The 111,320-nt window shown below is 72.8% G+C and carries 105 protein-coding genes, 3 tRNA genes, 1 other RNA gene and 1 pseudogene (1 of these 110 running past the window's edge); 54 read left to right on the plus strand and 56 right to left on the minus strand.

All coding sequences use genetic code 11. From position 1 onward, the window contains the following. From ACZLMO_RS07180 to ACZLMO_RS07190, 3 genes are all read right to left on the minus strand, one after another. Positions 1-287 (minus strand): helix-turn-helix domain-containing protein (locus ACZLMO_RS07180; protein ID WP_463653327.1); only part of this gene is annotated, 287 nt, incomplete at its 3' end. Positions 288-439: 152 nt separating this feature from the next. Continuing rightward, positions 440-2,212, minus strand: coding sequence for a glycoside hydrolase family 13 protein (locus tag ACZLMO_RS07185; protein WP_425713197.1), 1,773 nt, complete (start codon positions 2,210-2,212; stop codon positions 440-442). Next, positions 2,209-3,231, minus strand: coding sequence for a LacI family DNA-binding transcriptional regulator (locus tag ACZLMO_RS07190; RefSeq protein WP_425713198.1), 1,023 nt, complete (start codon positions 3,229-3,231; stop codon positions 2,209-2,211). Before ACZLMO_RS07190 ends, ACZLMO_RS07185 begins: the two co-directional genes overlap by 4 nt. A 274-nt stretch (positions 3,232-3,505) precedes the next feature. Here ACZLMO_RS07190 and ACZLMO_RS07195 point away from each other — a divergent pair, with 274 nt between their 5' ends. From ACZLMO_RS07195 to ACZLMO_RS07205, 3 genes are all read left to right on the plus strand, one after another. Further along, positions 3,506-4,867, plus strand: coding sequence for a sugar ABC transporter substrate-binding protein (locus tag ACZLMO_RS07195; protein ID WP_425713199.1), 1,362 nt, complete (start codon positions 3,506-3,508; stop codon positions 4,865-4,867). A gap of 256 nt (positions 4,868-5,123) precedes the next feature. Continuing rightward, positions 5,124-6,749, plus strand: a complete 1,626-nt coding sequence (locus ACZLMO_RS07200; RefSeq protein ID WP_425713200.1) for an ABC transporter permease subunit — start codon at positions 5,124-5,126, stop codon at positions 6,747-6,749. Beyond that, complete coding sequence (locus ACZLMO_RS07205; protein ID WP_425713201.1) at positions 6,749-7,717, plus strand: sugar ABC transporter permease; 969 nt, start codon at positions 6,749-6,751, stop codon at positions 7,715-7,717. The genes ACZLMO_RS07200 and ACZLMO_RS07205 overlap by 1 nt, the downstream gene beginning before the upstream one ends. 24 nt (positions 7,718-7,741) lie before the next feature. Here the strand turns inward: ACZLMO_RS07205 and ACZLMO_RS07210 are convergent, their stop codons facing one another. After that, positions 7,742-8,350 (minus strand): M15 family metallopeptidase, encoded by a 609-nt coding sequence (locus ACZLMO_RS07210; RefSeq protein ID WP_425713202.1) that lies wholly within the window; start codon positions 8,348-8,350, stop codon positions 7,742-7,744. 86 nt (positions 8,351-8,436) lie between these two features. Here ACZLMO_RS07210 and ACZLMO_RS07215 point away from each other — a divergent pair, with 86 nt between their 5' ends. From ACZLMO_RS07215 to map (ACZLMO_RS07250), 8 genes are all read left to right on the plus strand, one after another. Continuing rightward, complete coding sequence (locus tag ACZLMO_RS07215; RefSeq protein ID WP_425713203.1) at positions 8,437-9,114, plus strand: response regulator transcription factor; 678 nt, start codon at positions 8,437-8,439, stop codon at positions 9,112-9,114. 10 nt (positions 9,115-9,124) lie between these two features. Beyond that, on the plus strand, positions 9,125-10,210 hold the full coding sequence (locus ACZLMO_RS07220; RefSeq protein ID WP_425713204.1) for a sensor histidine kinase: 1,086 nt from the start codon (positions 9,125-9,127) through the stop codon (positions 10,208-10,210). 122 nt (positions 10,211-10,332) lie between these two features. Next, entirely contained in the window at positions 10,333-11,883 is a 1,551-nt protein-coding gene (locus ACZLMO_RS07225) for an FGGY-family carbohydrate kinase (RefSeq protein WP_425713205.1), read from the plus strand. Positions 11,884-12,075: 192 nt separating this feature from the next. Continuing rightward, on the plus strand, positions 12,076-13,122 hold the full coding sequence (locus tag ACZLMO_RS07230; RefSeq protein WP_425713206.1) for a galactitol-1-phosphate 5-dehydrogenase: 1,047 nt from the start codon (positions 12,076-12,078) through the stop codon (positions 13,120-13,122). Between the two features lie 52 nt (positions 13,123-13,174). Beyond that, the gene (locus tag ACZLMO_RS07235; RefSeq protein ID WP_425713207.1) at positions 13,175-14,167 is read left to right on the plus strand and encodes a sugar-binding transcriptional regulator; all 993 of its coding nucleotides are present in this window, start codon (positions 13,175-13,177) and stop codon (positions 14,165-14,167) included. Next, positions 14,164-14,823 carry a deoxyribose-phosphate aldolase gene (deoC, locus tag ACZLMO_RS07240; RefSeq protein WP_425713208.1) on the plus strand — a complete coding sequence of 220 codons (660 nt, stop codon included), beginning with the start codon at positions 14,164-14,166 and terminating at the stop codon, positions 14,821-14,823. Before ACZLMO_RS07235 ends, deoC begins: the two co-directional genes overlap by 4 nt. Positions 14,824-14,985: 162 nt before the next feature. After that, positions 14,986-16,029, plus strand: a complete 1,044-nt coding sequence (locus tag ACZLMO_RS07245) for a zinc-binding dehydrogenase (protein ID WP_463653328.1) — start codon at positions 14,986-14,988, stop codon at positions 16,027-16,029. Positions 16,030-16,046: 17 nt separating this feature from the next. Further along, positions 16,047-16,814, plus strand: a complete 768-nt coding sequence (gene map / locus ACZLMO_RS07250) for a type I methionyl aminopeptidase (RefSeq protein ID WP_463653329.1) — start codon at positions 16,047-16,049, stop codon at positions 16,812-16,814. Positions 16,815-16,888: 74 nt separating this feature from the next. Here map (ACZLMO_RS07250) and dhaL read toward each other — a convergent pair whose 3' ends face one another. From dhaL to ACZLMO_RS07265, 3 genes are all read right to left on the minus strand, one after another. After that, positions 16,889-17,524 carry a dihydroxyacetone kinase subunit DhaL gene (gene dhaL, locus ACZLMO_RS07255; protein WP_463653330.1) on the minus strand — a complete coding sequence of 212 codons (636 nt, stop codon included), beginning with the start codon at positions 17,522-17,524 and terminating at the stop codon, positions 16,889-16,891. A 3-nt stretch (positions 17,525-17,527) separates the two neighbouring features. Further along, positions 17,528-18,526, minus strand: a complete 999-nt coding sequence (locus ACZLMO_RS07260; protein WP_463653331.1) for a dihydroxyacetone kinase subunit DhaK — start codon at positions 18,524-18,526, stop codon at positions 17,528-17,530. A gap of 266 nt (positions 18,527-18,792) precedes the next feature. Beyond that, positions 18,793-20,085, minus strand: a complete 1,293-nt coding sequence (locus ACZLMO_RS07265) for an alpha-amylase family protein (RefSeq protein WP_463653332.1) — start codon at positions 20,083-20,085, stop codon at positions 18,793-18,795. A 180-nt stretch (positions 20,086-20,265) separates the two neighbouring features. On the opposite strand from ACZLMO_RS07265, the gene ACZLMO_RS07270 reads away from it, so the two are divergent. The 3 genes from ACZLMO_RS07270 (at position 20,266) to dnaG (ending at position 26,884) form a co-directional block, all read left to right on the plus strand. Further along, positions 20,266-23,286 (plus strand): metallophosphoesterase, encoded by a 3,021-nt coding sequence (locus ACZLMO_RS07270; RefSeq protein ID WP_463653333.1) that lies wholly within the window; start codon positions 20,266-20,268, stop codon positions 23,284-23,286. Positions 23,287-23,503: 217 nt separating this feature from the next. After that, entirely contained in the window at positions 23,504-24,808 is a 1,305-nt protein-coding gene (locus ACZLMO_RS07275) for a deoxyguanosinetriphosphate triphosphohydrolase (protein ID WP_463653334.1), read from the plus strand. Then, on the plus strand, positions 24,809-26,884 hold the full coding sequence (gene dnaG / locus ACZLMO_RS07280) for a DNA primase (RefSeq protein ID WP_425713216.1): 2,076 nt from the start codon (positions 24,809-24,811) through the stop codon (positions 26,882-26,884). Positions 26,885-26,947: 63 nt separating this feature from the next. Here dnaG and ACZLMO_RS07285 read toward each other — a convergent pair whose 3' ends face one another. The 5 genes from ACZLMO_RS07285 to ACZLMO_RS07305 all read right to left on the minus strand — a co-directional run bounded on the left by ACZLMO_RS07285 (position 26,948) and on the right by ACZLMO_RS07305 (position 32,781). After that, on the minus strand, positions 26,948-28,024 hold the full coding sequence (locus tag ACZLMO_RS07285) for a hypothetical protein (protein ID WP_425713217.1): 1,077 nt from the start codon (positions 28,022-28,024) through the stop codon (positions 26,948-26,950). A 136-nt stretch (positions 28,025-28,160) separates the two neighbouring features. Next, a complete protein-coding gene (locus tag ACZLMO_RS07290) occupies positions 28,161-29,339 on the minus strand; it encodes a hypothetical protein (protein WP_425713218.1) in 1,179 nt (392 codons plus the stop codon). Between the two features lie 203 nt (positions 29,340-29,542). Beyond that, on the minus strand, positions 29,543-30,451 hold the full coding sequence (locus tag ACZLMO_RS07295) for a hypothetical protein (RefSeq protein ID WP_425713219.1): 909 nt from the start codon (positions 30,449-30,451) through the stop codon (positions 29,543-29,545). 279 nt (positions 30,452-30,730) lie between these two features. After that, entirely contained in the window at positions 30,731-31,543 is an 813-nt protein-coding gene (locus ACZLMO_RS07300; RefSeq protein ID WP_425713220.1) for a hypothetical protein, read from the minus strand. A gap of 176 nt (positions 31,544-31,719) precedes the next feature. After that, positions 31,720-32,781, minus strand: a complete 1,062-nt coding sequence (locus ACZLMO_RS07305) for a septum formation family protein (RefSeq protein WP_463653335.1) — start codon at positions 32,779-32,781, stop codon at positions 31,720-31,722. Positions 32,782-32,999: 218 nt separating this feature from the next. Here ACZLMO_RS07305 and ACZLMO_RS07310 point away from each other — a divergent pair, with 218 nt between their 5' ends. Further along, positions 33,000-33,923 (plus strand): ribokinase, encoded by a 924-nt coding sequence (locus ACZLMO_RS07310; protein WP_463653336.1) that lies wholly within the window; start codon positions 33,000-33,002, stop codon positions 33,921-33,923. 39 nt (positions 33,924-33,962) lie between these two features. Here the strand turns inward: ACZLMO_RS07310 and ACZLMO_RS07315 are convergent. Beyond that, a tRNA-Ile gene (locus ACZLMO_RS07315) sits at positions 33,963-34,036 on the minus strand. A gap of 230 nt (positions 34,037-34,266) precedes the next feature. Here ACZLMO_RS07315 and ACZLMO_RS07320 point away from each other — a divergent pair. The 3 genes from ACZLMO_RS07320 to add all read left to right on the plus strand — a co-directional run bounded on the left by ACZLMO_RS07320 (position 34,267) and on the right by add (position 36,382). After that, on the plus strand, positions 34,267-34,737 hold the full coding sequence (locus ACZLMO_RS07320) for an SRPBCC family protein (protein WP_463653337.1): 471 nt from the start codon (positions 34,267-34,269) through the stop codon (positions 34,735-34,737). A gap of 89 nt (positions 34,738-34,826) precedes the next feature. Beyond that, positions 34,827-35,327 (plus strand): hypothetical protein, encoded by a 501-nt coding sequence (locus tag ACZLMO_RS07325; RefSeq protein ID WP_463653338.1) that lies wholly within the window; start codon positions 34,827-34,829, stop codon positions 35,325-35,327. Between the two features lie 50 nt (positions 35,328-35,377). Next, a complete protein-coding gene (gene add, locus ACZLMO_RS07330) occupies positions 35,378-36,382 on the plus strand; it encodes an adenosine deaminase (protein ID WP_425713224.1) in 1,005 nt (334 codons plus the stop codon). A gap of 86 nt (positions 36,383-36,468) precedes the next feature. Here add and ACZLMO_RS07335 read toward each other — a convergent pair whose 3' ends face one another. Both ACZLMO_RS07335 and ACZLMO_RS07340 read right to left on the minus strand, forming a co-directional pair. Beyond that, positions 36,469-38,088, minus strand: coding sequence for an MDR family MFS transporter (locus ACZLMO_RS07335; protein ID WP_425713225.1), 1,620 nt, complete (start codon positions 38,086-38,088; stop codon positions 36,469-36,471). Between the two features lie 251 nt (positions 38,089-38,339). Then, positions 38,340-38,411: transfer RNA gene (locus ACZLMO_RS07340), tRNA-Asn, on the minus strand. A 151-nt stretch (positions 38,412-38,562) separates the two neighbouring features. Here ACZLMO_RS07340 and def point away from each other — a divergent pair. The 5 genes and pseudogenes from def (at position 38,563) to ACZLMO_RS07365 (ending at position 42,948) form a co-directional block, all read left to right on the plus strand. After that, on the plus strand, positions 38,563-39,054 hold the full coding sequence (def, locus tag ACZLMO_RS07345; RefSeq protein ID WP_425713226.1) for a peptide deformylase: 492 nt from the start codon (positions 38,563-38,565) through the stop codon (positions 39,052-39,054). Between the two features lie 40 nt (positions 39,055-39,094). Next, positions 39,095-40,630, plus strand: a complete 1,536-nt coding sequence (locus ACZLMO_RS07350) for an MFS transporter (RefSeq protein ID WP_463653339.1) — start codon at positions 39,095-39,097, stop codon at positions 40,628-40,630. Continuing rightward, the gene (locus tag ACZLMO_RS07355) at positions 40,630-41,226 is read left to right on the plus strand and encodes a TetR/AcrR family transcriptional regulator (RefSeq protein WP_463653340.1); all 597 of its coding nucleotides are present in this window, start codon (positions 40,630-40,632) and stop codon (positions 41,224-41,226) included. Before ACZLMO_RS07350 ends, ACZLMO_RS07355 begins: the two co-directional genes overlap by 1 nt. A gap of 216 nt (positions 41,227-41,442) precedes the next feature. Beyond that, entirely contained in the window at positions 41,443-41,943 is a 501-nt protein-coding gene (locus ACZLMO_RS07360) for a DUF3145 domain-containing protein (RefSeq protein WP_463653341.1), read from the plus strand. 171 nt (positions 41,944-42,114) lie between these two features. Next, positions 42,115-42,948: pseudogene (locus tag ACZLMO_RS07365) on the plus strand (mycofactocin-coupled SDR family oxidoreductase). Positions 42,949-43,073: 125 nt separating this feature from the next. Here ACZLMO_RS07365 and ACZLMO_RS07370 read toward each other — a convergent pair. The 4 genes from ACZLMO_RS07370 to ACZLMO_RS07385 form a co-directional block, all read right to left on the minus strand. Next, complete coding sequence (locus ACZLMO_RS07370) at positions 43,074-44,279, minus strand: beta-ketoacyl-[acyl-carrier-protein] synthase family protein (protein WP_463653452.1); 1,206 nt, start codon at positions 44,277-44,279, stop codon at positions 43,074-43,076. 157 nt (positions 44,280-44,436) lie between these two features. After that, the gene (locus tag ACZLMO_RS07375; protein ID WP_425713231.1) at positions 44,437-44,685 is read right to left on the minus strand and encodes an acyl carrier protein; all 249 of its coding nucleotides are present in this window, start codon (positions 44,683-44,685) and stop codon (positions 44,437-44,439) included. Positions 44,686-44,746: 61 nt separating this feature from the next. Next, positions 44,747-45,763, minus strand: a complete 1,017-nt coding sequence (locus tag ACZLMO_RS07380; RefSeq protein WP_463653342.1) for a beta-ketoacyl-ACP synthase III — start codon at positions 45,761-45,763, stop codon at positions 44,747-44,749. Further along, the gene (locus ACZLMO_RS07385) at positions 45,760-46,692 is read right to left on the minus strand and encodes an ACP S-malonyltransferase (RefSeq protein WP_463653343.1); all 933 of its coding nucleotides are present in this window, start codon (positions 46,690-46,692) and stop codon (positions 45,760-45,762) included. Before ACZLMO_RS07385 ends, ACZLMO_RS07380 begins: the two co-directional genes overlap by 4 nt. Positions 46,693-46,881: 189 nt before the next feature. Between ACZLMO_RS07385 and ACZLMO_RS07390 the strand changes: the two genes are divergently transcribed. The 3 genes from ACZLMO_RS07390 to ACZLMO_RS07400 all read left to right on the plus strand — a co-directional run bounded on the left by ACZLMO_RS07390 (position 46,882) and on the right by ACZLMO_RS07400 (position 49,423). Then, the gene (locus tag ACZLMO_RS07390) at positions 46,882-47,544 is read left to right on the plus strand and encodes a hypothetical protein (RefSeq protein ID WP_463653344.1); all 663 of its coding nucleotides are present in this window, start codon (positions 46,882-46,884) and stop codon (positions 47,542-47,544) included. A gap of 278 nt (positions 47,545-47,822) precedes the next feature. Continuing rightward, on the plus strand, positions 47,823-48,551 hold the full coding sequence (locus tag ACZLMO_RS07395) for a DUF6318 family protein (protein WP_425713235.1): 729 nt from the start codon (positions 47,823-47,825) through the stop codon (positions 48,549-48,551). Beyond that, the gene (locus ACZLMO_RS07400) at positions 48,551-49,423 is read left to right on the plus strand and encodes a hypothetical protein (protein ID WP_463653345.1); all 873 of its coding nucleotides are present in this window, start codon (positions 48,551-48,553) and stop codon (positions 49,421-49,423) included. The genes ACZLMO_RS07395 and ACZLMO_RS07400 overlap by 1 nt, the downstream gene beginning before the upstream one ends. Positions 49,424-49,434: 11 nt before the next feature. Here the strand turns inward: ACZLMO_RS07400 and ACZLMO_RS07405 are convergent, their stop codons facing one another. Beyond that, entirely contained in the window at positions 49,435-50,052 is a 618-nt protein-coding gene (locus ACZLMO_RS07405; protein ID WP_425713237.1) for an anthrone oxygenase family protein, read from the minus strand. 67 nt (positions 50,053-50,119) lie between these two features. On the opposite strand from ACZLMO_RS07405, the gene ACZLMO_RS07410 reads away from it, so the two are divergent. Beyond that, positions 50,120-50,758: a TetR/AcrR family transcriptional regulator gene (locus ACZLMO_RS07410; protein WP_463653346.1), complete on the plus strand. Its 639-nt coding sequence runs from the start codon at positions 50,120-50,122 to the stop codon at positions 50,756-50,758. A gap of 150 nt (positions 50,759-50,908) precedes the next feature. On the opposite strand, the gene ACZLMO_RS07415 is transcribed toward ACZLMO_RS07410, so the two are convergent. The 3 genes from ACZLMO_RS07415 to ACZLMO_RS07425 all read right to left on the minus strand — a co-directional run bounded on the left by ACZLMO_RS07415 (position 50,909) and on the right by ACZLMO_RS07425 (position 53,169). After that, positions 50,909-51,526: a DUF4203 domain-containing protein gene (locus tag ACZLMO_RS07415; protein WP_463653347.1), complete on the minus strand. Its 618-nt coding sequence runs from the start codon at positions 51,524-51,526 to the stop codon at positions 50,909-50,911. A gap of 140 nt (positions 51,527-51,666) precedes the next feature. Further along, positions 51,667-52,014 (minus strand): TlpA family protein disulfide reductase, encoded by a 348-nt coding sequence (locus tag ACZLMO_RS07420; protein ID WP_425713240.1) that lies wholly within the window; start codon positions 52,012-52,014, stop codon positions 51,667-51,669. A gap of 117 nt (positions 52,015-52,131) precedes the next feature. Further along, on the minus strand, positions 52,132-53,169 hold the full coding sequence (locus ACZLMO_RS07425) for a hypothetical protein (protein ID WP_463653348.1): 1,038 nt from the start codon (positions 53,167-53,169) through the stop codon (positions 52,132-52,134). Between the two features lie 383 nt (positions 53,170-53,552). Between ACZLMO_RS07425 and ACZLMO_RS07430 the strand changes: the two genes are divergently transcribed. Continuing rightward, positions 53,553-54,296, plus strand: coding sequence for a DUF6318 family protein (locus tag ACZLMO_RS07430; RefSeq protein WP_425713242.1), 744 nt, complete (start codon positions 53,553-53,555; stop codon positions 54,294-54,296). A gap of 290 nt (positions 54,297-54,586) precedes the next feature. Here the strand turns inward: ACZLMO_RS07430 and aceE are convergent, their stop codons facing one another. Next, positions 54,587-57,328: a pyruvate dehydrogenase (acetyl-transferring), homodimeric type gene (gene aceE / locus ACZLMO_RS07435; RefSeq protein ID WP_463653349.1), complete on the minus strand. Its 2,742-nt coding sequence runs from the start codon at positions 57,326-57,328 to the stop codon at positions 54,587-54,589. Between the two features lie 230 nt (positions 57,329-57,558). Here aceE and ACZLMO_RS07440 point away from each other — a divergent pair, with 230 nt between their 5' ends. The 5 genes from ACZLMO_RS07440 (at position 57,559) to ACZLMO_RS07460 (ending at position 61,311) form a co-directional block, all read left to right on the plus strand. After that, positions 57,559-57,975, plus strand: a complete 417-nt coding sequence (locus ACZLMO_RS07440; protein ID WP_425713244.1) for a DUF3052 domain-containing protein — start codon at positions 57,559-57,561, stop codon at positions 57,973-57,975. Positions 57,976-58,190: 215 nt separating this feature from the next. Continuing rightward, positions 58,191-59,897 carry a carbon starvation CstA family protein gene (locus tag ACZLMO_RS07445; RefSeq protein WP_425713245.1) on the plus strand — a complete coding sequence of 569 codons (1,707 nt, stop codon included), beginning with the start codon at positions 58,191-58,193 and terminating at the stop codon, positions 59,895-59,897. Further along, positions 59,894-60,172, plus strand: a complete 279-nt coding sequence (locus tag ACZLMO_RS07450) for a cory-CC-star protein (protein WP_425713246.1) — start codon at positions 59,894-59,896, stop codon at positions 60,170-60,172. The genes ACZLMO_RS07445 and ACZLMO_RS07450 overlap by 4 nt, the downstream gene beginning before the upstream one ends. Then, on the plus strand, positions 60,163-61,170 hold the full coding sequence (locus ACZLMO_RS07455; RefSeq protein WP_425713247.1) for an ArsA family ATPase: 1,008 nt from the start codon (positions 60,163-60,165) through the stop codon (positions 61,168-61,170). The genes ACZLMO_RS07450 and ACZLMO_RS07455 overlap by 10 nt, the downstream gene beginning before the upstream one ends. Before the next feature lie 64 nt (positions 61,171-61,234). After that, positions 61,235-61,311 (plus strand) — tRNA-Val (locus ACZLMO_RS07460). 60 nt (positions 61,312-61,371) lie between these two features. Here ACZLMO_RS07460 and ACZLMO_RS07465 read toward each other — a convergent pair. The 6 genes from ACZLMO_RS07465 to ACZLMO_RS07490 all read right to left on the minus strand — a co-directional run bounded on the left by ACZLMO_RS07465 (position 61,372) and on the right by ACZLMO_RS07490 (position 67,793). Beyond that, positions 61,372-61,791: a hypothetical protein gene (locus tag ACZLMO_RS07465; RefSeq protein WP_425713248.1), complete on the minus strand. Its 420-nt coding sequence runs from the start codon at positions 61,789-61,791 to the stop codon at positions 61,372-61,374. Between the two features lie 76 nt (positions 61,792-61,867). Further along, on the minus strand, positions 61,868-62,500 hold the full coding sequence (locus ACZLMO_RS07470) for a histidine phosphatase family protein (RefSeq protein WP_425713249.1): 633 nt from the start codon (positions 62,498-62,500) through the stop codon (positions 61,868-61,870). Next, positions 62,500-63,606, minus strand: coding sequence for an ABC transporter ATP-binding protein (locus ACZLMO_RS07475; protein ID WP_463653453.1), 1,107 nt, complete (start codon positions 63,604-63,606; stop codon positions 62,500-62,502). Before ACZLMO_RS07475 ends, ACZLMO_RS07470 begins: the two co-directional genes overlap by 1 nt. A 203-nt stretch (positions 63,607-63,809) precedes the next feature. Further along, positions 63,810-65,621, minus strand: coding sequence for an ABC transporter permease (locus tag ACZLMO_RS07480; protein ID WP_425713251.1), 1,812 nt, complete (start codon positions 65,619-65,621; stop codon positions 63,810-63,812). Positions 65,622-65,644: 23 nt separating this feature from the next. Continuing rightward, positions 65,645-66,823: an ABC transporter substrate-binding protein gene (locus ACZLMO_RS07485; protein WP_425713252.1), complete on the minus strand. Its 1,179-nt coding sequence runs from the start codon at positions 66,821-66,823 to the stop codon at positions 65,645-65,647. 136 nt (positions 66,824-66,959) lie between these two features. Then, positions 66,960-67,793 (minus strand): MurR/RpiR family transcriptional regulator, encoded by an 834-nt coding sequence (locus ACZLMO_RS07490; RefSeq protein WP_463653350.1) that lies wholly within the window; start codon positions 67,791-67,793, stop codon positions 66,960-66,962. Between the two features lie 118 nt (positions 67,794-67,911). Here ACZLMO_RS07490 and ACZLMO_RS07495 point away from each other — a divergent pair, with 118 nt between their 5' ends. From ACZLMO_RS07495 to ACZLMO_RS07505, 3 genes are all read left to right on the plus strand, one after another. After that, positions 67,912-68,346 carry a VOC family protein gene (locus ACZLMO_RS07495; protein WP_425713254.1) on the plus strand — a complete coding sequence of 145 codons (435 nt, stop codon included), beginning with the start codon at positions 67,912-67,914 and terminating at the stop codon, positions 68,344-68,346. Positions 68,347-68,491: 145 nt separating this feature from the next. Beyond that, a complete protein-coding gene (locus tag ACZLMO_RS07500) occupies positions 68,492-68,722 on the plus strand; it encodes a FitA-like ribbon-helix-helix domain-containing protein (RefSeq protein WP_425713255.1) in 231 nt (76 codons plus the stop codon). After that, the gene (locus ACZLMO_RS07505) at positions 68,719-69,117 is read left to right on the plus strand and encodes a type II toxin-antitoxin system VapC family toxin (RefSeq protein WP_425713256.1); all 399 of its coding nucleotides are present in this window, start codon (positions 68,719-68,721) and stop codon (positions 69,115-69,117) included. Before ACZLMO_RS07500 ends, ACZLMO_RS07505 begins: the two co-directional genes overlap by 4 nt. A 15-nt stretch (positions 69,118-69,132) precedes the next feature. Here ACZLMO_RS07505 and ACZLMO_RS07510 read toward each other — a convergent pair whose 3' ends face one another. From ACZLMO_RS07510 to ACZLMO_RS07525, 4 genes are read right to left on the minus strand one after another with little or no spacing between them, the layout of a single operon-like run. Continuing rightward, positions 69,133-69,537: a nuclear transport factor 2 family protein gene (locus tag ACZLMO_RS07510; RefSeq protein WP_425713257.1), complete on the minus strand. Its 405-nt coding sequence runs from the start codon at positions 69,535-69,537 to the stop codon at positions 69,133-69,135. A gap of 17 nt (positions 69,538-69,554) precedes the next feature. Beyond that, entirely contained in the window at positions 69,555-69,941 is a 387-nt protein-coding gene (locus ACZLMO_RS07515; protein WP_425713258.1) for a VOC family protein, read from the minus strand. Beyond that, positions 69,938-70,567, minus strand: a complete 630-nt coding sequence (locus tag ACZLMO_RS07520; RefSeq protein ID WP_425713259.1) for a dihydrofolate reductase family protein — start codon at positions 70,565-70,567, stop codon at positions 69,938-69,940. Before ACZLMO_RS07520 ends, ACZLMO_RS07515 begins: the two co-directional genes overlap by 4 nt. Continuing rightward, complete coding sequence (locus ACZLMO_RS07525) at positions 70,564-71,121, minus strand: dihydrofolate reductase family protein (protein ID WP_425713260.1); 558 nt, start codon at positions 71,119-71,121, stop codon at positions 70,564-70,566. Before ACZLMO_RS07525 ends, ACZLMO_RS07520 begins: the two co-directional genes overlap by 4 nt. Before the next feature lie 63 nt (positions 71,122-71,184). Here ACZLMO_RS07525 and ACZLMO_RS07530 point away from each other — a divergent pair, with 63 nt between their 5' ends. Then, positions 71,185-72,216 (plus strand): ArsR/SmtB family transcription factor, encoded by a 1,032-nt coding sequence (locus ACZLMO_RS07530; RefSeq protein ID WP_425713261.1) that lies wholly within the window; start codon positions 71,185-71,187, stop codon positions 72,214-72,216. Here the strand turns inward: ACZLMO_RS07530 and ACZLMO_RS07535 are convergent. From ACZLMO_RS07535 to ACZLMO_RS07550, 4 genes are read right to left on the minus strand one after another with little or no spacing between them, the layout of a single operon-like run. After that, a complete protein-coding gene (locus ACZLMO_RS07535) occupies positions 72,179-72,595 on the minus strand; it encodes a MauE/DoxX family redox-associated membrane protein (RefSeq protein ID WP_425713262.1) in 417 nt (138 codons plus the stop codon). The genes ACZLMO_RS07530 and ACZLMO_RS07535 overlap by 38 nt on opposite strands. Beyond that, positions 72,592-73,308: an SRPBCC family protein gene (locus tag ACZLMO_RS07540; RefSeq protein WP_425713263.1), complete on the minus strand. Its 717-nt coding sequence runs from the start codon at positions 73,306-73,308 to the stop codon at positions 72,592-72,594. Before ACZLMO_RS07540 ends, ACZLMO_RS07535 begins: the two co-directional genes overlap by 4 nt. 10 nt (positions 73,309-73,318) lie before the next feature. Further along, complete coding sequence (locus ACZLMO_RS07545) at positions 73,319-73,903, minus strand: ArsR/SmtB family transcription factor (RefSeq protein WP_463653351.1); 585 nt, start codon at positions 73,901-73,903, stop codon at positions 73,319-73,321. 38 nt (positions 73,904-73,941) lie between these two features. Further along, positions 73,942-74,907 carry a hypothetical protein gene (locus tag ACZLMO_RS07550; RefSeq protein ID WP_463653352.1) on the minus strand — a complete coding sequence of 322 codons (966 nt, stop codon included), beginning with the start codon at positions 74,905-74,907 and terminating at the stop codon, positions 73,942-73,944. A 189-nt stretch (positions 74,908-75,096) separates the two neighbouring features. On the opposite strand from ACZLMO_RS07550, the gene ACZLMO_RS07555 reads away from it, so the two are divergent. Further along, positions 75,097-75,933: an HAD hydrolase family protein gene (locus tag ACZLMO_RS07555; RefSeq protein ID WP_463653353.1), complete on the plus strand. Its 837-nt coding sequence runs from the start codon at positions 75,097-75,099 to the stop codon at positions 75,931-75,933. Positions 75,934-75,994: 61 nt separating this feature from the next. On the opposite strand, the gene ACZLMO_RS07560 is transcribed toward ACZLMO_RS07555, so the two are convergent. Then, entirely contained in the window at positions 75,995-76,714 is a 720-nt protein-coding gene (locus ACZLMO_RS07560) for a DUF4386 domain-containing protein (RefSeq protein WP_463653354.1), read from the minus strand. Between the two features lie 93 nt (positions 76,715-76,807). On the opposite strand from ACZLMO_RS07560, the gene ACZLMO_RS07565 reads away from it, so the two are divergent. Then, positions 76,808-77,485, plus strand: a complete 678-nt coding sequence (locus tag ACZLMO_RS07565; RefSeq protein WP_463653355.1) for a TetR/AcrR family transcriptional regulator — start codon at positions 76,808-76,810, stop codon at positions 77,483-77,485. Here the strand turns inward: ACZLMO_RS07565 and ACZLMO_RS07570 are convergent. Continuing rightward, complete coding sequence (locus ACZLMO_RS07570; RefSeq protein WP_463653356.1) at positions 77,482-78,660, minus strand: YibE/F family protein; 1,179 nt, start codon at positions 78,658-78,660, stop codon at positions 77,482-77,484. The genes ACZLMO_RS07565 and ACZLMO_RS07570 overlap by 4 nt on opposite strands. A 76-nt stretch (positions 78,661-78,736) precedes the next feature. On the opposite strand from ACZLMO_RS07570, the gene ACZLMO_RS07575 reads away from it, so the two are divergent. The 5 genes from ACZLMO_RS07575 to ACZLMO_RS07595 are packed head-to-tail and all read left to right on the plus strand — an operon-like array spanning position 78,737 to position 83,479. Next, on the plus strand, positions 78,737-79,669 hold the full coding sequence (locus tag ACZLMO_RS07575) for a GNAT family N-acetyltransferase (protein ID WP_463653357.1): 933 nt from the start codon (positions 78,737-78,739) through the stop codon (positions 79,667-79,669). 10 nt (positions 79,670-79,679) lie between these two features. Next, complete coding sequence (locus tag ACZLMO_RS07580) at positions 79,680-80,252, plus strand: thymidine kinase (protein WP_463653358.1); 573 nt, start codon at positions 79,680-79,682, stop codon at positions 80,250-80,252. Positions 80,253-80,296: 44 nt separating this feature from the next. Further along, the gene (locus ACZLMO_RS07585) at positions 80,297-81,436 is read left to right on the plus strand and encodes a Nif3-like dinuclear metal center hexameric protein (RefSeq protein WP_463653359.1); all 1,140 of its coding nucleotides are present in this window, start codon (positions 80,297-80,299) and stop codon (positions 81,434-81,436) included. A gap of 1 nt (position 81,437) precedes the next feature. Then, entirely contained in the window at positions 81,438-82,178 is a 741-nt protein-coding gene (locus ACZLMO_RS07590; RefSeq protein WP_463653360.1) for a zinc ribbon domain-containing protein, read from the plus strand. Beyond that, positions 82,175-83,479 (plus strand): bifunctional RNase H/acid phosphatase, encoded by a 1,305-nt coding sequence (locus ACZLMO_RS07595; RefSeq protein ID WP_463653361.1) that lies wholly within the window; start codon positions 82,175-82,177, stop codon positions 83,477-83,479. Before ACZLMO_RS07590 ends, ACZLMO_RS07595 begins: the two co-directional genes overlap by 4 nt. Before the next feature lie 3 nt (positions 83,480-83,482). Here ACZLMO_RS07595 and ACZLMO_RS07600 read toward each other — a convergent pair whose 3' ends face one another. Then, positions 83,483-84,325, minus strand: a complete 843-nt coding sequence (locus tag ACZLMO_RS07600; RefSeq protein WP_463653362.1) for a YaaA family protein — start codon at positions 84,323-84,325, stop codon at positions 83,483-83,485. Positions 84,326-84,394: 69 nt separating this feature from the next. Here ACZLMO_RS07600 and rnpB point away from each other — a divergent pair. Further along, positions 84,395-84,754, plus strand: an RNA gene (gene rnpB, locus ACZLMO_RS07605) — RNase P RNA component class A. Positions 84,755-84,758: 4 nt separating this feature from the next. On the opposite strand, the gene ACZLMO_RS07610 is transcribed toward rnpB, so the two are convergent. The 3 genes from ACZLMO_RS07610 to map (ACZLMO_RS07620) form a co-directional block, all read right to left on the minus strand. Further along, positions 84,759-86,126, minus strand: coding sequence for a hypothetical protein (locus ACZLMO_RS07610; RefSeq protein WP_463653363.1), 1,368 nt, complete (start codon positions 86,124-86,126; stop codon positions 84,759-84,761). 127 nt (positions 86,127-86,253) lie between these two features. Continuing rightward, positions 86,254-87,012, minus strand: a complete 759-nt coding sequence (gene ppgK / locus ACZLMO_RS07615) for a polyphosphate--glucose phosphotransferase (protein WP_425713277.1) — start codon at positions 87,010-87,012, stop codon at positions 86,254-86,256. Between the two features lie 43 nt (positions 87,013-87,055). Beyond that, positions 87,056-87,928, minus strand: coding sequence for a type I methionyl aminopeptidase (map, locus tag ACZLMO_RS07620; RefSeq protein WP_463653364.1), 873 nt, complete (start codon positions 87,926-87,928; stop codon positions 87,056-87,058). Positions 87,929-87,979: 51 nt separating this feature from the next. On the opposite strand from map (ACZLMO_RS07620), the gene ACZLMO_RS07625 reads away from it, so the two are divergent. Next, positions 87,980-88,198: an SPOR domain-containing protein gene (locus ACZLMO_RS07625; protein WP_463653365.1), complete on the plus strand. Its 219-nt coding sequence runs from the start codon at positions 87,980-87,982 to the stop codon at positions 88,196-88,198. Positions 88,199-88,219: 21 nt separating this feature from the next. Here ACZLMO_RS07625 and ACZLMO_RS07630 read toward each other — a convergent pair whose 3' ends face one another. Both ACZLMO_RS07630 and ACZLMO_RS07635 read right to left on the minus strand, forming a co-directional pair. Next, the gene (locus tag ACZLMO_RS07630) at positions 88,220-88,624 is read right to left on the minus strand and encodes a hypothetical protein (protein WP_463653366.1); all 405 of its coding nucleotides are present in this window, start codon (positions 88,622-88,624) and stop codon (positions 88,220-88,222) included. Beyond that, positions 88,621-89,601, minus strand: a complete 981-nt coding sequence (locus tag ACZLMO_RS07635; protein WP_463653367.1) for an NAD(P)-dependent alcohol dehydrogenase — start codon at positions 89,599-89,601, stop codon at positions 88,621-88,623. Before ACZLMO_RS07635 ends, ACZLMO_RS07630 begins: the two co-directional genes overlap by 4 nt. Positions 89,602-89,714: 113 nt before the next feature. On the opposite strand from ACZLMO_RS07635, the gene ACZLMO_RS07640 reads away from it, so the two are divergent. Beyond that, positions 89,715-90,353 carry a TetR/AcrR family transcriptional regulator C-terminal domain-containing protein gene (locus ACZLMO_RS07640; RefSeq protein ID WP_463653368.1) on the plus strand — a complete coding sequence of 213 codons (639 nt, stop codon included), beginning with the start codon at positions 89,715-89,717 and terminating at the stop codon, positions 90,351-90,353. Positions 90,354-90,453: 100 nt separating this feature from the next. Here ACZLMO_RS07640 and panB read toward each other — a convergent pair whose 3' ends face one another. Together panB and ACZLMO_RS07650 are read right to left on the minus strand one after the other, a co-directional pair. Further along, the gene (gene panB, locus ACZLMO_RS07645; RefSeq protein ID WP_463653369.1) at positions 90,454-91,275 is read right to left on the minus strand and encodes a 3-methyl-2-oxobutanoate hydroxymethyltransferase; all 822 of its coding nucleotides are present in this window, start codon (positions 91,273-91,275) and stop codon (positions 90,454-90,456) included. After that, positions 91,272-93,005, minus strand: coding sequence for an NAD+ synthase (locus tag ACZLMO_RS07650; protein WP_463653370.1), 1,734 nt, complete (start codon positions 93,003-93,005; stop codon positions 91,272-91,274). Before ACZLMO_RS07650 ends, panB begins: the two co-directional genes overlap by 4 nt. Before the next feature lie 68 nt (positions 93,006-93,073). On the opposite strand from ACZLMO_RS07650, the gene ACZLMO_RS07655 reads away from it, so the two are divergent. Both ACZLMO_RS07655 and ACZLMO_RS07660 read left to right on the plus strand, forming a co-directional pair. Continuing rightward, positions 93,074-94,411, plus strand: coding sequence for a glutamine synthetase family protein (locus tag ACZLMO_RS07655; protein WP_425713285.1), 1,338 nt, complete (start codon positions 93,074-93,076; stop codon positions 94,409-94,411). A 2-nt stretch (positions 94,412-94,413) separates the two neighbouring features. Beyond that, positions 94,414-97,512: a bifunctional [glutamine synthetase] adenylyltransferase/[glutamine synthetase]-adenylyl-L-tyrosine phosphorylase gene (locus ACZLMO_RS07660; RefSeq protein WP_463653371.1), complete on the plus strand. Its 3,099-nt coding sequence runs from the start codon at positions 94,414-94,416 to the stop codon at positions 97,510-97,512. Between the two features lie 14 nt (positions 97,513-97,526). Here the strand turns inward: ACZLMO_RS07660 and ACZLMO_RS07665 are convergent, their stop codons facing one another. Next, complete coding sequence (locus ACZLMO_RS07665) at positions 97,527-97,667, minus strand: hypothetical protein (RefSeq protein ID WP_425713287.1); 141 nt, start codon at positions 97,665-97,667, stop codon at positions 97,527-97,529. Between the two features lie 49 nt (positions 97,668-97,716). Here ACZLMO_RS07665 and ACZLMO_RS07670 point away from each other — a divergent pair, with 49 nt between their 5' ends. After that, the gene (locus tag ACZLMO_RS07670) at positions 97,717-98,412 is read left to right on the plus strand and encodes a histidine phosphatase family protein (RefSeq protein ID WP_463653372.1); all 696 of its coding nucleotides are present in this window, start codon (positions 97,717-97,719) and stop codon (positions 98,410-98,412) included. A gap of 127 nt (positions 98,413-98,539) precedes the next feature. On the opposite strand, the gene ACZLMO_RS07675 is transcribed toward ACZLMO_RS07670, so the two are convergent. Then, positions 98,540-99,571 (minus strand): NAD(P)-dependent alcohol dehydrogenase, encoded by a 1,032-nt coding sequence (locus ACZLMO_RS07675; RefSeq protein ID WP_463653373.1) that lies wholly within the window; start codon positions 99,569-99,571, stop codon positions 98,540-98,542. 99 nt (positions 99,572-99,670) lie between these two features. Further along, the gene (glnA, locus tag ACZLMO_RS07680; RefSeq protein WP_463653374.1) at positions 99,671-101,095 is read right to left on the minus strand and encodes a type I glutamate--ammonia ligase; all 1,425 of its coding nucleotides are present in this window, start codon (positions 101,093-101,095) and stop codon (positions 99,671-99,673) included. A 146-nt stretch (positions 101,096-101,241) separates the two neighbouring features. On the opposite strand from glnA, the gene ACZLMO_RS07685 reads away from it, so the two are divergent. Then, complete coding sequence (locus tag ACZLMO_RS07685; protein WP_463653375.1) at positions 101,242-101,679, plus strand: RDD family protein; 438 nt, start codon at positions 101,242-101,244, stop codon at positions 101,677-101,679. A 45-nt stretch (positions 101,680-101,724) separates the two neighbouring features. On the opposite strand, the gene ACZLMO_RS07690 is transcribed toward ACZLMO_RS07685, so the two are convergent. From ACZLMO_RS07690 to ACZLMO_RS07705, 4 genes are all read right to left on the minus strand, one after another. Then, the gene (locus ACZLMO_RS07690) at positions 101,725-102,606 is read right to left on the minus strand and encodes a M23 family metallopeptidase (RefSeq protein ID WP_463653376.1); all 882 of its coding nucleotides are present in this window, start codon (positions 102,604-102,606) and stop codon (positions 101,725-101,727) included. Beyond that, positions 102,603-103,139 (minus strand): ArsR family transcriptional regulator, encoded by a 537-nt coding sequence (locus ACZLMO_RS07695; protein ID WP_463653377.1) that lies wholly within the window; start codon positions 103,137-103,139, stop codon positions 102,603-102,605. Before ACZLMO_RS07695 ends, ACZLMO_RS07690 begins: the two co-directional genes overlap by 4 nt. Before the next feature lie 245 nt (positions 103,140-103,384). After that, a complete protein-coding gene (locus tag ACZLMO_RS07700; protein ID WP_463653378.1) occupies positions 103,385-104,113 on the minus strand; it encodes a DUF4191 domain-containing protein in 729 nt (242 codons plus the stop codon). A gap of 27 nt (positions 104,114-104,140) precedes the next feature. Further along, a complete protein-coding gene (locus ACZLMO_RS07705; protein ID WP_463653379.1) occupies positions 104,141-104,635 on the minus strand; it encodes a MarR family winged helix-turn-helix transcriptional regulator in 495 nt (164 codons plus the stop codon). A gap of 118 nt (positions 104,636-104,753) precedes the next feature. On the opposite strand from ACZLMO_RS07705, the gene ACZLMO_RS07710 reads away from it, so the two are divergent. Genes ACZLMO_RS07710 through ACZLMO_RS07720 form a run of 3 tightly spaced genes read left to right on the plus strand, consistent with a single transcriptional unit; the run spans position 104,754 to position 110,238 of the window. Further along, a complete protein-coding gene (locus ACZLMO_RS07710; RefSeq protein ID WP_463653380.1) occupies positions 104,754-107,096 on the plus strand; it encodes an MMPL family transporter in 2,343 nt (780 codons plus the stop codon). A 22-nt stretch (positions 107,097-107,118) separates the two neighbouring features. Beyond that, positions 107,119-108,786: a serine/threonine-protein kinase gene (locus ACZLMO_RS07715; protein WP_463653381.1), complete on the plus strand. Its 1,668-nt coding sequence runs from the start codon at positions 107,119-107,121 to the stop codon at positions 108,784-108,786. Between the two features lie 9 nt (positions 108,787-108,795). After that, positions 108,796-110,238 (plus strand): MFS transporter, encoded by a 1,443-nt coding sequence (locus ACZLMO_RS07720; protein WP_463653382.1) that lies wholly within the window; start codon positions 108,796-108,798, stop codon positions 110,236-110,238. 158 nt (positions 110,239-110,396) lie between these two features. Here ACZLMO_RS07720 and ACZLMO_RS07725 read toward each other — a convergent pair whose 3' ends face one another. Continuing rightward, positions 110,397-111,320, minus strand: the 3' portion of a protein-coding gene (locus tag ACZLMO_RS07725) for a TIGR01777 family oxidoreductase (RefSeq protein WP_463653383.1). 27 nt of this gene lie beyond the right edge of the window; only the last 924 of its 951 coding nucleotides appear in the window; its start codon lies off the right edge, out of view — the gene reads right to left on this strand; it ends in the stop codon at positions 110,397-110,399.

Genomic DNA, 111,320 nt, shown 5'->3' on the forward strand with positions numbered 1-111,320 from the left:
GGCCTGCGGGCCCGCTTGTCGGCCCTGCGCTGCGCGTTCCGGCACGAGTACGCCCACCGGTAGGCGCCACCACGACCGGCGGGATTGGCCTGCCGGCGTCCCGCCGGGGAACGCGTCCCGGGTGTGTCCAGGTGAGCGCCCCGGTAGGAGTTATTGCGAGTGACCTCGCGCCACACCGTGGTCCGGTGACGACCGATCCGCTCAGCGATCTGCGGGAACGTCAATCGCTGACCGAACAGCGCCTCGATCTTCGCCCGCTCCTCAAGTGTCAATCTCTTCCCAGCCATCCGTACACCCTCCCAAGGCGCACGTTGCAACAACCGATTGAAACCGCCGATTGCGGTTGGGCCCCAACCGCAATCTCGACGAATCGGCCTGGTGCGTGCGCGTTCTCCGCGCGGGAAGGACGCGCACGGGTGGGCCGACGCCCCGGGCGAGGTCAGCCCTCGCGGACCGCCCAGACCGCGGTGTCGACCGGGACCGTCCCGTCCTCGCCCGCCCCCGGCTGCGAGGACAGGACCACCCGCCAGCCCTCGGGCAGACGGGCCGGAGCCCCGCCGGTGACGAGCACGACGAGGACTTCGGATCCGGAGGAAGGGCGGGAGATCAGTGCAAGGACGCCGTCGGCACCGAGCTCGCCGAGATCCTCGGCCGGTGCCACCGCGCCGTCGACTGCCGACACGCCGTTCGTGCCCACGTCGTCGCCGCGAACGATCGCGAGCGAGGCCCGGCCGAGGCCGAGCTCCCGGCGCAGGCGCAACGCCTCGCGGTACAGCTCGAGCGTCGACCCCGCCACGCCCTCCTGGCGATCGGCCGCGAGCTCGCCGAACGCCGCCGGCTGCGGGAGCCACGACCTCCCCGACGGCGAGAAGCCGTACGCCGGCGCGTCGGCCTCCCACGGCAGCGGCACGCGGCACCCGTCGCGCCCCGTCTCCTCGCCGCCCGTGCGGGCGAACGCCGGGTCCTGCCGCAGCTCGTCGGGCAGGCTCGTGTGCTCGGGCAGCCCGAGCTCCTCGCCCTGGTAGACGTACGCCGAACCGGGCAGCGCGAGCATGAGCGTCGAGACGGCGCGGGCCCGGCGCAGGCCGAGTGCGGCGTCCGGCTGCGGCTCGTCGGCGCCGATCCCGTTCGGGCCCTTCCCGGTGTCCGCGTGGGCCAGGCCGAGACGGCTGGCGTGCCGCACGACGTCGTGGTTGGACAGCACCCACGTGGACGGTGCTCCGACCAGGTCCGCCGCCGCGAGCGAGTCCCGGATCGCGTCCGCGTACAGGCCGGCGTCGTACCGGGTGGACAGGAAGTGGAAGTTGAACGCCTGGTGCATCTCGTCGGGGCGGACGTACCGGGCGAGCCGTTCGTCGTCGTCGACCCAGGCCTCGGCCACGAGGATCCGCGCGGGGGAGTACTCATCGAGGACGCGACGCCAGGACCGGTAGACCTCGTGGACGCCGTCCCGGTCCCACATCGGGGCGGGCGGCACGTCGGCGGGATCGACGTCGGACCCCGAGACCATCCGCAGGTGCCACGGCCAGTCGGGCAGGCCCTCCTGCTTGACGAGGCCGTGGGCGACGTCGACGCGGAAGCCGTCGACCCCGCGGTCGAGCCAGAACCGCAGGATCGACTCGAACTCCTCCCTGACCTCGGTGTTCTCCCAGTCGAGGTCGGGCTGGCTCGAGTCGAACAGGTGGAGGTACCAGTCGGGGTCGTCCGACCAGGCGGAGCCCGGCGCGTCCGCCCGGTCACGCACGCGGGTCCACGCGATCCCGCCGAACACCGAGGTCCAGTCGTTCGGCGGCAGCTCGCCGCCCTCGCCAGAACCCGGACGGAACAGGTACCGCGCCCGCTCCGGCGATCCGGGCCCGGCGGCGAGGGCCTCGCGGAACCAGACGTGCTGGTCGGAGGTGTGGTTGGGGACGAGATCGACGACCACCCGCAGCCCGAGCTCGTGGGCCCGCGCGACGAGCGCCTCGGCGTCGGCGAGCGTCCCGAGGAGCGGGTCGACGTCCCGGTAGTCGGCGACGTCGTACCCCGCGTCCTTCTGGGGCGAGCGGTAGAACGGGGAGAGCCACAGCGCGTCGACGCCGAGGTCGGCGAGGTGCCCCAGCCGCGCCGTGATGCCCGGCAGGTCGCCCACGCCGTCCCCGCTCGCGTCCGCGAACGAGCGCGGGTAGACCTGGTAGACGACGGCGTCGCGCCACCAGTCCTCGGCGGTCACTCGGCCGCCTCGAGCCGCGCCGCACCGGTCGAGCGGCGCACGACGAGCTCGGGCACGAAGGTCAGCTCGGCGGGGCTCGGCGAGCCGCCCCTGATCATGGCGACGAGGGTGGACACCGCGGCCTGGCACATCGCCGGCACGGGCTGACGGACGGTCGTCAGCGGCGGGTCGCTGAACGCCATGAGCGGCGAGTCGTCGTACCCGACGACCGAGACGTCCTCCGGGACGCCCAGGCCGGCCGCCCGGACCGCCCGCACGACGCCGAGCGCCATGAGGTCCGACGCGGTGACGATCCCGGTGCACCCTGCCTCGAGGAGCTCGAACCCGGCCGCCCGGCCGCCCTCCACCGTGAACAGGGTCGAGACCGTGGGTGGCTCGGCGTCCTCGAGGTAGCGCGACGTCGCGGCCCCGAACGCCTCGACCTTGCGGGCCACGGGCACGAACCGGGTGGGTCCGACGGCGAGTCCGATCCGGCGGTGCCCCTGCGCGGCCAGGTGGCGCACGGCGAGGTCCATCGCGTCGGCGTCGTCGGCGGCGAACGCGGGTGCGGCGATGTCCGGGTTCGTGCCGTTGACGAGGACGAACGGGATGCGACGGTCGATGAGCCGGTGGTAGCGCGACGGGTCCGCGGACGTGTCGGCGTGCAGGCCCGAGACGAAGATGATGCCGTCGACGTCGTGCTCGAGGAGCATCTCGACGTAGTCGTCCTCGGTGGTCCCGCCGGGGGACTGGGTGCACAGCAGCGGGGTGAGGTCCGAGCTGCTCAGCAGGGTCTCGATCTGCTGGGCGAACGCCGGGAAGATCGGGTTCGACAGCTCGGGGACGATGAGGCCGACGAGCCCGGCCGCACGCTGGCGCAGGCTCGAGGGCCGCTCGTACCCGAGCACGTCGAGCGCGGCGAGGACCTCGCGGCGGGTCGGCTCGGCCACCCCCGGGCGGCCGTTGAGCACCCGGGAGACGGTGGCGGTGGAGACCCCCGCCTGGTCGGCCAGGTCGGTCAGCCGGGTCCGCCCGCTCACGGTGCGTCCGTCGTCGTCGTGGAGAGAGTCGGTGGTCCCGGTACGTGGGTCCGCCGGCTGATGGGGAAGGGCATCGTGCGCTCCTCGTCGAGCGTCCCGCTCGCACGGTCGTGGTGGCTGTGGTGCAACAGCTCCGTCATGAGATCTGAAAGTTACTGCAAGTGCTTGCAGATTGCCAGTCGGCTGCGTACTGTCTGCCTCGTCCCGCGAGGTGCACAGCGATGAGCACGTCCGCGGGAACGTCCCCGTCACCTTCGAACACCTGGAGACACAGATGCGACGGAGCATCACCACCCTTGCCGCGACCGCAGCCGTGGCCCTCACCCTTGCCGCCTGCGGCGGGGGCGACGACGAGTCGAGCGACACCGAGGAGGAGACCTCCGAGGAGACCTCGGAGGAGACCGGCTCCGACGACGCCGAGTCCGGGTCGGACGAGGCCGAGTCCGGCGAGAGCGAGTCCGGCGCCGCTGGCGAGGACGAGGTCGCCGAGGCCGGCGCCGTCACCCCCAACGAGGAGGGCACCCTCGTGGTGTGGGTCGACGAGACCCGCCAGGCCGCCGTCGAGGAGGCTGCCGTGGCCTTCGAGGAGGAGACCGGCGTCGAGGTGCAGACCGTGCTGCGCAACTTCGAGGACATCCGCACCGACTTCGTCACCCAGGTCCCCACCGGGGAGGGCCCGGACATCACCGTCGGCGCGCACGACTGGCTCGGCGAGCTCACCGTCAACGGCGTCGTCGCCCCGCTCGAGCTGACCAACGCCGACGACTTCGAGCAGGTCGCGATCGACGCCGTCACCTACGACGGCCAGATCTACGGCCTGCCCTTCGCCATCGAGAACATCGCCCTCATCCGCAACACCGAGCTCGCCCCCGAGGCCCCGGCCACCTGGGACGACGCCCTGGCCGCCGGCGAGGAGGCGGGCACCGAGTTCCCGATCCTCATCCAGTCCGACGGCGAGAACGGCGACCCGTACACCTTCTACCCGCTGCAGACCTCCTTCGGTGCGCCGGTCTTCGTCACCGACGAGGAGGGTGCGTACACCGAGGAGCTGGGCCTGGGCGGCGAGGGTGGGGCGGCCTTCGCCCAGTGGCTGGCCGAGCAGGGCGAGAACGGCACCGGCGCCCTGGACACCAACATCACGTACGACATCGCGGTGGAGGCCTTCGCCAACGGCGAGTCGCCGTTCATCATCGGTGGCCCCTGGATGCTCGCCTCCTTCGAGGACATCGATGTCGCCATCGACCCGATCCCGGCGCCCGGCCCCGAGGCGGCGGTGCCCTTCGCCGGCGTGCAGGCCTTCTTCGTCAACGCGCAGTCGCCCGACGCGCTCATCGCCAACGACTTCCTCGTCAACTTCATGTCCACCGAGGAGGCGCAGACCTCGCTGTTCGAGACCGGCGACCGCGTCCCGGCGCTGACCGTGGCGGCCGACGCGGCCGCGGAGGACGAGATCGTGGCCGGCTTCCGCGAGGTCGGCGCCGAGGCCGCGCCGATGCCCGCGCTGCCCGCCATGGGTCAGGTCTGGCAGTTCTGGGGCGTGACCGAGGGCGGCATCATCTCCGGCGCCGAGGACGACCCGGCCGGTGCCTGGGAAGCCATGGTCGCCGACATCCAGGGCGCCATCGACGCCGGCTGACGTCCAGCCACCCGCCCGGGGCGGCCGCCTGCCGAGGCGGTCGCCCCGGGCCTCGCGCCCTCGACGGTCGGGCCCGCCGACCTCGGGGGAGCGCGAGCGGCAGGACCCGCAGCACCGCCGGCACACCCCGGTCCCGCAGGACCACCAGGTGCCGCAGCACATCCAACCCCGCAGGCCCCCCGCCGGGCGGTCGTGAGAGCACCCGATCCCACCCGGCGCCACACGACGACGTGCCACGTTCCGAGAAAGGACGTCCATGACCACGACCGACATGCCGCCGGCGACGCAGCCGCCGGCATCCAGCGGCGGCCGGACGCGCCCCGCCCGCGGGGGTGACGTCAACGGCTGGTTCTTCGTCAAGCTCGTGCTCGTCGCGCTGGTCGACGCCCTCGGCGTGACGATCCTCTTCCAGGCCTGGAACAACGACTCGTGGTGGCTCTTCGGCGGGACCCTCGTCATCCTCGCCGCCGTCAACTGGGTCTACTTCTCGCGGCGCACGGTGCCGATGAAGTACCTGCTGCCGGGCCTGATCTTCCTGGCCGTGTACCAGATCTTCACGATCGTCTACACGGGCTACGTCTCCTTCACCAACTACGGCGACGGCCACAACCTCACCAAGCCCGAGGCTGTCGAGCAGCTGCTCGCCCAGAACGAGCGCACGCTGCCCGACGCCACGCGCTACCCCGTCGTCGTCGTCGAGCGCGAGGGGGTCGACGGCGCCGAGCTCGGCCTGGCGATCCTCGACGAGTCCGACGGCACCGTGCGAGTCGGCTACGCCGAGGAGCCGCTCGTCGACGCGCCGGACGCGGTGGTCGAGGACGGCCGGATCACCTCCGTGCCGGACGTCACCGTGCTCCAGCAGGCCGACATCTACCAGCGTCCCCAGGAGGTCGCGGAGCTGCGGGTGCCCTTCTCCGAGGACCCCAACGACGGCTCCCTGCGCACCACCGACGGCCGCTCGGCCGCCCAGGCCACCTCCCGGCTCGTCTACGACGAGGACGCGGACGTGATGACGAACGTCGAGACCGGCGTCGAGTACCGGCCGAACGACCGCGGCAGCTTCGTCTCCGAGGACGGCGAGGCGCTCAACGTGGGCTGGCGGGTGTTCGTCGGGCCGGAGAACTACGTCGACGCCTTCGCCGACTCGCGCTACTCCGGCCCGCTGCTGCAGGTGCTCCTGTGGACGATGGCGTTCGCATTCCTCTCGGTCGTGACGACCTTCCTGCTGGGCCTGTTCCTCGCCGTCGTCTTCAACGACGCCCGGCTCAAGGGCCAGAAGATCTACCGGACCCTGCTCATCCTCCCGTACGCGTTCCCTGGGTTCCTTGCCGCCCTGCTGTGGGCGGGCCTGCTCAACGAGCGGTTCGGGTTCATCAACAACGTCGTGTTCTTCGGGGCCGACATCCCGTGGTTGACCGACCCGTGGCTGGCCAAGCTCTCCGTCCTGCTGGTCAACCTCTGGCTGGGCTTCCCCTACATGTTCCTCATCTGCACCTCGGCGCTGCAGTCGATCCCCGGAGACGTCAAGGAGGCCGCGCGCATCGACGGCGCCGGCGTGCTCCAGCAGTTCCGCTCGATCACGATGCCGCTGGTGCTGGTGGCCACCGCGCCGCTGCTCATCGCGTCCTTCGCCTTCAACTTCAACAACTTCAACCTCATCTACATGCTCACCGGCGGCGGGCCGCGGATGGACTCGGCCAGCGTCCCCGTCGGGCACACCGACATCCTCATCTCGATGGTCTACAACATCGCCGGCATCGACGGCAGCTCGCAGAAGGACTACGGGCTGGCCTCGGCGCTGTCGATCCTCATCTTCATCATCGTCGCCGCGGTCTCCGTCATCGGCTTCCGTCAGGCGCGCAAGCTGGAGGAGTACAACTGATGTCCGCCACCCCCTCCAGCCCCGCCGACGGCGCGGGCCGCGATGCCGCGACGACCACCGGCGCCGGCCGGGCCACCGACCGGAAGGGGCAGGAGCTCCCGCCCCAGCCGAGGATGGCGTTCGGCCGCTGGTTCGCCGAGCTGGGCATCCGCCACGTCATCGGGATCGTGTTCGTCATCTACGCCGCGTTCCCCATCGTCTACGTCATCTCGGCGTCGCTGGCCGGGCAGGGGGCCACGCTCACCGGGTCGAACTCGCTGTTCACGTCGTTCGACGTCGGCAGCTACTCCCAGCTCAGCGACACCACCCTGTACTGGACCTGGTTCCGCAACACCATGTTCATCGGGCTCTCGACGGCGATCGGCACCGTGGTCATGGCCGCTGCGGCCGCCTACGCCTTCTCCCGGTTCCGGTTCAAGGGGCACGCGTTCGGTCTCAACACGCTCCTCGTGCTGCAGATGTTCCCCCAGCTGCTCGCCTTCGTCGCGATCTTCCTGCTGCTGCTCTCGATCGGGGAGGTCGTGCCCTCGCTCGGGCTCAACTCCCGGATCGGACTCATCTGCGTCTACCTCGGCGGGGCCCTGGGGACGAACACCTTCCTCATGTACGGGTTCTTCAACACCGTGCCCAAGGAGCTCGACGAGGCCGCGAAGATCGACGGCGCCAGCCACGCCCGCATCTACTGGACGATCATCCTGCGCATGGTCGCGCCGGTGCTCGCGGTGGTCGGGCTGCTCTCCTTCGTCTCGACCTTCTCCGACTTCGTTATCGCTCGCGTGGTGCTGCAGTCCGAGCAGAACTGGACCCTGGCGCTCGGGCTGTACCAGATGGTCTCCTCGCTGACGAACCAGAACTGGGGCATGTTCGCCGCCGGCGCCGTCATCGCCGCGGTCCCGGTCCTGCTGCTGTTCCTCTTCCTCCAGCGCTACATCGTCGGCGGCCTCACGGCCGGTTCCGTCAAGGGGTAGCGCGGCGAGCGAGGTCGCAGACGATCAGGGCCGTAGCCGGGGGTCGTGCGTCGGGTCGAGGTACTGCGCCGGGCAGCCGTCGTCGATCGCCTCGGGGAGGTACTCGATGTGCCACGGCTCGTTCGCATAGGTCTGGCAGAGGCCGTAGGCGGCGCCCCGGTCGTGGTCGGCGAGCCAGAGATAGGCGGCCATGCCGCCGATGTCGACCGCGTTCCCGGAGACGTGCGCGGACGTGTCCGGGCCGGCGACCCATCGGGCGGCCTCCGCGCGCGACCCGTACTCGGCCACGGCGTCGTCGAGCAGCCGGGTCTGGATCTGGGCTGACCGCCACCCGCTCGTGACGACGATCGAGACGTCGTCACCCCGAGCGTCCTCCGTCGCCTCCTGCACGGCCGCCCGCAGCGCGGGGTCGAGGCGGCTGATTCCGGGGAGCTCCTCGTCGAACGCGGTCGTGCCGTCGGGGAGAACGCCGTGCGCCGAGTCGTCGACGTCGAACGGCGACGGCTGCCCGCCGACCAGCGGGGACGACGAGAGCAGCAGGGAGGCGACGACGCCGAGAGCACCGACGAGCAGCAGCGCCACGGCTCCGCCGCGGAGCAGCCGGGCATGAACTGGCGTGGTGTGATCGTTCATGCCCCCAGTGCAGGCGAGGGCGTGTTGCCGGGCCGTCTGCGTTTCTCGATACGTCGTCGATATCCGTCGGCGCGTAGCCTCCAGGCATGCGGGTGCTGGTGCTGGAGGACGAGCCGTTGCTGGCGGAGGCGGTCCGCGACGGGTTGCGCCTCGAGTCGATCGCCGCCGACATCGCGAACGACGGCCATGCCGCGCTGGACCTGCTGGGTGTCAACGAGTACGACCTGGCGATCCTCGACCGGGACGTCCCGGGAGCGTCGGGCGACGAGGTCGCCGAGCGGATCATCCGGTCCGGGGCGGACGTCCCGATCCTCATGCTCACGGCCGCGGACCGGATCGACGACAAGGCGTCGGGCTTCCGGCTGGGCGCGGACGACTATCTGACGAAACCGTTCGCGTTCGAGGAGCTCGTGCTGAGGATCCGGGCGCTCGACCGGCGGCGGGCGCGGAGGCGGCCACCGGTCCGGGAGCTGGCCGGCCTCACGGTCGACCCGTTCCGGCGTGAGGTGTACCGGGACGGTCGCTACATCGCTCTGACCAGGAAACAGTTCGCCGTGCTCGACGTCCTGGTCGCGGCGGACGGCGGGGTGGTCAGTGCCGAGGATCTGCTCGAGCGCGCGTGGGACCAGCACGCCGACCCGTTCACCAACGCGGTGCGGATCACGGTCTCGGGCCTGCGCAAGCGTCTCGGCGAACCATCGCCGATCCATACCGTGCCGGGCGTCGGTTACCGGATCGGCGCCATCCCGGACGGCCCGAGCTGAGGACCGGGGTGTGAGCTCACGCTGGAAGCTGACCCTCAGCTACGCCGGGTTCCTCATGGTGGCCGGCGTCCTGCTGCTCGCCGTCGTGTGGGTGTTCCTCCTGCGGTACGTCCCGGACTCGACGATCGACACCCGGGGCGGATTCGTCCCGAACCGGTCCGACCTGCTCGAGGCCTTCGTCCCCCCGACGGTCGTCGTGCTCGTCCTCCTCCTCACCCTGGGTCCGGCCGGGGGATGGCTGCTCGCCGGCCGCATGCTCTCGCCGCTCGAGCGGATCACGCGGGCCACGAGGATCGCGTCCACGGGCGCGCTCGACCACCGCGTCGACATGTCGGACCGGACCGACGAGTTCGGCGAGCTCGCTGACTCGTTCGACCACATGCTCGAACGGGTCGAGGCCCGGGTCGAGGAGCAGAGGCGCTTCGCCGCCAACGCCTCCCACGAGCTTCGTACCCCGCTCGCCGTCATGCAGACGATCATCGACGTCGCAGCGAAAGCACCCGACAAGAACCCCGCCGCCACACTTGCCCGGCTGAGGGCGACCAATGCGCGCGCCGTCGAGCTCGTCGAGGCTCTCCTCCTGCTCGACCGGTCCGGACACCCCCTCACCCGACATGAGGAGGTCGACCTCTCGCTGCTCCTCGACGAGGCCGTCGAGAGCCTGCTGCCCCTGGCGGAGCAGCACGGCGTGACGATCGAGATCGACGCGTCGCCGTCTCTCGCCGAGGGCTCCGAGCCGCTGCTGCGGCAGATGATGACGAACCTCCTGCACAACGCCGTGGTGCACAACGTCGCGGACGGAGGCCGCGTCTGGGCGACCACCGTGGGCGCCGCCGACCGCGCGACCGTGACGATCGCCAACACCGGGGGCGCGGTCGGTCCCGGGACCGTGCACCGACTCACCGAACCGTTCCTCAAGGGCGCGGGCCGGACCCGCCTGGACGAGCGCACCGGCAACGGCCTGGGTCTGTCGATCGTGGAACGGATCGTCGACGCGCACGCCGGCACGCTCGTCCTGGCCCCGCGAGCCGACGGCGGGCTCGAGGTGCGGACCGAGCTCCCGCCCGCGCGAGGGCGAGACGTGGTGCTCATGTGAGCGAAACCGGCGAGCGCGTTGCGCGCATGCGCGCTGTCTTGGCAGTCTGATCGGACCAGCGCACCGGTCGCCCGCAGGCGTCCCGCAGCGTGCGCACACCCCCGAGAACATGGGAGTTCCCGATGACTGACGGTCCGTTCCTGCTGGGCATCGACATGGGCACCGGCGGCGCCCGCGCCGGCATCTTCGACGCCGCCGGAGGCCTCAAGGGCGTCGCCTCCACCGAGTGGAAGACCTCGTTCCCGCGGCCCGGCCGCGCCGAGCAGGACCCCGACGCCTGGTGGTCGGCGATCGTCACGTCCGTGCGCGGCGCGCTCGAGCAGGCGAAGGTGCCGGCCGACGCGATCGCGGGCATCTCGGTGGATGCGACGAGCGCCACCGTCGTCGCCACGACCAAGGACGGCCAGCACCTGCGCCCGGCGCTGCTGTGGATGGACGTCCGCGCCGCCGACGAGTCCGAGGCGCTCGCCCGCGCCGAGGACCCGGCGCTCAAGTACTCCGGCCACGGCGCCGTATCCGCCGAGTGGGGCACGCCGAAGTCGATGTGGCTGAAGAAGAACGAGCCCGAGATCTTCGCGAAGGCCGACCTCCTCGTCGACTGCACCGACTGGCTCGTCCACCGGCTCACCGGCGAGTGGACGATGTCCCTCAACCACGCGGCCGGCAAGTACTTCTACGACACCTCCGTCGGCGGCTGGCCCACCTCGCTGTACGAGAAGGTCGGCGGCGCGGACATCCTCGAGAAGTTCCCCGAGCGCGTGCTCCCGGTCGGCACCACGGTGGGCGGGCTGCGCCCGCAGATCGCCGAGGAGCTGGGCCTCGCCGCCGGTACCCCGGTCGCCGAGGGTGCGATCGACGCCTACGCGGGAGCGATCGGGCTCGGCGTCGTCGAGCCCGGCAAGATGGCGCTCATCACCGGGTCGAGCCACGTGATGATCGGCCAGTCCCCGGTCCCGTTGCACGCCAAGGGCCTGTGGGGCTCGTACACCGACGCCGTCATCCCGGGCGAGTGGACGGTCGAGGCCGGGCAGGTCTCGACCGGCTCCGTCGTCGCGTGGTTCCGCGACCACCTCGCGCGCAGCGCGAACGAGCGCGCGGCGAAGGAGAACCGCCCGGCCTACGAGATCCTCGACGAGCTCGCCGCCGAGGTCCCGATCGGGTCCGACGGTCTCGTGCTCCTCGACCACTTCCAGGGCAACCGCTCGCCGTACTCCGACCCGCGCTCGCGCGGCGTCTTCTGGGGCCTCACGCTCGGCCACACCGAGGGCCACATGTTCCGCGCAATCCTCGAGGGCATCTGCTTCGGCACCGAGAATATCTTCCGCACGATGCGGGACAACGGCTTCCCGCCGAAGGAGGTCGTCGTCTCCGGCGGCCCGACGAAGAGCCGGTTCTGGATGCAGATGCACGCCGACGTCTCCAACCTCCCGATCACGTTCACCGACGTGAGCGAGGGCCCGCTGCTGGGCTCGGCGATGATGGCCGCCGTCGGCGCGGGCGTCCACGCCGACCTGCCCACGGCCGCACGGGAGATGGTGCGCACCGTCGAGGTCATCGAGCCCGACGCCGAGGCGCACGAGGCGTACCAGTACAACTTCGACGCATACGTCCAGACCTACGACGCGATGCGGGACCTGACCAACGCCATGTCCCGGCACGTCGACGAGGCCTGACCCGCCGGGTGGCGCGCCTCCCGGGAGGGGCGGCGCGCCACCCGCCGGCCGGGCGGTACGCGCCAGGAACCTGTCACGCGCAAGCAACCGACTCGCGCCTGGGACCGCCACGCACCACCGACCGCCACGCACTACACGGCGGCGCCGCACCCGCGGCCCCGCCCGAGCACCAGAAGGGATCACGAGCTCCACATGACCGAGAAGATGAAGGCCGTCCAGCTCCACGCCGTCGGGGACGTTCGGCTGGAGGAGGTCGAGAAGCCCACGCCGGGTCCCGGCGAGGCGCTGCTCAAGGTCGCCGCGTGCGGCGTGTGCGGGTCCGACCTGGACCGCATGTTCAAGAAGGGCGCGCACAAGCTCCCGCTCATCTGCGGTCACGAGTTCTCCGCCTGGGTCGAGGAGATCGGCGAGGGCGTCACCGAGGTGGCCGTCGGTGACCTCGTCACCGTCCCCCCGATGCTCCCGTGCTTCGAGTGCGGCCCCTGTGTGGCCGGGCACTACAGCCTGTGCGAGGACTACGACTACTACGGCTCCCGCCGCCACGGCGCCTACGCCGAGTACGTCGCCGGCCCGGCGAAGCTGCTCCTCAAGGTGCCCGCCGACCTCGACCCTCGGGCGGCCGCCATGGTCGACCCCTCGGCGATCGCCCTGCACGCCCTGCTGCGCACGAAGCTCGCCCCGGGCAAGCGCGTCGCGGTCGTCGGCGCGGGTGGCCCCATCGGCCTGTTCGCGATCCAGTGGGCGCGCCTCGGCGGCGCGCTCGACGTCCTCGCGGTCGACGTCTCGCCCGAGAAGGCGGAGCTGGCCCGCGAGGCGGGCGCCACCACCACCGCGACGACGCCGGAGGCGGCCGCCGAGGCGGCCGGGCTCGGCTACGACATCGTGGTCGAGTGCTCCGGCAACCCGATCGCCGAGAACCAGGCCGTCGGGCTCGCCGCCCGCCACGGCGAGGTCGTGCTCATCGGAATCCCCAACGCCGACGTGACGATCAGCGACAAGAACTGGGCCCGGATGATGCGGCTCGAGATCGACATCAAGGGCTCGTGGAACTCGTTCTCGGCGCCGTTTCCCGGCACCGAGTGGACGACCACGGTCGAGGCCATGCACCAGGGCCTGCTCAAGTGGGAGTTCATGATCACGCACGAGCTGCCGCTGGAGAAGGTGGGCGAGACGATCGAGGCGATGTACAAGCGCACGATCCACAGCTCGAAGGTCCTCTTCCTTCCCCACGGCGCCTGAGCCGGCAGGGACGACGCGGAGGTGACGGTGAGAACCGACCGGGACGGCGACCGTGCGCGGTGACGACGAGGAGCGCGACCTCCTCCTGCTGCGGGTGGCCACGCTCTACCACGAGCAGGAGCTGACGCAGCAGGAGGTGGCCGAGCGGCTGCACCTCACCCGCTGGCAGGTCGGCCGCCTCCTCCAGGAGGCGCGCCGCACCGGCATCGTCCGCATCGAGATCGTCCACCCCCGCGCGCGCTCGCACGCGCTGGAGGCCGAGCTCGTCGCCCGCACCGGCCTCACCGCGGCCGTCGTCGTCCCGGCCGAGCGCGAGCCGGTGGCCACCCGCCGCCGGGTCGCGGCGGCCGCCGGCGAGCTGCTCGCCGACCTCAAGGAGTCGCCGGCCACGCTGGCGGTCTCCTGGGGCCGCACGATGGTCGACCTCGTCGAGCAGATCCCGCCGTCCTGGGCGGACGGCACCGTGGTGGTGCAGGCGAACGCCGGCCTGCCCCTGCCCGGGGCGAGCAACCCCGGCCAGGTGGTCGCCGAGCTGGCCCGACAGGCGCGGGGCACCGCGGTCTTCCTCCAGGCCCCGGCGATCGTCGACTCGCCGGACCTGGCCGCCACGCTCATGAGCGACGGGTCGGTCCGCCGCGTCCTCGACCAGGCCCGCGAGGCGGACGCCCTGCTGTTCTCGCTCGGCGAGCCGGTCGGCACGTCGGTCCTCGTCGAGGCCGGCTACCTCAGCCACGCTGAGGTCGACCGCCTCGTCACCCGGGGCGCGGTCGGCGACGTCCTCGGCCGCTACATCGACGCGGAGGGGCGCCCGGCGGACCCCTCGATCGACGCGCGCACCGTGGGCCTCACGCTTGACGAGGTCCGCTCCGCGCGGCTGCCGATCGCCGTCGCCGCGGGCGTGGCGAAGACCCCGGCCGCGCTCGCCGCCGTCACCCACGGGCTGTGCGACATCCTCGTCACCGACGAGGAGCTCGCCGCCGGCCTGCTCGACTCACTCCCGGACACCCACGCACGACCACCCCGAACGACAAGGAGCACGTCATGACCGCTCGTACCCGCACCGAGGTCGCCCAGCTCGTCGACCACACCCTGCTCAAGCCGGAGTCCACGCCCGACGACGTCGCCGCCCTCGTGCGCGAGGCCGCCGAGCTCGGCGCCTACTCCGTGTGCGTCTCGCCCAACCTCGTCCCGCTCGACGTGCCCGAGAGCGTGAAGCTCGCCGTCGTGTGCGGCTTCCCGTCCGGTGCGCACGCCGCCGAGGTCAAGGCGGCGGAGGCCGCGCGCTCCGCGGCCGACGGGGTCGACGAGATCGACATGGTCATCAACCTGGCCCTCGCGCTGACCGGCCGCTACGACGAGACCGAGGCCGAGATCCGCGCCGTGCGCGACGCCGCCCCGGGCGTCGTCCTCAAGGTCATCATCGAGTCCGCCGCACTGACCGACGAGCAGATAGTCGCCGTGTGCGAGGCCGCCGAGCGCGCGGGCGCCGACTTCGTCAAGACCTCGACCGGGTTCCACAAGGCCGGCGGCGCCACGGTCGAGGCCGTCGCCCTCATGGCCCGGACCGTCGGCGGCCGCCTCGGCGTCAAGGCGTCGGGCGGCATCCGCGACACCGAGAAGGCCCTCGCGATGATCGAGGCCGGGGCCACCCGCCTCGGGCTGTCCGGCACGGCCGCCGTCCTCGACGGCCTCGCAGGCTGACGTCCGCCCCCTGACGTCCATCCCCTGACGGGCTGAGCCCCGTCCCCCGACGGGCTGTCCGGCTGCTGCGTGAGGCGCGGCGGCCGGACGGCCTTCCCACGGACGGCGCGCGACGTCGTCGATACCCACCGGCCGCACCGGCCACCGCGAGAGGATGTGCGCATGCTGGCGTACGAGCACCAGGCCGACGGCGCGATGGCTCTCGTCGAGCGGCCCGTCCCGGTCGCGGCCGAGGGCGAGGTGACGATCGACGTCGCCGCCACCGGCGTGTGCGGGACCGACCTCAAGATCGCCCGCGGCGAGCACCGCATGTACCCCGCGGGGACCGTGCGCGTGCCTGGCCACGAGGTCGTCGGCCACGTCCGGGAGAACCGGTCGGAGGACCCGCGGCTCGCTCCCGGCACGCTCGTCGCCCTCGCGCCCAACGTCGGGTGCGGCACCTGCCACGCCTGCACGGCCGGCCGCAGCAACCTGTGCACCGACTACGCCGGCGTCGGCCTCACCTTCGACGGCGGGTTCGCCGAGGTCGTGCGCGTGCCCGCGCGGGGCGTGGCGGCCGGCAACGTCCTGCCCGTCGCCGACGGGCTCGAGGCGCTCGACGTCGTCATGACCGAGCCGGTGGCGGCGGTCGTGCGGGGCCTGCGTCTCCTCGACCCCGGGCCGGGGGACACCGTCCTTGTCTGCGGCGCGGGCCCGATCGGCCTCACCGCCCTCCTTCTCGCACGGATGCGCGGGGTCGAGCAGGTGATCGTCAGCCAGACCTCCGCGCCGCGGCGCGAGCTCGCCGCCCGGCTCGGGGCGGACCACACGATCAACCCTCGGGCCGAGGACCTCACCGAACGGGTCCTGGAGCTGACGGACGGGCGCGGCGCGGACTGCGTCGTCGTCGCAACCCCGGTGGCCGCCGTGTTCGGCGACGCCCTGCGCGTCGCCGCCCTCGGCGGGCGGGTCAACTTCTTCGCCGGCCTGCCCTCGGGGAAGGGCGAGATCACCCTCGACGCCAACCTCGTCCACTACCGCGAGCTCATGGTCACCGGCTCCACCGCGAACACCCCCGAGGACAACGCGGAGGCCCTCGCGATCGTCTCCTCCGATCCTCAGCGCTTCCGCCGCCTCGTCACCGACCGGGTCCCGCTCGCCGACGCCCCGGCGGGGTTCGCCCGCGCCGCCGCGGGGGAGACCCTCAAGCTCGTCCTCGAGCCGTAGCGCGCGACAATGACCGCATGATCGAGATCCTCAGTCCGGCCGAGATCGCCCGCGGGCGGATCACCGGGGCCGTCGTCGCCAACATCCTCGCCACCGTCCGTGAGCAGACGGTCCCGGGGACCAACCTCCTCGAGATCGACGGATGGGCCCGCGAGCTGATCGAGCGGGCCGGCGCCACGTCCTGCTACGTCGACTACGCGCCGTCGTTCGGCCGCGGCCCGTTCGGGCACTACATCTGCACCGCCGTCAACGACGCCGTGCTGCACGGGCTGCCACACGACGCGGAGCTCGCCGAGGGGGATCTCCTCACCCTCGACCTCGCCGTGGTCAAGGACGGCGTCGCCGCCGACGCGGCGATCAGCTTCGTGGTCGGAGAGGTGGCGCACGAGGAGAGCGACCGCCTCATCGACGCCACGCGCCGCGCGCTCGACGCCGGCATCGCGGCGGCCGGCCCCGGCGCGCGGATCGGCGACCTGTCCCATGCGATCGGCACCGTGCTCGCGGATGCCGGCTTCCCCGTCAACACCCAGTTCGGCGGCCACGGCATCGGCTCGACCATGCACCAGGACCCGCACGTGCCGAACACCGGCCGCCGGGGCCGGGGCTTCCCGCTGCGGCCCGGCCTCATGCTCGCCCTCGAGCCGTGGGTCATGGCGGACACCGACGAGCTCGCGATGGACGACGACGGGTGGACCCTGCGCAGCGCGACCGGCTGCCGCACCGCCCACACCGAGCACACGATCGCCGTCACCGAGGACGGCGTCCAGATCCTCACCCTGCCCTGAGGGCGGGGCCCGACCCTGCACGACGCCGGAGGGGGGGGTTCCTCCGAAACACCACCCCCATCATCGTCGCACTTTCATCCAAGCGTGTTTACAACATCCGCGATCGCCCCGAGCAGGACCGACACCGAGATCGCGCCGGGGTCGGGATGACCGACGCTGCGCTCCCCGAGCGAGCGCGACTTGCCGAACCCGGAGACGAGCTCGGCCGAGCGCTCGACGCCATCGGCCGACGCGACCGCCGCCGCGCGTGCCGTGGCGGCGAGGCCCTGGCCCACGGCGGCTCGGGCGGCCTCCGCGGCAGGGACGAGCGCGTCGAGCATCGTCTTCTGCCCGACCTCGGCCTTGCCGCGCCGCATGACCTGCTCGGCGCCGGCCTCGAGCGCGGTCGCGAACCCGTCGGCGTCGAGCGTGTCCCCGGTCAGCACCTTGGCGGGTGCCCGGAACATCGTGCCGAAGATGGCGCCCGAGGCACCGCCGCTCGTCGCGAGGACCGCGGAGCCCACGGCCTTGAACGCCTCCCCGGGCGTCGCGGGCGACGCCTCGGCGAGGGCCTCCTTCGCGGCGGTGAACCCGCGGGCCATGCCGACGCCGTGGTCGCCGTCGCCGATGGCCTGGTCGGCGCGGGTGAGCCGCTCCTTGGCGGCGACGATCGCGTCGCACGCCGCGGTGAGCGCGGTGGCGGTCTGGGCCGCCGTCAGCTGGTCCGCCATCGCTCAGGCCTGCGAGTAGGGCAGCGAGCGGCAGGGGGCGGCCAGGAGTCGCTCGAGGTCGTCGTCGAGCCGGAGCAGGGTGAGGGAGAAGCCCGCCATCTCCTGGGACGTGAAGTACGAGCCGACGTCGGTGCGCACCACCTCGATGCCCCGGGCCTCGAGCAGCTCGCGGGCCTTGCGGTTGACGACGAACAGCTCCATGAGCGTGGTGGCGCCGAGGTTGTTGACGAGCAGGGCGACCCGGTCGCCGGAGGAGTAGGGCAGGTCGGCGATCAGCTTGTCGGCCATCTTCTCGGTCAGCTCGTCGGCGGTCATCATCGCGGAGCGCTCGACGCCCATCTCGCCGTGCATGCCCAGGCCGATCTCGATCTCGTCGTCGCCGAGCTCGAACGTCGGCTCGCCGGTCTCCGGGAGGGAGCCCGCGCGGACCGCGACGCCGAGCGTGCGGGTGGCCTGCTGCGCCTTGACGATCAGCGCCTCGGCCTCCTCCAGGGAGCCCGCCTCGGCGCACGCCGCGCCGGCGATCTTGACGACGTAGAAGGCGCCGCCGATGCCGCGTCGGGTGTCCGGGTCGTCGGTCGCGACGTCGTCGTTGACGAGCACGGTGCGGGTGGCGATGTCGTCGTCGTCCTCCGCGAGCTCGGCGCCCATGTCGAAGTTGAGGACGTCGCCCGCGTAGTTCCCGTAGAGGAGGATGACGCCCTTGCCCTGGTCGGCGGCGACGATCGCCTCCTGGACGTGCTGCGGCGCCGGGGCGGCGAACACGTTGCCGGCCACGCTCGCGTCGGCGAGGCCCTGGCCGACGTAGGCCGTGTACATGGGCTCGTGGCCGGAGCCGCCGCCGACGACGAGACCGACCTTGCCGGCCTCGATCGAGTCGCGGACGAGCACGCGCGAGCCCGGCGCGCGCGTGAGGGAGCCGTGCGAGGCCAGTACGAGACCGTCGAGCACCTCGTCGACGAGGTGCTCGGGGTCGTTGATGATCTTCTTCGCCTTGGACATGACGTACCTCGTGGGTCTCGGGCGGTGGGCCCGGCGGCGGGGGAGTCGGTGGTCCCGGGCCGCGTGCTCACCGCGATGTGAGAAGTTCTCAGCGTCGAGCGCTGCAGTCTCATCCTAGGCGCGGGCCGCCGGGGTGCGAAGGCCGGGTCCGCGCCGCCGCGGACAGATGCTCATGTGAGCGCAGCGGAACCTGTGTCGGTGCCCGCCGAGGAGATGCGGTGGTGTCGAGGAGGTCCGGGGCCCGGCTGCGCAGGGGCGCGTCCGGCTCAGGTGATCCGGAGGAGCGCGGCGGTGCCTGGCTCGAGCACCGTCGCACCGTCCTCCTCGAGCACGCCGGCGGAGGAGTGGGTGACGAGCGCGTTCGGCGGCACCGCCACCGGGTCCGGGCCGAGCGTGAGGACGAGGTGACGGGTGTCGAGGGCGAGCACGAGCGCGTCGACGTCGACGTCGAGCACGCCCAGGTAGCCGGAGGCCGTACCGAGCTCGCGGCGCAGGCGCAGCCACGCCCGCAGCCGTTCGTAGGGGGAGTCGTCCCGGTGGCGGTCGGGGGCCAGGGCCGCGACGAGGGCGGCGAGGGAGCCGGTGGCGGCATCGTCGTCGGAGTGGGTGCCGCTCGTGCCCCCGCCGGTGGCGCCGCCCCCGGGGGCGACCTGGCCGCCGAGCTCGATCCCCTGCCGGAGATAGACCGCGCCGGGCAGCATGATCGACAGCGCCGTCATCGCGCGCACCCGTCGGGCGTTCTCCTCGGGGGAGGGGCGGTGCGCCCAGGTCGGCGTCGGGACCGGGTGCCGGCCGGTCGCGAGGGCCCAGGCAGGGCGGGCGCCGAGGGGCTCGTGGACGCCGAAGACCTGGGCGAGGGTCTCACCCACGGCGGGTGCGTCCCAGCTGGTGCGGGCGAGGCGGTCGTCGCGGGTGGCGTGCAGCCAGTCCTCGTGGAGCACCTCGGTGTAGGCCGCGAGGTCGAGCCCGCGCACGGCACCGGTGAGCGCCGCCTCGGCGTCGGGGCGGTCCCCGGAACCGCGCTCGGCGAGGCGCGCCTGCAGGGCGCCGGGGTCCGCGCCACGGGGGTGGCGCACGAGGGTCGGCGTCGTCGTGCCCGGCGCGGCGGCGTCGGCCTGATCGAGGCCGAGCGCTCCGGGGTCGCTCGTGCCCCGGGCGATGCCCAGGTCGATCCCGTCCACCCCGAGCGCGAGCCAGCGGCCCACGCGGGACAGGTGCGCGGCGTCGGTGTCGGACGGGTGGATCGGGAGCACCGAGGCGACGACCCGGAGCGCCCGCCGATGGGCCCTGCGGACGACGGCGCCGACGGCGTCGGCCACCTGGCGATGACGCGGGTCGAGCTCCGGTGCCGTCAGCAGGAGCGTGTCGCACCCGAGCGAGGCGACGTGCGGGACGTGCGCGGCGACGTCGTCGATCGCGGCCACCGTGCGCAGCTCGGCGGTCTCGTAGACCGCGGCCGTCGACCACCACGGCATCGGAGCCTTCGGCCGGCGGTGGAGCATCCGCGTGGCGCGCGACCCGGTGGTGGCGGCGTCGGTCGTGATCGTCGCGAGGGGCATCGCCGACCATTCTGGCCCCGGTCTCGTTCGTGACCAAGCGCCGCCGCTCGGATGTGCGAGAGTCCGGCGCCCGCGTCAGGTTCACCGGGTGGCTCCCTGACGTTCAGCGGGCGGTGGTTGCCTCGGCGCAGGAGCGCCGCCGGCGTTCCCAACCCCTGATCGAGACACTCAAGGAGAGTCGTGCACGCACGAGCTCGACGAACGGCGGCCGTCGCCGCCACCGCCCTGCTGACCACCATGCTCGCCGGGGCCGTCGTGCCCCCGGCGATGTCGGAGCCCGCCCCCGACACCCCACCCACGCCGGAGGCCGAGCCGGCCACCGAGGGTGACGCGGCGCCCGAGGAGGACGCCGTCCCCGACGGCTCCCGCTGGACCCTGGCCACCCTGCCCGACACGCAGTTCTACTCCCGGTACGGCGCCAGCCAGTTCGAGCCCCGCTACGGGACCAACCCGTACCAGGCGCAGGCCGAGTGGCTCGCCGAGGTGCACGACGAGCTCAACATCCCGTTCGTCACCCACCTCGGCGACCTGGTCGACCGCGCCGGCGTCGAGGCCGAGTGGGAGATCGCCGACGCCGCCCACCAGGTGCTCGAGGACGCGGGACTGCCGTACTCGGTCCTGCCCGGCAACCACGACCTGCTCAACAGCTCGGCGAACGACACCGAGCTCGCCGACGACGAGCCGTTCCTGCGCTGGTTCTCCCCCGAGCGCTCGGCGGCGCAGTCGCCGGACTCGGGGCGCGACCCGTCGGGCTTCAGCGAGTACCACGTGTTCGAGGCCGAGGGCCAGGAGTACCTCGTGCTCGCGCTCGCCTGGCGGACGTCGGACGAGACCCTGGCCTGGGCCGACCAGGTCATGGCCGACCACCCGACCCTGCCGACGATCCTCACCTCGCACGAGATCCTCGGCGTCGACTCCGACGGCGTCACCGCCGTCACGGGTGGCAACGGCGAGCGGCTGTGGGAGGGCCTGATCCGGGACAACGACCAGATCTTCCTCACGCTCTCGGGCCACAACCACGGCTCGGCGCACCGGGTCGTGCAGAACGACGCCGGCAACGACGTCATCCAGATCCTGCAGGACTGGCAGATGGCCTACGAGGGTGGCAACGGCTACCTCGGCCTGCTCGAGTTCAACCTCGAGAACGACTCGATCGACGTGCTCGCGCCGTCGCCGTGGGTGGTCGGTAAGGACGCAGCCGACCTCACCGTCCACGACCGACCGCTGCTCGACGCGCCGAACGAGGAGTTCAGCGTCGACATCGACTTCGACGAGCGCTTCGCCGGTTTCAACGCCGAGTGGGAGCCCGGCGACGGCCAGGAGACCTCCCTGCGCGAGCGCGCCCGCGCCCTCATCCTCGACGGCTTCGAGGGCGTCCCCGCCGTCGACCGCGCGGAGCCGGGTTCCACCGAGGACTACGTGCGCGTGGACGGGACGCTCGCCCACTGGCGACCGAACCTCGTCGACGCCGCGATCGGGGACGTCCTGCCCGATGGGACGGAGCTGCCCGACGTCGTGCTCGAGGAGCAGGCGATGGCGCGCGGCCCGGTCGACACCTCGCCGACCGCCCAGGAGGAGGACGTGCGGCTGTGCGAGGCGCACGCCTTCTCGTCGTCCGACGCCGGCATCTGCTTCGACAACTCGTCCAACGCGGACAACCGGTTCAGCTACTTCACCACCGAGCACGGCGTCCCGGTGACGAACGCGTCCTTCGAGAACGGCTACACGATCGAGGCGTTCGTCAACATCGCCGAGGACTGGACGGCCGAGGACAACGCGTGGACCCGCGCGCTCGCCCGCTCCGGCAACCGGTCCCGCATCCCGGGCATGGCGCAGATCTGGGACTACACCCACTCGCCCGCGTCGATCGGGTTCTCCAACCTCCGGGAGTTCCAGTGGTCGGTCGTCCCCGGCGACCCGACGACCGGTGACCGCAGCGCCTGGTCCGGCGAGATCACGTCCGACGACTGGTACCACCTCGCGATGGTCAACGACCCCGCCGACGGCTCGGTGACGATGTACGTCGACGGCATGCCGATCCTGCGCAACATCAGCGACGGCAACGGGATGTCCTTCGAGGAGGGCTACCCCTGGATGATCGGCGCCGCCATGACGGACGACGCGATCGGCTCCGGCTGGCACGGCGGTGTCGGCGAGGTCCGCGTCATCGACCGCGCCACCGAGCCGGGGGAGTGGCTCATCGACCGGCCCGACGTCGAGGCCTTCGAGATCGAGAACGGCGAGCTCGAGGTCGGGGCGGATGGATCGGTCCCGGCGCTCACGGGCACCGGCGCGCCCGGCGCGACGGTCGTCCTGAGCGGCGCGCTCACCGGCGAGGCCGTCGTGGCCGAGGACGGGACGTGGACGGTCGAGCCGACCCTCGTCGACGAGGCCGCGGGCACCCGCGAGTTCGCCGTCTCGCACGGCTTCGGCGAGCGTCGCTCCGGCGACCAGCTCGGTCAGATCACGGTGCCCGACGACGAGGAGCCGCCGGTGGATCCGGGTGAGCCGGTTCCGCCGTCGCCGGGTCGTGGGTTCTACCTCAACGACGGCTGGGACATCTGGGCGGACCACGAGTTCTCCTTCGGTCGCCCGGGTGACGAGGTCCTGGTCGGTGACTGGGACGGCGACGGGTCCGACACTCTCGCCGTTCGTCGTGGGAACGCCTACTTCCTGTCCAACTCCCTGTACGGCGGGAACGCGGACGTGGAGCTGACCTTCGGCCGGTCCGGGGACACCGTGCTCGTGGGTGACTGGGACGGTGACGGCGTGGACTCCTTCGCGGTGCGGCGTGGGAACTCCTACTTCCTGACCAACGAGCTCACTGGCGGGGATGCGGAGACCGAGCTGGACTACGGCCGTGCGAACGACCAGGTCCTCGTGGGCGACTACGACGCCGACGGCACGGACACCTTTGCCGTGCGTCGTGGGGCCCGGTACTTCGTGTCCAACAGCCTGGCCAGTGGCTGGGCGGACGCGGAGTTCACCTACGGCCGTGGGAACGATCAGGTGCTCGTGGGTGACTGGGACGGGAACGGGAGCGACACGTTCGCCTCGCGTCGCGGGAACCTGTACCTGATGTCGAACACCCCCACCGGTGGGTGGGCGGACCGCGAGGTTCGTTACGGCCGTTCGGGCGACGAGGTGTTCGTCGGTGACTGGAACGGTGACGGCGCGGACACCCTGGGTATCCGCCGCTGACGTAACCGACGAGTGAGCGGATGTCGATCCGACCAGTGAGCGGGCCCCGCACCCTATGGGTGCGGGGCCCGCTTCGTCGTCGGAGGAGGGGGGTGATGGCGAGGCGGAACTCTGCTCACTCGCCGAACGCCCCCCGCACTCGTGAAGGAAAGTCCCCTCATTCGTGGGGTGTGGAGGGGCGACCGTCCAGATCGGCGCGGCCGCATAGACTCGAGCGGTGAGCGCATCGGCGGAGCAGGTGGCACGGGCGAGGTCCGTCCCGGCCCCCTACGTCGTGGCGGACGCGGACCGCTGGTGGCCCGAGGAGGGCAAGAACCCGCGGCGCTCCCCGTTCCAGCGCGACCGCGCCCGCGTCCTGCACTCCTCGGCCCTGCGTCGCCTCGGAGCGAAGACGCAGGTGCTCGGCCCGAGCTCGGACGACTTCGTCCGCACCCGCCTCACGCACTCCCTCGAGGTCGCGCAGGTCGGCCGCGAGCTCGGCCAGGCCCTCGGCTGCGACCCGGACGTCGTGGACGCGGCCTGCCTCTCCCACGACCTCGGCCACCCGCCGTTCGGCCACAACGGCGAGCGGGCGCTGCACGAGGTCGCGGCCGGCATCGGCGGCTTCGAGGGCAACGCCCAGACGCTGCGGCTGCTCACCTCGCTCGAGCCCAAGATCATGACCGACTCCGGCACCGGAGCCGGCCTCAACCTCACGCGCGCCACGCTGGATGCCTCGGTCAAGTACCCGTGGGCCGCCGGCGCGGGACCGGTGCGCGCCGACGGCCGGCCCACGGGCAAGTTCGGCGTCTACGCCGACGACGCCGAGACGTTCGCCTGGCTGCGCGAGGGCGCCCCCGACAGGCGCCGCTGCCTAGAGGCCCAGGTCATGGACCTGGCCGACGACGTCGCGTACTCGGTGCACGACGTCGAGGACGCGGTGGCCGGCGGTCGCGTCGACCTCGGCGTCGTGCGGGCCGACCGGGCGCAGAACGGCGTCGTCGAGCAGGTGCGAGCCTGGTACGACCCCGAGCTGAGCGACGACGAGATCGGCGCCGCCCTCGACCGCGTCCTCGCCCTGCCCGTCGTCCCGCGGGTCTTCGACCACACGTGGGCCTCGCTCGCCGCGCTCAAGGACATGGCGAGCCAGCTCATCGGCCGGTTCTGCGCCGCCGCCGAGGACGCCACCCGTGAGCGGCACGGCGAGGATCCCCTCGCGCGCTACGCGGCCGACCTCGTGGTGCCCCGGGAGACGGAGGCCGAGATCCTCGCGCTCAAGGGCGTCGCCGCCCACTACGTCATGGCGCCGCGCGAGACCGAGCCGCTCTACCTCGCCCAGCGCACGATCATCTTCGACCTGGCCGACGCCCTCGCCGCGGGCGGCCCGGACCAGCTCGAGCCGCACCTCGCCCAGCGCTGGCACGGCGTCGGGTCCGACGACGAACGGCTGCGCGTCGTCGTCGACCAGATCGCCTCCCTCACCGACACATCCGCCCAGCAGTGGCACGCCCGGTTGTGCGGGATGCTCTCCGAGGTGTACTGAGTGGCGGGGATGATCCGCCGCGAGGACATCGAGGCGGTCAAGGAGAAGGTCCGGATCGAGGAGGTCGTCGGCGCGCACGTCACGCTGCGCACCGCCGGCGTCGGGTCGATGAAGGGCCTGTGCCCCTTCCACGACGAGCGCACGCCGTCCTTCCACGTCCGCCCGCAGGTGGGCGTGTGGCACTGCTTCGGGTGCGGCGAGGGCGGCGACGTCGTCAGCTTCGTCCAGCGCATCGAAGGACTCTCGTTCGCCGAGGCGATCGAGATGCTGGCCGACCGGGTCGGGGTCGAGCTCCGCCGCGAGGACGAGGACGGCCGACCCCGGGAGCGGTCCCAGGGGGAGCCCGGCCGGCGTCGTCGGCTCGTCGAGGCCAACCGGATCGCCGCCGAGTACTTCGTCGCGCAGCTCGCCTCGCCCGGCGCCGCTCCCGCCCGCGCGTTCCTCGCCGAGCGCGGGTTCGACCAGGCTGCTGCCGCGCACTTCGGCGTGGGGTTCGCGCCCGAGGGCTGGGACCACTTGCTGCGCCACCTGCGTTCCAAGGGGCTCACCGACCAGGAGATCCTCGCGGCCGGGCTCGTCTCGCAGGGGCAGCGCGGCGTCTACGACCGGTTCCGCGGGCGACTCGTCTGGCCGATCCGCTCCACCTCCGGCGAGACGCTGGGGTTCGGCGCGCGACGCCTGCTCGAGTCCGACCAGGGTCCGAAGTACCTCAACACCCCCGAGACCCCGCTGTACCGCAAGTCGCACGTCCTCTACGGGATCGACCTCGCTCGCAAGGAGATCGGCCGCGGGCGGCAGGTCGTCGTCGTCGAGGGGTACACGGACGTCATGGCCGCGCACCTCGCCGGCGTCACCACCGCGGTCGCCACGTGCGGCACGGCCTTCGGCGACGACCACGTCCGCATCGTCCGGCGCCTGCTCGGGGACGTCGGCGACGCCGCCTCCGGCGTCATGACGGCGGGCTCCGCGCGAGGCGGCGAGGTCGTCTTCACGTTCGACGGCGACGCCGCCGGTCAGAAGGCCGCCCTGCGCGCGTTCGACGAGGACCAGCGCTTCGCGGCCCAGACGTTCGTCGCGGTCACGCCCGGTGGGATGGACCCCTGCGACCTGCGCCTCGAGCGCGGCGACGCGGCCGTCCGCGACCTCGTCGCCGGGCGCGAGCCGCTGTTCGAGTTCGTCATCCGCTCCGCCCTGGCCACGCTCGACCTCGGGACCGCGGAGGGGCGTGTGGCGGGGCTGCGGGCGGCGGCGCCGGTCGTGGCAGCGATCCGTGACCGCGCCCTGCGCGGGGAGTACGCCCGCCAGCTCGCGGGCTGGCTCGGCATGGACGACGTGAGTGTCCGCCAGGCGGTCCGTAGCGCCGAGAGCTCGGCGCGGCGCGCCGGCGCCCCCGGAGGGTCGTCCGTGCCCGACGCCGGTGGGCCGGGCCGGGCGGGCGGCGCACCCGGTGAGACTGGTCGCCCGGGCGGGCAGAACGGACGGCCGGGCGGGCAGCCGGGCGGATCCGGTCCCTCGGGCGGTGCCTGGGAGACCTCCGCAGGAGCCGGCGGTGGACGCGGCCCCGAGGATCCCGTGGCGCGCCTCGAGCGGCAGGTCCTCGAGGTGGCACTCCAGCTCCCGGCCGAGGCGGCGGCCGCCGGGTTCGACTCGCTCGCGGCCGACACGTTCACCGTGCCCTCGTACCGCGCGGCACACGACGCGATCCGGGCGGCCGGTGGCGTGGCGACCTTCGCGGCGCACCTGGCCGAGCGCCGCCGCGCGGGCGCAGGGGAGGAGGCCGCCCAGCGGGAGGCCGCTGCCCACTGGGTCGAGGCGGTGCGGGAGAACGCCGTCGGTCCCGTCGCGGACTCCGTGACCGGCATGGCGGTCGCCCCGCTTCCCCAGGACCGCCCGGACGCGCTGACCGACTACGCCCGCGGCGTCGTCGTCGCGCTCGTCCGCATGGGGCTGACCCGGCTCATCGGTGACGCGAAGGGGACGCTGCAGCGCACGGACCCGGACGATCCCGCCTACGCCGAGCGGTTCGCCGCTCTCATGGAGCTGGAGTCACGACGGCGCTCGCTCGGCTCGCCGTAGCGGGCCCAACGAGCGCCGTGGTGGGCGGACGCCGGCGCGTCCGCAGGTGTCGCGGCGGGTGGGTCAGTCGATCGTCCAGGCGAGGGACTCGGACTCGCCGGTGACGATGCCGGCGGCCGGGCGGAAGAGGACGTCGAACGAGTCGTCGGACGGCTCGGGAACGTAGATCGTCGCCGTGACCTCCTCGCCCCCGTCGACGACCGGGGGCATCGAGTCGCCGGTGCTGCAGCCCATGCCGTCCGTGGGGCTGAGGTCGCCCTCGGAGGTCGACAGAGTGATGCCGGGCAGCGGCGGGACGGTGGGAACCACCTCGTCCTCGCCGGCGGACACGGTGAAGGTCAGGGCCGTGTGCGGCGTGCCGGGGGAGGTGAGGCACTGCGCGTCGCGCTCGGCCTCGTCGAGCGTGATCTCCATGCCGTTGTCGAACGTGTGGGTCTCGCCGATCTCGAGGACCGTGGCGTCGTCCGCGCCGCCGGAGCCGTCGTCGGACGGGGACTCGTCGTCCTCGTCGGTGTCGGCGTCGTCGGACGGGCTCTCGGAGTCGGGCCCCGACTCGGTCTCGGAGTTCTCGTCGGTCTCGTCCTCGGTCTCGTCCTCGTCGTCGCTCGGGGCCTCGTCGTCGGAGCTCTCCTCCTCGCCGTCGGTCCCGTCGGAACCGGCCTCGCCGCTCGGTGCCTCGATCCCGGAGTCGTCCGGCGTGGGCTCCTCGCCACCGTTCTCGTCGCCGTCGCGCAGGAGGAAGAACCACACCGCGGCTGCGGCGACGGCGACCGCGAGGACGCCGAGGATCACCGCCAGCCAGGGGAAGCCGCCTCCGCGCTGCGGGCGGTCGTCGCCGGGCGGGTAGTCGCCGCCGCCGCCCGACCCGCCGCCGTACGAGGGTGCGTAGGTCGGGGCGGCGCCGGACGAGGGGTAGCCCGAGGCTCCCTCGCCGCCGGTCGCCGCGTGCGAACCCGACGCGCCCGGGGCGGACGCGCCGCCGGACTGCGACGCCGCGCCGTACCCGCCGGCACCCCGAGCCGCGTCGTACCGGCTCGCGCCCTGCGCCGCGGCGGAGTCCGCCGGGATCGGCCTCGTGGCGTCGCCGTCGGGCTGCTCGAAGGCGTTGCCCTCGCGCCGCCAGCGTGAGTCGTTGCTCATCGTGTCCTCCCAGGTCTGCCGCCCGGCCGGACGACGCCCGTCAGCCTACGACCGGGGCACACCCCGGGCGCGTCGACGTCGCCGGGGAGTGCTGCCCGCCCCGCCCGGGGGCGCGGGACGCGGGGCCCGGTTCGTGTCAGTCGATCGTCCAGCGCGCGAGCGTGCGGTCGGGGGAGCCGTGCCTGAGCACGTCCGGGTCGAGCTCGAGGACGAGACGCCCCTGCGTGGGAGCGACCATGAGCACCGTCCCCGTGACCGTCTGCGCGGGCGAGGCGGTCGGCGGCAGCACGTCCGACGGATCGGCGAGGCACGAGGCCGGGGCGGGGAGCAGCGGCCCGTCCGGTGAGGACAGGCCGAGACCGGGAATCGGGGTGAGGACCGGTGCCGGGGCGTCCGCCGGCACGGTGACCGTCACCTCGAGGGCCACCAGCTCGCCGGCCACGGCGCCGTCGACCGCGCAGGTCACGTCCCGTTCGGCGGCCGTCAGCGCGTAGGTCGTGCCGTCGTCCGCGGTCCATGTCTCCCCGACGGCGACGTCGACGACCTCCGCGTCGGTACCGGTGCCGCCGCCCGTGTCCGCGCCCGCGGCGGAGCCCTGGAGGAGCTGCAGGAGCCATGCGAGGTCCTGGGCAGGGTCGCCCGAGGAGGCGCCCGGTGACCCCGGCGTGCCAGGTGACCCGGGCGTGGCCGGTGGAAGCGGGATCGACGTCCCGGGCGGGACCGCGGGAACCGGGACGGTCCACGTCGGGGGTCCGGCGTCGGGCTCGGGCTCGGTCTCGGGCGAGGGCGAGGGTGTGGCCGGAGGCGAGGTGGGCGGGGGAGCGCCCGGGACAGTCGTGGTGGGACCCGCGGTGGCGGCGGGCGCGCGGAGCAGGGCGTCGCTCGGTCCCCGGTCGGTGGCGGCCACGAACCAGTAGCCCAGGAGGGCGGCCGCGATGACGGACGCCGCTCCGGCGAGGAGCCATGGCCGGACGCTCTCGTGCTGGTCGGACGTCTCGGACCCCGGAGCTCCGTTCCCGGCGGCGGTCGAGGGCGCGTCGCCCGGCGATCCCGAGTGCCCGAACGCGTTGAGTCGAGGAACAGGCTTCGAGGGGTAGCCGGTTCGCGCCGCGTAGTCGGTCGAGCGAGGGTCGGCGAGATCGGCCGGCAGCTCACCGGTCGCGGCGGTGGGTGGTTCGTCGTCGTCGAAGAAGTGGGCGAGGTACCCGGTACCGACGGGCCCGTCGTCGTCCGCCATGCCGACCTCCGCGTCGACCACCGGGGCCGGCACGGTCCGTCCGCCCCCGGGCCCGCCGGTGGGGCGGACGCTCGTCACGCTAGCCCCGCGGCGATGTGCGTGGTCGTCGCCGCGGGCGATCCGCACAGATCTCGACGGACCTCGACGCCGCTGGACGCAGGAGGTCCTTCGGCTCGGCCGTGGGCCGACGGACGCGGTGGTGCGGCCCCGGCGTCGCCCGACGCGACGGCGCCCCGGCCGCACGTGCGGACGGGGCGCCGAGGAGGGCCTGAGGTGGCGGGTCAGTCGACCGACCAGCGAGCCACCGTCAGTTCGGTGCCGGGCATGGCGATGCCGAACATCGGGTCGTACTCGAGCGTGAACGGGCCGCTCGTGGGTGCCTCGACGAGGATGAGTCCTGTGGCCGTCTGCCCGGGCTCGATGTACGAGGGCAGCTCGCGGGAGGTGTCGGCGAGGCAGCCGATGGTGGAGAAGGAGTCGATCGTTCCCTCGGGCGACTCGAGGGTGATGCCCGGCATCGGCGCCGATGCACTGGCACTCGGGCTCGCGGTCACCGTGTACTCGAGCGCGACGACCTCGCCGGAGACGCTGGCGTACCCGTCGCAGGTGATGTTGCGCTCGACCGAGTTCAGCGTGACAGTCGCGCCGTCGTAGGTCTGGTGCGGGGTGCCCATCGGGACGTCGACGACGGTGACGCTGCCGGATCCGTCGCCACCGGGGATCGAGGGGACGTCGCCACCGGGGACCGACGGGATGTCACCGCCCGGGATCGACGGGATGTCGCCACCCGGGATCGACGGGATGTCGCCACCCGGGATCGACGGCGCCGTCACCCCGCCCTGCTGGTCACCGCCGGAGGCTGTCTCGTCGTCGTCCCCGTCGACGAAGAGGAAGTAGGCCCCGGCACCGAGGGCGGCCACCACGACGACGGCGACGATCGCCCAGATCCAGCCCTTGCCTCCGCCGGAGCCGCCGGACTGACCAGGGCCGCCGTAGCCGGGCTGCTGGCCGTAGCCACCCTGCTGGGGGAACCCGCCCTGTTGGGGATAGCCGCCGGGCTGGCCGAATCCGCCCTGCTGCGGGTAGCCGCCCTGCTGGCCGAACCCGCCCTGTTGTCCGAAGTCGCCCTGCGGGTAGCCGCCCTGCTGGCCGAACCCGCCCTGCTGACCCCACTGGCCGTCGTACGACACGTCTGACCTCCACCGCTGCGCCCGCCACGTGGCCGGTCGAGGACCTGCCGCGCCGCCCGCCGGTCCCGGCGGGCAGCGCCACCGTAGAACGGTGTCCGAGCCGGGCAACCGCTCCCCGATGGGGAGTCCTCACCCGTGCCGTGGACCCCGGCTGAGGTGGGGCGACGTCGAGAACCCGGGCGAGGTGGTCGCAACCGGTCGGCTCGCCGGCGTCCTCCGGGCCACCTCCGGCGTCGTCCCCCGTGCAGCCCTCGCCGGCGCCGACCGCCCGGGTAGGGATCAGTTGATCGACCAGCGGGCGATGGAGATCTCGGTGTCCTGCCGGTCGACCCCCATCGACGGGTCGTACTCGAGCGTGAACGCTCCGTTGGTGGGTGGGGTGACGATGACGAGGCCCGTGGCGGTCTCGCCGGCGTCGACGAACCCGGGCAGGGCGCGGGAGGAGTCCGCCAGGCACGCGAGGGTGTTGAAGGACCCTCCGATGCTCCCCGAGGACGACTCGAGGGTGGTGCCGGGCACCGGCGCCGACGTGCCCGCGGTCGAGCTGCCGACGACGGTGAACTCGAGGGCGTAGGCCCCGCTGAGGCCGCGCACGTCGCTGCCGCAGGTGAAGTCCTCCTCGACGGAGTCGAGCGTGACGACCCCGCCGTTGTGTGTCATGAACGGCGTACCGATCGGCACGTCGACCACCGTCGGACCGCCGGACCCGTCGCTCTCGGTGGTACTGGGCTCCTCGCTGCCGGGGGTGGGTGCGGGAGCAGCGGTGGGAGCTGGGGCCGATGGGGTCGGCGGGGCCACTGCGGTGACAGTGTCCGATTCCCGCTGCCCCTCCGCGGAGGTGCTCTCGTCGTCGTCACCGTCGAGGAACAGGAAGTACACCCCGGTGCAGAGCGCGGCCGTCACGACGACGGCGATGAGCGCCCACAGCCAGCCCCTGTCACCGCCGGGGCGTCCAGGTCCGACACCCGGCCCGTGCCCATCGTGGTCGGGCGGCTGCGGACGGCCGTGCTGCTGGGAATGATCGGGCTGCGGGCCGTGTGCCCCGTGCTGCGGATAGCCGCTCGGGTTGCCCCACTGGCCGTCGTTCGACACGTCTGTTCTCCACCTCGTCACCCGCCGCACCGCCGGTCCACGGGCGGAACGCCCCCGCCGGTCAGGGCGGCTGACGCCACGGGCGAACGTTACCGGACCCAAACGGTCCGTCCCCGACCTGGGCGCCATGACCGCGTCGGCGCCGCGCGTGTCCCGCGCGGCGCCGATGTGTCAGGTCAGTTGCCGCTTCCCTCGGCGGAACCGGTCGTGTCCGCCGGGGTGGTGAGGATGCAGATGCCCTCACGGTCGCCGGCCTGGTCCCAGGTGCTCTGGGTCGGCGTGAGGAGCTGGACGAAGTACACGCTCGAGGCGTAGTCGGTGCCGACGTAGCCCTCGAACGCGTCCGCGCAGACCGACTCGAGCTCGCTGCCGACCTGGTCGTCGCCCGGGTACTCGTCGCCCTCGAACGTGTGGACGAGGTAGACCTCGCCGTCGTGCTCCTCCGCGCAGTCGATCACGGGCAGCTCGGAGACCTGTCCGGTGGCCCCCTCCATGTCGAGGCACTCGCCGACCGTGAACTGCTGGACGGTGGCCGTGCCGCCGGACGGCGGGCTCGACTCCTCCGTGGTGGGTTCCTCGGACTCCTCGGTCGTCGGCTCCTCGGTGTCCTCCGTGGTGGGTTCCTCGGACTCCTCGGTGGTCGGCTCCTCGGACTCCTCGGTGGTGGGTTCCTCGGACTCCTCGGTCGTGTCCTCCTCCGGCGGCGCGCTCGTCGTCGCCTCGTCGGTCGCGTCGCCGGACGACTCGTCGTCGTCACCCGTGAAGAACAGGAAGTACGCGCCGACCGCCAGGGCCGCGGCGACGAGGACGCCGATGATCGCCCACAGCCAGCCCTTCCCGCCGCCCGAGCCGCCGCGGTCGCCGTTCCCGGGATCGTTCGGGGCACCGGTGCCCTGGCCGTAGCCGGGCTGGCCGTAGCCGCCCTGCCCATAGCCGGCCCCCTGGCCGTACCCGCCCTGGGCCGGGTAGGCGCCCGCGGCCCCGTAGGCGGGTGGCTGGCCGTGGCCGGCATCCTGCCCGTAGCCGCCCGCCGGAGCGCCGTCCGCCCCCTGCCCGTAGCCGCCCGCCGCGGGAGCACCCGCGCCCTGACCCTGGTCCCAGCCGGCCTGCGCCGGCGTTCCCGCACCCTGCGACTGGTCCCAGCCGCCGTGCTGCGGCGTACCGGCGCCCTGGCTCTGGTCCCAGCCGCCCTGCTGCGGGGTGCCGCCGGGCTGTCCCCACGTCCCGTCGTTCGACATCGTGCCCTCCTCGATCGTCCTCGGTCGTGTCCGGCACCCGAGACCAGGCCTTCGGTCGGCGTTCGTCGGCAACGGGTACCGGGCCACGATATGCGCAGGTCGCCACGAGCGCGCACGGACGCGCGAGTGCCACAGACCGCCGCGTCGGTCGCCTGACCTGCATGTGCCCCGGGCGCGGATACCGTGCGAGGACACCGATCGACGACGAGGAGACCACCGTGACCGGACCCAGCATCATGATCGTCGGCAGCTCGATGACCGACCTCGTCTCCTACCTCGGGCGCATGCCAGAGCGGGGCGAGACCGTCTTCGGGAAGGACTTCGCCCAGGGCTTCGGTGGCAAGGGTGCCAACCAGGCCGCCATGGCCGCGCTCCTCGGGGCCGAGGTGTCGATGGTCGGCGCCGTCGGCGGGGACTCGTTCGGGCGCGACACGGTGGAGAACCTCCGCGGTCTCGGCATCGACGCGACCCACGTCGTGGAGATCGACGACGCGCACAGCGGGATCGCGATGATCCTCGTGGACCCCGACGGCGACAACCGGATCGTCCTGGCCCCCGGCGCGAACGAGCGGCTGACCCCGCAGCACGTCGACGACGCGTTCGACGACGCCGGGGGCCCCGACCTCGTGCTCAGCCAGCTCGAGGTGCCGCAGGAGACGATCCGCCGTGGGTTCGAGCGCGCCAAGGGGGCCGGTGGCATCACCGTCCTCAACCCCGCACCGGCCGCGGCGGTCGACCCCGGGGTGCTCGCGGTGACCGACTGGGTGATCCCCAACGAGACCGAGTTCGCCATCCTGCTCGAGGCAGAGCTCGGGCGTGGCGTCGAGGACCTCGAGGCCGACGCCGTCGCCCTCGGCGAACGGATCGGGGCCTCGCTCGTGGTCACCCTGGGAGAGCGCGGCGCCCTCCTCGTGCACGACGGCGACCTCACCCGCCTCGAGGCGCCCGCCGTGGAGGCGGTCGACACCACCGGCGCGGGCGACGCGTTCTGCGGCGGGTTCGCGTTCGCCCTGGCCGGCGGCGCTGCGCCGGCCGACGCGACCCGCCTCGGCATCGCGCTTGCGTCGGACTCGGTCACGCGTCGTGGCACGCAGGCCTCCTACGCGCGGGGCGCGGACCTCGAGCGCATCCTCGCGGGCTGACGCGGCGACGGTCACGGAGCCCGGGTGATGGGAGAACGGTGCCCCCGGCGGGGCTTGAACCCGCGACCGACGAATTATGAGTTCGCTGCTCTGACCGGCTGAGCTACAGGGGCGCGCGGCCACGCCGCCTCCCGCTCGCGCGGGGGCGTCGGCCACGGCGTCCCATCCTAGTTCGGCGGGGGACGCGCGGACGCGCACGTCGCCACCGTGGCGCGCGGCCCTGGACCCACGGACCCACGTGCGTGCACGACCGCGTGGACCCGGTCCCGTCCGCCCACGGAGCCCCTAGCCTGAGCCCCAGGGCGCGCACCTGACCGCGCCCGCGCCCCGGACGGAGACCGACATGGCCGCTCGCACGCTCACGCTCACCCGCGAGATCGCCGCGCCCCCCGAGGCTGTCTGGCGGATCCTCACCGACCCCGCCGGCAGCGAGCAGGTCCTCAGCGGCGTCAGCTCGATCGAGATGCTCACCGACGGCCCGTACCGCGTGGGCACTCGCTGGAAGGAGACCCGCACGTTCATGGGCGGCTCCGAGACCGAGGAGATGTGGGTGACGGCCGTCGACGAGCCCCGCTCGACCACCCTCGCCGCCAACGCCCGCGGCGCCACCTACGGGACTACCTTCGTCCTCGAACCGATCCCCACGGGCACCCGGTTGACCATGACCTTCGGCGGCGAGGACACCTCGGCCGGCGGGCTGCGCAAGCTGCTGGGCGCCGTCACCGAGCGCATCGGCATGGCGATGTCGAAGAAGATGATGACGCAGGACCTCGCCGACATCGCGGCCGCAGCCGAGGCCGCGCCGGGGGACTGACGCCACCGCCGGACCGACGCCACCGCTGGACCAGGGGTGCACCACGGACCGGCCCCATGTCCGGTGCCGTTCCCGGATAGCGTGAGACCATGCGTCGTCGTCGCCCCCTCCCGCCCGCCGATGTCCGCGCCCACCTCGCCAAGGACCCGCTCCTCGCCGCCTCCGGGCTCGCGGACGGGTCCTGGGCCCTCGCCTCGCCCGTCGCGCTCGTCATCGCGACCGCGGGCGAGCAGCGCCTGCGCCGGCCCTGGCACGAGATCCTCCACGCGCGCTGGGACGGCGAGTCGCGGCTCTTCTCCGTCACCTACGTCGACACGAGCGAACCGGTCCTCGAGCTGCGCACCAAGGACGACGACGTCCAGGCGCTCGCCGACGTCGTCCGTGAGCGAGTGACCTCCTCGCTCGTCCACACCCTGCGCCGGGAGCTGCCGAACGGGTCCGAGGTGCACGTCCACATCCGCCGCGGCGAGGACGGGGAGCTGCTCTCCCAGACGACGACCACCGGGCCGCTCGCGGGCGACACCGAGGAGGCCCAGGTCATCCTCGCAGCGGAGGCCGAGGCGCGCGGCGCCGTCGGGCTGGGGGAGTAAGAGGCTCGCCCGACTCGACACCGCGGCCCGGCACCGGCGACAGTAGCGTCATGACCGTCGACGACGACTTCCTCACCGCCCTGCCCAAGGTGGAGCTCCACCTGCACATCGAGGGCACGCTCGAGCCCGAGCTGCGCTTCCGGCTCGCCGAGCGCAACAACCTCGACAAGCCGTACGACACGGTCGAGGAGCTGCGCGCCTCCTACGACTTCGACGACCTGCCGTCGTTCCTCGCGATCTACTACGCAGGCATGAACGTCCTGCTCACCGAGGAGGACTTCTACGACCTCGCCCGGGAGTACCTCGAGCGCGCGGCGGCCCAGAACGTCGCCTACGTCGAGATGTTCTTCGACCCGCAGGCGCACACCTCGCGCGGCGTGCCGTTCGACGTCGTCGTCCGTGGCCTGCGCCGCGCCCAGCAGGACGCCGAGAACCGGCTCGGTGTCCGCAGTGCGCTCATCATGTGCTTCCTGCGCGACTTCGAGGCGGGCTACGCGATGGCCACGCTGCTCGAGTCGCTCCCGTACAAGGAGTGGATCGTCGGCGTCGGGCTCGACTCCGACGAGAAGGGGAACCCGCCGAGCAAGTTCACCGACGTGTTCGCCCGGGCCCGCCGCGAGGGCTACCGGCTGACGATGCACTGCGACGTGGACCAGGAGAACTCGATCGAGCACATCCGCCAGGTGCTGCACGAGATCGGGGTCGAGCGCATCGACCACGGCACCAACGTCCTCGAGGACGAGGCGCTCACGGCCGAGCTCGTCACCCGCGGCATCGGGCTCACCTCCTGCCCGATCTCCAACACGTTCTGCGGCGACGGCACGAAGGCCGACGAGATCCGCCGCTGCCTCGAGGCCGGCATCCGGATCACCATCAACTCCGACGACCCGGCCTACTTCGGCGGGTACGTCCAGGAGAACCTCGCGGTCCTCGCGAACGAGTCCGGGTTCACCGCGGAGGAGCTGATCCGGCTCGAGCGCAACGCGGTCGACATCAGCTGGGCCCCGCCGGCTGTCAAGGCCGACATCCGCGAGCGGCTCGACGCCCTCGCATAGGACGCTGCGGACAACGACGACGGCCCTCGGCCGCCCGGCGGTACCCGGGTGGCCGAGGGCCGTTCACGTGTCGTGGCGCCAGGCGGTCAGCCGACGACGTCGACCGGCACCTCGCGATCGTCGGCGCGACCCTGACCGGCCGGGTCCCGGGAGACGGTGGGCCGACCGCCGGGGTCCGTCGTCGGGGCATGGGCCTCGTCCGGGAGCGCGGATCCCAACGGGGGTTCGGCGTCGTCGTGCTCCTCCTGGTCCTCTGGCGTGCGGATGAACCACGCGAGGACCGCGGCGACGAGCGCGAAGCCCGCGGCCACGAGGAAGCCCGTGCGGGCGCCCGGCTCGCCGGCGGCGGCCCTGGGCAGACCGTCGTCGAGGTTGGCGCCGAGCACGGCGGAGTACAGCCCGACGAGCACCGCCACGCCCGCGGCGCCGGCCACCTGCTGCAGGGTGTTGAGGACCGCCGACCCGTGCGAGTACAGCGGGCGGGGGAGCGACCCGAGGGACGCCGAGAACAGCGGCGTGAATGACATCGCGAGCCCGAGCGAGATGCCGGTCTGGACCACGACGATGAGCCAGATGGGCGTGCCCTGGCCGATCGTCCCGTAGAACAGCAGCCCGCCCGTCAGCAGGGTGGTGCCCGGGACGAGGAGCGCCCGGGGGCCGCGCGCGTCGTAGATCCGGCCGATGACCGGGGCGAGCAGACCCATGACCAGCGAACCGGGCAGGAGGATGAGGCCGGACTGGAGGGCGTCGAGCTCGGCGACGTCCCGGAGGAACAGTGGCAGCAGGTTGAGCGTGCCGAACATCGCGAGCGCGACGATCGCCATGATGCCTACGGCGATCGTGAAGTTGCGCGAGGTGAAGACGCGGAGGTCGAGCAGCGCCCGGTCGGTGCGCTGGAGCACGAGCTGGCGCCACACGAACAGGCCGAGCATGACGAGCGCGACACCGAGGACCGAGGACGCGAACGCGACGGTCGACATGCCGAGCTGCCCGGCGAGCCCGCCCTCGCCCTCCGCCGCGAACTGGCTGAGCGCGAACACGGTGCCGCCGAAGCCGAGCGCCGTGAGGACGACCGACACGGGGTCGAAGGAGGGGCGGGTGGTCTCGCCGAGGTTCGTCATCCAGCGGGCGCCCAGGAGCAGGGAGACGACGGCGATCGGCAGGACGATGGCGAAGAGCCAGCGCCAGCTCAGCGTCTCGAGCACGGCGCCGGAGAGGGTGGGGCCGATCGCGGGGGCCAGCGAGATGACCATGCCGACCAGGCCCATCATCCGGCCCCGGGAGCCGGGCGGGACGACGTTCATGATCGTCGTCATCAGCAGCGGCAGCATGATGCCGGTTCCCGTGGCCTGCACGACGCGCCCGGTGAGCAGGAGAGGGAAGCCGGGCGCCACGAGGCAGACCAGTGTGCCGAACGTGAACAGGCTCGACGCGGCGAGGAACACCTGGCGGGTGGTGAAGCGCTGGAGCACGAACCCGGTGGTGGGGATGACGACGGCCATCGTCAGCATGAACGCGCTGGTCAGCCACTGCCCGAGCTCGGGGTCGAGGCCGAGGTCCCGGTTGAGGTCGGGGACCGCGATGCCCATCGTCGTCTCGTTGAGAATCGCGACGAAGGCGGCGACGAGGAGCAGCCAGATGACCTTCATGGCGCGGGGATCGACGAACTCCTCCGCGCGGGTGGAGGTGGTGGTGCGGGATGACATGAGGTCTCCGGTCGGAGTGCGGGTGGTGCGGGTGGCGACGGGCCGCGGTGGTGCCGGGCGGCGGGTCGTCCGGGGCCGACGCGGTGCGTCAGCCGGTAATGGCGGCCGGAGGAGTCCGGCTGGCGGCCGGCACGGATCCGGTGGGCCGCGAGCGACCCTACGACCGAACCGAGACGGGCGCGAGAACATTCCGGACGCGTGCCCGAGGGACGAGAAGGGCCCGGGATCCGATCGGATCCCGGGCCCGGGTGCTCCCGCGGTTGGACTCGAACCAACAACCGTTCGATTAACAGTCGAATGCTCTGCCATTGAGCTACGCGGGATCGTGCGACGACCGACTCTAACAAACAGCCGCGGCGCTCCGGGCCCCGAATCCGGCCCGGGACGCGACCTGTGGGCAGACTCACCGACGGGTGCCCGGCACCGCTGCGACGCGAGCCGGAGGCGCCCCGACCCGGTGGAACAATGAGCGCCATGGCCATGCGTGAGATCAGGACCGTCGGTGACCCCGTGCTGCGCACCGTGTGCGACCCGGTGACGGACGTCGACCACACCGTCAAGCAGCTCGTCGAGGACCTGCTCGAGACGGTCGACCACGACGGGCGGGCCGGGCTGGCCGCCAACCAGATCGGCGTCTCCCTGCGCGCGTTCTCCTGGAACATCGACGACGAGATCGGCTACATCCTCAATCCCACCCTGGTCGCGGTCGACGAGGAGCACTACCAGGACGGCGACGAGGGCTGCCTCTCGGTCCCCGAGCTCTGGTTCCCCACCGAGCGCGCCTGGTACGCACGCGCCGAGGGGACCGACCTCGACGGCAAGAAGGTCGTCGTCGAGGGGGAGGAGCTGATGGCCCGCTGCATCCTCCACGAGCTCGACCACCTCGACGGCATGCTCTACCTCGACCGACTCGAGCGTTCCGTGAAGAAGAAGGCCATGAAGGCCGTGCGCGAGATGATGGCCTGACGCTAGTTACTAGACCGTACGTACGGTATAGTAACTCGGCGTGACCGCGACCGATCCACGCCCCACCGACAATTCGAGACCCGCCACCGGCTCCCGCCGCTGGCTCCTGCTCGCCACGGTCAGCTTTGGCCTGCTCCTCATCACGCTCGACAACTCGGTGCTCTACACCGCGCTGCCGACCCTCACGGCCGAGCTCGGCGCCTCCGCGTCCCAGTCGCTGTGGATCATCAACGCCTACCCGCTCGTCATCGCGGGCCTGCTCCTCGGCTCCGGCGCACTGGGGGACCGGATCGGCCACCGGACCATGTTCCTCGGCGGGCTCGTCGTCTTCGGCCTCGCCTCGCTCGCGGCGGCCTTCGCCCCGACGGCGGGCGCCCTCATCGCTGCCCGGGCCTTCCTCGCGGTCGGCGCAGCGGCGATGATGCCGGCGACGCTCGCGCTCGTGCGCCTCGGTTTCGACGACGTCCGCGAACGCAACTTCGCCATCGCCGTGTGGGGGAGCATCTCGCTCATCGGCTTCGCTATCGGCCCGATCATCGGCGGTCTGCTGCTCGAGCACTTCTGGTGGGGGTCGGTCTTCCTCGTCAATGTGCCGATCGTCGTCCTCGCCCTCGTCGTCACCCCGTGCGTTGCGCCGCGTGCACCTCGGGACTCGTCGAGGTCCTTCGACGTCCTGTCCTCGGTCCTCGCGCTCGCGATGCTCAGCGGCGCCGTGCTCGCGATCAAGGAGGCCTTCCACCAGCCGCAGGCATGGGGGACCGTCGGGGCGGCGGCCGTGGTCGCCGTCGTCGCCGGGGTGCTCTTCGTCCGCCGGCAGCGCAGCCTCGCCGACCCGCTGCTCGACTTCTCGGTCTTCCGCAACCGCGCCTTCTCCGCCGGCGTGCTCGCGGCCGTCACCGCGATGTTCGCCATCGGGGGCGTCCAGCTCCTCACCACACAGCGATTCCAGCTCGTCGCCGGGTACACCCCGCTCGAGGCCGGGCTCCTGGTCACCGCGATCGCCGTCGGATCGCTGCCGAGCGGGCTCCTCGGGGGCCTCTTCCTTCATCGCCTCGGCCTCCGGGTGCTGGTCTCCGGCGGCCTTGCCGTCGCCGGTCTCGGGATCGTCGTGTCGATCATGGGGACGGAGATGGGGCTCGCGATCTTCGTCGTCGGACTCGTTCTCACCGGCCTCGGGCTCGGCGCCTCGATGGCCGTCGCCTCGACGGCGATCCTCGGCAACGCACCGCCCCGCCGGGCCGGCATGGCCGCCTCCGTCGAGGAGGTGAGCTACGAGTTCGGCGGGCTGATCGCCGTCGCCGTGCTCGGCAGCCTGTCGTCATTGCTGTACGCGGCGAGGGTGGTCCTGCCCGACGGTGCGCCGGTGGCCGCCGGCGAGAGCATCGGGGCGGCCCGCGAGGTCGCCGACGTCGTGCCCGGCCTGATGGAGGCCGCGTCCGCCGCCTTCGACGAGGCGTACCTCGTGATCCTCTCCGTCGTGGCCTTCGCCCTCGTCGTGGCGGCCACGGCAGCGGCACTGCTGCTGCGGCATCACGGCCCTGGAACCGCAGCCAGCAGCTTCGAGGGGAACGAGTGATGGCACGCCCGAGCAGCCGCATCCGTGCCCTCGACGCCGCCGCCACGATCGTCGGGCGCGACGGACTGCGGGCATTGACCTATGAGTCGCTGGCCGCCGAGACCGGGCTGACCAAGGGCGGACTTCTCTACCACTTCCCCTCCCGCGACGCCCTGGTCGTCGCGATGCACGACCACCTCGCCGCGCGGTGGGACGCGGACATCGCCTCGTTCGTCGACGGTGACCCGGCCGAGGCGGATGCGGAGGCGCGCCTGGCCGCCTACGTCCGCAGCACCGCCAGCACGCCGACCCGTGCCGAGCTGCTCCTCCTGCTCGAGTCCGTCGACGTCCCCTGCCTCGTCGGGGCGTGGAACCGGGTCATCGAGGACTGGGCGCCGCCCGTGCCTGCCGAGGTCGACCCGGACGGGGAACCGTCGGGAGATGCCGGAGGCGATGGTGCGGACGGGGCGGCCGAGCTCGATGCCTTCGTCGCGCGCCTCGCGGCCGACGGCCTGTGGGTGTTCGAGGCGCTGACGGGCAATGCGCTGCCGGCCGCCGTGCGAGAGTGGGCGGTCGAGCGGATCATCGCACTCGGAACCGGGCGCCCCGCAGGCTGACCGACGGGACCGACGACGACGATCCCCGGTCGCCGGCGACGCGAATCGTTCACACCGGCACCACCCGTCCCACCCGCCACAGGCGCACGTGCCGTTCCTGGCGCGATCGCCGACATTCAGGCATCCTGGTGCCGTTCCGCCGTGGATCATGCTCAGCCCGGTTCTCGCGAGGCCGTTGGGGAAGACGTCCCTCGCAACCGAACCAGGAGGCTCGACATGAGTGGTGCCTACACCCGCGGCGTTGTCTTCGTGCACTCCGCGACCCGTGCGCTGTGCCCCCACGTCGAGTGGGCGGCCGGCCAGGTCCTCGACGCGCGGCTCTCGCTCGAGTGGACCGATCAGCCGGCCGCGCCCGGACTGCTGCGCGCCGAGCGCTCCTGGGTCGGTCCCGTCGGCACCGGCGCCCGCCTCGCCTCCGCGCTGCGCGGCTGGCAGCACCTGCGCTACGAGATCACCGAGGAAGCCGCACCCGGCTCCGACGGCGGCCGCTGGTCGCACACGCCCGAGCTCGGGATCTTCCACGCCCAGACGGATGCGCACGGCAACGTCGTGGTGCCGGAGAACCGACTGCGGGCGGCCCTCGAGCACGCCGGCGACCCCGTCCGGATGCGGCACGAGCTCGATCTCGCGCTCGGTCAGGCCTGGGACGACGAGCTCGAGCCCTTCCGCTACGCGGGCGCCGGGGCGCCCGTGCGCTGGCTGCACCGCGTGGGCTGAGGCGCCTCGTCGCGGGACCTCCCTCGTCGGGGGATGACGGCCCTCCGGGTCCTCCCGGCCCGTCGTCGAGGGCCGGCGACGGCGCCCTTCTGTTCCGGCACTCGGTGCCATAGCCTGGTCGGACCGTCCCCGGGCACCGGCGCCCGGGGTACCCGACGAAGGGAGCACGCCATGGCAGGCCGTCTCGAGGGCAAGGTCGCCTTCATCACCGGAGCCGCACGCGGGCAGGGTCGTAACCACGCGATCCGCCTCGCCCAGGAGGGCGCGGACATCATCGCGGTCGACGTGTCCGACCAGGTCGCGACCGTCCCCTAGGACACGGCGCGCGCCGAGGACCTCGCCGAGACCGTGCGTCAGGTCGAGGCGCTCGACCGCCGCATCGTCGCCCGCGAGGCGGACGTCCGGGACCTCGCCGCGCTGACCGCCGTGGCCGACGAGGGCGTGGCCGAGCTCGGCCGGCTCGACATCATCCTCGCGAACGCGGGCATCAACACGATGTCGCCCACCCTCGAGATGGACGAGGAGATGTGGCAGACGATGATCGACGTCAACCTCACCGGCGTGTGGAAGACCGTGCGCGCCGCGGCCCCGCACATCGTGGCCGGCGGCAACGGCGGGTCGATCGTCATCACGTCCTCGCTCGCCTCCATGAAGACGAACGCCAACATCGCGCACTACACGGCGGCGAAGTCCGGCGTCGTCGGGCTCATGCGGGTCCTCGCGAAGGAGCTCGCTCCGCAGAGCATCCGCGTCAACACGATCCACCCGACGACGCTCGCGAGCCCGATGATCCTCAACGACCCGACCTACCAGCTGTTCCGACCGGACCTCGAGAACCCCACGCGGGAGGACTTCGAGGAGGCGGCGCGACAGATGAACCTCATGCCGACGGCGGCGCTCGAGCCGGACGACACCTCCGAGGCGATCCTCTACCTCGTCTCGGACAGCGGCCGGTACGTCACCGGCATCGAGCACGCCCTCGACGCCGGGGCGCGCCAGGGCTGAGCAGTCGCCCGGGAGTCGGGGACGAGGTCACGACGGCGGGTGGACCGGTAGCGAGTCCGGCCCACCCGCCGTCGTGCACGGGGTTGCGGGGTTCGTCCGTACGGACGGACGTCCGAGGGCGTCGGTCAGACGCTGCCGACGAGGATCGCGGCGTTGTGCCCGCCGAACCCGAAGGCGTTGTTGAGGGCGGCGACCTGCCCGGTGGCGCTCAGCTCGCGGGGGGTGTCGCGGACGACGTCGACCTGGACGGCCGGGTCGAGGTTCTCGATGTTGATCGTCGGGGGAGCGGTGCGCTCGCGGACGGCCAGCACGGCGAAGATCGTCTCGAGCGCGCCCGCGCCGCCGAGCAGATGACCGGTCATCGACTTCGTCCCCGAGACCGTGACCTGCTCACCGAACAGGCGGCGGATCGCCTCGGCCTCGATCGTGTCGCCGACCGGCGTCGACGTCGCATGGGCGTTGACGTGGACGACGTCGGAGGCGGCGAGCCCCGAGTCCTCCAGTGCGATGCGCATCGCACGCTCCTGGCCCTGGCCGGAGGGGTCGGGGGGAGCGACGTCGAAGGCGTCGGCCGTCATTCCGGTGCCGAGGACCTCGGCGTGGACGGTGGCTCCGCGGGCGGCGGCGTGCTCGGCAGACTCGAGGACGACGATGCCGGCGCCCTCGCCCATGACGAAGCCGTCGCGGTCGACGTCGTAGGGGCGCGAGGCGCGCTGCGGGTCGTCGGACCGCCTCGAGAGGGCCTGCATCTTGCCGAACGACGCCATGGTGACCGGGTGGATCGCGGACTCGGTACCGCCGGCGACGACCACGTCGGCGACGCCGGTGCGGATCATCTGGACGCCCTGGGCGATCGCCTCGGCGCCCGACGCGCAGGCGGAGACGGGTGCGTGCGCGCCGGCGCGCGCACCGAACCGGACGGAGATGTTGGCGACCGGCGAGTTGGCCATGAGCATCGGCACGGTGAGCGGGAGGACGCGGCGGGCGCCCTTCTCGCGGACGGTGTCCCAGGCGTCGAGCAGGGTGTGGATGCCGCCGATGCCCGTCGAGACGACGGCGCCGAGGCGCTCGGGCACGACCTCGGGCTCTCCGGCATCCGCCCAGGCCTCGAGCGCGGCGACGACGGCGAGCTTCCCGGACGGATCGAGGCGGCGGGCCTCCTGGCGGGTGAGCACGGTCTCCGGGTCGACGGCGACCTCGCCGGCGAAGTCCACGGTGATCCCGTACTGCTCGGCCCAGTCGTTGTCGAGCGTCGCGATCCCGGAGGTTCCGGCGAGCGCGGCCGTCCAGGTGCTGGCGACGTCCCCGCCGATGGGGTTCGTCGTCCCCATGCCGGTGACGACGACCCGGCGGCGCTGGGTGGACTGCTCGGACACGGGTTCCTCCTCGGGTACGCGCAGCTGCCGCGCGGTGGTTCGACCCGGGCGGCGTGGTGCCGACGCGGGCGGGTTGGTCGGGGGCACCGGCTCGGAGCCCCCGACCGGGGTGTCAGGCCTGGGCCCCGACGATGTACTTCACGGCGTCCTGGACGGTCTTGAGGTTCGCGACCTCGTCGTCCGGGATGGTGACGCTGAAGCGCTCCTCGGCGAGGGTCGCGATCGTCATCATCGACAGGGAGTCGACGTCGAGGTCGTCGGTGAACGACGCCTCCGGCTTGACGTCCTCGACCGGCAGGCCGGTCTCCTCGTTGACGATCTCGGCGAGGCCCGTGAGGACCTCCTCCTCCGTGTGTGCCATGTGCTTCTCCTGGTGTGGTTGAAACTGGACGGGGGTCAGTGTGTCAGGCCCCGCGCGGGGGTCACGGTACGACGACCACCTGCGCGGCGTAGGCGAGGCCCGCGCCGAAGCCGATCTGGAGCGCGATGTCCCCGCTCGAGGCCTGGCCCTCGCGGATGAGCCGCTCGAGGGCGAGGGGGATCGAGGCGGCCGAGGTGTTGCCGGTGTCAGCGATGTCCCGGCCGACCACCACATCCTCGCGCAGCCCCAAGTACTTCACCATGTGGTCGATGATCCGCATGTTCGCCTGGTGCGGGACGAACACGTCGATCTGGTCGGGGGTGAGTCCGGCAGCCTCGATCGCCCGTGCGGCGACCTTGGTCATCTCGAAGCTCGCCCACTTGAAGACGGTGGGGCCCTCCTGGCGGAGGGTCGGCCAGGACCGGTCGGCCTCCGGGTCGTCCGACCGGAAGGTCGACCACGGGTGGGTCTGGGAGATGACGTCCGCCTTGGAGCCGTCCGAGCCCCACACGGTCGGGCCGATGCCGGGGGTCTCGGAGGGGCCGACGAGGGCGGCGCCCGCGCCGTCGCCGAGGATGAAGCTGATGGAGCGGTCCGTGGGATCGATGTACTCGCTCATCTTCTCCACGCCGACGACGAGCACGTGGTCGGCCGTCCCCGAGCGCACGAGGGCGTCCGCCTGGGCGATCCCGTAGGCGTAGCCGGCGCAGGCCGCGGAGATGTCGAAGCTCGCCGCCGGGTTGGCACCGATGCGGTCCGCGACGATGCCGGCCAGCGACGGTGTCTGGGTGAACCAGGTGACGGTGCCGACGATGACGGCGTCGACCTGCGCCGCGTCGACCCCGGCGGCGGCGAGGGCTGCCTCGGCCGCGGCGCTCGCCATGTCCACCACCGTGGTCCCGGCGTTCGCGTACCGGCGGGTGACGATCCCCGTGCGCTGCTGGATCCACTCGTCGGAGGAGTTGATGGGCTCGACGATGTCGTCGTTCGGCACCGTTCTCTCGCCGCGGAACCCGCCGACGCCGAGGATCCGCGCGTGGGCGTTGGGGGCGGCGGTGGTGAGGACTGGGCGGCTCATGAGGCTCCTTCGATGTCCGACTCGGCGAGCTCGGCGGCCGCCACGAGGTCGTCCGGGGTGGACAGGGGGCGGACGGTCACGCCCGGGAGCGTGCGCTTGGCGAGGCGCGTGAGCACGCCGGCGGGGGCGAGCTCGACAGCGGCTGTCACCCCGTGCGCGAGGATCGTCTCGCAGCACAGGTCCCAGCGGACGGGGTTGGCGACCTGCGCGACGACGCGGGCGAGCGCCTCGGTGCCGGCGGAGACCTCGGCGCCGTCCCGGTTGGACAGCAGGGCGGTGCGCGGGTCCGCCGTGGTCAGCCCGGACGCGGCGGCGGCCACGGCGTCGAGCGCCGGCCGCATGTGCTCGGTGTGGAACGCGCCGGCGACGGCGAGCGGCACGACCCGTGCCTTGGCGGGGGGCTGCTCGGCGAACGCGGCGAGCTGCTCGTGCGTGCCGGCGGCGACGATCTGGCCACCCCCGTTGACGTTGGCGGCGGTCAGGTCGGCAGCCTCGATCGCCGCGGTCACCTCGGCGGCGTCCCCGCCGACGACGGCGGACATGCCCGTCGGCGTGACGGCGGAGGCGTCGGCCATCGCGCGGCCACGGGCGGCGACGAGTCGGACGGCGTCGACGTCGGACAGCACCCCGGCGACGGCGAGGGCGGCGAGCTCGCCGACGGAGTGGCCGGCGGCGACCGACGGGGCGAGGCCGGGGGAGCGGGCCTCGAGGGCGCGGTAGGCGAGGATCGACGAGGCGACGATGAGCGGCTGCGCGAGGGCCGTGTCCTTGATGGTCTCGGCGTCCGCGTTGGTCCCGAGGTCGGCGAGGTCGAGGTCGGCCGCGGCCGAGAGGTCGGAGAGCAGGGTGGCGGAGGCCGGGTCGTCGAGCCAGGGCGCGAGCATGCCCGGCGTCTGGGCCCCCTGTCCCGGGGCGAGCACAGCAATCATTCGGCCAATCTACCGCCGCGCCACCGGGCGGCCGGAGCGGCGGCTGCGTGTCGGACGGGAGCGCGGGTCCGTCGTCGTCGGGGGAGGATGCGCGCGCGTGCGTCCCGGGAGACGAGACCGGCTGCGCGTCGTCGTGCGCGGTCCGGCTCCCGGCGGGCGGGATCGGGCCCGGCCGCTATCCTGGCGGACATGTCCCTCGTGCGCCGCCCTGCTCTCCTGCTTGCACTCCTGCTCGCCACGACCGACCACGGATCCCACCGGCACGCCGCCGACCAGGACGCCGACCCCCGTGAGGAGGAGCTGCGCGCGCGGCTCGAGGAGGACCCGAACGACACCGTCGCCTTCAACGAGCTCGCCGAGATCGTGCGCCGCCACGGGTCCCAGGCGCGGGCCGCCGACCCGCTGACCGCGGACGTCCCCCAGTCCGACCCGCGGTCCGCCGACCTCGCCGTGTGGGCGCTGGCCGAGGAGCTCGCCGGTCGCCCGAACGCCTGGTACCCGCTCATCGAGCTCGCGCGACTCTCGGTCGAGGACGATCTCGACGGCGCCAACCGTCGGCTCGGTGCGGCGTGCGCCCGCGAGGAGACCGGGCTCGCGCTGGCCGAGTCGCTGTGGGTGCTCCGGGAGTCCGGTCACCCGACGCACGCGCACGCCCTGGCGACCGCCCACTGGGACGCCGAGCGGCACGTGCCCGCCGCGGGCCGGCAGATCGTGCTGGCCGCCATCGAGTCCGAGCGGTACGAGGACGCCGAGCGGTACCTCGAGCTCATCGGCGCGCGCGAGGACGAGGAGAGCGCGGCCGCGGTGACCGAGCTCCGGTCGGTGCTCGGCGACGCCCGCACTCAGCGGTAGCACCCCGTTCGTCGAGATTGCGGTTGGTGCACGTCGAGATTGCGGTTGGGAGATCTCGCGCGACCGACCATCTGGTCGAGAGTGCGGTGTAGGCACGTCCGTTGCTCGCCCTGCTGATGTCGAGAGTGCGGTGCAAGCACATCGATGGCTCGGCGTAGTGGAACCGCGAGCGACGCGCGGATGGGGCTGCGAGTACTGACCGGGGTGGACAGTCCGAGCTATGCACAGGAGGAGCGGTAGCCGCCCGACCGGTGACGGCGGACGCTAGCCTCGGCGACATGACGCGACCAGGGGGGCGCCATCCGTGTCGGTTCGCTGCGCTGCTGCTCGTCGGTGCGCTCGGGCTGACCGGATGCGGCGGCGACGACGACAACGCGAGCGAGACCCAGCGACCACCGGTGTACGTGGGGCCCGATGACGAGTCCGAGTCGGGGGAGACCGCGTCCGACGACGAGACCCCGTCCGAGTCCGCGAGTGGACGTGAGTCCGGGACCGACGGCGCCGAGGCGAGCACCGACGACATCGAGTGGACCGAGTGGGAGCTCGAGCGGCGTGAGCGTCCGGAGCCGGAGCCACCACCTGAGATGGACGACGACGGCGAGGCCGGTGCGCTCGCGGCGGCCCACTACTTCGTGGAACTCATCGAGCACATGGTCGAGACGGGAGTTTCTGAATCGTTCGAAGCTGTTTCTGGTGCGGACTGCGGATACTGCTCCTCGCTCGTGGACTCGAGCATACAAAACGCTATCGAGGGTAGTTATGTCGACCAGTACGTTATTCGGGTTGATGAGTCGCAGGTTGGTGCGCCGACCGAGGACCACCCTGATTGGATCGTCGAGTTTCGAGGCGAAGAAGAGGCTTATTCGGTCGTAGATTTCAATGGTGATGAGATCGAGCATGTGGAACCGGAATCATTCACCATGCACATCATTCTCAGCCACACCGACGGTAAATGGGTGCTGCAAGCCGGTGCATACACGCCAGGATCCGAAGAGTCCGCGTCGTGATGAGGAAATCCACGAGGCTTGGGTTCGTTGGAATGGTGGTCATGCTGACGTTGGGAGTGGGCTCCGCAAGTGCTGTCGATGGCGATGATCGAGGTATCAGTGCAGGTACCTCCGATGACGGAGTCGATCTTGCTGCCCTTGAGCAGCTGCGGTCGTCTACTCCGGTGGCGGAGCGAGGTCAGAACATCGAAGAAGATGTCGGCAGTATCGCGGCCCGTGGGCCCTTGCGAGAAGCTGTGCGCCGACATGTGAGGACAGGTGACGGAAAGACGCAGGTCGGGCAAACAGGGCGGTTCCTCGGGCAATGCGTGATCATCGAGGCTGAAACGGGTAGCACGTGCCCGTACAGGTTGCCCTTGGGGGCGAACAGCCCGGCGGCAGTCCCACAGGAAGTCCCGGCCGGCGCGGACCCCGTCGAGGTCACTCTCACGCGCTCGGAGGCGGCGAGCCTGCTGGTCAACACCGGGGAGGCGATGATGGACGGCCGGTGGCAGCTGGCGAACATGCCGGTCCTGCTGTGGACGACCGCGTCTGAGCACACGGTGAGCGCCGACCTCCTCGGCCAGCAGGTGGACGTGCGGTTCAGCCCTCTCGAGTTCGAGTGGGACCCGACGGACGGATCGCACCCGTTCGTCACCTCGGACCCGGGCGCCCCGTACCCCGAGCACACGGTCTCCTACCCGTATCCCGACGGGCACGAGTCCATTCACGTCGAGCTGACGACGCTGTGGGAGGCGGAGTTCCGAGTGGGTGGCGGCGACTGGGAAGCGATTGACGGGACCATCCCGATCACCACCCGGACGCAGGCCTTCGAGGTGCGGGAACGCCAGGTCCGACTCGTGCCGGAGTGTGCGGTCCACGACCGCTGCTGAGGTCGCGGGAACTACTGCGTGGCAGCGACCCCCGACGCTGCCCGCGGACCGCGACCGAGTGCATGCACGCCGATCGTCGCCAGTGCGACGGCGATCCCGCTGAACACGGTGCGCGTGACGTTCCACGACTGCCAGCTGCCGGAGTAGTCCGACCAGACTCGCGCGGCCTCCGCGATGTCCTGCGGGACCGATACCCCCGCCAGCTCCTCGTTCATCGGCACGTTGACCAGCATCGTGAGGAGCAGTCCGCCGGCCAGGTAGACGAGCCCGGCGGCGAGGAGGTACGCCGCGGCCCGCGGACGTCGGGATCGGCGCGCGAGGAGGGCGGCCGCCGCCATGACCACCGGGGTGAGGAAGAACGCCGGGAAGAAGACCGCGTTCTGGACCGAGTCGTTCATCGCCTGCATCGCGGCGATCGCCACGCGAGGATCTGCGGCGTCGAGGCCCCACATCGTCGAGCACACCCAGGCGAAGAAGAATCCGAAGATCGCGGCGCCGAGGACGACCGCGGCGACGGCGCAGATCATCGCGGTGCGCATGCGACCTGGTGGCACCGCCCCGGCACCTGAGTCGTGGGACATGAGGGAGACGTGGTCGGTACGGGCGTCGGACGGGACCTGAGCAGACATGTCGACTCCAAGATCGGAACGCACGAGTTCGGTTCCAATAATGGAACCGGGTAGTACGGTTGTCAACATGCCGACGACGACGAACCGACGCGTGGGCCGACTACCCGCCGCCGCCCGCGCGGGCCGCGAGGTGGAGATCCTCGACGCCGCACGCGCGGTCCTCGTCGAAATCGGCTACGAACGACTGACGGTCCAGGCGATCGCCACGCGTGCGGGTGCGTCGAAAGAGACGATCTACTCGTGGTTCGGCGGCGTCGAGCAGCTGCTCGCCCGAGTCGTCGAGGCCAATGCCGACGCTGCGGCGGCAGCCGTGTCCGACGTCCTCGCCGCGGACGACGCCCCCACGCCTGCGTCCGCTCGTGCCACGCTCACCGGGTACGTGCGTGCGCAGCTCACGCTCCTGACGGGGGCGGAGTCGGTGGCGCTCAACCGGGCAGCCATGGCGTCGTCGTCGTTGGCCGAGGTCTTGCTCGCCGGTGGTCGCCACCGGGTCGGCCCGATCGTCGAGTCGTACCTCGCGCGGCTGGGCGCAGCGGGCGTGCTCCGGGTGAGCGACCCGGCGGACGCGTTCCGGCTCCTGTACGGGCTCGCGGTCCAGGACACCCAGATCCGTGTGCTCCTCGGGGAGGACCGGCCGACTCCTGCGCAGATCGGGGCGACGGCCGAGAGTGCGGTCGAGCGGTTCCTCTTGCTCACGTCTACGTAGCTAGTCGCGGCTCGGTCGGGGGCCGGGGCCGGGGCTGCGCCGGCCGACGGTGGTGGTCCGGGCTGCGTCCCGGAGGGGTGGTGACGTCGGCGGCGAGCCGCGTCGTCATGCCAGGGCGACATGACGCCACACGCACAACGTGTCTCGGCCCTATCCCCAGGCCTGGCGCATCGAGCGCGCGCGACGCGTGCGGCGGACCTGGACGATGATGCCGACAACGGCCAGGGCCAGCTGACCGACGTACCAGAGCGGTTCGTCGACGACCGCGAACTGGGTGTCGCCGTACCGGTCGAGGTCGACCGTGCCGAGCAGCAGCATGAGCCCGCCGACCGCGGCGCTCGAGCCGGCGAGCGCGCTGACGACGACGAGCACAAGATCGGGCATGTCGGTGACGACGGCGATGAGCCCGAGGACGATGCCGCCGGCCACACCCACGGCCATGACCATCCACGGCTCGTCGACGCCCAGGGCGCCCGCGACGCTCCGCCCGACCACGAATCCCATCGAGGCGAACCCGAGGACGACGGCGATCGAGAAGAAGGCGAACGTGAGCCAGGAGAAGACCAGTGCGAGGACGACGGCGACCACCCAGGCCGTTGTGGTCGCGAGGTACCCGTCGCCGGACATCTCGGCCACCACGACCGTGCCGAGCCCGAATCCGATCAGCGCACCCCACAGCGCAAGCAGGATCCGCATGGCTCCGCGCCCGCGGAAGCACAGCAGCAGGCCGATGACGAGGGCGAGCGCACCCACGACGACGTCGTTCAATCCGGTCTCCGTCCCTCTGGCGATGGGGTCGGCCGCCCTGCAGTCGGGCAGCCGTTCCAGTGTCTCGCGCTCGGTTCCGCCGGTGGGGTCGGCCTGCTGCCTGCTGCCTGCTGCCTGCTGCCCGCTGCCCGCTGCCCGCGCTACGTGCTCGCAGGAACGAGCCGCTCGAGGAGGTCGCGTACCTTTGCGAGCCGCGGAACGTCGTCCTCACGGGCAAGCACGGCGCCGTCGGGCCCGAGAAGGAAGAACGTCGGCGTCTGCGTGACGCCGAGAGCCTCACCGAGGTCGAGGTGCTGCGTGACCTCGAGCTCGACGTGCCGCACGCCGGGCTCCCTGTCGGCCACCCAGGAGAGCAGGCCCCGCGTCGACCGGCACGGAGCGCAGAAGTTCGACGAGAACTGCAGGAGCGTGGCGCGCGTCCCGAGCCGTCCGCGGATGCCGAGCAGCTCGGCGGTGAGGACGGTCGTCCCGGCCGGTGGCGTGCTCATGCGATGTCGTGCTCCTCGTCGACGGGCGGGCGGGCGCGGATCGCGCTCCCTCAGGGTCAACCGTCAGGGGCGACAGGAATTCCTCGCGAGGAGAACGCCCGGTGTGGGTCGGACCGGTCAGCTGACCCAGGCGAATGGTTCGAGCTCAGGTTGCTCGGCTACGTCCTGTACTGACCAGTTGATTGCTGTGTTGTACCCCGTGATGTGCCACGTGTCCCCGTCCGGTAGAAGCTGGGTCCTGCGCGTGTCGGCCCAGGACGTGATGGCGAGTGCGGTGCAGGTTGGCGTCGCACACCGCGGGGTCCCGTAGGTGATCTCGTGCTCGACCATGAAGGTCGGTTCGAATCCCGGTTCCGTATAGACGGACACGTCGGTGACTTCGACCCTGAGGTCGGTGACCCGGGGCTCGTCAGGAAAGCCCACAACCTCGTCGAGATCGGGTATCAAATGCGGATGATCGATGCCCTCCATGCTCGGCGAAATGTAATGGTGGATCGGCAGCAGACCGTAGGCCTCGAGGCCGTCTGCGACCTGGTCGGAGAATCCTGGGGAGAAGCGCCATCTGTTCCGGCTGATCCAGTCACGCAGGTCGCGAGGCCGATCACTACGTCTCACCTCGGAGTCGACCGCTTCCTCGACGACGAACTGCGATGCGTGAGCCACGGCGCCGTCGGCCAGGGCGAGCAACTCGTCTGTGTCGGCTCCCTCAACAGTGAGTCCGTCGGGCACGTGCATGAGTGGCGAGTCCTCCGCGATCTCGATCGAGACGTAGGGGCCAACGTCGTCCTCGTCGACCGGCCCGCGAGCAAAGCTCGGACCCAGCTCTGACGTGTGACCGTCGGGAAGCCGTAGTTGTGCGGCCTGCCGCTGGGTGCGGCTGAGGGTGTCCTTCGGTTGTGTCCACTCCCGACCGACCTCGACTGCGGCGGTCTGCCCTTCGAACCTCACGATGGAGTCTGCCTCGGCACCGATTGTCGTCGACGCGTCGACACCCATCACGACACCGGACCCGGAATCGTCGTCGCCTCCCGGCGCACCGCCGCAGGCACCGAGCAGAAGCGCGACCGCCGGCACAACTGCGGACGTGGCAGCACGGCGCCGTCGCCGGGACGGCCGTGGCGCGGTTGGGACAGACGGGTGCTGCTCGACGGTCACGTCGGTCTCCTCGATCGTTCGGCGTCGGGGGGACGTCCGGACCGGTCGGGGGTCGCCGGCGCGTTCAGCGTATGAATGACGGCGACGCGCCGTACCGGTTCTCCACAAGCGCGGTCGGAGCAGCCCTGACAGGTGCGCCGGAGGATCGTCGTCGTCGGGCAGGTCTCGTCCGGTCGCGGTCCGAGTGGGCACGACTGCCCCTTCCGCGGACGCGCGACATCTGGTTGATTGCGTGCTGCCGAGCCTCCTGATCAACGACTGCCCGGGACGTTCGGCGTCGCGCTCGTTCGTCCGCCGTTGCGACCCGCCCCCGCCGGCCGCACCGACCTCCGTCGCACCCGTCGACGCTCCCTGCACCCGCATGCACACACCACGAGGTCGCCATGTCCCGCACGCTGTCCCCCCGCACGCCCGCCCCACGCCTGCTCGCCATCGTCCCCGTACTGCTCCTCGGATCCGCCGCGCTCGCCGCCTGCGAGGGAGGAGAAGTCGTCCCACCCGTCGAGGGGGTCGAGGCGCCCCCGACCGCCGAGGCGCCGGCCACGGACACGCCGACGACCGACACGCCCACGACCGAGTCCCCGACGACCGAATCACCCCCGACCGAGGACACGCCCACCGATTCCGAGCCCCGGTCCGACGACCCCGCCTCCGTGTCCGTCGACGAGGTCGAGTGGACGGCCTGGGAGCTCGAGCGCCGTGGCCGCCCCGCCCCGACGCCTCCCGCCGCGTACGACGAAAACTCCGAGGCGGGAGCGATCGCCGCCGCCGAGTACTTCATGGAGGTCCTCGAGCACGGGTACGAGACGCTCGTCCCCGACACGCTGGCCGCCCTCTCCGGCCCCGACTGCACCTACTGCTCGGGCCGCATCGACGCATGGACGACCTGGTCGATCCGCGGAACCTATGACGAGGACTTCGAGGCCGAGGTGCACTCCATCGTGCCCGAACCTGGGGACACCGACTCGGAGTGGGGCGTCATCCTTGAGCTGACCGAGCCCGAGCGGACGATCGTGGACAGCGTCGGTGGCTTCGTGGAGACTGTGAGGCCCTACTCGTCCATGCTCGCCATCGGGATGCGGTGGGACGGACAGGGGTGGGTCTGGGAATCGGGCGTCCAGATCTGAGGCTGCCTCACCCGGCCGACGACGACGAACCCCGCCTGCGCTCTCGAGCGACCGTGCCAGGAGGCGCGCCTCAGCCGCACTCTCGACCGACGCGCGGCGTGCACCAACCGCAGTCTCGGCGTGCACGAACCGCAGTTTCGATGACGCGGGTGGCGCTGAACCGCACTCTCGACCAACTTGGGGCGCGCACCAACCGCAATCTCGACGACGACGAACCGCAATCTCGACGACGCGACGGCGAAGGGGCGCCCGGCCGAAGCCGAGCGCCCCTTCACGTCGAAGGATCTGGGTCAGGCGTCGCCGCCCGCGGTGCCGGACTGGCCGGCCTTCGGGTTGAGCAGGTCGTACTTGTCGATCGCCTCGCGGACGACCGAGGCGTCCATCGAGCCCTGCTTGACGAGGGCCTGCAGCGCCTTGACCACCATCGAGTGGGAGTCGATGAGGAACTGCCGGCGGGCCGCCGGGCGGGTGTCGGAGTAGCCGAAGCCGTCCGCGCCGAGCGTGTGGTAGTCGCCCGGCACCCACTGGCGGATCGAGTCCTGCACCTGGTGCTCGTAGTCGGACGTCGCGATGAACGGGCCACCGGCGCCGTCGAGCTTCGTCGTCACGTACGGGACGCGCTGGTCCTCGGGGTTGAGGAAGTTGTGCTTCTCGACCTCGAGGGCCTCGCGGCGCAGCTCGTACCAGCTGGTGACGGACCAGACTCCGGCCCGCACGCCCCAGTCCTGCGCGAGGATCTCCTTGGCGTGCTCGGCCCACGGCACACCGACGCCGGAGGCGAGCAGCTGCACCCACGGGCCGTCGCCCTCGGCCGCCGAGATGCGGTGGATCCCCTTGAGGATGCCCTCCACGTCGACGTCCTCGGGCTCGGCCGGCTGCTGCAGCGGCTCGTTGTACACCGTGAGGTAGTACAGCACGTTCGGGTCGCGGTCGTCCTCGCCGTACATGCGCTGCAGGCCGTCGCGGACGATGTGCCGGATCTCGTAGCCGTACGCCGGGTCGTAGTGGACGAACGCCGGGTTGGTCGAGGCCAGCACGGGGGAGTGGCCGTCCATGTGCTGGGTGCCCTCGCCCGCGAGCGTCGTGCGGCCCGCGGTGGCGCCGATGACGAACCCGCGCGCGAGCTGGTCGCCGGCGGCCCAGAACTGGTCGCCGGTGCGCTGGAACCCGAACATCGAGTAGAAGATGTAGACGGGGATCATCGGCACGCCGTGGGTGGCGTGCGAGGTTCCGACGGCCTGCAGCAGCGACGCCGAGCCGGCCTCGTTGATGCCGGTGTGCATGATCTGCCCCTGCTCGGACTCCTTGTAGGAGAGCATGAGCTCGGCGTCGACCGGCGTGTAGTTCTGGCCGGAGGTGTTGAAGATCTTCGCCGTCGGGAAGATGGAGTCCAGGCCGAAGGTGCGGGCCTCGTCCGGGATGATCGGCACCACGTGCCGGCCCATGCCCTTGTCCTTGATGAGCTCCTTGAGCAGGCGGACGAACGCCATCGTCGTGGCGACCTCCTGCTTGCCCGAGCCCTTGGCGAGGACCTCGAACGGCTTGTCGCCCGGCATCTCGAGGGAGGGCTTCGGCTCGCGCCGCTCGGGCAGGTAGCCGCCGAGCTGGCGGCGGCGCTCGAGCATGTACTGCAGGGTCGGGTCGTCGTCGGCGGGCCGGTAGTACGGCGCGTCGTAGGGGTCCTCGAGCTGCTCGTCGCTGATCGGGATCCGCATCGAGTCGCGCAGCATCTTGAGGTCCGCGACCTGCATCTTCTTCATCTGGTGCGTCGCGTTGCGCCCGGCGAAGTGCGGGCCCAGGCCGTAGCCCTTGACGGTGTGCGCGAGGATGACCGTCGGCTGGCCGGTGTGCTTCGTGGCGGCCGTGTAGGCGGCGAAGATCTTGCGGTAGTCGTGCCCGCCGCGCTTGAGCGCCCAGATCTGGTCGTCCGTCATGTCCTTGACGAGGGCCTTCGTGCGCGGGTCGCGGCCGAAGAAGTGCTCGCGGACGTAGGCGCCGTCGTTGGCCTTGAACGTCTGGTAGTCGCCGTCGTTGGTGGAGTCCATGAGGTTGACGAGCGCGCGGTCCTTGTCCGCCTGCAGCAGCGCGTCCCACTCGCGGCCCCACACGACCTTGATGACGTTCCAGCCCGCGCCGCGGAAGAACGACTCGAGCTCACGGATGATCTGGCTGTTGCCGCGGACCGGCCCGTCGAGGCGCTGCAGGTTGCAGTTGACGACGAACGTGAGGTTGTCGAGCCCCTGGTGGGCGGCGAGCTGGAGCATGCCGCGCGACTCGGGCTCGTCCATCTCGCCGTCGCCGAGGAAGGCCCACACGCGCTGGTCGGAGGTGTCCTTGATGCCGCGCTCGGCGAGGTACCGGTTGAACCACGCCTGGTAGATCGCGCCCGAGGGGCCCAGGCCCATCGACACGGTGGGGAACTCCCAGAAGTCCGGCATCTGGTGCGGGTGCGGGTAGCTGGGCAGGCCCCGCCCGTCCTCGCGGTGGCTGTACTCCTGGCGGAAGCCGTCCATGTCGGCCTCGGACAGGCGGCCCTCGACGTAGGCGCGGGCGTAGTTGCCCGGCGAGGCGTGGCCCTGCCAGAAGATCTGGTCACCGCCGCCCGGGTGGTCCTTGCCGCGGAAGAAGTGGTTGAGGCCCACCTCGTACAGGGTGGCGACCGACGCGTAGGAGGACAGGTGCCCGCCGACGGCGACGTCCGGCTTCTGGGCCCGCGCCACCATGACGGCGGCGTTCCAGCGGATCCAGCCGCGGTAGGTCCGTTCGACCTGCTCGTCGCCGGGGAAGTAGGGCTCGTTCTCGACGCCGATGGTGTTGACGTGCGGGGTGGTGAGGTTGCCGGGGACCGCGATGTCCCGGCGCCGCGCGTGACGCAGCAGGTTGAGCAGGATGTACCGGGCCCGCGGACCGCCCCGGTCGTCGATGAGGCCGTCCAGGGACTCGAGCCATTCGGCGGTCTCGTCCTTGTCGATGTCCGGTACCTGGCTCAGCAGGCCGTCGATCAGCGGCCGACCGTGATCAGTGGCAGTCACGTCATCTCACTTCCCGGGTGTGTGCGCCGAGAACGTCCGGCGCCTGCATATGGGCCCGACCATCGTAGGCCGCCCCGTGAGTCGCGGCCCACCGCTTCGCCTGCACCCGAGGAGGTGAGATGCCCGATACCGTGCGGGGTGACGAGTCGCCGAGCCGGTTCGTCGACGCGGCCCCCGGGACCCCGGGGGCGCATCGGTCGGGCGCGAGCCCGGGGAGGAGCAGTCGGGCTGTGCACGCCAGTGCGTACGAGGCAGTCGCCGGAGCGTTCGCGCCCGGCCAGGTCGTCCAGGAGTTCTGGTGGGACGACGACGCCGACGACGGGCTGAGGCAGGCCGTCGAGAAGCAGACGGGCACCGAGCTCGTCGACGAGAACCACTCCGACGTGTGCGACGGCGCGATCATCTGGTGGCGCAAATCAGACGCGGAGGAGGGCGACCTCACCGACATGCTCGTCGACGCCCAGGCCAACCTCGACGACGGCGGCACGATCTGGGTGCTGACCCCGAAGCCGACCTCGCCCGAGCACGTGGGCCCGGCGGACATCTCCGAGGCCGCGCAGATCGCCGGCATGAACGCCACCTCGGCCGTCTCCGCCGGCGCCGAGTGGTCCGGCACGCAGGTCGTCTCCCGCTCGCGCGGGAAGTAACGGGGTCGAACGCCCGACGACGACGCCCGGCGCGCGGTGGGCGGGCGTCGTCGGCGTGGCGCGGCTCGTGGCCGGTCGACCGCAGGACGGCCCGGCGCCGCGCGGCGCCCGTGCGGTTCGGCGCCGCCCGGGACCGGATCCGATACGGTGTGCCGACTGCATGACGGGAGCGGGGGTCCCGCCTCCCGACGTCGACGGCGACGATCGGAGTACTCGTGAACTCGGTGATCCTTGCGGTGATCGGCATCGCCATGGTGCTGGCCGGCTACGTCCTCTACTCCCGGTTCCTGGGGAGCCGTGTCTACCGGCTCCGGCGCAGCTTCGTCACGCCGGCGCACGAGATGGAGGACGGGGTCGACTTCGTCCCGACGAACAAGTTCGTGCTGTGGGGGCACCACTTCACCTCGGTCGCCGGCGCGGCGCCGATCGTCGGCCCGGCGGTCGCAGTGATCTGGGGCTGGCTGCCGGCCTTCCTCTGGGTCACGCTCGGCACCGTCTTCTTCGCGGGCATGCACGATCTCGGCGCGCTCTGGGCGTCGGTCCGGAACAAGGGCCAGTCGATCGGGACGCTGTCCGGCAGGTACATCGGTGCCCGCGGCCGCAACCTGTTCCTCGTCGTCATCTTCCTGCTGCTGCTCATGGTCAACGCGGCCTTCGCCGTCGTCATCTCCGATCTGCTCGTCGCCACGCCGACGGCGGTCATCCCGGTCTGGGGGGCGATCCTCGTCGCGCTGGTCGTCGGCCAGGCGATCTACCGCTGGAAGCTCAACCTCGTCGTCGTGTCGATCATCGGCGTCGTCGCGCTCTACTCGCTCATCATCCTCGGTGACAACTTCCCGATCGTCCTGCCCGACAGCATCCTCGGCCTCTCGCCGGAGGCCTTCTGGGTGGTCGTGCTCTTCCTCTACGCCGGTGTGGCCTCGGTCCTGCCGGTGTGGGTGCTCCTCCAGCCGCGCGACTACATCAACGGACTGCAGCTCTTCATCGGCCTCGGCATCCTCTACACGTCGGTGCTCATCGCCTCGCCGGAGCTGGTCGCCCCGGCCTTCAACAACGACGTCCCCGACGGCACCCCGAGCATCGTCCCGCTGCTCTTCGTCACGATCGCGTGCGGTGCCATCTCCGGCTTCCACGGGATCGTCTCGTCGGGCACGAGTGCCAAGCAGCTCGACAAGGAGACGGACGGACGGTTCGTCGGGTACTTCGGTGCCGTCGGGGAGGGCCTGCTCGCGCTCGGTGCGATCATCGCCACCACCGCCGGCTACCGGACGCTCGCCGACTGGGAGGCCGTCTACTCCGCCTTCAACGAGGGCGGCGTGGCCGCGTTCGTCGAGGGCGGCAGCGGCATCATGAACGCCGGCCTGGGCATCCCGTCGGGACTCAGCGCGACGATCCTCGCCACCATGGCTGTGCTGTTCGCGGCCACGACCATGGACACCGGGATCCGGCTGCAGCGATTCGTCGTCCAGGAGTCGCTCGAGCTCGCCGGTCTCCGCCTCGGCAAGGCGATCGCGACGGTCGTCGTGCTCGCCGTGGGCATGGGCCTCGCGTTCGGCGCGGGCGCGGACGGCACCGGTGGCATGGTCATCTGGCCCCTGTTCGGCACGACGAACCAGCTGCTCGCCGGGCTCACGCTGTCCATCATCGCCGTCATGCTGCTGCGCAAGCGGCGCCCGGTCCTCCCTGTCCTCATCCCGCTCGTCTTCGTGTTCGTCATGTCGCTGTACGCCGCGATCGTGCAGGTGGGCACGTTCTACAGCTCCGGCAACTGGCTGCTGCTGGTCCTCGACCTCATCATCATCGTCGCCGCGCTCTGGGTGATCCTCGAGGCCACGCTCGCGATGAGCAGTGCCCGCCGGAGTCCCGCCGAGGTCGACGAGGACGAGCCGTCGGTCGCCGCGGGGAGTGACGCCGGCCGATGACCGACGCCTCCTCGGGACGCGGCGCCGCGCGGTCCCGGCTCGCAGCGGGCCTGCGCGAGTTCTACGTGGCGCCCTACCGCCGGACCTTCGCCCGCGCGCAGCGCGACGAGGACGACCTGTTCATGATGATCGTGCTGGGCGAGATGCTCGGCGTGCCCAACCCGGCGAGCTACTACACGATCGAGCTGGTGCCCGTGATGTACGAACGGTTCCACGACTGGCACCGCCGCATGGGCATGGATCGCTCACCGCTGGACCACCTCTCGTGCTGCTAGAGCTCGCCGCCGGGCGACGCGTGCTGTTCGTCGGCGGCAAGGGCGGCGTCGGCAAGACCGTTGTCGCCTCCGGTGTCGCACTGGCACAGGCGCGTGCCGGCCGTCGTGTCCTCGTCGTGTCCACCGACCCGGCCCACAACCTCGGCCACCTCTGGCAGGTGCCGGTGGGCGACCGGACCGTGGAGCTCGCGCCCGGGCTCGACGGGCTCGAGATCGATCCCGGCCGCACGACCGACGAGCACCTGACGGCGGTGGGACACACGATGCGCCGCCTCATGCCGGAGCACCTCTCCGGCGAGGTCGACAAGCACCTGGCCCTTGCCCGCGACGCCCCTGGCACCCACGAGGCCGCCGTGCTCGAGCGCGTCGCCGAGGTGCTCGAGGACACCGACCACGACCTCGTCGTCCTCGACACCGCGCCCTCCGGTCACACCTCCCGGCTCATGGCACTGCCCGAGATGATGACCGCGTGGACCGACGGACTGCTGCGCAGGCAGGATCGGTCCGCGCGGTTCGGTGCGGCCCTGCGCGGCTTCGACGACGACGGTGCGTCCGAGAGCATCGTCGGCACGGGTACCCGGCGTGATCGGCGGGCCGAGCGCGACCATGAGGTGCGGCGCATCCTGCTGCGGCGGCGCACCCGGTTCGCCCGGTTGCGCGACCTGCTCACCGACGCCGACCGGACCGCGTTCGTCATCGTGCTGGCAGCAGAGCGACTTCCCGTCCTCGAGACGATCGAGCTCTACGGCCAGCTCCTGCGATCCGGTGTCCACATCGGTGGGCTGGTGGTCAACAAGCGTTCGCCGGGCGACGCGTCGGGACTGCTCGCGCGGCGGCGCGCGCAGGAGGAGCTGCACCTCGACACCGTGCGTGAGGCGCTGCCGCACCTTCCGTTCGTCGAGCTGCCGCTCCTGCCGGAGGACGTCGTCGGCGCGGAGCGGGTGGCGAGCTTCTCGGAACTGATCGCGGCGGCGGGGAAGGACGCGGGGAGCCGATGACGCGCGGATGTCCGGCACGGCCCGGTCGGCGGGTTCGCCGAGCCCGGGCGGTTAGGCTTCGCCTGGGCCCGTAGCTCAGCTGGTCAGAGCGCCGCGTTTACACCGCGTAGGTCGCCGGTTCGAACCCGGCCGGGCCCACCACGTGCCGGTTGCTCCCGTCCGCGGAGTGGACGCAGGCACGCGGCGCACCCGCGAGGCCGGTCAGGACTGCTTGCGCGAGCCTCCGGCGATGAGCGCGATCGCGATCGCCATCATCCAGGAGTCCTTCGCCAGCGACGTGCCCTCGCCGGAGGGTCGCACGCCGTCGGCGACCGTCTTCTCCGGGTCGCGGAAGTAGATGCTGAGCAGGCCGGCCGAGAAGCCGGCGAGCGCGAGCCCGGCGAGCCGGTTGGGGACGAACGGAGCGAGCAGCGCGCCACCGACGCCGATCTCCCCGTAGCTGAGGAGCTTGCCGAACTGCTCGGGCTCCATCGACCCCAGCGGCGGGATCCCCTTCGCCGCCTCGGCCTGCACGTACCCGGCGGTCTGCTCGTCCATCCCGAGCTTCCCGATCCCCGAGTTGAGGATGAAGGCGCCGGGGATTGCGCGCAGGGCGATGTTCGCGAGTGCGTTGAATGCCATGGGTCTGCCGATCTCCCGTTCAGTGGATGTGCGGTCGCTTCACACTAACCGTCGCTCCCGCGTTCGTCGGCGCCGCTCAGTCCGGCGGCTCGAGCGGTGACAGCGTGGGCGAGTAGTTGAACAGCCGCAGCCGCGCGGTGCCGCAGCAGCTGGGTGAGCCCGCAGCGGGATCCAGGTCGATCGTCGTCAGGCTCGCCGGGAGGCTGTGCACCGTCCGGTCGGGGTCGAGCCCGACGGCGGCCCGCAGGTAGGCACGCATCGGCCCGCCGTGCGTGACGACGAGGACCGAGGTCGCGCCGCGCGCATGGGCTGCGCGTACGGCGTCGTCGACGCCGGCTACCACCCGCCCGGTGAGCGCCTCGAAGGCCTCGGCCCCCGGAGGCCGGTAGCTGCCCGCACGCCACCCGGCGTACCGGTCGGGGTCCGCCTCGCGGACGTCGGCCGACCGGCAGCCCTCCCACTCGCCCAGGTGCGCCTCGTTGAGGCGTTCGTCGACGGCGTCCGGCGTCGTCCCCAGCAGCTCGGCGGTCTCGCGCGCCCGCAGGAGCGCGGCCGAGACGACGTGCTCCGGTGCCATCCGCCGCACGGCGCCCGCGAGCGCGCGGGCCTGCTCGCGACCGGTGGGGGAGAGCCCGATGTCGCGCTGTCCCTGGAGGCGCCGCTCGAGGTTCCAGGCCGTCTCGCCGTGCCGGACGAGGAGCAGCCGCATCAGGCGTTCCCGGTCGTCGCGGGTGCGCCGACGACCACGCCGTCGGGGCTGAACACGGCGTCCGGCGAGTCGGGGAGGACGAGGCGCACGTCGTCGCCGGGGAGCATCGGTGCGGGCGCCGCGCGGACGACGCTCATCCGGCCAGCGCCCGGCACGTCGACACCCACGACCCACCGGTCGGCCAGCGGCGCCTGGTCGGCGAGGACGCCGGACAGGGAGAGCGACCGGGCGTGGGCGTCGTCGTCGGGCTCCGGGGTCTCCAGCGCCACCGAGGTCGCGCGGTACATCGCGTGAACGCGCTCGCCGTCGGCCGGCCCCGCCGGCGCCGGGCCGAGGTCGATGCCGCTCGCGCCGTGGACGATCCGCCCGGCGGAGACGCTGCAGGCGACGACGTTGGCCGGGGGAGTGCCGATGAAGGTCGAGGTGAAGGCGGTGCGCGGGGTGCGGAGCAGCTCGAGCGGCGTGCCGAACTGCTCGATCCGGCCGTCCTTCATGAGCACCACGTGGGTGGCCATCGTCATCGCCTCGACCTGGTCGTGGGTGACGTACACGCTCGTGGCGCCGGTCGCGCGGTGGATCCGCATGAGCTCGCTACGGGTGTCGACGCGCAGCCTGGCGTCGAGGTTGGACAGCGGCTCGTCGAAGAGGAGGATCTCCGGCTCGGGGGCGATCATCCGCGCGATCGCCACGCGCTGCTGCTGGCCGCCGCTGATCTCGCCGGGGTACCGGTCGGCGAGCTCGGTGATGCCGAGCAGGGCGAGGACCTCGGCGACCCGGGCGCGGCGCCGGTCGGCTCCCCACTTCGCCACCTTGAGCGGCCAGTCGACGTTGCCGCGGACCGTGCGGTGCGGCCACAGCGCGTAGGACTGGAAGACGAGCCCGGCCCCGCGGCGCGAGGCCGGGACGTCGACGGTCCCGTCGCCGCGGGCGACCACCCGTCCGCCGAACGCGATCTCGCCGCCGGTGGGGTCCTCGAGCCCGGCGAGCATCCGCAGGGTCGTCGTCTTGCCGCACCCGGACGGGCCGAGCAGCACGAGGAAGGAGCCGGCCGGCACCTCGAACGAGATGCCGTCGACGGCGGCGGTGGGCCCGAAGTCCTTGCGCAGCCCGGTGACGCTGAGCGTCCCCGAGCCGGGTGTCCCCGCGGCGCCCTCGCGGGAAGAGGTGCCGGTGGTCGGCGTCGTGCCCGTCGGCGCCCCCTCGGTGGAGGCTGCCTCGTCGGTGGCGGGTGAGTGGTCGGTGGCGGTGTCCGGCACGCGGGGTCCTTCGGTCGGTCGGGGGAGCGGTCGGCCCGGGGCGGGCGGCGGTGTCATGAGTCCGTGGTCCGGGCGGACCAGGGCTGGGTAGTTCCCTCGAGCCGGCGGGCGAGGAGGGTGGCCCCGACGGAGAGGGCGGCGATCACCACGGTCACGGCGTTCGCGAGCTGGGTGAAGTTCTCCGACGAGTACTGGTAGGTGAGCACGGCCAGCACCGGCAGTGCGGGGGTGGCGAGGAGCACGACGAGCGAGAGGTCGCGGACCATCTGGACGAACACCAGCACGCCGCCGGTGAACAGGCCGCGCGCCGTGAGCGGGGCGATGACGGAGCCGAGCCGACGGAACAGGCCGGCTCCCGCCATCGTCGCGGACTCCTCGATGTCGGTGGAGACCTGGCTCATCGCCGCGGTGCCCGAGCGGACGGCGAACGGGATCGTCGCCGCGATGCCCGCGAGCACGAGGAGCGCGAACGTGCCGTACAGGCTCGGCAGCGGCCCGATCGGCGCGCCGAACTGGGCGATGAACGCGGCCCCGAGGGCGATGCCGGGGATGAGGAACGGGAGGAAGGAGACGACGTCGAGGGAGCCGACGAGCCATCTCGGCCGGCTCGAGCGCGTGACGACGTAGCTGATCAGCAGGCCGAGGACGCCCGCGCCGATCGCCACGCACACCCCGAGCGCCACGGTGTTGCCCGTCGCGTCGATGATCTGGGGGTTGTTGAGGATCCCCGGCTGGCCCTGCGCCATCGACGGGTCCGACCCACCGACCCAGTAGTGCAGCGTGAAGCCGGACGTGAAGTCGTTGGTCCGCCGGGTCAGGGAGCTGAGCACGAGGACGAGTCCCGGAAGCACGGTCGTGCAGGCGACGACGAGCCAGGCGAGAGCGCCCACCGGGCCGGCGAACCGGCCGAGCACGACGCCCCGGCGCCGGGCGCCCTTGCCCGTGATGGTCGCGAAGCTGCGGCGGCGGGTCACCTGCGAGGAGGCGTACATGATCATCGCCGCGACGACGATGAGGACGAGCGCGAGCACGTAGCCGCGCGCGGTCTCGCCGGTCGTGATCGACCCGTACAGCCGGGTCGACAGCGTGTGGAAGCGGACGGGCAGCCCGAGCAGGGCGGGGGTGACGAAGTTCGAGACCCCCTCGGCGAACGCGAGCAGCGCGCCCGAGACCATGGCCGGGGCGACGGCGGGCAGGGCGATGTCCTTCGCGACCCGCAGAGTGGAGGCACCGGTCATCTCGGCGGCCTCGACGAGGTCCCCGCCCACGGACGCGAGGGCGGCGGCGATGAGCATGAAGGACAGCGAGAAGTAGTGGCCGGTCAGCGTGAGGGCGACGGGGACCGGGCCCCAGGCGAGCCAGTCGGGCACGGCGATCCCGAGGTTCCACAGCAGGCCCGTCGAGCCGCCGACGAGGTCGTTGCGGAACACCGACTCCCAGGCCAGGGCGAGCGCGAAGCTCGGGAGCGCGAACGGGATCGTGGCGAGCACTCCGAGGATCGAGCGCCCCGGCAGGCGCGTCATGACGACCACCCAGGCCAGGAACCCGCCGACGACGGTCGAGAGCACCGCCGTGGCGGCCCCCATGAGCAGCGAGTGCCCCAGGGGCCGCCACAGCAGATTCTCCGAGAGCGGGGAGGCGAGGACGTCGGTCCACGCCTCCCGGTTGCCGGGCATGAGCGTCGTGTTGACGAGCCCGACGAGCGGGGCCACCACGAGGACGACGAGGACGAGCAGCGTGCCCAGGCCGAGCACCACGGTGGGGCGGCGCAGCGCGAGCCGGAGCCGGGCGGTGGCCCGGCGGCCTCGGCCGTCCTGCGTCGTCCGCGGGTCGGTCCGGTCCGGGACGGGGTTCGCCGTCGTCATGGTGGTCCCCTCGAGGTCGATCGTCAGCCGAGGGTGATGAGGAAGTCGGCGACGTCGGAACGGATCTCGGCGGTGGCCTCCGGGTCGATGTCCCAGGCGGCGAGCTCCTCCATCGAGACCGCGCCCTCGGGTGCGTCCATGTCCTCGCGGACCGGGTAGTCGCCGGCCACGTAGAACGGCTCGTAGCCGGGGCCGCCGGTCGCGGAGTCGTCGCCCATGAGGAAGTCGATCGCGAGCCGCGCCGCCGCGGGGTTCTCCGCTTCCTCGACGACGCCGAGGTAGGCGGGGAACGTGATGCCGGTGGCGGGCTCGGTGCCGGTGGAGACCTGGAGCGCCCAGCCCTCCTCCTCGTTGTCGCGGCGGTCCGAGTAGGAGGTGAAACCGACGGGCGGGTCCTCCTGGCCGGTCGCCCCGACGGCGGCGTTGACGTTGTCCGTGTCGTCGACGAGGACGAGACCGTTGCCGTAGAGGTCGGAGATGAACTGCTGGCCGGCGTTCTCGATCCCGTCGTCGAGGGTGAGGGCCTCGCCGGTGTGGGCCTCGTAGGCCTCGGCCATCGCGTCGGACTGCGCGACGATCTCCGTCATGAGGTCGAGGTAGTCGCCGCGCACGGCCGGGTCGACCATGACGACGCGCCCGTTCCACTCCGGCTCGGTCAGCTGCCACAGGTTGGTGATCGGGCTGCCGTCCGGGAAGGCCTCCTCGTTGTACATGAGCACCTTCGTGGACAGCCGGTTGGCGAGCAGCGGGGCGGCGTACTCCTCGGGGACCGAGTCCGCCACGCGCTCGGGGACGTAGTTCGTGAGGATGCCGTCCTCGAGGAGCTCCGTGAGGACGACGGGCGCGTCGGAGATGTAGGCGACGTCGGCCGAGGGGGAGCCCGCCTGAGCCTCGGCCTGGAGGCGGGTGATCTGCTCGGTCGAGGAGATGTCGTGACCGACGAAGTCGATCTCGGGGTACTCGGCCTCGAACGCCTCCTCGACCTGGGCGATGCGGGACGTGAACGAGTAGACGGTGACCTCACCCTCCTCGATCGCCTGCTCGACGAGCTCGTCGTGGCTGAGCGAGTCGAGCTCGTCGGCGGCGGAGGTGTCGGCCTCGCCGGAGTCCTCGGCGGCCTCGGTGGTGCCCCCGCCGCAGGCGGCCAGGGTGAGCAGGACGGGCAGGGACAGGGCGATCGGGACCAGCTTCTTCGTGCGCATGAGGAGTCCTTCGGGGAGTTTTCGGGCAGGGCGGGGCAGGGACGGGTGCGGTGGGAGGTGCGTGGAGCCGGGCTTTGCCGGCGTCGAGGGCGTCGGCGCGGGCGTCGCCGGGGACGGGACGACGGCGGGGTGAGGCTCAGTCGAAGTCGGACATGAGCCCGTCGAGGGCGTCGAGGGTCGGGAGCAGGGCGGCGTCGTGGCGTCGGGCGATCGTGAGGACGAGCGCGTTGGCGATGGCCATCGGCACGCTGAGGGAGGCGAAGCCCTCCTGGTGGCCGCGGGGCGCGGACAGGACGGTCGATGGGGCCGGTGTCAGGGTGTGCAGGGTGTCGGTGACGAGCGCGGTGGTCGCGCCGACCCGATCGGCGTGGGCGAGGAGCTCGGCCAGGTGCCGGGGCGGCCGTCGGAACGCGAAGGTCAGGACGGTGTCGTCGGGGCCCATGGTCAGGATCCGCTCGGCGACGTCGCGGCCGGTGCCCTCGACGACGACGGTGCGGATGCCGAACCGGCGCAGGCGCCGTTCCATGAGCTCGGCGAGGACGGAGGCGTTGCCGCGGGCGAAGAGGTAGGTGGTGCGCGAGCCGACGATCCGGTCGGCGAGCGCGTCCAGCTGGGCCTGCTGCACGTGGCGGCACAGCTGGGCCAACGTCTCCAGCTCCGTGGTGAGCAGCTGCTCGAGGACCGACTGCTCGCCGGTCTCCTGCAGCTCGATCCGGAAGCGGTCGCCCGCCCCGGCGTTCGCGGACGCGTGCGACTGCCGGAGGTCGTCCCGCAGCCGGAGGTAGCCGTCGTACCCGAGGCGCTGGGCGAGGCGGGTGGCGGCGGCGGGGTGGACGCCGGCCCGGCGGGCCAGCTCCTCGCCGCTCCACAGGGGCGCCTCGACCGGGTACGAGAGCAGCTCGTCGACGAGGATGCGGTCCGACCGGGTGAGGTCGTCCCGATGCGCGTCGACGTGGTCCTGGAAGCTCACGGGTCCACCGTATCCGCAAGAAACATTGCTGAGAAGCGAATCTGTGCAAGTTCTCTTGCTGTTCGCCGGATGGTCATCCGGCGTTCCGTCCGGGACCGCATGCGTGAAGACTGGGGGTATGAGTACGCCTGCCAATCTTGTCATCGTCACGCTCGGAGTCGGCGACCTCGCGCGGAGCATCGACTTCTACCGCGCGCTCGGGTGGGAGCAGCGCGGAGATGCCGACGCGGGGATCACGTGGTTCCGCACGTCCGGGACGTGGGTCGGACTGTTCGGCCATGCGGACCTCGCCGCTGACGTCGGCCTGGTGCCGGACCCGCCGCCGGTGTTCCGGGGCGTCACGCTGGCGCTCAACGTGAACTCGCGCGAGGAGGTCGATTCCGCGCTCGCCCACGCCGTCGGCGTCGGTGCCCGCCTCGTCAAGGAGCCCGAGGTGATGGAGTGGGGCGGCTACTCGGGCTACTTCGCGGACCCGGACGGCCACCTGTGGGAGGTCGCGCACAACCCGTTCTTCCCCGTCGCCGAGGACGGGACGATCGACATCCCGGCGTGAGCGCTCGCGGGTGCGACGCGCGAGAGGTTCCGACTTGTGGTGGGTGCGGTCTGGGGCGGCCGTCTTCGATGGACGTTCAACGTCGTTGATTCGGATGCCGCCGCACGTCATTGACATGCACATGTGATGCGTTCATCGTATGTGCATGTCACTTATCCAGGTGCGCAATGTTCCCGAGGAGCTGCACCGCCGTCTCAAGGAACGTGCGGCGCGGGAGGGGGTCACCTTGTCCGACCTCGCTCTCGCCGAGCTGGCCCGTTCGGTGGAGCGTCCGACGCGACGGGAGCTCATCGAGCGACTGGAAACTGCCGCTCCCAGTGACTACCGGGGGGAGAGTGCCGCAGAGTCCGTGCGTGCGGAGCGGGACGCACGGTGATCGTGCTCGATGCCTCCGCGGCGGTGGAGCTGCTGCTCAACCTTCCGCTCGGGGCCGAGGTGCGGCGCCGACTCGACGATCCGGGCGTCCAGCTGCACGCGCCGCACCTCCTCGTCGTGGAGGTGCTGCAGGTCCTGCGGCGACGTGAGGCGGCCGGTACGTCGACGCACGAGGAAGTCGCCGACGCCGTCGATTTCCTCGAGATGCTGGACGTGACCTATCACGATCACCTGCTGTGTGCGCGCCGGGTGTGGGAGCTTCGTTCCAATCTCACTGCGTACGACGCGACGTACGTCGCCCTGGCTGAGCTGCTCGACGTTGCGCTTCTGACGTCCGACGCCCGACTCGCGCGCGCCCCGGGCCACCACGCGAGGATCGACCTCCTTCCGACGTGACCGGGCGCCCTCTCGTCACACGTGGTCGTCGGCGCCGAACGTCCTCGTGACGAGGTCGGTGTCCATGTACTCGCGGACCGTGCGGATCGCGCCTGCGCCGTCCAGGTCGAGGACCCAGCAGTAGTTGTTGTCGTACGCGCGACCGTCGGGCGTCCGGCTCGTTCCGGTGTGCTCGACGACGACATGGTCGCCGTCCGCCATGATCCGGTGCACGGTCGTGGCGGAGTCGACGTCAAGGGTCTCGTCGACCGCGCCGAAGAGCTCACCGACGACGGCGTCCTTCCCGACGAACTCGTGCGACCACCGCTCGACGCCCATCCATCGCCAGGTGACGTCGTCGCGCATCGCGTCGATCAACGGGCGGCGATCGCCTCGGGCGAGGGCGGCCATGATGTCGGCGACCTGCTCCCGGGTCCCCATGTCGCGTCCGTCCCTCGTCAGACGGGCCGAGCCGCGAAGACGCGGAACCGGTTGCCGTCCGGGTCGCGCATCTCGATCCAGCGGACGCCGTCCTCCTCGCGCTCGGCGACCCGCTCGGCACCGAGCTCCTCGGCGCGGTCGGCCACCTCGTGCCAGGCGGCGTCGTCCTCATTCCCGATGTCGAGCGCTACTGGCGCGGGGCCGGTGGCGACGTCGTCGGACCGTTCGATGATCCACGTGATCGGGCTGACCTCGTGGTCGAGGTCGAGCATGACGAGGTCGTCCGTGGCGCCGTCAGCGATGGGGAGCCCCATGAGCTCGGACCAGAAGGTGCCGAGCCGGCGTGGGTCGGGCGACAGCATCGACATCATGCCGATGACCGGAGTGGTGCGTGCGGCGTTCATGCGGACTCCGTCGGGGTCGGGCGGTGCGGCGGTGAGTGGTCGCGGGTGTAGGACGCGATGACGACGCCGCTCGCCGTGGTCGTCGTCGCTGCGAGGCGGAAGTGAGCGAGCGTGCTGCGGTCGCCGAACATGCGTCGGCCGGCCCCGAGAAGGACCGGGAAGACGAGGAGGTGATACTCGTCGACCAGGTCGAGCTCCGCGAGCGCCCGGACGAGCTGCCCGGACCCGAGCACCAGGAGGTGGCCCTCCGTCCGCGCTTTCGCCGCCTCGACGGCAGCCCCGAGCTCGCCGTCGATCAGCTCGGTGCCGGCCCATCGGAGCTCCGTACGGGCGGCGGTGCGCGAGACGACGTGCTTCGGCATGGCGTTCATCGCCGCCACTGCGGGAACGCTCTCGTCGGCGCCGGACCAGGCGGCGTGCAGGATCTCGTATGTTCGCCTGCCCAGCAACAGTCCGCCCGCCTCGGTCGTCGCGGCGCTCATGAACGCGTCGACGGTGTCGTCGCTGGACGGTGGCACCCAACCGCCGTGCACGAACCCGCCCGAGGGGTCCTCGTCGGCCGAGAGCGGCGACTGGATGACGCCGTCGATGCTGACGAAGTTGACGACCCTGAGGGTGCCTGTCACGACGCCGGCCGGTAGCGGGTGAGGACGACACCGGAGCGGAAGGACCGGGTCTCCAGCAGCTCGAGCCGGGGGACGACGTAGCCCTCGGGGAACAGGCGCCGCCCGCCGCCCTGCACCGCGGGGTAGGTGAACAGCCGGTACTCGTCGACCAGGCCCGCGGGGACGAGCGCGTGCACGAGGCTGATGCTGCCGGTGCAGACGATGTCCTGCCCCTCGGTCTCCTTGAGCGCGCGCACCTCCTCGACGGGGTCCCCGGCCAGCACGACCGACCGGTCCCAGCCGGGGTCGGTCATCGTCGAGCTGACGACGTACTTCGTCACCCGGTCGAGCGTCTCGGTCACCCCGGTGCGGTCGTCGGTCTGCTGCGGCCAGTAGCCGCGCATGTCCTCGAAGGTCTGCCGACCGAACACCACGGCGTCGCTCGTGGCGTCCTGCCGGGCCATCTCCTCGATGAGGTCGTTCTCGTCCTGCTCGGCCTCCGGCGAGAACCAGGGCCCGAGCATCTCGATCGAGCCGTCCAGCGTGACGTTCTGCGTGACGATGAACCTGCGCACGTGTCCTCCGATCGTCGCGGGCGGCGTCGTCGCCCCGGAGGCACGAGCCTGGTGCATGTCTGCTTGGATGACCAGGAGTGTTCGGGCAGGAGCGAACACGTCGGTAACGGGACGGTCGAGCGCGGCAAGGGGGCGAGCGCGATGCTGCGACTCCGGCTGCGCCCCGGGGAGCTCGCTCAGATGGAGGTCGGTGCCGCTCCGGCTGTCCTGCCCGAGCTCGCCGACGCGGTCCGTGCGCCGCGGCGTCGCGACCCGGGTCGCGACGCTGGTCCCGTACGACCGGAGGACGCCGCGCTGCTGACCGCGCTTCTCGCCGATCCGTGCACACCAGCATTCCTCCAGCCGACCGCCACGGACCCCGCGGAGGCGGTCGACGAGATCTGCTCCGTCCCGCGCGAGCAGGTCGCCCGCGACCTCGCCGACAACGTCGCGGCGGGCTTCCCGCCGCCGCCGTGGCTCGCGGAGCTGGGCGGGCGTGGCCCCGCGGGCACGCGCATGCGTCGTCGACTGGGGCACTTCCTCACGCGGGTCCTTCGGACGTTCGACGAGCACCTCGCCGCGGCCGCGGCGTCGCGCGCACCTCGGTGGGCCGCGGGGCTGGGGGCGGTGATCGACGAGGAGGGCCCGGCGTCCGCCGTCGAGCGCCTCGGGCCGTGGGTGAGGCTCCGGGACGGGGTGCTCGAGGTCGACCTCGTCTCCGGCTCGGAGGTCGACGCCGACTCCACGGGAGGCGGGATCCTCGTCATGCCCACGCTCGCCTCCTCGGCAAGCGTGACCGTCAGCAGCACCGGGGCGCGGACCGTGCTGTTCGTCCCGCTCCCGGAGTCGCCCGGACTGCCGGCGTCGGGTGGCTCGTCGGACGCCCTGGCCCGGCTGCTCGGGGAGACCCGAGCGGTCGTCCTCGCCGAGGTGGCCAACGGCCCGATCCGGGGTGTGCGCGCCCTCGCACGGGCGCTCGACCTCGCGCCGGCCACGGCCAGCACCCATCTGCGTGTGCTGCGCGACGCAGGGCTCGTCACGGTCCGAGCCGGCGCCCTCGGCGCGTCCGGCCACGTCGTCACTCCCCTCGGGCACCGCCTCCTGCGTGGCGGGTGAGTGACGGGCCGCCGGCCGGCCCGGTCGCCACGCGCAGCGCCTGCCGGATGAGCACGGCCTGCAGGGGGAGCCGTCCGTAGGCGATCGCGCGCGCGGGGGCCGACCGGTGCCGCCAGTCCCATGCCATCTGCAGGTTCGCGGGGAACACCGCGACGAACAGTGCCGCGGCGGCGGTGCCACCGAGCTGCCGCGTGCGCGGCGCGGCAAGAAGGGCGGCGACCGCGAGCTCGGCGACGCCGGAGGTGTAGGTGTACGCCCGGGCAGAGCCCGGTAGCTGCCTCGGCACGATCTGGTCGAACGGGCCGGGCGCGACCAGGTGCGTGGTGCCCGCTGCGGCGAGAAGTGCCGCGAGCAGGTGCGCGGAATGGGGGCCGCTCACCGGTACACGCCGGCGAGCCAGCTCTCCCACCGCGCCGACTCTGCCGCGGCGTCGACGTCGGCGAACAGGTAGTGGCCGAATGCGACCGGCATGCCCATCACCGTGTTGTTGTGGAAGCGGTAGAGCCCGTCATTCGCCCGCACCCCGACGAAGTCGTCGGTCGGGACCACCCAGTCCACGACGCCCTCGATCGGGTCGAAGCCCGCGGGGGTCAGCGTCACGCGGTCCCCGACGGCGAGCGGACCCGTCACGCCGAGCGCGGCGGCGACGGGCGCCCAGGACTCGGCCGACGTCTCCGACTGTGGGCCCTGCCCCGTGACGAACACGCCCTGCCGGTCGGCGAAGTGCGTGAGGTACTGGGTGAGGTTGACCATGTAGAGGTCCCAGCCGTAGCCGGTCATCGTCTCGAAGTCGTACTCGCCGCCCCAGTCCTCGCCGAGGAAGCCGCTGTGGACGAACGTCAGCACCGTCGTCGAGTCGTCGCGACCCTCGACCAGGTACTCGAAGGCGTGGAAGGCGCCGTCGGGCCCCTCCGGGGTCCGGACGTACAGACGCTCGCCCTCCTGCCGCTCGACCTGGGTCCCCGGTGCCTCCACGGCATCGGGGTCGGGCGACCACGCCCGCTGGCCCTCGCGGGTGGCCACGGCGTGCCACACCTGCTCCGGGGTCGCCGGCAGCACGACCTCCTTGCGGATCTCGAAACGGTCGGACATGGCGTGCTCCTCAGGTGGTGGGGACGTGGGGATGGACGGCGACGACGAGGCGGTGGGTGCGCGCCCCGTCGGCGTCGGGGGAGTGGTAGCGCCGCACCAGGTCGGTGACGGCGCCCTCGAGCTCGCGGGCGAACGCCGCGCGGTCGGCTGCGGACGCGAACCGGACCTCGCCGTCGACGGCCCAGGTCGCCACCTGCGTCCCGGTCCGGCGGGCACCGGTGACGAGCGCCCCGACGTCTCGCACGAGACGGGCGGCGAGGGCGATCAGCCAGGCGGCCGAGACGCGGTCGGGGGAGCGGGTCGGGTCGGGCTCGACGGCGGCGAGGGCGGCCGGCGAGATGACGAAGGACGCGGACCGCGCGCGCAGCACCCGCTCGGTGAAGTTGCCCCGCCGGCGCTCCTCGACGAGCTCGACGAGCCCGTGCTGCTCGAGCACCTTGAGGTGGTAGTTGACCTTCTGCCGCGGGAGACCGAGCCGGGAGGCCAGGGTCGTCGCCGAGCCCGGCTCCGCGAGCGCGGCGAGGAGCCGGGTGCGGACAGGGTCGAGCGAGACCGCGGCTGCTGCCGGGTCGTCGATGATCTCGACGTCGTGCATGGACCCAGGGTCGCCTTGACAAGAAAATCTGTCAAGACCTAGATCGGGTCCTCGACGTAGCTCCCGCCGGCCGACTCCACCAGGTCCGCGAGCGTGTCCAGCTCGGTGCGCACCTGTCCCTCGGGCTCGTCGAACCACCGGCACGTCACCGCCGGCGTGCCCGCCGGCGATGCGTCGAACCGGCACCCCGAGCCCACCTCCGCCCCGGCGTCGACGAGGGCCGCCTCGACGGCGTGGGTCTGGTCGACTACCTCGGCCCAGGCCGGGTCGTCCATCGCGCCGTCGAGCGTCGTCGGCACAAGGACGGCGATCTCGTCGGGGTAGCGGACGAGGACGTTGCCGCCCGCGTCCTCCCCTTCGGGGTCGACCTCGGCGTCGAGCGCGGCCGTCGGCGGAAGGACCTCGAGGAGATCGCCGTGCCAGTCGGAGCCGGGTTCGACGCGCAGCTGCGTGGCCACCGAACCGCGGTCCTCGACGATGTCGGCGACGATCCCGTCGGCGGCGCCGGCGAGCTCGACGAGCCGCTCCACGGTCGCGCGCCCGAGTGGTTCGGGAAACCCGCTGACGTACACCTGGGCGGCCGGGTCGTCGCTGGTGAGCACGAGGATGGACCCCTCGCCGACGTCGTCGTGCGCGTGCCAGGTCTCGAGAGAGGCAAGGACCGGGTCGACGCCGAAGCCCGACATCGCGACGATCATCTGCGTCGAGTCCGGGCCCGCGGAGGAGTCCGGCGCCACCGCGGCAATCCCTGGGATGTCGCACAGCGCCTCGGCCGCGACGACCGCCGGGCGTGGGCCTCCGTCGGACCCGCTCCCCGACCCGCTCTCCGACGCCGACCCGGAGGAGCTCTCGCCCGTCGCGACTCGGCACGGCGCCTCTACCTCCGCCGCGCCATCGGCAGTCGCGCCGTCGTCGGAGTCGTCCGAGCCGCACGCGGCCGCCGTGGCCGCGAGGAGGATCGCCGCGCAGGCGGTGGCGAGGGATCGGCGGGTCGTGCGCGACATGCGGGCTCCAGGACGGTCGGGAGGACGGAGCGCCCAGGGTGCCGCACCCAGGGGCCGGCGGGGCGCGACGGGGCGGGATGTGCTCCCCATGGTGGGCGGTGCGAATGTGGGGGTTTCGCCGTGAACGGCCGGGCGGGCGTCGGGACCTGGCCTCCTACACTGGCGGCTCGCCCACCCCGAGGAGTTGTCATGGTCGCGCCCGATCTCCTGCGCACCGTCCGAGCGGTCAGCCTCGACGTCGACGGCACCATCTCCGGCGACGACCACCAGGTCGCCCCCCGCACGATCGAGGCCGTCGGACGGATCGTCGAGCTCGGCGTGCCGGTCTTCCTGCTCACCGGTCGGGCACGAGCGAACACGCTCGGCCTCGCCCGCGACCTCGGCCTGACCAACATCGTCACGAGCGACAACGGCGCGGTCCTCCTCGACCCGGTGACCGGTGAGGACGTCGCGGTGCGGCCGATGGATCCCGCCCACGTGCGCGCGCTCGTCGAGCTCGCCGCGGAGCTGGCCCTCGACATCACGTGGTGGACGACGTCGGCGATCTACGTCGAGGGTGAGGGGGCCGCCGCGGACCTGCTCCGGCAGCTCAACGGCGATCTCGTGCAGGTCGGCGACACGGCCGACCTCCCCGACGCGGTCACCAAGGTGATGTTCTTCGGGACCCGCGAGCAGCTCGACGCCGTGGACGGGGCCGTCCGCTCCCGGTTCCCCGACACCACGCGGTCGATGGACACGTTCTTCGAGTTCGTCGACGAGGCGGCGACCAAGTGGAACGCGCTGACCGAGATGCTCGCCCGGCACGAGGTGGGAGCCGAGCACTGCCTCGGAATGGGCGACGGCGGGAACGACGTCGAGTGGCTCGGCCGCATCGGGGTGCCGATCGCCATGGGCAACGCGCGGGCCGAGGTCAAGGACGTCGCGATCGACGTGACCGCCACGAACGCCGAGCACGGCGTCGCGCTCGTGCTCGAGGCCCTGGCCGACGAGCTGACGAACGCGCCCACGGCCGTCTCCGACGACTGAGCTGACCCGGGGCAGCCGGGTCGGCCCCGACGAACGGGTCGGCCCCGGCCGACCGGCCGTCTCAGGCGGCGACCGGCTCCGGCGCCTCGACCGGCAGGTCGCCCGAGAGCCCGAGCCGCGCGAGTGCGTCCGGGCGGAATCCCTTGACCACGAGCCACACCCCGAGCGAGCCCTCCCACGCCGCGATCGGCAGCGCGGCTGCCGCGGCGAGCCAGGAGATCTGGTCGGAGAGCCCGAAGATCGTGGCGGTCGCCGACGCGAGCAGCAGCGGTGCGCCGATGAGGCCCATCGCCGGGATGATCCGCGGCACGAGCCCGGTGGCGTAGAGGATCGACCCCAGGCAGAGTCCGCTGATCGCGGGGATGATCCCGGGGCCCACGAGGAAGGTCCAGTCGTGCACGGCCACGAGCGCGGCGTGGACGGCCGTCAGTGCGTCGTCGTCGAGCCCGGAGACGTCACGCAGCGTGACGATCGAGAGGATCGTGAGGACGCCCACCGCGATGAGGGCGGCCTCCATCGTGCGGGCCGCGACGAACCCGAGCGCGAGGCCCTCGTTGCGCCGCCGGACCACCGGGTAGAGCGCGACGGCGGTGCCGATGCAGGCGGCGGCGAGCAGGATCTCGCTCAGCGCGCCCCACACCGGCAGGGGGCTCGACGTCTCGCCGAGGACGTACGCCGCGTCGAGGGCCGGCGCCTTGAGTGCGACGGCCGGGATCGAGGTGACGAAGGTGAGCAGGTAGAGCGCGCCGGCGACGATCGCGGTGCGACGGTGCGTGGGCATGGGGGCCTCCGGGGGCGGACGGTGGTGTACGGCGTACACCGCTCATGCGAAACCTAAGGTGTACGGTGTAGACCCGTCAAGCAGGAGGTGGCCGTGCGGACAGCACTGACCAGGGAGAGGGTGCTCGCGCGAGCCGTCGAGCGGGCCGACGCGGAGGGCGTCGACGCGCTGAGCATGCGCACGCTCGCCGCCGAGCTCGGCGTCACCCCGATGGCCCTCTACAAGCACGTCGCGAACAAGGACGACCTCCTCGACGCGATGATCGACGACGTCGTCTCCACCTTCGCGGCCGAGCCGCACCCGGGACCGGCGGACGACGACTGGCGCGCCCGCGTGCGCGCCCGCGTGCTCGCCGCCCGAGCCGCGCTGCTCGACCACCCCTGGGCCCCGCAGGTCATCGAGTCGCGCACGACCGCCTCGCCCGTGGTGCTCGACCACATGAACGGGCTCATGGGCGACCTGCTCGGGGGCGGGCTCACCGCCGACCTCACCCACCACGCGATGCACGTGCTCGGCAGCCGCATGTGGGGCTTCACGCAGGAGGTGTTCCCGACCCCTCGGGTACCCGACGAACCCGGCGAGCGCGACGCGTTCCTTGCCGCGGCGGGCGAGCGGTACCCGCACATCATGACGATCTCGGCGGCCGCGTCCCACGACTCCGGCACCGCGATCGGTTGTGACGACCAGGCCGAGTTCGAGCTCGCCCTCGACCTCCTGCTCGACGGGATCGAGCGCCTGCACGCGTCCGGCTGGAGCTCGACCGCCGCCTAGGTGTCGTGCCGAGGTGCGGCCGGCGGATCCCCGCCGGAGCGCGCGAGGAGCGCCGCGATCCCCGTCGTCACCGGGATCGCGAGGACGAGCCCGATCGAGGAGACGAGCGTGCGGACGACCTCCTCGGCGATCTCCCCGGCCATGAGGGTGTCGACCACGGGGCGCTCGACCAGTGACGCGAGCATGATGAGCGGAAGCGCGGTTCCGACGTAGGCGAACGCGAGCGTGTAGACGGTCGAGGCGATGTGGTCACGGCCGATGCGCATGCCCTGGACGAAGAGTCGCCGCCTCGGCGCACCGGGGCTCGCCGCGGCCAGCTCCCACACCGCGGAGGCCTGGGTGATCGTCACGTCGTTGAGCGCGCCGAGGCCGGCCACGACGATGCCGCACAGCAGGAGATCGCTGAGCGTGAGGCCCGCGAACTGCTGGTGGAGCATGATCGCGTCCTCGCTCGAGCCGGTGAGGTTCGCGGCCCCCGTCGCCCACACGGCGAGGACCACAGTGATGGCGAGGCCCACGTAGGTGCCGAGCAGCGCCGTCGTCGTGCGGATCGATATCCCGTGGGCGAGGTAGACGGCGATGAACATCATCGCCGAGGAGCCCACGAGCGCCACGAGGATCGGCGAGGAGCCGGCCATGAGCGCCGGCAGCATGAACACCGCGACGACGCCGAGCGAGGCGAGCAGCCCGAGCACCGCGGCGAGGCCCCGCCAGCGGGCCACGGCGAGCACGGCCGCGAGGTAGAGGACGGCGAGCCAGCCGACCGGCGCGTCGCGGTCGAAGTCCCAGAACGAGTACAGGGTGCCGGTCCCGATGTTCTGCGGCATGTACAGCAGAAGGACGTCGTCCCCGGCGTCGATCTCCTCGGCGACCGACGGGTGCGGGGAGGCGACGGTCGCCTCGTACCCGTCGTGGCCGCCGCCCGTGACCACGACGCGGAACTCGGCGGCCTCGGGGCTCGCGGGCGGCTCGAGCACGGTGCCCGTGACGACCTCGGTGCCGTCCCCGGTCAGCGGGATCGAGCCCATCGGCGAGTCGCCGCTCGGCCACAGGGCGACGAGCCCGACGACCGTCGCCACGAGCAGGGGCAGGACGAGGGCGGCGAGCAGCGTCCGGACCCGCCGGACGCGACCCGCGGGCAGCTCCGGCGGGTCGGTGGAGTGGGAGTGCGACACGGGGACATGGTCGCCCGTGCCGGGTCGGACGGGAAATCTCGTGGAGGAGGCGACGGCCCAGCCCTACGGTTCCCACATGCCACTGCACGCGACGACGGCGTCGCCCGAACGGTTCGCCCGCCTCGACCGGGCCCCCGACGAGGATCTTGCGCGCGTCCGGCGGGTGATCGACACGGGACGGGTCGCTCTTGACGACCTGGTCGTGGTCGCGGACGCCTCCGGCGACGTGGGCCGGGCGTTCCTCATGACGCTCGAGGACGGCACCCGGGTCGCGCAGGCGTTCCGCCTCGCCGACACCCACCCCGAACCCGTCGAGGTCGTCCGGCTACTTTTCGACGCGGTCGCCGCGCGGGCCGCTGCGGGCGGGGCCGACCGCGTGCACGCCGTCGTCACCGACGACGAGCCCGCACCGGCAGCGCGTCGGGCGGCGCTGGCGGCCGCCGGCTGGCTGCCCGACGGGGACCGGCTCGAGCTCTCCGCCGTACCGGCACCGGGCGACCTGTCGCCCGGCGTGGTCGAGGTCGACCCGACGGACACTGCCGTGCTCGACGTGCTCGCCGCCGCGATGGCGGACAGCCTCGACGACTACGACCGCGACCAGGTCGCCGAGCTCGGCCCGGCCGCGGCGGCCCGCGCCTACCGCGACATGCTCGTCTCGTCCGGCAACGGCACGGCGCCGTGGCTCGGCCACGTCGCCGGGTCCGACCTGCAGGGCGTGGCCGCGCTCGAGGGCTTCGACACCGACTGGTGCCTCGGCTACCTCGGCGTCGTCCCGTCCGCCCGCCGCCGCGGCGTCGGGGCGGCACTCACCTCGGCGATGCTGTCCGCGACGGCGCGGGCCGGGGTCCCGCTGGCGACCGCGAGCGTGGCGGTCGGCAACGCCCCCGTGCGCGCCACGCTCGAGCGACGTGGCTTCACCGTGCGCACACGCCGGACGGACTTCGTGCGGCACCTCGGCCCGTCGGCGCCGGGTGCCGCCCCGCCCGCTCCGGTGACCGAGCGGTCCTAGGCTCACGGACATGCGCACGAACGGGTACGGCCGCCTCCAGGTCGTCGCCGGCCCGATGTTCTCCGGCAAGTCCGAGGAGCTGCTCCGACGGGTCAGGCGCGCGCGGCTGGCCGGCCTGGAGGTCGTCCTCGTCAACCACGCGTGGGACGAGCGGTACGGCACGGGCGAGGTCAGCTCGCACACGGGGCTCTCGCTCGGATCGACGTCGGCCTCCGATGTGCCGGGCCTGCTCGCGGCCGTCGGGGACCGCGCCCCCGACCTGCTCGCCGTCGACGAGGCCCAGTTCTTCGGCCCCGACCTCGTCCCCGCCCTCGAGGCGGTGCTGCGGCGCGGGACCACCGTCGTCGTCGCCGGGCTGTCCGTGACGTTCGACGGGCGCCCGTTCGAGCCGCTGCCCACCCTCATGGCGATCGCCGAGGACGTCACCCGGCTGACCGCGGTGTGCGGGGTATGCGGCGCGGACGCGGTGTTCCACCAGCGGATCCGGGCCGGCTCGGGCGGGGACCCGCTCGACGGCACCGCGGCGCACGTCGGCGGGACCGAGACCTACGCGGCGCGCTGCCGGCGCCACCACGAGCCCTGAGACCGCGGCCCGGTCCGACCGGCCGTCCCGAGTACCCTCGGCCCATGCCCACCCCGCTCGCCGACGTCGTCGACGCCGTCCACCGGCACTACCCGCCGGGTACCGCGGAGGAGTGGGACGCCGTCGGGCTCGTCGTCGGCGACACGGCCGCCCCGGTGACGCGCGTCCACCTCGCCGTCGACCCCACCGAGGAGGTCGTCGAGGAGGCGCTCGCGCTCGGTGCGGACCTCCTGTGGGTGCACCACCCGCTCTTCCTCAAGGGCACGACGACGGTCGCCACCTCGAGCGACAAGGGTCGCCTCGTCCATCGGCTCGTCTCGGGCGGGTGCGCGCTGCTCACCTCGCACACGAACGCGGACGTCGCGGTCGACGGCGTGTCCCAGGCGCTCGCCGACCTGCTCGGCCTCACCGGCCAGCGCCCGCTCGTCCCGTCCGGCGGGGCGCCCGCGACCCTCGTGGTCCACGTCCCGCGCACGCACACGAGCGAGCTGCTCGACGCGCTCGCCGGCGCCGGGGCGGGCCGGCAGGGCGACTACGAGCGCGCGGCCTTCACCTCGCCCGGCACCGGCACGTTCCGCCCGCTCGACGGCGCGACGCCCGCGATCGGCGCCGTCGGCGAGACCGAGGTGGTCGAGGAGGACCGGCTCGAGATCTTCGTCCCCGCCGGTGCCGAGGGAGCTGTCCTCGCCGCGCTGCGCGCCGCCCACCCCTACGAGGAGCCGTCCTTCGCCCTGCTGCGGCACGCGGGCGGCGCGGTCGGCGCGACGACCGGCCACGGCCGGGTCGGCGAGCTCCCTGCGCCGATGAGCCTCGACGCGTTCGCCGCGCGCGCCGCCGACCGCCTCCCGCATACCCCGGCGGGCCTCACCGTCGGCGGCGACCTCGACGCCGAGGTCCGCACCGTCGCCGTCTCCGGCGGCTCCGGGGACGCGTTCCTCGCCGACGCACGCCGCGCGGGCGCCGACGTCTACCTCACCGCCGACCTGCGCCACCACCCGGCCTCCGAGCACCTCGCGGGCGGCCGGCCCTACCTCGTCTCCGCCACGCACTGGGCCACGGAACGCCCCTGGCTCGACGTGGCCGCCGGACTCCTGCGCGCGGAGGGCCTCGAGATCACCGTCTCCGACCTCGTCACCGACCCGTGGACCGCGCGCCACCCCGCCCCCAGCCCCGAAGGGAACTGACGTGCCCACCGCACCGCTCGTCGACCAGCTCAAGCTGCTCGACCTCCAGGACATCGACACCGCGATCGCCAAGCTCGGCCACGAGCGCCGCTCGCTGCCCGTGCTCGAGCACATCACCCAGCTCACCGGCCGCGCCGGCGACCTCCACGACGAGCTCGTGCTCGCCACCTCCGCCGCCGGCGACGCGCGCCGTGCGCTGACCAAGGCCGAGGCCGACGTCGAGCAGGTCCGCAGCAGGGCCGCGCGCAACCAGGCCCGCCTCGACTCCGGCGAGGGCCTGTCCCGCGAGCTCGTCGCCCTCCAGGAGGAGATCGCGCACCTCGCCGGGCGCCAGGCCATCCTGGAGGAGGCCGAGCTCGAGGCGATGGAGACCGCCGAGGCGGCCGACGCCCGGGTCGCGGCTCTCCAGGAGCAGTCCGCCTCCGTCGCCACCGACCTCGAGTCCCTCGGCGCCGAGCGGGACGCCGCCTTCGCCCGGATCGACGCCGACGTGACCGCCCGTCAGGCCGAGCGGGACGCCGTCGCCGCCTCCCTGCCGACGGTGCTGATGGACGAGTACGAGGCCGCGCGCCGCCAGACCGGTGGGCTCGGCGCGGTCGCCGTCCGCGGGCACCGGGCCGAAGGGGTCAACGTCGACTTCACCCTCGCCGAGCAGTCGCTCATCGACGCCGCCGCCGAGGACGAGATCCTGATCAGCGAGGACCACGGGTTCCTCCTCGTGCGCGTGGGGGACCGGCGATGACCCGCAGGCTCCTCATCCACACCGACGGCGGCGCGCGCGGCAATCCCGGTCCCGCCGGCTACGGCTCGCTCGTGACGGATGCGGAGTCCGGCGAGCTCCTCGCCACGCGCAGCGGCTGGCTCGGTGAGACGACGAACAACGTCGCCGAGTACACGGCGCTCGTCGAGGGCCTGCGGGCCGCGGCCCGGATCGACGCCGACGCCGAGGTCGAGGTGCGCGCGGACTCCAAGCTCGTGGTCGAGCAGATGTCCGGCCGGTGGAAGATCAAGCACGAGGACATGCGCCGGCTCGCCCTCGAGGCCCGCGACGCGTTCCCCGCCCACCGCGTGCGCTACACGTGGATCCCGCGGGCGCAGAACTCGGCGGCCGACGCCCTGGCGAACAAGGCGATGGACGACCGCGCCGACGCCTCGACCGACGAGTGGCTGACGAGCCTCGCCCCGACGGCGGAGCTCGGCTCCGAGTCCGACGACGCCTGGCCGGGAACGCCCGACACGGACGAGTCGACAACCGACGACGGCCACATGCCCGACGACGAACCACAGGCACTGTTCGACGTCGGGCTCACGGACCCCGGGGCCGACGGCGCGAGCCGGGCAACCGCCCAGGCCGCAACAGCCGCCCCGGCGCCGGCGACGACCGGCGGGGCGACGCGCGTGTACCTCATCCGGCACGGCGTCACCGAATGGACCGTGGCGGGGCGGCAGAGCGGCTCCGACACGCCCGGCCCGGACCTCACGGACCTCGGACGGGAGCAGGCCCGCAACGCCGGCGCCCTGCTCGCGCGGCTCGCCGCGAACGACGGCGTCGACCTGTCCACCGCCGAGGTGCGGGTCTCGCCGATCGTGCGGACCCGGCAGACCGCCGAGGAGATCGTCCGCGCCGCCGGGCTCCCGGAGCCGACGGTCGACGACCGCCTGCGCGAGGTGGCCTTCGGTCAATGGCACGGCCTGACGGAGTCGGAGATCGACGAACGGTGGCCCGGCGAGCTCGCCCGCTGGCGCTCCGACGCCGACGCGACCCCGCCGGGCGGGGAGTCCCACCGCCAGGTCGGCGCGCGGGTGGCCCGCGTCCTGTCGGAGATCGCGGGCGCCGGCTCGCGGGCCGTCGTCCTCGTCACCCACTCGGTCGTCACGCGCGCGTCGGTCGCTCTCCTCGCGAGCATCGCGAACGACGGCTGGGGCCGGATCCGCGTCCGACCCGGGTCGGTCACGCTCCTCGAGGTCGACGGCCTCGACGCGAACGGCCGCCTGACCGGTCAGGTCACCTACGTGGGCGCGCCCTCGGAGTCCGTCGCCTGAGCCTCACGGCCGCTGGGTGAGCACGAGCGTGAGCTCGGCGGCGCCCCCGTGGCGGGCGGGCGGCTCGAGCTCGACGTCGGTGAGCGTCCAGGTGGTGCGTTCGACTCCCTTGCGCGGCGCGGCCGCCGCCTCGCGGACGGTCCCGACGAGCGCGCGGGCGGCGCCGGCCAGCTCCTCCGCGCTCGCCGGCTCGGGAGCCTCCCGCCGCAGGAGGTGCCCGACCAGCAGGCCGCGGAACCACTTGGCGTCGTGGGAGACCACGGAGCGCCGGCCGGCGCGCTCGGTGACGGCGCCGACCTCGACGTGGTCGGCGGCGCGCGGCACCTTCCACATCGCCCGGTAGCCGCCGGAGCGGCAGTCGACGACGAGCTCGCCCTCGGCGCGGGCGTCGAGCTCCGCCGCCATCGGCCCGCGCCAGAACGCCCCGAGGCCGTCGAGGCCGGGCAGCGTCGCGGTCATCCCGAGGCGGTAGGCGGGGATCGGGTCGGCGGGGGAGAGCGCACCGAACGCGCCGGACATCACCAGCACGTCGCGGTCCGCCCGCGCGCGGGCCTCGCCCGTCAGGTCCGCGATGCCCGCGCGGTCGAACAGGACGCCGGTGAAGACCCGGTCGGCGCGCGCCGTCGGGAGCTCCGACAGCCGCTGCTGGGCCGCGACCTCGTCCCGGGCGCCTGCGGGCGCGCGCAGCACCTCGAGGGCGTCGGGGCGGCCGCTGACCTGCGCGAGGGTGGTGAGCACCTCCGTGCGCGCACCGGTGAGTCCCGGGAGCGAGAGGGCAGCGAGATCGAGCGGAGGTCCGTCGTCGGGGGCGGTCTTGCCCTCGGAGGGCGGAAGGAGCACGAGCACCACGGGAGCGTACTCGGGCACATCGCCGCGTCACCGCGCGGTCCGACGGGTAGACTCCCGCGTTGCGGAGGAGTCGGCCGGGCGGCCGCGTTGCCCCAGGGCACCGAGGAACGTCCGGGCTCCGATGGGCAGGGTGGTGGGTAACGCCCACCCGGGGTGACCCGCGGGACAGTGCCACAGAAAGCAGACCGCCCCGCAAGGGGTAAGGGTGAAACGGTGGGGTAAGAGCCCACCAGCGCCACGGGCGACCGTGGCGGCTCGGCAAACCCCACCCGGAGCAAGACCAGACAGCAGGCGTTCGAGGGCGGCCCGTCCGATGCCTGCGGGTAGGTCGCTGGAGGCGCGCGGCAACGCGCGTCGTAGATGGATGGTCGCCACCGGCGGGTTCGCCCGCCGGGACAGAACCCGGCGTACAGGCCGACTCCTCCGCCCCTCAGGGCTCGAGCACGTACCCGTTGGACGAGTGGTTGACCGCGATCACCCAGTTGCCCTCCTCGACGAGGTGCTCGGGCAGGCACAGGACGAGGTTCCCCTCGACCTCCCCGCCGTCGGCGATGGGCTCGGCGTAGATGAGGTCGTCCGGCGCGACCGCCGACGTGGCCCCGTACACCTCGCCGGTCCGGCTCACCCAGTACACGAGCAGCGAGGCGAACGGCGTGAAGGCACTGCTGGTCTCCGCCGTCACGCGCACGCGCTGGGTGACGTAGACGTGCCCCTCGGGTGGCGGCGGGTTCCCGGCGTCATGCGCGAGCACGTCCTCGGTGGCGTCCCAGTCCGTGGGGCCCACGAGCTGCGCGGTGATCTGCTCCTGGGTGAGGTCGATCGTCCACGACAGGACCGAGATCCGGCCGAACGGGTCGACGTTCTCCAGCGCGAGGTCGTCGAGCATCGCGATCGGCTCGGTGTTCGTCGGGATGCCGTCGGGCCCGGTGTGGGCGGCCTCGTCCTGGCCGGGCGGGAACGTGTCGGCGGGAATCAGCCCGGCCAGGCCGTCGTCGTCCTCGGGTGCGTCCGTCCCGGTCTCGTCGGGGACGTCGGACGGGTCGGGCGTCTCGTTCTCCTGCTCCGCGCCCGCCCGGCCACCGCCCTCGGGGTCCCCGCCGGGGACGGACGGCGGCTCGACGTCGAACTTCCCCGGTCCCTCCTCCTCGCGGGCCGCGGGCTCACGGAGCACGAACGCCCAGATCGCCACCGCGACGAGCGCGACGCAGGTCGAGGCCGCCACCGCGGCGGGGCCGGCGCGCGTGTACCAGGGGGACGACGGCACGGGCTCCGGCGGGGGTGCCGGTGCCGGGGGAGAGGAGGCCGCGGTGGGTGGCGACCCGGCGGCCGAGGTGCTCGATCCCGCCGAGCCGGCCGACGGCCCGTACTGCGCGCCCACGGCCCCGTGGGATGAGGGCGTGAACCGGGGTGTGCTCGGGAGCGGGGCCGGCTGCCGGTGGTCCTGAGCGGCCGCGAGCCCGTAGGCCGCCGAGGTCGCCGCGCCCGTGAGGACCGGTGCGCCGGGCCCGCCGCCGTGGCTCCGCGTCCGGTGCCGCTCGGGCGACCACGCCTGCGTCTGGAGGAGGCCGTCCTCCGTGTCACCCACGGACGCCCTGACGGACCGCAGACGGGTCGCCTCGGGATCGCCGTCCGGTCCGCCGTCGGGCGGGTCCGTCGTGCCCGAGCGACCCACGGGGTCGACGATCCACATCTGCCAGTCGTGCGGGGCGGGAGGCCAGCGCGGGTCCGGGCGCCAGCCGACGGGCGGCATGAAGTCCGGCGGCACGTGCCAGCCCGGGGGCGGGTTGAACCGCGGCACGTCGCCTCCTCGGCCTTGCGCTGGGTCGGACCGGCCGGGCGCGTGCCCGACCGATCACGAGGTTACGCGGGCAGGCCGCCGTCGTGGCCGATCCGGTCGGGGAGGGGTCCCCGACCCCGCGGGTGGGTCAGCGCGCGAGCTCGACCGCGCGATAGGCGGCGCCGACGATGCCCGCGTTGTTGCGGAGCTCGGCGGGCACCATCGGGGCGCGCGTCTCGATGAGCGGGAGGAACTTCTCGTGCTTCCGGCTCACGCCGCCGCCCACCACGATGAGGTCCGGGGAGAACAGCTTCTCGACCACCTCGTAGTAGCGCTGGAGTCGCTTGGCCCACTTCGGGTAGGACAGGCCCTCCCGCTCGCGGACGGCGGAGGAGGCGTGGGACTCGGCGTCGCGCCCGTCGATCTCGAGGTGCCCGAGCTCGGTGTTGGGCACGAGGATGCCGTCGACCAGCAGCGCCGACCCGATTCCCGTGCCGAGCGTCGTCAGCAGGACGACCCCGTCGACGCCCTTGGCGGCGCCGTAGTGGGCCTCGGCGACCCCGGCGGCGTCGGCGTCGTTCATCGCGACGATCTCGCGGCCGAGCTCCCTGCGGACCTCGTCCTCGATGTTCATGCCGACCCAGCTCTGGTCGAGGTTCGCCACGAACGGGAACCCGCCGTGCAGCACGGGGGCGGGGAACGTGAGGCCGACCGGGACGTCGTCGTCCTCCTCGAACTCGGCCAGCAGGCGGCCGAGGACCTCGATGACGGCCGCCGGGGTCGAGGGCTGGGGGGTCGGGATCTTCACGCGGTCGGTCGTCAGCTGCCCCGTGGAGAGGTCGACCGGGGCGCCCTTGATCCCGGAGCCGCCGATGTCGATGCCGAACGCGAGCTGGTTCGTGGCCATATGGGTTCCTTCACCGTCGAAAAGAAGGGGGTCGTGCAGGACTCTAGGCGAGAGTAAGGATCTCCGGGCCGTCGCCCGTGATGAGGATGGTGTGCTCCCACTGCGCGGACCGCGAGCGGTCCTTCGTCACGACGGTCCAGCCGTCGTCCCACTGCTCGCCGTCCGGCTCGCCGAGGGTGAGCATGGGCTCGACGGTGAAGACCATCCCCTCGGCGATCACGTCGTCGAACTGGGGCGCCGAGTCGTAGTGCGGGATGATGAGGCCCGAGTGGAACGCCTCGCCCACGCCGTGGCCCGTGTAGTCGCGGACGACCCCGTAGTCGAACCGCCTGGCGTAGGACTCGATGACGCGGCCGATGACGTTGACCTCCCGGCCGGCGCGCGCCGCCCTGATGCCGCGGTGCATGGCGTCCTTCGTCCGCTCGACGAGCAGGCGGGACTCCTCGTCGACGTCCCCGACCAGAGCCATGACCGACGCGTCCCCGTGGACGCCGCCGACGAAGGCCGTGATGTCGATGTTGACGATGTCCCCGTCCTCGAGGACCGTCGAGTCGGGGATGCCGTGGCAGATCGTCTCGTTGATCGACGTGCACAGCGACTTCGGGAAGCCCTGGTAGTGCAGCGAGGACGGGTAGGCGCCCCGTGCGACGAGGAACTCGTGACCGATCCGGTCGATCTCGTCCGTGGTGATCCCCGGGCGCACGGCCTCGGCGGTCAGCTCGAGCGCCTGCGCGGCGATCCGGGACGCCGTGCGGATGCGCTCGATCGTCTCCGGGCTCTTGACCTCGCCGGCGGTCACCCGCTCGGGACCGGTGCGGCCGACGTACTCCGGGCGCTCGATGGAGGCGGGGACCTCGCGGACGGGGGAGACGGTTCCCTTGGTGAGGGTGCCCCGCGGGGCGCGATCGGCGACCATGGTTCCCGAGTCTACGGACCGTGGACGAGCGAGCGAGACCGAGGAGTCGACATGAGCACCGGCGAGTACTGGTTCAACCTGCGCACGCACGCGGTCGAGGAGGGGCCGGAGTCGCCGGCGGCCGACCGGATGGGCCCCTACCCGACCCCGGAGGCGGCCGCCGCTGCCCTGCAGAGCGCGGCCGAGCGCAACGAGGAGGTCGACGCCGAGGAGGAGGAGTGGGACGCGTGGGACGACGACGCCGAGGAGGAGAACGAGGAGCGGCGCTGACCGGGCGACACCCGCTCGGGATCAGGCGGCGGCGCCTACCGGGGCCGGTGACGCGATCGGCAGCCACCGCCACGCCAGCCACCCGATGACGAGCACCCAGGCGATGCCGACGACGATGAGCAGGTTGTCGTACGCGCCGGGGTAGGGCAGGCCCAGCACGTTGAACAGCGCGAGACCGACGGCGACGACGACCGTCACCCAGCGCAGCGGCCCGGCCGGGACGAGCAGCGAGACCATGACCATGACGATCGGCACGAGCATGATGAGCGCCGCGCCGACCCACGCACCGCCGCTCACGGTCTGGCCGCCCATCCGGCCGGGCTCGACGTCCCCGGCGAAGATCCGCAGGACGTCGCCGAGCAGGTAGACGAGCATGAGGCAGACCCACGCGGCGGCGAGGACGACCCGCTCGCCCTCGACGATCACGATCCGGCCCCGTCCTCGGTCGCCGCGGGGCCGTGCGGCGTGACGACGAGGTTGCCGACCTTGTGGCCGGAGTCGATCCGCCGGTACGCCTCGACGACCGCCTCGAGCCCGCCCATGACCTCGACGACCGGGTCGAGCTCGCCGCGCGCGAGGAGGTCGAGGGTGTCGGCGACGATCCTGGCGTTCTCCGGCGTCGTGCCGCCGTGGACCTGCTTGGCGGGCAGGAGGGCGGCCAGGCTCCCGACGACGACGAGCAGGCGCCCGTCGCCGGTGAGCAGCCGCCGTCCCGCGCTGCGGGAGAGGTTGCCGACGGCGTCGAGGACGACGTCGAACCGCTCCGTCAGCTCGGTGACCGGCGTGGTCCGGTAGTCGACGACCGCCGCCGCCCCGAGACGTCGCACGAGGTCGGCGTTGCCGGCGCTGGTGACGGCCGTGACGCGGGCGCCCAGGTGGCGGGCGACCTGGACGGCGCTCGTGCCGACCGCGCCCGAGGCCCCGTTGACGAGGACGCTCTCGCCGGCCTGAACCTGGCCGAGGTCGCGCAGGAAGTGCAGGGCGGTCGTGCCGCCGAAGAGGACCGCCGCGGCGTCGACGTCGCTGACGCCCTCGGGCACGTGGGCGACGGCCTTCGTGCGCACCCGAACGTGCTCGGCGTGGGTGCCCATGCGGAAGCCGGACATCCCGGCGACCCGGTCGCCGGGCGAGAACCCGTCGACGTCGGCCCCGGTCTTCTCGACGACGCCGGCGAACGAGTTGCCGAGCACCTGGATGCGGGGGCCGCGGATCCCCATCGCCAGCCGTGCCGGCACGGTGAAGCCGGGTGGGAACGTGCCCGAGCGGAGGCGGGCGTCCCCGGCGGTGACCGCAGCGGCCTCGACGCGCACGAGGATCTCGTCCGCGCGCGGCTCGGGGAACGGGCGCCGGGTGACGACGGCGTGCGTGGGTGGTCCGTACCTGTCGACGACGACGGCTCTCATGGGATCCCCTTACGTGTGTAAGCCTGTGGTGGAAGAGTAGCCTTACGGGTGTAAGTGGACAAGAGGTGCCGCGTGGAGACTTCGACGCGGGGCCGGGAGGGGGAGGACCACCGATGCGGGAGCCGTTGAGCGTGGCCCGGATCGTCGGGGCGGCCGTCGAGGTGGCCGATCGCGACGGGCTCGCGGCGGTGAGCATGCGCAGCGTCGCGCGCGAGCTGGGGGTGGAGGCGATGTCGCTCTACCACCACGTCGCGGGCAAGGACGCGCTGCTCGACGCCCTCGCCGACCGCGTGTACGAGCAGGTCGAGCTGCCTGAGGCGGCATCCGGCTGGCGCGAGGGGACGGAGGCGCGGGCGCACTCGCTGCGCTCCGTCCTCGCAGCGCATCCGTGGGCGCTCGGCATGGTCGACACGCGCACGACCCCCGGGCCGGCGGTGCTGCGCTACTACGACGCGACCGTCGGGCACCTGCGGGGTGCCGGCCTGTCCGCCGTCCTCGCGAGCCGTGCCTTCTCGGCGGTCGACGCCTACGTGTTCGGGTTCGTGCTCACCGAGCAGAACCTGCCGTTCGACGCGGCCTCGGGCGCGGGGGAGTTCGCCGTCGGGATGGAGCCGGCACTGGCCGAGTACCCGCACCTCGGCGCTCTCGTGCGGGACCTCATCGCTGGTGGGTACCAGTTCTCGGACGAGTTCGAGCACGGCCTCGCGCTCGTGCTCGACTCGGTGGCCGCCCGGGTGGCGGCGGGGGAGTAGGGCGCGCGGTGGGGCGCCCGCCGGCCCCCGGCGCGTGGCCGGCCGGTACGAGGCGGCTCCCGTCCGGGCGACGTCGGCCGGGGACGGCACGCGCACCCGGTCACGAGTCGAACGTGTGCTCCGGCCCGGGGAAGCTGCGGTCCTTGACGGCGGCGACGTACTCGCCGGTGGCGCGGCCGAGGGCCTCGCCGAGCTCGGCGAAGCGGCGGGCGAAGCTCGGCGACCAGTCGGACATGCCGGCCATGTCGATCCACACGAGGACCTGCCCGTCCGTCCCGGAGCCGGCGCCGATGCCGATCGTCGGCACGCCGACCGCCTGCGTCACCTGCTCCGCCACCGGGCCGGGCACCATCTCGAGCACGACGGCGACGGCGCCGGCCTCCTCGAGCGCGCGGACGTCCGCCACGAGGCGCTCGGCCGCGCCCTCGCCGCGGCCCTGGATCCGCTTGCCGCCGAGCAGGTGCTCGGACTGGGGCGTGAAGCCGACGTGTCCCACCACGGGGATCCCCGCCTCGGTGAGCAGCCGCACGTGCCCCGCCCGGTGCGCGCCGCCCTCGAGCTTGACCGCGTGCGCCTCGCCCTCCTTCATCAGCCGGACGCCGGTGGCGAGCGCCTGCTCGGGGTTGGCCTCGTAGCTGCCGAACGGCATGTCGGCCACGACGAGCACCCGGCTGACCGACCGCGCGACGGCGCGAGTGGCGACGACCATCTCGTCGACCGTCACGGGCAGCGTGGTCGGGTGCCCGAGCATGTTGTCGCCGATCGAGTCGCCGACCAGCAGGAGGTCGACCCCGGCGGCGTCGAGGACGCGGGCGGTCATCGAGTCGTAGGCGGTGAGCATCGTGATCGGCTCGCCGCGCTCCTTCATCTGACCCAGGTGGTGGACGCGGACCCGCTTGGGGCGGCTCGGGGTGTCGGTCATCGCTCGTCTCCTTGTCGCTCGTCCTGCTCGCGCCACCGGGAGGTCACGGGGAGGCGCCGGTCGCGGCCGAACGCCAGCGCCGTCACCTTCGGCCCCAGCGGGTACTGCCGCCGCTTCCACTCGGCCCGGTCGACGAGCCCGAGGACCCGGTCGACGACCTCGGGCGCGTGGCCGGCGGCCAGGAGGTCGGCCCGGCCGAGGTTGCGCTCGACGTAGTCCTCGATGACGGGGTCGAGCTGGTCGTAGGGCGGCAGCGAGTCCGAGTCCTGCTGGCCCGGCCGCAGCTCCGCCGAGGGCGGCTTCTCGATCGAGCTCCAGGGGATCGGCACGGACTCGCCCCGGGCGGTCGCCAGCTCGTTCCGCCACCGGGCGAGCTCCCAGACCTTCGTCTTGGGCACGTCCTTGATCGGGGCGAAGCCGCCGACGGCGTCGCCGTAGATCGTCGAGTAGCCCACCGCGAGCTCGGACTTGTTCCCGGTGGCGAGCACGAGGTGGCCCTCCATGTTGGACAGCCCCATGAGGATCACACCGCGCACGCGCGCCTGGAGGTTCTCCTCGGCCACGCCGGTCAGCTCGACGTTCGCGAGGAACGCCTCGACCATCGGCGCGATCGGCCGGACCCGGTAGTCGAGGCCGATCGCCTCGGCCGAGGCGGCGGCGTCGTCCTTCGAGTGCGCCGAGGAGTAGCTCGACGGCATCGAGACGCCGACGACGTTGCCGCCGCCGAGCGCGTCCGCCGCCATCGCCGCCACGAGCGCGGAGTCGATCCCGCCCGACAGGCCGAGCACCACGGAGCCGAACCGGTTCTTCCGGGCGTAGTCACGCAGGCCGACGACGCAGGCGGTGTACATCTGCTCGACGTCGGAGGGCGCGTCCGGGACCGCGTCCTGCTCGGGGACGACGACGCCGGGCGCGTGCCTCGCCGCGTCGCCAGGTGCGTCCGTGCCCGTCGCCGCTTCCGAGTCCCCGGCCGGGTCGACCGGGTCGGCGAGGACGAGCGGGAGCACCGCACGACCGAACGCCCCGGCGCGCGCCACGACCGATCCCGCGGAGTCGACGACGAACGACTGCCCGTCGAAGACGAGGTCGTCCTGCGCGCCGGCGAGGTTGGCGTACACGAGCGGGCAACCGAGCCGGCCGGCCACGTCTCCCGCGAGCCGTTCCCTGACTGCACCCTTGCCGAACTCGTACGGCGACCCGTTGAGCACGAGGAGGGCATCGAGGCCGGCGCCGGCGTACGCGGCCGCCGCTCCGCCCTCGACCCAGATGTCCTCGCAGATCGCGATCCCCAGCCGGCGCCCGTCGACCTCGAACGTCAGCGCCTCGGCGCCGGGCTCGAAGATGCGGATCTCGTCGAACACGCCGTAGGTCGGCAGATGCCGCTTGACGTAGGTGTCCGTGACCGCGCCGCCGGTGACGACCGCCGCGCAGTTGGTCGGCCGGCCGTGCGCGGACGTGCCGAGGGTCCCGAGCACGACGACGACGTCGCCGAGCCCGTCGGACGCGAGATCGGCCGCGAGCGTCTCGAGCGTCTCCGCGGTCGCGGCCCGGAACGAGGACCGCAGCGCGAGGTCCTCGACCGGGTATCCGGGCAGCACCATCTCGGGCAGGAGCACGACCCGGGCGCCCCCGCGTGCGGCCTCCGCCACCGCGTCGCGGATCATCGTCGAGTTCTCGAGCAGGTCTCCGGCGCAGGGATTCACCTGGGCGATCGCGATCGACAGCGGCATACCTGTCAGGGTAGTCGCGCTCCGTAGGTGACAATGTGGGGGCACTGATCCGAGCGGGAGGAGGCGGGATGGACCGCCAGCAGGAGTTCGTGCTGCGCACGGTCGAGGAACGCGACATCCGGTTCATCCGGCTGTGGTTCACCGACGTCCTCGGGACGCTGAAGTCCGTCGCCATCGCCCCCGCCGAGCTCGAGAGCGCCTTCGAGGAAGGCATCGGGTTCGACGGCTCCGCGATCGAGGGGCTGACCCGCGTGTTCGAGTCGGACATGCTCGTGCGCCCCGACCCCACGACCTTCCAGGTCCTGCCGTGGCGCAGCGAGCACCACGGCGTGGCGCGGATGTTCTGCGACGTGCTGACCCCGGGCGGCGAGCCCGCCCGCTCAGACCCGCGCAACGTCCTGGCCCGTGCCGTCGAGCACGCCGCGCAGGCCGGCTTCACGCCGTACGTGCACCCCGAGATCGAGTTCTACCTCTTCCACGAGATCAGCGACCCCAGGCAGCCGCTCGTCCCGGCGGACCGCGCCGGCTACTTCGACCACGTGGCCCGCGGCTCGAGCCACGACTTCCGGCGCGAGGCCATCACCACGCTCGAGGAGATGGGCATCCCGGTCGAGTTCTCCCACCACGAGGGCGGACCCGGCCAGAACGAGATCGACCTCCGGTTCGCGGACGCCCTGTCGATGGCCGACAACGTCATGACCTTCCGGACGGTCGTCAAGGAGGTCGCCATGCGGCAGGGCCTGACCGCGACCTTCATGCCCAAGCCGATGCCCGGGCACCCCGGGTCCGGGATGCACACCCACTTCTCCCTGTTCGAGGGCGACTCCAACGCGTTCCACGACCCGTCCGGCGAGTACCAGCTCTCCACGACGGGCCGGCGCTTCATCGCCGGGGTCCTCACGCACGCCCGGGAGTTCGCGGCGATCACCAACCAGTACGTCAACTCCTACAAGCGCCTGTGGGGCGGCGGCGAGGCCCCGAGCTACGTCAGCTGGGGTCACAACAACCGCTCCGCGCTCGTGCGCATCCCGGGCTACAAGCCGGGGAAGTCGCAGTCGAGCCGGGTGGAGTTCCGGGCGCTCGACGCCGCGGCCAACCCCTACCTGGCCTTCGCGATCATCCTGCGCGCCGGCCTCAAGGGCATCGAGGAGGGCTACGACCTGCCCGACCCCGCGGACACCGACGTCTCGACGCTCACCCGCGGCGAGCGGCGCGCCCTCGGCATCGTCTCGCTCCCGGCCTCGCTGGCCGACGCGATCGACGCCATGGAGAGCTCCGAGCTGGTGGCGGAGACCCTGGGTGAGGAGACCTTCGACTTCGTCGTGCGCAACAAGCACGAGGAGTGGGAGGCCTACCGCGACCAGGTCACCGACTTCGAGCTCGCCCAGTTCATCCCCTCGCACTGACGATGTCCCGCGGGCGGGTCGTCTCCCGGACCAGTCGGCTCCGGCGCGCCGGGGTCCACGAGCCCCGGCGCGCCGAGCAGCTCCTCGACGACCCGGCGCTCGCCCCGTACCTGGCCTCCGACGAGGTGGTGGACCGGCTGCTCGGCCACCTCGCGCGCGCCGGGAACCCCGACCACGCCCTGCTCACCCTCGTCCGCCTCGCCGAGAGCGCGCGAGAGGGCGGGGACGACGACGCCCTGCGCACCGCGTTCGAGCGCGACGACGTGGCGCTGCGGCGCTTGGTCGCCGTCGTCGGGGCCTCCCGTCCCCTCGGCGACTCCCTCGTCGCCCGCCCCGGCGACGTCGCCCATCTCCTCGACCGCCACGGCGAGGTCCCGGTGCTCCACCTCGCGCCGGCCGACGAGCGCTCGAAGGCCCTCGAGGCGGTCGGCGCCGACCCCGCCGACGCGAACCCCGTGGCCACGGTGACCGGTGAGGACGGCGTCGCCGCGCTGCGCCGGACCTACCGCCGCCGCCTGCTCGAGATCGTCGCCGCCGACCTCACGTGCGACCGGGACGGCATGGACTCCCTCGAGGTGTTCCCGCTGGTCGCCGCCTCGATCGCCGACATCGTCGCCGGCGCGCTCGACGCGGCCCTCGCCGTGGCCCGCGCGGACCTGCCCGACCACGGCGCCGGCGTGCGCCTCGCGGTCCTCGGCATGGGCAAGACGGGCGGCCGGGAGATCAACTACATCTCCGACGTCGACGTGGTCTACGTGGCCGAGCCGGAGGTCGATGCCGACGGTGCGCCGGTGCGCGACGAGGACGACACGATCGCGGTGGCGACCCGCCTCGCGGGAACCCTCGCGGACGCGGTCGGCGGCGTCGGGCCCGAACCCGCCCTCTGGCCGCTCGACGCCAACCTGCGGCCCGAGGGCCAGGACGGCCCGCTCGTGCGCACGCTCGCGAGCCACGTCAGCTACTACGAGAGCTGGGCCAAGGGCTGGGAGTTCCAGGCCCTGCTCAAGGCCCGCCCCGTCGCCGGGGACCTCGCGCTCGGCGAGGAGTACTGCACAGCCCTCGCCCCCTTCGTCTGGAGCGCCGCCTCGCGCGAGAACTTCGTCGAGGAGACCCAGAAGTTGCGCCGCCGGGTCGAGGCGCACGTCCCCGCGAAGCACGCCGACCGGCAGCTCAAGCTCGGCAAGGGCGGACTGCGTGACGTCGAGTTCACCGTCCAGCTCCTCCAGCTCGTGCACGGTCGGACCGACGAGACGCTGCGTTCGCGCACCACCCTCGAGGCCCTCGCCGCCCTCGCCGAGGGCGGGTACGTCGCGCGGACCGACGCCGCCGCGCTCGACCACCACTACCGGTTCCTCCGCGTGCTCGAGCACCGGATGCAGCTGTGGCGCCTCCACCGCATCCAGGTGGTGCCGAGCTCGGACGGCGACCTCGAGATCCTCGGCCGCGCGTTCGGCGCCGAGGAGATCACGAGCGGCGGTGCCCTGGAGAAGGCCTGGCGCACGGTCCGACGCGACGTGCGGCGGCTGCACGAGGAGATCTACTACCGCCCCCTGCTCCCCGCGACAGCGCGGCTCTCGCCCGCCGAGGCCTCCCTCGCACCCGAGGCCGCCGAGGCACGGATGGAGATCATCGGGTTCGCCGACCCCAAGGGGTCGCTGCGGCACATCGCCGCGCTGACGGAGGGCGTCTCCCGGCGTGCGACGATCCAGCGCCAGCTGCTGCCGGTGATGATCGGGTGGTTCGCCCACGCGCCCATGCCGGACGTCGGGCTGCTCGCCTTCCGCCGGCTCTCGGAGGAGATCGGCACCACCCACTGGTACCTCGCGCTCCTGCGCGACTCCTCCGCGGCGGCGGAGGCGCTGGCGACGGTGCTCGCCACGTCCCGCTACGTCGGCGACCTCCTCCTCCAGCTGCCCGAGGCGGTCAAGTGGCTGGACGGCGACGGGGGCCTGGCGCCGCGCCGCCGCGAGGACCTCGAGCGCGAGGTCGACGCGATGCTCAGCCGCCGCGACGACCCGGCCGACGCCGTCGGGCAGGCCCGCTACCTGCGCCGCCGCGAGACCACCCGCGCGGCGATGGCCCACGTCCTCGAGCGGGCGCCCCGCTCGCGTCGCAAGGAGCTCGCCGACGTCGCGGACCTCGCGCTCGAGGCGGCGGTGCGCGTCGCCTCCCGGGCGGCGACCGAGCGGGCGGGGCTCGCCGAACCGCCCGGCGAGATGCTCGTCGTCGCCATGGGCCGGCTCGGCGGACGCGAGGTCGGCTACTCCTCGGACGCCGACGTCCTGTTCGTCCACGAACCGGCGGACGGCGCCGCCGAGAAGGTCGCCGCCGACTGGGCGCTCGACGTCGCGACCTCGGTCCAGGAGATGCTCGGCGCCACGAGCGACGAGCCGGCGCTGCCGGTCGACGCCGACCTGCGCCCCGAGGGTCGTTCCGGCCCGCTCGTCCGCACCCTCGCCTCCTACGCGGAGTACTACGAGCGGTGGATCGACGTCTGGGAACGGCAGGCGCTCCTGCGTGCCCGGCCGGCCGCCGGCTCACGGGAGCTGGGTGAGCGGTTCACGGCCCTCGTCGACCCGGTGCGCTACGTGCCCGGCGGCATCGGCGCCGCCGCGGAGCGGGAGATCCGCCGGGTCAAGGGTCGGGTCGAGCAGGAGCGGATGCCGCGCGGGGTCCCGCCCAACCGTCATCTCAAGCTGGGGCCGGGCGCGCTCGCGGACGTCGAGTGGACCGTCCAGCTGTGGCAGCTCCGGCACGCCGGGGACGTCCCCGCGCTGCGGGTGACCTCCACCGAGGAGGCGCTCGCCGCGCTGGAGGACGAGGGGCTGATCGACGCGGCCGACGCGAGCACGCTCCTGCACGCCTGGACGCTGGCGGGGCAGATCCGGGACGCCGTCGTCCAGGTCGGCGGGCGGACGAGCGGGCCGAAGATCGACGTCCTCCCGCACGGGGTGGAGCGACTCGAGACGGTGGCCCGCATGCTCGGGTACGCCGCCGGGCACCGCCAGGACCTCGAGGAGGACTACCTGCGTGCCGCGCGCCGCTCGCGCGCCGTCGTCGAGCGGCTCTTCTGGGAGGAGGACCGGCGCCGGGGCCGCTGATCAGGAGTCGCTGATCAGGAGTCGAACGCCAGGTCGACGAGCCACACGACGACCGCGACGGCGATCGCGGCGAGGACGAGCGTGGCGACGAACCGCCAGCGGCTCGGCGGCCGGTCGCCCGTCCGTCGGCCCTGCGGGGTGTCGTGGTCGGTCATGGCGTGACGCTAGCAGCGCGCCCGCCGGGTGACTGGGACAATGGACGGCATGCGGCTCATTCTCGTCCGGCACGGCCAGACCGATTCCAACGTCATCCACGCCCTCGACACGGAGGCTCCGGGTGCGGACCTCACCGAGCTCGGGCGCCGGCAGGCCGAGGCGCTCGTCGCGGAGCTCGGCGAGGAGGACATCGAGTCGATGTGGGTCTCGAACCTCGTGCGCACGCACCAGACGGCGGCGCCGCTCGCCGGTGCGCTCGGGCTCACGCCGATCGAGCGCGAGGGGCTGCGGGAGATCCGGGCCGGCGACCTCGAGATGGCCAACGGCGACGCCGAGGTGCGCACCTACCTCGAGGGGATCATGGCCTGGACCGTCGACCCCGACTCCCGGATGCCCGGCGCCGAGACCGGGCGCGAGGTCAAGGAGCGCTACGACGCCGTCGTCGCGGAGATCGTCGCGACCGGGCAGGAGACGGCGATGATCGTCTCCCACGGGGCGGTCATCGTCTCCTGGGCGGCGAGCACGGTCGAGGTCCCGCGCGAGTTCCTCGGGCGCTCGATCTCGAACACCGGCGTCGTCATCATCGAGGGCGACCCCACGGACGGGTGGCAGCTCGTGCGGTGGGAGTCCCGCGCCCTGGGCGGGCCGTCAGTCTCTGACGTCGAGCACGACGGCCCCGCCGGCTACCCGGACGAGCGCCACCCCGACTCGCTCGGGGTGGCCGGCCGGGCGGCCGAGGGCTGAGCGCGACCTACCAGCGGTAGCTCGTGCCGCTCGGTACGGGGCAGTCCGACTCCCTGCCCCGGGCAGCGCGACGACGGCGGGACCCGGATGGGCCCCGCCGTCGTCGGGCATGGTGCGCGGGGACGGCCTACGGGACGAGGATGCCCCGCCCGACCAGCCGGCCGCCGTCGAGGTCGTCGATCGCCGTGGCGAAGTCGGCGAGGTCGTAGACCGAGGTGTGCAGCGAGATCCTGCCCTGCGCCGTGAGCACCATCAGCTGGTCGAGGTCCTCGTAGGTGCCGACGAGGTTGCCGATGATGTTGATCTCGCGGGAGATGATGCTGATCGTGTCGAGCTGGACGGTGCCGCCGTAGCCGATGACGTAGTAGTCGCCCTGGTTGCGGATGAGGTTCGGGCCGAGCAGCTCCATCCCCTGCTCCGCGACGAAGTCGAGGACGACGTGCGCGCCGCCCCCGGTGATGTCGTGGACCTGGCGGACCACGGCGTCCGTGTCGCCGGTGGAGACCACGGTGTGGTGGGCCCCGAGGCCCTTCGCGAGCTCGAGCGCCTGCTCGGAGCGGTCGACGACCGTGATCTCGGCCGGCGTGAGCGCGAGGAGGGACTGGATGCCGATGTGGCCGAGCCCGCCCGAGCCCACGACGACGACGTGCGTCCCGGGGTGCAGGCGCGGCGCCGCCTTCCGCGCGGCGTGATAGGCGGTGAGGCCGGCGTCCGCCAGCGCCGCGATGTCCTTCGGCTGGAGCGAGGGGTCGAGCTTCACGACCGCCCGGGCGTTGGTCAGCATGTACTCGGCCATGCCGCCCTCGGCGTTGAGGCCGGGGAAGGAGGCGTTCTGGCAGTGGCTGTCGTTGCCGATGCGGCACTCGGGGCACAGCCCGCAGGTGACGAGGGGGTGCATGATGACGGTGTCACCGACGGCGACGTTGGTGACCGCCGAGCCGACGGCGTGGACCCAGCCCGAGTTCTCGTGGCCGAGGATGTAGGGCAGCGTGGGGTTCTGGATCGGGTCCCACTGGCCCTCGATGATGTGCAGGTCGGTACGGCAGAGGCCGGCGGCCCCCACCTTGACGACGACGTCCCAGGGCCCGGTGATCTCGGGCTCCGGGACGTCGTCGAGCGTAGGCATCTGGTTGTAGGCGTGGATCCGGACGGCCTTCATGGGTCGCGCACCTTTCGTCGACGGTGACGGGGAAGCGGGTCCGCTCACCGTAGGCCGACGTGACGAGGTGCACAAGCAGGCCGGCGCCGCCCGAGCGGCCTACAGGTCGTAGTACATCTCGAACTCGTGGGGGTGCGGGCGCAGGCGGATCGGGTCGATCTCGTGGGTGCGCTTGTAGTCGATCCACGTCTCGATGAGGCCGGGCGTGAAGACGTCGCCCTCGGTGAGGTAGTCGTTGTCGGCCTCCAGCGCGCGCAGGGCCTCGGACAGCGACTCCGGGACCTGCTCGATCTGCTCGTGCTCCTCGGGCGGGAGCTCGTAGAGGTCCTTGTCGATCGGCTCGGGCGGTTCGATCCGGTTCTTCACGCCGTCGATGCCGGCCATGAGCATGGCCGAGAACGCGAGGTAGGGGTTCGAGCTCGGGTCCGGGACGCGGAACTCGACGCGCTTGGCCTTGGCGGACGACCCGGTGACCGGGATGCGGATGCACGCCGACCGGTTGCGGGCCGAGTAGACGAGGTTGACGGGCGCCTCGTAGCCGGGGACGAGCCGGTGGTAGGAGTTGAGCGTCGGGTTCGTGAACGCGAGCAGCGACGGCGCGTGGTGCAGCAGGCCGCCGATGTACCAGCGGGCCATGTCGGAGAGGCCGCCGTAGCCCTGCTCGTCGTAGAACAGCGGCTCGCCGTCCTTCCACAGGGACTGGTGGCAGTGCATGCCCGAGCCGTTGTCGCCGAACAGCGGCTTCGGCATGAACGTGGCCGAGCGTCCGTGCTCCCAGGCCACGTTCTTGACGATGTACTTGAACTTCATGACGTCGTCGGCGGCGGCGCGCAGGGAGTCGAAGCGGTAGTTGATCTCCTGCTGGCCGGCGGTGCCGACCTCGTGGTGGGCGCGCTCGACCTTGAGGCCCACCTCGGCCATCACGCGCACCATCTCGTCGCGCAGGTCGGCGAAGTGGTCGTTGGGGGAGACCGGGAAGTAGCCGCCCTTGAAGCGGGTCTTGTAGCCGAGGTTGCCGCCCTCCTCCACGCGCCCGGTGTTCCAGGCCGCCTCCTCGGAGTCGATGTGGTAGAAGCTCGACTGGGCCGAGGTCTGGAACCGCACGTCGTCGAAGAGGTAGAACTCCGCCTCGGCGCCGAAGAAGGCGGTGTCGGCGATGCCGGTCGAGCGGAGATAGGCCTCGGCCTTCGAGGCGACGGTGCGCGGGTCGCGGTCGTAGGCCTGTGAGGTGAAGGGGTCGACGATCGCGAAGTTGAGCACGAGCGTCTTCTGCGCGCGGAACGGGTCGATGAAGGCCGACCCGATGTCCGGCACGAGCTTCATGTCGGACTCGTGGATCGCGGTGAACCCGCGGATCGAGGAGCCGTCGAACATGAGGCCGTCGGTGAAGGCGTCCTCGTCGAACGTCTCGACCGGGATGTTGAAGTGCTGCATCACCCCTGGCAGGTCGCAGAACCTGACGTCGACGAACTTGACGTCCTCGTTGCGGGTGTAGGCGATCGCCTCTTCGGGGGATGAGAACATCCGTGTCTCCTCGTTCGCGTGCACCGCCGGGGGCGGCTGGACATGTCTGACGCTAGACCCGAGGAGTTTCCCTGCAGTCTCCCGAGTGTGTCCGCCATGTTACGGGGCGATCGGTCGCCGCTCGGGACCGCCCGTAGGATGAGGAGATGCCCGACGTCGACCCCACCTCCGCGCGCCCCGTGCGCGGCGCGAGGGGTGGCGCCCCGCGTGGCGGGAGCCGTGGCGGGCCCCGCGGAGGCGTGCGGCGCGAGCAGCTCGCCCCCTTCGGTCGGCGGGTCGGTGCCCTCGTTGTGGACTGGGCGATCGCGATGGCGATCTCCTACGGCTTCTTCGGCGGCGACGCCATGGCGATCCTCGGCGTCTTCGCCGCGCAGCGGGTGCTGGTCGGTGGTCTGACGGGATCCTCCATCGGTCACCGGCTGCTCGGCCTGCGGATCGTCCACGCGAGCAGGGGCCGCGTGCCGTTCCTCTCCGTCCTCGTGCGCACCGTGCTGCTGTGCCTCGTGCTGCCGCCGCTGTGGCGGACCGTCGCGGGCGTGCCGCTGCACGACGACCTGGCGCGCAGCTGGCTCGTGCGGGGGTAGGGCCTCGTCGAGGTCGGGCCCGGACGGAGCCGACTGCCCTCGAGGTCAGGTGTGGTCGCCGTCCGGGCTGGGCGTCCGTGCCGCCGTCAGGTGCTCGCCGTTCGCCGGCAGGCCGTCGACAGGCTCCGCTGCGTCCCCGAGCGAGATCCCGGCGAACGCCATGGGGACGCCGGCCGCGGTCCACAGGGAGCGCCGGTCCATCAGCTGCGCGTGGACGTGGGGCTCGGAGCTGTTCCCGGAGTTGCCGCACCGGCCGATGACGTCGCCAGCGGACACGACGTCCCCTCGCCGGACGGTGGCCGACCCGCGCTGCAGGTGGGTGACGAGGGCGAAGGTCCCGTCGGCGGTCCGGATCGTCACGTGGTTCCCGACGATCCAGCCCGGCCCGCCGAGCTCGCGCACCATCCCCTCGATCGTCAGGTAGGCCAGCCCCCACCCGTTCGAGCGCGCCCGGTGGTCCCGGCGCCAGCTGGATGAGTCGACGACGACGCCGCTCACCATCGCGTGCACCGTTTCGCCGAACGCGGGATAGTCCTCGTTCCGGCGGAACGCCCCGGCGGTGCCGAACGCCGGACGCTCGGCGTCGTCGGGCTCCGCCACGAGGTCGATCGCGTGGCTCTGGCCATACGCGCGCGTCCCGTGGCTCGGCACCGTCGACGCCGGGCTGTTGAGCGCCAGCCAACGCCCGACGACGGGGGAGCGGACGGTCCTTTCCTCGTGCTGCGGATGCCGGCCCCTGGTCGCCAGGACGACGACGAGCCACAACGCGATCGCGACGAGCCCCGCGCGTGCGAGCCACAGGAGAGGCACGTCCTGCGGGCCGTCGGGAAGGATCCGGCGCAGCAGCGTGGCTCCGCCGGCCAGGAGGGCGCCGCCGAGGAAGAGTGGGAGTCGGAGCCGGTACACGGTCTCGCGGAGCGCGGTCATCGCTCGGCCCCCAGGACGACGGCGAGCAGCGGGACGACCCGGGCGGCCGGGACCTCGTAGCGCCCGCGGCCGGACTGCCGCAACCAGCCGGCGGCGAGGAGCTGGCGCAGGTGGTGGTGGAGCTGACCGGTCGTGCCCAGGCCGTCGGCCTCGGCGAGCTCGGCCGTGGAACCGGTGCCGCCGAGGACGAGACGGAGCAGCTCGAGGCGCACCGGGTGCCCGAGCGCGCCGAGCGTGGCGGCGCGGTCCGACCAGTCGCACTCGAGGATCCCGGCGGTCGCGCCGGCCTGCTGCCACTCCACCGGTCGGTCGCCGGGGAGCGTGAGGGAGCCGACGAGCATGACGGCGCCGTCGGCGGTGGTCGGATCGTCGTCGAGCCGGTCGCGCAGTCCAGTCAGGGCCCAGAACGCATCGCCATCGGCCCCGCTCCCGCCGGTGCCCCGGCGGTCGGGTGGCGGCCCGGCCTCCTCGAGCGCGGCGACGCGATCCTCGAGTGCGGAGACGGCGGCGCGCAGGTCGTCGGTGTCGGTCATGGCGACGAGAGTACGGACAAACGTAGAAACGTACAACCTGATGTCGTAGCGCCTCCGGGGGTGGCGTGCGCGGGGGTGCGGGAGGGGCGCCGGATGAGAAGCGGTCGTGGGCGAGGGAGCCCTCGCGTGCGAGACGGGCCTCTGCGTGCGTGACGGGCCTCCGCGTGCGGGACAGGGTCCCGACATGGCGATGGCCCCGTCGTGTCGACGGGGCCATCGGTCGTGCGTTCGTGGGTGGTCGGGGCTCAGCGGCCGCGCATCCCCTTGCGGTCGGGGCGCGCCTTGTTCGGGTCGATGCCCTTGGGCACGGACTGGCGGATGCCGCCGAGCGCCTTGAGCCGCTTGGTCACCGCGGCGATCTCGGCCGAGGTCAGCTTCGCGCCCCCCAGCTTCTTGATCGTCGGGACCAGGTTCGGCAGCGGGACCTGCCCCTCGTCGCGACCGGCCTGGACGAGGTGGACCTGGGCGCCGGGGGCGACCCGGGCGACCTTCTTGCGCTCGTCCTCGAGCATGCGCGTCACGCGGTGGGCCGGCCCCTCGGAGACGAGCACGATGCCCGGCTTCCCGATCGCGCGGAACACGAGGTCCTGGTGCTTGGGGTTGAACGCCACCGGCTCGTCCTCGACGTACCAGCCGCGTCCGAGCTGCCCGAGCGCCGCGGAGGCGGCGCCCAGCTGACCCTCGACGCGCGCGTAGGCGGCGACACGGGTGAGGCGGCCGAGCACGATGAGGACGGCGATGATCCCGAGCAGGACGCCGATGATCCCGAGGTAGACGGGGTGGTTGATCGCGAACCCGATGCCGATCGCGATGCCGAGCACGGCGACGAACACGCCGGCCAGGATCAGCGGGGTCGCCGGGCGGTGCTCGGCGGTGATCTTGTAGGCCTCGGCGAAGCTGTGGTACCACCGCTTCTTCTTGGGCTTCGGGGTCTTCTCTGCGCCGTCGTCGGCGGTCTTCGGGGTGCGGGCCATGATGCGGCCAGGGTACCGGGCCCGGCGTCAGTCCTGATCGTCCCGTTCCGTGGCGGAGACCATCTTCAGCAGGAGCGTGCGCAGCGCCGCGGTCTCGCCGGCGTCGAGCGCCCGCTCCCCGGCGGTCGCCTCGCGCAACCGGGGCACGACGTCGGTCATGGTCGCGCGGCCGTGCTCCGTCAGCTCGACCAGTCGGCGCCGCCCGTCCGTGGCGTCCGTGCTGCGTCGGACGTGCCCCTGTCTCTCGAGCGCGACGATGTGCCGCGAGAGCGTCTGCTCGGTGATGCCGATGAGGGCCGCGATCTGCCGCTGGCTGCGCGGCCACGGCAGGAGTGTCGCGAGGATCGGCATCGTCGCGTGCGAGAGACCGTGGCCGACGAGACGCGCATCGAGCTCGCGCTCGGCGCGCCGGGCGACGGCGGACACGAGGCGGCCCGTCGGCCAGCGGCTCGGGTCCTCGCCCACCCCGGGTCCCTGGCCGCTGCTCCCCAGCAGGCCGCCCGGATCGTCGTCGATGTGCACCGCTCGATGGTGCCAGAACCTGCCGGTCCGGATTGCGTGGCGGCCCGTCCGGGTGCATGCTTGCGGCATTGCTCAGCATACGAAGTATGTGCCGGTGGTCCGGCGGACGGGAGACGACATGGCAGGCCGCGGCAGCACCCGCGCACGCACGGGTCCGTGGCGGGGGCTCGTCGTCCTGGCCCTCGTCGTCGCGTGGGTGGCGATCGGTGGGATCGGCGGCCAGTACATGGGGCGGCTCAGCGAGGTCCAGGAGAACGACTCGGCGATGTTCCTCCCGACCTCGGCGGAGTCCGTGCGGGCGGCGGAGGCCGTCGAGGACTTCACCGACACGTCCACCCTCCCGGTGCTCCTCGTCGTCCGGTCGGCGGACGGTGGCCCGATGGACGAGGAGGACCTCGCCGCCGCCGACGAGCTCGCCGCGTCGGCCGGCGCCGCCACCCTCAGCGACGGCCGCGCCGTCGAGGAGGTCCTCACGGCACCGCCCGTCGTCGTCCCGTCCGAGGACGGCGAGGCGGCCATGGTGGTCCTCGGCATCGACACGGCCCTCACGGCCGAGCCCCTGCCCGACGGCGAGAACCTCGTCGGCTCCGTCGTCACCGAGGTGCGCGGCGCCGTCGCGGACGGCCTCGAGACCGCCGGGCTCGAGGGCTGGGTGACCGGCCCGGGCGGGTTCGCCGCCGACCTGTCCTCGGCGTTCGGGTCCGTCGACGCCGTCCTGCTGCTCACCGCCCTCGTCGTCGTGCTCGTCATCCTCCTCCTCGTCTACCGCTCGCCGATCCTGCCGTTCGCCGTGCTGCTCACGGCGGTGTTCGCCCTCGCGCTGGCCGGCCTGGTCGTCTACCACCTGGCGGACGCGGGCGTGGTCCAGCTCAACGGACAGACGCAGGGCATCATGTCGATCCTCGTCATCGGCGCGGCGACCGACTACTGCCTCCTGCTCGTCGCCCGGCACCGCGAGGAGCTTGTCCGGCACGAGGACCCGTTCGCCGCGATGCGCGTCGCCTGGCGGGCGTCGCTGCCACCGATCGCGGCATCGGCGGGCACCGTCGCGCTCGGGCTGCTGTGCCTGTTGCTCTCGGACCTCGGGTCGAACGCCTCGCTCGGTCCCGTCGCCGCCGTCGGCATCGCCGCCGCCTTCGTCGCGGCGCTCACCCTGCTCCCGGCCCTGCTCCTCGTCGGCGGGCGGCGCTCCCGTGTCGTGTTCTGGCCGCGCATGCCGCGGGCCGCGACCGCGGGGGACGGTCGCACGGACGGGGCAGACCGCGCCGGGGGAGGGGCCCACGCCCTCACCTCGACGGCCCCGGAGGACTCCCGCGGGGGCTGGGGCAGGATCGCCCGGCTCGTCGGCCGGCGCGACCGGCGCACGTGGATCGTCACGTCCCTCGCGCTGCTGGTGGCCGCCGCGTTCGTCGTCACCCTCGACGCCGACGGCACGAGCGACTCCGAGGTCTTCCTCGCGCAGTCCGACGCCGTCGACGGCGAGGAGGTGCTCGCCGAGCACTTCCCGGCCGGCGCCGTCCAGCCCCTCGACGTCGTCGCCGACGCCGACGTGGCCGACGAGATCGTCGCGGCCGCCGAGGGCACGGACGGGGTCGCCGGCGCGTCGGTCGTGACGGAGGGCGCGGCCCAGGGAGGCGGACCTGCCGGCGGTGGGCCTCCCGGCGGTGCGCCCGCCGAGGGCGGGGAGCCGCTCGAGGTCGACGGGCGCGTGCACGTCCAGGTCACCACCGAGGCGTCGGCCGACTCCGAGGAGGCGGTGTCCACCGTCGGCGCGCTGCGCACCGCCGTCCACGACGTCGACCCGGACGCCCTCGTCGGGGGCGCCGCGGCCGAGACCCTCGACACCCGGACGACGGCCGAGCGCGACCTGCGGGTGATCATCCCCGCGGTGCTGCTCGTCATCCTGCTCACGCTGGTCGTGCTGCTGCGGTCCGTCCTCGCGCCGGTCCTGCTGCTCGCCGCCAACGTGCTGAGCTTCGCGGCGGCGATGGGGATCGTGGCGGTGATCTTCAACCACGTCCTCGACCTGCCCGGGGCGGACCCGACCGTGCCGCTGTTCGGGTTCGTCTTCCTCGTCGCGCTGGGGATCGACTACACGATCTTCCTCATGACGCGCGCCCGCGAGGAGTCGCTGCACCTGGGCACCCGGCGGGGCGTGCGCCGCGCCCTGTCCGTCACGGGCGGCGTCATCACCTCCGCCGGCGTCGTCCTCGCCGCCACGTTCGCCGCGCTCGGGGTGGTCCCGCTGCTGTTCCTCCTCCAGCTCGCGATCATCGTGGCGCTCGGCGTGCTCATCGACACGCTCGTCGTCCGCACCCTGCTCGTCCCGGCACTCGTGCACGACATCGGAAGGGGCGTCTGGTGGCCCCGGCAGGCGCGCTTCCCGCACGACGACGAGGACCGAGGTGAGGCCTCGCCCGCCCTCGATGCCGCACCTGTGGAGAACTCCACGGCGGGGTGAGCGCACCTGGTTCGCTCGATGCATGGGGCAGGGACCGGGTGAGGCGAGGCGACGACCGCGTGACGAGCGGCAGGCGGCGGGCGAGGTGGGCCGGGTGCCCGGGTACCGCATCTCTCGGTCGCTGGGGGGCGGGTCTGGGCGGGTGTTCAGCGCGACGTCGGACGAGCGCGGGTCGCCCGTCATCGTCTCGGTCGTCGACCTGCCCGACGGGCGGGCCGGCGACGCGCTGCGCCGGCGTCTGACGGGTCTGCGGACACGGCCGCACCCGCACCTGCCGCGGGTGGTCGACGTCGTCGTCATGCCGGAGGGACGCGCGGCGCTCGTGACAGAGGTGGTGCCCGGGGCGTCGCTCGCGTCCGTGCGCGTGGCGCGCGGGTCGCTGTCGGTCCCCGAGGTCGCGGGCGTGCTGACGGACATCGGGTCGGCCCTCGCCCACCTCGCGGCCGAGGGGATCGTGCACGGTGACGTCTCGCCGGCGAACGTGATCGTCGACACGGCCGGCGCGGTCGTCCTCGTCGACCTCGTGGGGGACGTGCGGCTCGAGGAGGGCACGCCCGGGCACGTCGCGCCCGAGCGGCTGGCCGGGGGACCGGCGTCGACGGCGGCGGACGTGTACGCGCTCGGCATGCTCGTCCGCGGACTCGCCCCGGGGGACGCCGAGGTCGAGGCACTGACCGCTCAGGCGTGCGACGACGACCCCGGCCGGCGGCCCACGGCCAGGGCGCTGGCGGCGCGGGCCGCCGAGCTCGGCGGCCGCAGCGGGGTGCGGCTGCCTGCCGGAGCGGATCTCGCGGGCGCCCTGCTGCGGGAGGGCGCGTTGCGCGAGGCGACGGCGCACGCGCTGACGGGCAGGACGCGGGCCAGGGGCCGGCGCGCACGGCGACCTGACGGACCGGCGGGGGAGCGGCGGGGTGCGGCGCGGGGCCCAGGGAGGTCGGCCGGGTCGTCCCGCGACCGCGTCGCGGTGGCCGGACGGCGCGGTGACACGGGAGGAGTCGATCGGAGGGGTGTGCGATCGGTCGTCGCTCGCGTCGGTGTGCTCGCCGCCGCGGCCGTCGTCCTCGCCGTGGGCGGGTACGTGACGACCGAGGCGCTCCTCGCTCCGGACGGGAACGGGGGCGCGGTCGTGGAGGCTGATGCCGTCGCGGAGGCGAGTGCGGTGGGGGAGTCGGACGCGTCTGGGGAGTCGGAGTCCGTCGCGGGGGCGGACGTGGCGCCGGCGGCCCCGCTCGCAGGGGCCGGCCCCACCGAGCCGGCCCCGGACGCCGCCGAGAGCGACGACTCGAGCCCGGGGATCACGGATGCCACCGGCGTCGTGACCGCCGTCGTCGAGACCCGGGAGGCGGCGCTCCTCGCCGGCGACCCCGCAGCGCTGGCCGGTGCCACCGTGGAGGCGTCGCCCGCCCGGGCGGCCGACGCCGACCTGTCCGGTGCCCTCGCGACCACGACGATCGATGACCTGTCGACGTCCGTGACCTCGGTCGAGGTGCTCGAGGGCTCCGTCGCCGACGGGCGGTTCGTCGCCCGGGTGAACCTGCACCAGGAGGAGTGGCGGGCGCGGGACGGCACGGGGGAGAGCGTCTACCCCGCCACCGAGGCGTGCGGGGTCCTCGAGCTCGAACGGGTCGGGGACGGGTGGGCCGTCGCCGACTCCGCAGCGTGCGAGAGTGCTGCCGACCAGGGCGGATAGCCTGCCCGGGTGACCCGCCGAGGACTGACGCCACCCAGGCCCGGCAGCGTCGTCGCCGTCCTCGCGCTCGCCGGGATGACGGCCTCGTTCATGCAGACCCTCCTCATCCCGATCCAGTCCGAGCTGCCCGAGCTCCTTGACGCCTCGCGGGACACGACGGCGTGGGCGGTGACGATCACGCTGCTCGTCTCCGCGGTCTGCACGCCGATCTCGGGGCGTCTCGGCGACATGTACGGCAAGCGCCGCGTCGCCCTCGTCCTCATGGGGGTGCTCGCCGCCGGGTCCGTGGTGGCCGCGATCTCGACCGCGGCGGGCCCGCTCATCGTCGGGCGCGGGCTGCAGGGCGTCGGGATGGGCGTCATCCCGCTCGGGATCTCCGTCCTGCGCGACGTCATGCACCCGGACCGCATGGGCGGCGCCATCGCCCTGGTCAGCGCCACCCTGGGGGTCGGCGGTGCGCTCGGCCTGCCGGTCAGCGCCTTCGTCACCGAGAGGGCCGACTGGCACGTCCTGTTCTGGGTGGCGGCGGCGCTCGCGCTCGTCGTCCTCGTCCTCATGGCCCGGTACGTCCCGCCCAGCACGCTGCGCAGCGGTGGGCGGATCGACCTCGTCGGCGTGATCGGGCTCGCCGCCGGCCTCACCGGCGTGCTCCTCGCGATCTCCCGCGGCGGCGACTGGGGCTGGACCTCGTCGAGCACCCTCGGGCTCGGGCTCGGCGGCGTCGTCGTCCTGCTGGCGTGGGGGGCGTTCGAGCTGCGCGTGCGCGACCCGCTCGTCGACCTGCGCGTGACCGCCCGCGGCCCGGTGCTGATGACCAACCTCGCGTCGGTGGCGATGGGGTTCGCCCTGTTCGCCGCCAACATCGTCTTCCCGCAGCTGCTCGAGCTTCCGGCCGAGGCGGGCGGCCTCGGCATGGGCCTCGTCCCCGCGAGCCTCGTCGTCATGCCCTCGGGCCTCGCGATGCTCGCCATGTCCCCCGTGGCGGGCCGCCTCCTCGGGCAGTGGGGCCCGAAGCCCCTGCTCGTCACGGGCGCCCTCGTCATCGCCGCGGGCTACGCGGTGGCGGTGATCGTGCCGCTCGAGGCCTGGGTCGTCCTCGTCATCAACATCCTCGTGGGGCTCGGCATCGGGCTCGGCTTCGCCGCCATGCCCACCCTCGTCATGCGCGCCGTCCCGGCCTCGGAGACCGGTGCCGCCAACGGCTTCAACACCCTCATGCGGGGGCTCGGGACCACGTCGGCGGCCGCGGCGGTCGCGGCCGTGCTCTCGCTGTCCACGGTCGACGTCGGCGGTGTCCAGCTCCCCACCGCGGACGGATTCCGCACCGCGCTCCTGCTCGGGCTCGGGGCCGCGGTCGTCGCCGCCGTCCTCGCGTCGCTCATCCCGCCGGCTCGCGCACACCCGGGGGAGCACACCTCGCTGCCGACCGGCGACCGGCCGGGCAACCGCTGATCGCGGAGGCGGTGACCCGTCGTCGGTGCGGCGTCTCGCGACGGCGTGGCCCTCGACCGGTGCACGGGCGGCCGGCGACCGACGAGACCACGTGGTGCAGGGACGGACCTCGGTTGCTCAGGCACTCAGGAGCGCCCCGTGGGTCAGCGCCCCGCGGCTCAGCGACCCACGAGCGCCCGCGCGGCCGAGGCCACATCCGGGTGCGCGAACGCGAACCCGTCACCGAGCAGGGCGGCCGGACGCATCCGCTGCGAGGCGAGGACGTCCCCGGCGAACTCGCCGAGGACCGCGCGCAGGGCGAGACCCGGCGCCGGGACGACGGACGGCCGGTGCAGCTCGCCCGCGAGGGCGGCGACGACCTCGCGCTGACGCGCCTCGCCCGGTGCGGCGAGGTTGACGGGCCCGGTCAGGTCGGAGTCGGCGAGGTGGAGCTGCGCGCCCACGTGGTCATCCGCGGTGATCCAGGACCACCACTGGCGTCCGCTGCCGAGCGGGCCGCCGAGACCGGCGCGCAGGAGCGGCAGCATGCGGCCGAGCGCCCCGCCGCCGGTGGCGAGGACGATCCCGGTGCGCAGGTAGACGGTCGAGATCCCGGCATCGACCGCCGGGCGCGCCGCTGCCTCCCACGAGGCCGCCAGGTCGCTCGTGAAGCCCGCCCCGCGAGTGGAGTCCTCCGTGAGCACCTCCTCGCCGCGGTCGCCGTAGTAGCCCACGGCGCTGCCCTGGAGGTACCTGACGCCGGGGGAGACGCGGCCCTCGCGCACGCCGCGGGCGAGCGAGGTGGCCAGCAGCGCGGTCGAGGACGTGCGCGAGAGCAGCACCGTGGCCTTGTACGCATCGGTCCAGCGCCGGTCGCCGAGCCCCGCACCGGCGAGGTTGACCACGAGGTCCGCGCCGTCGAGCGCGGCCGGGTCGAGGATCCCACCCGCGGGGTCCCACACGGCGTCGTCGGCGCCGGGCGACCCTGAGCCGGGGCGGAGCAGCCGGCGCACCCGCCACCCGCGGGAGTGGAGCGCCTCGACGAGGGAGCTCCCGATGAGCCCGGACGAGCCCGCGACGACGGCGAGCCGTCCGTCGCCGTC

Source organism: Georgenia sp. G2120 (assembly GCF_055326485.1).

Bases quoted from the DNA above. Each gene is read 5' to 3' on its own strand.
- ACZLMO_RS07195 (WP_425713199.1), top strand. From the start codon at position 3,506: ATGCGACGGAGCATCACCACCCTTGCCGCGACCGCAGCCGTGGCCCTC.
- ACZLMO_RS07200 (WP_425713200.1), top strand. From the start codon at position 5,124: ATGACCACGACCGACATGCCGCCGGCGACGCAGCCGCCGGCATCCAGC.
- ACZLMO_RS07205 (WP_425713201.1), top strand. From the start codon at position 6,749: ATGTCCGCCACCCCCTCCAGCCCCGCCGACGGCGCGGGCCGCGATGCC.
- ACZLMO_RS07210 (WP_425713202.1), bottom strand. From the start codon at position 8,350: ATGAACGATCACACCACGCCAGTTCATGCCCGGCTGCTCCGCGGCGGA.
- ACZLMO_RS07215 (WP_425713203.1), top strand. From the start codon at position 8,437: ATGCGGGTGCTGGTGCTGGAGGACGAGCCGTTGCTGGCGGAGGCGGTC.
- ACZLMO_RS07225 (WP_425713205.1), top strand. From the start codon at position 10,333: ATGACTGACGGTCCGTTCCTGCTGGGCATCGACATGGGCACCGGCGGC.
- ACZLMO_RS07230 (WP_425713206.1), top strand. From the start codon at position 12,076: ATGACCGAGAAGATGAAGGCCGTCCAGCTCCACGCCGTCGGGGACGTT.
- deoC (WP_425713208.1), top strand. From the start codon at position 14,164: ATGACCGCTCGTACCCGCACCGAGGTCGCCCAGCTCGTCGACCACACC.
- ACZLMO_RS07245 (WP_463653328.1), top strand. From the start codon at position 14,986: ATGCTGGCGTACGAGCACCAGGCCGACGGCGCGATGGCTCTCGTCGAG.
- map (WP_463653329.1), top strand. From the start codon at position 16,047: ATGATCGAGATCCTCAGTCCGGCCGAGATCGCCCGCGGGCGGATCACC.
- dhaL (WP_463653330.1), bottom strand. From the start codon at position 17,524: ATGGCGGACCAGCTGACGGCGGCCCAGACCGCCACCGCGCTCACCGCG.
- ACZLMO_RS07260 (WP_463653331.1), bottom strand. From the start codon at position 18,526: ATGTCCAAGGCGAAGAAGATCATCAACGACCCCGAGCACCTCGTCGAC.
- ACZLMO_RS07265 (WP_463653332.1), bottom strand. From the start codon at position 20,085: ATGCCCCTCGCGACGATCACGACCGACGCCGCCACCACCGGGTCGCGC.
- ACZLMO_RS07285 (WP_425713217.1), bottom strand. From the start codon at position 28,024: ATGAGCAACGACTCACGCTGGCGGCGCGAGGGCAACGCCTTCGAGCAG.
- ACZLMO_RS07305 (WP_463653335.1), bottom strand. From the start codon at position 32,781: ATGTCGAACGACGGGACGTGGGGACAGCCCGGCGGCACCCCGCAGCAG.
- ACZLMO_RS07320 (WP_463653337.1), top strand. From the start codon at position 34,267: ATGGCCGCTCGCACGCTCACGCTCACCCGCGAGATCGCCGCGCCCCCC.
- ACZLMO_RS07325 (WP_463653338.1), top strand. From the start codon at position 34,827: ATGCGTCGTCGTCGCCCCCTCCCGCCCGCCGATGTCCGCGCCCACCTC.
- add (WP_425713224.1), top strand. From the start codon at position 35,378: ATGACCGTCGACGACGACTTCCTCACCGCCCTGCCCAAGGTGGAGCTC.
- ACZLMO_RS07335 (WP_425713225.1), bottom strand. From the start codon at position 38,088: ATGTCATCCCGCACCACCACCTCCACCCGCGCGGAGGAGTTCGTCGAT.
- def (WP_425713226.1), top strand. From the start codon at position 38,563: ATGGCCATGCGTGAGATCAGGACCGTCGGTGACCCCGTGCTGCGCACC.
- ACZLMO_RS07355 (WP_463653340.1), top strand. From the start codon at position 40,630: ATGGCACGCCCGAGCAGCCGCATCCGTGCCCTCGACGCCGCCGCCACG.
- ACZLMO_RS07360 (WP_463653341.1), top strand. From the start codon at position 41,443: ATGAGTGGTGCCTACACCCGCGGCGTTGTCTTCGTGCACTCCGCGACC.
- ACZLMO_RS07370 (WP_463653452.1), bottom strand. From the start codon at position 44,279: ATGGGGACGACGAACCCCATCGGCGGGGACGTCGCCAGCACCTGGACG.
- ACZLMO_RS07375 (WP_425713231.1), bottom strand. From the start codon at position 44,685: ATGGCACACACGGAGGAGGAGGTCCTCACGGGCCTCGCCGAGATCGTC.
- ACZLMO_RS07380 (WP_463653342.1), bottom strand. From the start codon at position 45,763: ATGAGCCGCCCAGTCCTCACCACCGCCGCCCCCAACGCCCACGCGCGG.
- ACZLMO_RS07385 (WP_463653343.1), bottom strand. From the start codon at position 46,692: ATGATTGCTGTGCTCGCCCCGGGACAGGGGGCCCAGACGCCGGGCATG.
- ACZLMO_RS07390 (WP_463653344.1), top strand. From the start codon at position 46,882: ATGTCCCTCGTGCGCCGCCCTGCTCTCCTGCTTGCACTCCTGCTCGCC.
- ACZLMO_RS07395 (WP_425713235.1), top strand. From the start codon at position 47,823: ATGACGCGACCAGGGGGGCGCCATCCGTGTCGGTTCGCTGCGCTGCTG.
- ACZLMO_RS07400 (WP_463653345.1), top strand. From the start codon at position 48,551: ATGAGGAAATCCACGAGGCTTGGGTTCGTTGGAATGGTGGTCATGCTG.
- ACZLMO_RS07405 (WP_425713237.1), bottom strand. From the start codon at position 50,052: ATGTCTGCTCAGGTCCCGTCCGACGCCCGTACCGACCACGTCTCCCTC.
- ACZLMO_RS07410 (WP_463653346.1), top strand. From the start codon at position 50,120: ATGCCGACGACGACGAACCGACGCGTGGGCCGACTACCCGCCGCCGCC.
- ACZLMO_RS07420 (WP_425713240.1), bottom strand. From the start codon at position 52,014: ATGAGCACGCCACCGGCCGGGACGACCGTCCTCACCGCCGAGCTGCTC.
- ACZLMO_RS07430 (WP_425713242.1), top strand. From the start codon at position 53,553: ATGTCCCGCACGCTGTCCCCCCGCACGCCCGCCCCACGCCTGCTCGCC.
- ACZLMO_RS07450 (WP_425713246.1), top strand. From the start codon at position 59,894: ATGACCGACGCCTCCTCGGGACGCGGCGCCGCGCGGTCCCGGCTCGCA.
- ACZLMO_RS07465 (WP_425713248.1), bottom strand. From the start codon at position 61,791: ATGGCATTCAACGCACTCGCGAACATCGCCCTGCGCGCAATCCCCGGC.
- ACZLMO_RS07470 (WP_425713249.1), bottom strand. From the start codon at position 62,500: ATGCGGCTGCTCCTCGTCCGGCACGGCGAGACGGCCTGGAACCTCGAG.
- ACZLMO_RS07480 (WP_425713251.1), bottom strand. From the start codon at position 65,621: ATGACGACGGCGAACCCCGTCCCGGACCGGACCGACCCGCGGACGACG.
- ACZLMO_RS07485 (WP_425713252.1), bottom strand. From the start codon at position 66,823: ATGCGCACGAAGAAGCTGGTCCCGATCGCCCTGTCCCTGCCCGTCCTG.
- ACZLMO_RS07495 (WP_425713254.1), top strand. From the start codon at position 67,912: ATGAGTACGCCTGCCAATCTTGTCATCGTCACGCTCGGAGTCGGCGAC.
- ACZLMO_RS07500 (WP_425713255.1), top strand. From the start codon at position 68,492: ATGTCACTTATCCAGGTGCGCAATGTTCCCGAGGAGCTGCACCGCCGT.
- ACZLMO_RS07510 (WP_425713257.1), bottom strand. From the start codon at position 69,537: ATGGGGACCCGGGAGCAGGTCGCCGACATCATGGCCGCCCTCGCCCGA.
- ACZLMO_RS07515 (WP_425713258.1), bottom strand. From the start codon at position 69,941: ATGAACGCCGCACGCACCACTCCGGTCATCGGCATGATGTCGATGCTG.
- ACZLMO_RS07540 (WP_425713263.1), bottom strand. From the start codon at position 73,308: ATGTCCGACCGTTTCGAGATCCGCAAGGAGGTCGTGCTGCCGGCGACC.
- ACZLMO_RS07545 (WP_463653351.1), bottom strand. From the start codon at position 73,903: ATGCACGACGTCGAGATCATCGACGACCCGGCAGCAGCCGCGGTCTCG.
- ACZLMO_RS07550 (WP_463653352.1), bottom strand. From the start codon at position 74,907: ATGTCGCGCACGACCCGCCGATCCCTCGCCACCGCCTGCGCGGCGATC.
- ACZLMO_RS07555 (WP_463653353.1), top strand. From the start codon at position 75,097: ATGGTCGCGCCCGATCTCCTGCGCACCGTCCGAGCGGTCAGCCTCGAC.
- ACZLMO_RS07560 (WP_463653354.1), bottom strand. From the start codon at position 76,714: ATGCCCACGCACCGTCGCACCGCGATCGTCGCCGGCGCGCTCTACCTG.
- ACZLMO_RS07575 (WP_463653357.1), top strand. From the start codon at position 78,737: ATGCCACTGCACGCGACGACGGCGTCGCCCGAACGGTTCGCCCGCCTC.
- ACZLMO_RS07580 (WP_463653358.1), top strand. From the start codon at position 79,680: ATGCGCACGAACGGGTACGGCCGCCTCCAGGTCGTCGCCGGCCCGATG.
- ACZLMO_RS07585 (WP_463653359.1), top strand. From the start codon at position 80,297: ATGCCCACCCCGCTCGCCGACGTCGTCGACGCCGTCCACCGGCACTAC.
- ACZLMO_RS07595 (WP_463653361.1), top strand. From the start codon at position 82,175: ATGACCCGCAGGCTCCTCATCCACACCGACGGCGGCGCGCGCGGCAAT.
- ppgK (WP_425713277.1), bottom strand. From the start codon at position 87,012: ATGGCCACGAACCAGCTCGCGTTCGGCATCGACATCGGCGGCTCCGGG.
- map (WP_463653364.1), bottom strand. From the start codon at position 87,928: ATGGTCGCCGATCGCGCCCCGCGGGGCACCCTCACCAAGGGAACCGTC.
- ACZLMO_RS07625 (WP_463653365.1), top strand. From the start codon at position 87,980: ATGAGCACCGGCGAGTACTGGTTCAACCTGCGCACGCACGCGGTCGAG.
- ACZLMO_RS07635 (WP_463653367.1), bottom strand. From the start codon at position 89,601: ATGAGAGCCGTCGTCGTCGACAGGTACGGACCACCCACGCACGCCGTC.
- ACZLMO_RS07640 (WP_463653368.1), top strand. From the start codon at position 89,715: ATGCGGGAGCCGTTGAGCGTGGCCCGGATCGTCGGGGCGGCCGTCGAG.
- panB (WP_463653369.1), bottom strand. From the start codon at position 91,275: ATGACCGACACCCCGAGCCGCCCCAAGCGGGTCCGCGTCCACCACCTG.
- ACZLMO_RS07650 (WP_463653370.1), bottom strand. From the start codon at position 93,005: ATGCCGCTGTCGATCGCGATCGCCCAGGTGAATCCCTGCGCCGGAGAC.
- ACZLMO_RS07655 (WP_425713285.1), top strand. From the start codon at position 93,074: ATGGACCGCCAGCAGGAGTTCGTGCTGCGCACGGTCGAGGAACGCGAC.
- ACZLMO_RS07660 (WP_463653371.1), top strand. From the start codon at position 94,414: ATGTCCCGCGGGCGGGTCGTCTCCCGGACCAGTCGGCTCCGGCGCGCC.
- ACZLMO_RS07665 (WP_425713287.1), bottom strand. From the start codon at position 97,667: ATGACCGACCACGACACCCCGCAGGGCCGACGGACGGGCGACCGGCCG.
- ACZLMO_RS07670 (WP_463653372.1), top strand. From the start codon at position 97,717: ATGCGGCTCATTCTCGTCCGGCACGGCCAGACCGATTCCAACGTCATC.
- ACZLMO_RS07675 (WP_463653373.1), bottom strand. From the start codon at position 99,571: ATGAAGGCCGTCCGGATCCACGCCTACAACCAGATGCCTACGCTCGAC.
- glnA (WP_463653374.1), bottom strand. From the start codon at position 101,095: ATGTTCTCATCCCCCGAAGAGGCGATCGCCTACACCCGCAACGAGGAC.
- ACZLMO_RS07685 (WP_463653375.1), top strand. From the start codon at position 101,242: ATGCCCGACGTCGACCCCACCTCCGCGCGCCCCGTGCGCGGCGCGAGG.
- ACZLMO_RS07690 (WP_463653376.1), bottom strand. From the start codon at position 102,606: ATGACCGCGCTCCGCGAGACCGTGTACCGGCTCCGACTCCCACTCTTC.
- ACZLMO_RS07695 (WP_463653377.1), bottom strand. From the start codon at position 103,139: ATGACCGACACCGACGACCTGCGCGCCGCCGTCTCCGCACTCGAGGAT.
- ACZLMO_RS07700 (WP_463653378.1), bottom strand. From the start codon at position 104,113: ATGGCCCGCACCCCGAAGACCGCCGACGACGGCGCAGAGAAGACCCCG.
- ACZLMO_RS07710 (WP_463653380.1), top strand. From the start codon at position 104,754: ATGGCAGGCCGCGGCAGCACCCGCGCACGCACGGGTCCGTGGCGGGGG.
- ACZLMO_RS07715 (WP_463653381.1), top strand. From the start codon at position 107,119: ATGGGGCAGGGACCGGGTGAGGCGAGGCGACGACCGCGTGACGAGCGG.